This window comes from Lacipirellulaceae bacterium, assembly GCA_040218535.1.
Classification (GTDB): Bacteria; Planctomycetota; Planctomycetia; order Pirellulales; family Lacipirellulaceae; genus Adhaeretor.
The window spans coordinates 807,402-922,744 of sequence record JAVJRG010000012.1; the positions used below are offsets into that span (position 1 = coordinate 807,402).

98 protein-coding genes and 2 pseudogenes (2 of these 100 cut by a window edge) are annotated in these 115,343 nt (G+C 56.2%); 41 read left to right on the forward strand and 59 right to left on the reverse strand.

Annotated features, from left to right (window positions below; translation table 11 throughout):
• From RIB44_17330 to RIB44_17345, 4 genes are all read right to left on the reverse strand, one after another.
• Window positions 1-392, reverse strand: the 5' portion of a protein-coding gene (locus RIB44_17330) for a hypothetical protein (protein ID MEQ8618337.1). 232 nt of this gene lie to the left of the window's left edge; only the first 392 of its 624 coding nucleotides appear in the window; its start codon is at window positions 390-392; its stop codon lies off the left edge, out of view.
• Window positions 393-928: 536 nt separating this feature from the next.
• A complete protein-coding gene (locus RIB44_17335; protein ID MEQ8618338.1) occupies window positions 929-1,717 on the reverse strand; it encodes a hypothetical protein in 789 nt (262 codons plus the stop codon).
• A 249-nt stretch (window positions 1,718-1,966) separates the two neighbouring features.
• Complete coding sequence (locus RIB44_17340; protein MEQ8618339.1) at window positions 1,967-2,644, reverse strand: hypothetical protein; 678 nt, start codon at window positions 2,642-2,644, stop codon at window positions 1,967-1,969.
• 3 nt (window positions 2,645-2,647) lie between these two features.
• Window positions 2,648-3,532: a hypothetical protein gene (locus tag RIB44_17345; protein ID MEQ8618340.1), complete on the reverse strand. Its 885-nt coding sequence runs from the start codon at window positions 3,530-3,532 to the stop codon at window positions 2,648-2,650.
• Window positions 3,533-4,013: 481 nt separating this feature from the next.
• On the opposite strand from RIB44_17345, the gene RIB44_17350 reads away from it, so the two are divergent.
• From RIB44_17350 to RIB44_17360, 3 genes are all read left to right on the forward strand, one after another.
• Complete coding sequence (locus tag RIB44_17350; protein ID MEQ8618341.1) at window positions 4,014-4,232, forward strand: MGMT family protein; 219 nt, start codon at window positions 4,014-4,016, stop codon at window positions 4,230-4,232.
• Between the two features lie 7 nt (window positions 4,233-4,239).
• Entirely contained in the window at window positions 4,240-5,337 is a 1,098-nt protein-coding gene (locus RIB44_17355) for a DUF1080 domain-containing protein (GenBank protein MEQ8618342.1), read from the forward strand.
• A gap of 328 nt (window positions 5,338-5,665) precedes the next feature.
• A complete protein-coding gene (locus RIB44_17360) occupies window positions 5,666-6,754 on the forward strand; it encodes an NF038122 family metalloprotease (GenBank protein ID MEQ8618343.1) in 1,089 nt (362 codons plus the stop codon).
• Window positions 6,755-6,854: 100 nt separating this feature from the next.
• On the opposite strand, the gene RIB44_17365 is transcribed toward RIB44_17360, so the two are convergent.
• Both RIB44_17365 and RIB44_17370 read right to left on the reverse strand, forming a co-directional pair.
• Entirely contained in the window at window positions 6,855-8,312 is a 1,458-nt protein-coding gene (locus RIB44_17365) for a DUF1501 domain-containing protein (GenBank protein ID MEQ8618344.1), read from the reverse strand.
• 193 nt (window positions 8,313-8,505) lie between these two features.
• Entirely contained in the window at window positions 8,506-11,571 is a 3,066-nt protein-coding gene (locus RIB44_17370; protein MEQ8618345.1) for a PSD1 and planctomycete cytochrome C domain-containing protein, read from the reverse strand.
• 476 nt (window positions 11,572-12,047) lie between these two features.
• Between RIB44_17370 and RIB44_17375 the strand changes: the two genes are divergently transcribed.
• From RIB44_17375 to RIB44_17390, 4 genes are all read left to right on the forward strand, one after another.
• Window positions 12,048-13,127: a lactonase family protein gene (locus RIB44_17375; GenBank protein ID MEQ8618346.1), complete on the forward strand. Its 1,080-nt coding sequence runs from the start codon at window positions 12,048-12,050 to the stop codon at window positions 13,125-13,127.
• 63 nt (window positions 13,128-13,190) lie between these two features.
• Window positions 13,191-13,688 carry a hypothetical protein gene (locus RIB44_17380; GenBank protein ID MEQ8618347.1) on the forward strand — a complete coding sequence of 166 codons (498 nt, stop codon included), beginning with the start codon at window positions 13,191-13,193 and terminating at the stop codon, window positions 13,686-13,688.
• 3 nt (window positions 13,689-13,691) lie between these two features.
• Entirely contained in the window at window positions 13,692-14,378 is a 687-nt protein-coding gene (locus RIB44_17385) for a hypothetical protein (protein ID MEQ8618348.1), read from the forward strand.
• 171 nt (window positions 14,379-14,549) lie between these two features.
• On the forward strand, window positions 14,550-14,873 hold the full coding sequence (locus tag RIB44_17390; protein MEQ8618349.1) for a hypothetical protein: 324 nt from the start codon (window positions 14,550-14,552) through the stop codon (window positions 14,871-14,873).
• A 58-nt stretch (window positions 14,874-14,931) separates the two neighbouring features.
• Here the strand turns inward: RIB44_17390 and RIB44_17395 are convergent, their stop codons facing one another.
• The 4 genes and pseudogenes from RIB44_17395 to RIB44_17410 all read right to left on the reverse strand — a co-directional run bounded on the left by RIB44_17395 (window position 14,932) and on the right by RIB44_17410 (window position 17,323).
• Entirely contained in the window at window positions 14,932-15,624 is a 693-nt protein-coding gene (locus RIB44_17395; protein MEQ8618350.1) for a CHRD domain-containing protein, read from the reverse strand.
• Between the two features lie 28 nt (window positions 15,625-15,652).
• Window positions 15,653-16,573: a hypothetical protein gene (locus tag RIB44_17400; GenBank protein MEQ8618351.1), complete on the reverse strand. Its 921-nt coding sequence runs from the start codon at window positions 16,571-16,573 to the stop codon at window positions 15,653-15,655.
• Window positions 16,574-16,591: 18 nt separating this feature from the next.
• Window positions 16,592-17,026 (reverse strand): hypothetical protein, encoded by a 435-nt coding sequence (locus tag RIB44_17405; protein ID MEQ8618352.1) that lies wholly within the window; start codon window positions 17,024-17,026, stop codon window positions 16,592-16,594.
• Window positions 17,012-17,323 (reverse strand): annotated as a pseudogene (locus tag RIB44_17410) (DUF1559 domain-containing protein). Before RIB44_17410 ends, RIB44_17405 begins: the two are co-directional and overlap by 15 nt.
• 300 nt (window positions 17,324-17,623) lie before the next feature.
• On the opposite strand from RIB44_17410, the gene RIB44_17415 reads away from it, so the two are divergent.
• Window positions 17,624-18,691, forward strand: a complete 1,068-nt coding sequence (locus RIB44_17415; GenBank protein MEQ8618353.1) for a superoxide dismutase [Ni] — start codon at window positions 17,624-17,626, stop codon at window positions 18,689-18,691.
• 200 nt (window positions 18,692-18,891) lie between these two features.
• Complete coding sequence (locus RIB44_17420; protein ID MEQ8618354.1) at window positions 18,892-19,698, forward strand: hypothetical protein; 807 nt, start codon at window positions 18,892-18,894, stop codon at window positions 19,696-19,698.
• 5 nt (window positions 19,699-19,703) lie between these two features.
• Here RIB44_17420 and RIB44_17425 read toward each other — a convergent pair whose 3' ends face one another.
• Window positions 19,704-20,606, reverse strand: a complete 903-nt coding sequence (locus RIB44_17425) for a hypothetical protein (protein ID MEQ8618355.1) — start codon at window positions 20,604-20,606, stop codon at window positions 19,704-19,706.
• A gap of 391 nt (window positions 20,607-20,997) precedes the next feature.
• On the opposite strand from RIB44_17425, the gene RIB44_17430 reads away from it, so the two are divergent.
• On the forward strand, window positions 20,998-21,285 hold the full coding sequence (locus tag RIB44_17430) for a hypothetical protein (protein MEQ8618356.1): 288 nt from the start codon (window positions 20,998-21,000) through the stop codon (window positions 21,283-21,285).
• Between the two features lie 63 nt (window positions 21,286-21,348).
• On the opposite strand, the pseudogene ilvC reads toward RIB44_17430, so the two are convergent.
• The 3 genes and pseudogenes from ilvC to RIB44_17445 form a co-directional block, all read right to left on the reverse strand.
• Window positions 21,349-22,371, reverse strand: a pseudogene (ilvC, locus tag RIB44_17435) (ketol-acid reductoisomerase).
• 113 nt (window positions 22,372-22,484) lie between these two features.
• The gene (ilvN, locus tag RIB44_17440; GenBank protein ID MEQ8618357.1) at window positions 22,485-22,988 is read right to left on the reverse strand and encodes an acetolactate synthase small subunit; all 504 of its coding nucleotides are present in this window, start codon (window positions 22,986-22,988) and stop codon (window positions 22,485-22,487) included.
• Window positions 22,989-23,849: 861 nt separating this feature from the next.
• Window positions 23,850-24,107, reverse strand: coding sequence for a hypothetical protein (locus tag RIB44_17445; GenBank protein MEQ8618358.1), 258 nt, complete (start codon window positions 24,105-24,107; stop codon window positions 23,850-23,852).
• A gap of 503 nt (window positions 24,108-24,610) precedes the next feature.
• Here RIB44_17445 and uvrA point away from each other — a divergent pair.
• Entirely contained in the window at window positions 24,611-27,478 is a 2,868-nt protein-coding gene (uvrA, locus tag RIB44_17450; protein MEQ8618359.1) for an excinuclease ABC subunit UvrA, read from the forward strand.
• Window positions 27,479-27,961: 483 nt separating this feature from the next.
• Here the strand turns inward: uvrA and RIB44_17455 are convergent, their stop codons facing one another.
• The 4 genes from RIB44_17455 to RIB44_17470 all read right to left on the reverse strand — a co-directional run bounded on the left by RIB44_17455 (window position 27,962) and on the right by RIB44_17470 (window position 34,266).
• Window positions 27,962-28,744, reverse strand: coding sequence for a hypothetical protein (locus RIB44_17455; protein MEQ8618360.1), 783 nt, complete (start codon window positions 28,742-28,744; stop codon window positions 27,962-27,964).
• A 78-nt stretch (window positions 28,745-28,822) separates the two neighbouring features.
• A complete protein-coding gene (locus tag RIB44_17460; protein MEQ8618361.1) occupies window positions 28,823-30,388 on the reverse strand; it encodes a porin in 1,566 nt (521 codons plus the stop codon).
• 305 nt (window positions 30,389-30,693) lie between these two features.
• A complete protein-coding gene (gene fadA, locus RIB44_17465) occupies window positions 30,694-31,854 on the reverse strand; it encodes an acetyl-CoA C-acyltransferase FadA (protein MEQ8618362.1) in 1,161 nt (386 codons plus the stop codon).
• A gap of 228 nt (window positions 31,855-32,082) precedes the next feature.
• Window positions 32,083-34,266, reverse strand: a complete 2,184-nt coding sequence (locus tag RIB44_17470; protein ID MEQ8618363.1) for a 3-hydroxyacyl-CoA dehydrogenase NAD-binding domain-containing protein — start codon at window positions 34,264-34,266, stop codon at window positions 32,083-32,085.
• 88 nt (window positions 34,267-34,354) lie between these two features.
• Here RIB44_17470 and RIB44_17475 point away from each other — a divergent pair, with 88 nt between their 5' ends.
• Both RIB44_17475 and RIB44_17480 read left to right on the forward strand, forming a co-directional pair.
• Window positions 34,355-34,915, forward strand: coding sequence for a DUF4430 domain-containing protein (locus RIB44_17475; protein ID MEQ8618364.1), 561 nt, complete (start codon window positions 34,355-34,357; stop codon window positions 34,913-34,915).
• Between the two features lie 65 nt (window positions 34,916-34,980).
• Complete coding sequence (locus tag RIB44_17480; protein MEQ8618365.1) at window positions 34,981-35,520, forward strand: DUF6580 family putative transport protein; 540 nt, start codon at window positions 34,981-34,983, stop codon at window positions 35,518-35,520.
• Window positions 35,521-35,645: 125 nt separating this feature from the next.
• On the opposite strand, the gene RIB44_17485 is transcribed toward RIB44_17480, so the two are convergent.
• From RIB44_17485 to RIB44_17530, 10 genes are all read right to left on the reverse strand, one after another.
• Window positions 35,646-37,109, reverse strand: a complete 1,464-nt coding sequence (locus RIB44_17485; protein ID MEQ8618366.1) for a hypothetical protein — start codon at window positions 37,107-37,109, stop codon at window positions 35,646-35,648.
• A gap of 432 nt (window positions 37,110-37,541) precedes the next feature.
• A complete protein-coding gene (locus RIB44_17490) occupies window positions 37,542-40,034 on the reverse strand; it encodes a hypothetical protein (GenBank protein ID MEQ8618367.1) in 2,493 nt (830 codons plus the stop codon).
• 215 nt (window positions 40,035-40,249) lie between these two features.
• Window positions 40,250-41,407 (reverse strand): terpene cyclase/mutase family protein, encoded by a 1,158-nt coding sequence (locus RIB44_17495; GenBank protein MEQ8618368.1) that lies wholly within the window; start codon window positions 41,405-41,407, stop codon window positions 40,250-40,252.
• A 145-nt stretch (window positions 41,408-41,552) separates the two neighbouring features.
• Window positions 41,553-41,840 (reverse strand): co-chaperone GroES, encoded by a 288-nt coding sequence (locus RIB44_17500; GenBank protein ID MEQ8618369.1) that lies wholly within the window; start codon window positions 41,838-41,840, stop codon window positions 41,553-41,555.
• A gap of 100 nt (window positions 41,841-41,940) precedes the next feature.
• The gene (locus RIB44_17505; protein MEQ8618370.1) at window positions 41,941-42,069 is read right to left on the reverse strand and encodes a hypothetical protein; all 129 of its coding nucleotides are present in this window, start codon (window positions 42,067-42,069) and stop codon (window positions 41,941-41,943) included.
• Window positions 42,070-42,085: 16 nt separating this feature from the next.
• Window positions 42,086-42,517 carry a hypothetical protein gene (locus RIB44_17510; protein MEQ8618371.1) on the reverse strand — a complete coding sequence of 144 codons (432 nt, stop codon included), beginning with the start codon at window positions 42,515-42,517 and terminating at the stop codon, window positions 42,086-42,088.
• A gap of 121 nt (window positions 42,518-42,638) precedes the next feature.
• The gene (gene ricT / locus RIB44_17515) at window positions 42,639-43,655 is read right to left on the reverse strand and encodes a regulatory iron-sulfur-containing complex subunit RicT (GenBank protein ID MEQ8618372.1); all 1,017 of its coding nucleotides are present in this window, start codon (window positions 43,653-43,655) and stop codon (window positions 42,639-42,641) included.
• A 131-nt stretch (window positions 43,656-43,786) separates the two neighbouring features.
• Entirely contained in the window at window positions 43,787-46,009 is a 2,223-nt protein-coding gene (locus RIB44_17520) for a penicillin acylase family protein (GenBank protein MEQ8618373.1), read from the reverse strand.
• A 300-nt stretch (window positions 46,010-46,309) separates the two neighbouring features.
• Window positions 46,310-47,308: a YhdH/YhfP family quinone oxidoreductase gene (locus RIB44_17525; GenBank protein MEQ8618374.1), complete on the reverse strand. Its 999-nt coding sequence runs from the start codon at window positions 47,306-47,308 to the stop codon at window positions 46,310-46,312.
• Between the two features lie 45 nt (window positions 47,309-47,353).
• Window positions 47,354-47,728, reverse strand: coding sequence for a 4a-hydroxytetrahydrobiopterin dehydratase (locus RIB44_17530; GenBank protein ID MEQ8618375.1), 375 nt, complete (start codon window positions 47,726-47,728; stop codon window positions 47,354-47,356).
• Between the two features lie 140 nt (window positions 47,729-47,868).
• Here RIB44_17530 and RIB44_17535 point away from each other — a divergent pair, with 140 nt between their 5' ends.
• The gene (locus RIB44_17535) at window positions 47,869-48,084 is read left to right on the forward strand and encodes a SlyX family protein (GenBank protein ID MEQ8618376.1); all 216 of its coding nucleotides are present in this window, start codon (window positions 47,869-47,871) and stop codon (window positions 48,082-48,084) included.
• A gap of 306 nt (window positions 48,085-48,390) precedes the next feature.
• Window positions 48,391-49,059, forward strand: coding sequence for a response regulator transcription factor (locus tag RIB44_17540; protein ID MEQ8618377.1), 669 nt, complete (start codon window positions 48,391-48,393; stop codon window positions 49,057-49,059).
• 40 nt (window positions 49,060-49,099) lie between these two features.
• Here RIB44_17540 and gluQRS read toward each other — a convergent pair whose 3' ends face one another.
• Entirely contained in the window at window positions 49,100-50,038 is a 939-nt protein-coding gene (gluQRS, locus tag RIB44_17545; protein ID MEQ8618378.1) for a tRNA glutamyl-Q(34) synthetase GluQRS, read from the reverse strand.
• 361 nt (window positions 50,039-50,399) lie between these two features.
• Here gluQRS and RIB44_17550 point away from each other — a divergent pair, with 361 nt between their 5' ends.
• The 3 genes from RIB44_17550 to RIB44_17560 all read left to right on the forward strand — a co-directional run bounded on the left by RIB44_17550 (window position 50,400) and on the right by RIB44_17560 (window position 52,735).
• Window positions 50,400-51,254, forward strand: a complete 855-nt coding sequence (locus RIB44_17550) for a PEP-CTERM sorting domain-containing protein (GenBank protein ID MEQ8618379.1) — start codon at window positions 50,400-50,402, stop codon at window positions 51,252-51,254.
• 96 nt (window positions 51,255-51,350) lie between these two features.
• Window positions 51,351-51,947, forward strand: coding sequence for a chemotaxis protein CheB (locus RIB44_17555; protein ID MEQ8618380.1), 597 nt, complete (start codon window positions 51,351-51,353; stop codon window positions 51,945-51,947).
• 113 nt (window positions 51,948-52,060) lie between these two features.
• Entirely contained in the window at window positions 52,061-52,735 is a 675-nt protein-coding gene (locus RIB44_17560) for a protocatechuate 3,4-dioxygenase (GenBank protein MEQ8618381.1), read from the forward strand.
• Window positions 52,736-52,955: 220 nt separating this feature from the next.
• Here RIB44_17560 and RIB44_17565 read toward each other — a convergent pair whose 3' ends face one another.
• The 4 genes from RIB44_17565 to RIB44_17580 form a co-directional block, all read right to left on the reverse strand.
• Window positions 52,956-54,206 (reverse strand): Gfo/Idh/MocA family oxidoreductase, encoded by a 1,251-nt coding sequence (locus RIB44_17565; protein MEQ8618382.1) that lies wholly within the window; start codon window positions 54,204-54,206, stop codon window positions 52,956-52,958.
• A 235-nt stretch (window positions 54,207-54,441) separates the two neighbouring features.
• Window positions 54,442-55,263, reverse strand: coding sequence for an alpha/beta hydrolase (locus tag RIB44_17570; GenBank protein MEQ8618383.1), 822 nt, complete (start codon window positions 55,261-55,263; stop codon window positions 54,442-54,444).
• A gap of 213 nt (window positions 55,264-55,476) precedes the next feature.
• Entirely contained in the window at window positions 55,477-56,190 is a 714-nt protein-coding gene (locus tag RIB44_17575) for an RsmD family RNA methyltransferase (protein MEQ8618384.1), read from the reverse strand.
• Between the two features lie 35 nt (window positions 56,191-56,225).
• Entirely contained in the window at window positions 56,226-57,245 is a 1,020-nt protein-coding gene (locus RIB44_17580) for a DUF1559 domain-containing protein (GenBank protein MEQ8618385.1), read from the reverse strand.
• A gap of 206 nt (window positions 57,246-57,451) precedes the next feature.
• Here RIB44_17580 and RIB44_17585 point away from each other — a divergent pair, with 206 nt between their 5' ends.
• The 6 genes from RIB44_17585 (at window position 57,452) to RIB44_17610 (ending at window position 67,331) form a co-directional block, all read left to right on the forward strand.
• Window positions 57,452-58,744 carry a peptidylprolyl isomerase gene (locus RIB44_17585; GenBank protein ID MEQ8618386.1) on the forward strand — a complete coding sequence of 431 codons (1,293 nt, stop codon included), beginning with the start codon at window positions 57,452-57,454 and terminating at the stop codon, window positions 58,742-58,744.
• 320 nt (window positions 58,745-59,064) lie between these two features.
• On the forward strand, window positions 59,065-60,003 hold the full coding sequence (locus RIB44_17590) for a LysR family transcriptional regulator (protein MEQ8618387.1): 939 nt from the start codon (window positions 59,065-59,067) through the stop codon (window positions 60,001-60,003).
• A gap of 56 nt (window positions 60,004-60,059) precedes the next feature.
• Complete coding sequence (locus RIB44_17595) at window positions 60,060-64,763, forward strand: glutamate synthase-related protein (protein ID MEQ8618388.1); 4,704 nt, start codon at window positions 60,060-60,062, stop codon at window positions 64,761-64,763.
• A gap of 43 nt (window positions 64,764-64,806) precedes the next feature.
• Window positions 64,807-65,193 (forward strand): GxxExxY protein, encoded by a 387-nt coding sequence (locus RIB44_17600; GenBank protein MEQ8618389.1) that lies wholly within the window; start codon window positions 64,807-64,809, stop codon window positions 65,191-65,193.
• 67 nt (window positions 65,194-65,260) lie between these two features.
• Window positions 65,261-66,847 (forward strand): glutamate synthase subunit beta, encoded by a 1,587-nt coding sequence (locus RIB44_17605; protein ID MEQ8618390.1) that lies wholly within the window; start codon window positions 65,261-65,263, stop codon window positions 66,845-66,847.
• Between the two features lie 7 nt (window positions 66,848-66,854).
• A complete protein-coding gene (locus RIB44_17610) occupies window positions 66,855-67,331 on the forward strand; it encodes a GNAT family N-acetyltransferase (protein MEQ8618391.1) in 477 nt (158 codons plus the stop codon).
• Between the two features lie 64 nt (window positions 67,332-67,395).
• Here the strand turns inward: RIB44_17610 and RIB44_17615 are convergent, their stop codons facing one another.
• From RIB44_17615 to RIB44_17650, 8 genes are all read right to left on the reverse strand, one after another.
• Window positions 67,396-69,843 carry a glycoside hydrolase family 95 protein gene (locus RIB44_17615; protein MEQ8618392.1) on the reverse strand — a complete coding sequence of 816 codons (2,448 nt, stop codon included), beginning with the start codon at window positions 69,841-69,843 and terminating at the stop codon, window positions 67,396-67,398.
• 169 nt (window positions 69,844-70,012) lie between these two features.
• Window positions 70,013-71,638 carry a DUF1559 domain-containing protein gene (locus RIB44_17620; GenBank protein ID MEQ8618393.1) on the reverse strand — a complete coding sequence of 542 codons (1,626 nt, stop codon included), beginning with the start codon at window positions 71,636-71,638 and terminating at the stop codon, window positions 70,013-70,015.
• A 139-nt stretch (window positions 71,639-71,777) separates the two neighbouring features.
• Window positions 71,778-73,370 (reverse strand): hypothetical protein, encoded by a 1,593-nt coding sequence (locus tag RIB44_17625; protein MEQ8618394.1) that lies wholly within the window; start codon window positions 73,368-73,370, stop codon window positions 71,778-71,780.
• Complete coding sequence (locus tag RIB44_17630) at window positions 73,367-74,065, reverse strand: hypothetical protein (protein ID MEQ8618395.1); 699 nt, start codon at window positions 74,063-74,065, stop codon at window positions 73,367-73,369. Before RIB44_17630 ends, RIB44_17625 begins: the two co-directional genes overlap by 4 nt.
• A 20-nt stretch (window positions 74,066-74,085) precedes the next feature.
• Window positions 74,086-74,610: a sigma-70 family RNA polymerase sigma factor gene (locus RIB44_17635; protein ID MEQ8618396.1), complete on the reverse strand. Its 525-nt coding sequence runs from the start codon at window positions 74,608-74,610 to the stop codon at window positions 74,086-74,088.
• A gap of 146 nt (window positions 74,611-74,756) precedes the next feature.
• Complete coding sequence (locus RIB44_17640) at window positions 74,757-76,535, reverse strand: ABC-F family ATP-binding cassette domain-containing protein (GenBank protein ID MEQ8618397.1); 1,779 nt, start codon at window positions 76,533-76,535, stop codon at window positions 74,757-74,759.
• An 81-nt stretch (window positions 76,536-76,616) separates the two neighbouring features.
• A complete protein-coding gene (lnt, locus tag RIB44_17645) occupies window positions 76,617-78,395 on the reverse strand; it encodes an apolipoprotein N-acyltransferase (GenBank protein ID MEQ8618398.1) in 1,779 nt (592 codons plus the stop codon).
• 133 nt (window positions 78,396-78,528) lie between these two features.
• Window positions 78,529-79,500 (reverse strand): metallophosphoesterase, encoded by a 972-nt coding sequence (locus RIB44_17650; GenBank protein MEQ8618399.1) that lies wholly within the window; start codon window positions 79,498-79,500, stop codon window positions 78,529-78,531.
• Between the two features lie 143 nt (window positions 79,501-79,643).
• Between RIB44_17650 and RIB44_17655 the strand changes: the two genes are divergently transcribed.
• Window positions 79,644-81,254 (forward strand): hypothetical protein, encoded by a 1,611-nt coding sequence (locus RIB44_17655; GenBank protein MEQ8618400.1) that lies wholly within the window; start codon window positions 79,644-79,646, stop codon window positions 81,252-81,254.
• A 110-nt stretch (window positions 81,255-81,364) separates the two neighbouring features.
• Here RIB44_17655 and RIB44_17660 read toward each other — a convergent pair whose 3' ends face one another.
• Complete coding sequence (locus tag RIB44_17660) at window positions 81,365-81,742, reverse strand: CAP domain-containing protein (protein MEQ8618401.1); 378 nt, start codon at window positions 81,740-81,742, stop codon at window positions 81,365-81,367.
• Between the two features lie 464 nt (window positions 81,743-82,206).
• Here RIB44_17660 and RIB44_17665 point away from each other — a divergent pair, with 464 nt between their 5' ends.
• From RIB44_17665 to RIB44_17680, 4 genes are all read left to right on the forward strand, one after another.
• Window positions 82,207-82,689 carry a hypothetical protein gene (locus RIB44_17665; GenBank protein ID MEQ8618402.1) on the forward strand — a complete coding sequence of 161 codons (483 nt, stop codon included), beginning with the start codon at window positions 82,207-82,209 and terminating at the stop codon, window positions 82,687-82,689.
• 110 nt (window positions 82,690-82,799) lie between these two features.
• Window positions 82,800-83,210: a pilus assembly protein gene (locus tag RIB44_17670; GenBank protein ID MEQ8618403.1), complete on the forward strand. Its 411-nt coding sequence runs from the start codon at window positions 82,800-82,802 to the stop codon at window positions 83,208-83,210.
• A gap of 129 nt (window positions 83,211-83,339) precedes the next feature.
• Entirely contained in the window at window positions 83,340-84,422 is a 1,083-nt protein-coding gene (locus RIB44_17675) for a VWA domain-containing protein (GenBank protein ID MEQ8618404.1), read from the forward strand.
• 173 nt (window positions 84,423-84,595) lie between these two features.
• Window positions 84,596-85,015: a pilus assembly protein gene (locus RIB44_17680; GenBank protein MEQ8618405.1), complete on the forward strand. Its 420-nt coding sequence runs from the start codon at window positions 84,596-84,598 to the stop codon at window positions 85,013-85,015.
• A gap of 84 nt (window positions 85,016-85,099) precedes the next feature.
• Here RIB44_17680 and RIB44_17685 read toward each other — a convergent pair whose 3' ends face one another.
• The 3 genes from RIB44_17685 to RIB44_17695 form a co-directional block, all read right to left on the reverse strand.
• Entirely contained in the window at window positions 85,100-87,295 is a 2,196-nt protein-coding gene (locus tag RIB44_17685) for an aspartyl protease family protein (GenBank protein ID MEQ8618406.1), read from the reverse strand.
• Between the two features lie 403 nt (window positions 87,296-87,698).
• Window positions 87,699-89,015, reverse strand: coding sequence for a UDP-glucose/GDP-mannose dehydrogenase family protein (locus RIB44_17690; GenBank protein ID MEQ8618407.1), 1,317 nt, complete (start codon window positions 89,013-89,015; stop codon window positions 87,699-87,701).
• Window positions 89,016-89,290: 275 nt separating this feature from the next.
• Window positions 89,291-91,285: an ABC transporter ATP-binding protein gene (locus RIB44_17695; protein MEQ8618408.1), complete on the reverse strand. Its 1,995-nt coding sequence runs from the start codon at window positions 91,283-91,285 to the stop codon at window positions 89,291-89,293.
• A 273-nt stretch (window positions 91,286-91,558) separates the two neighbouring features.
• Between RIB44_17695 and RIB44_17700 the strand changes: the two genes are divergently transcribed.
• Window positions 91,559-92,095 carry a hypothetical protein gene (locus tag RIB44_17700; protein ID MEQ8618409.1) on the forward strand — a complete coding sequence of 179 codons (537 nt, stop codon included), beginning with the start codon at window positions 91,559-91,561 and terminating at the stop codon, window positions 92,093-92,095.
• 166 nt (window positions 92,096-92,261) lie between these two features.
• On the opposite strand, the gene RIB44_17705 is transcribed toward RIB44_17700, so the two are convergent.
• The 4 genes from RIB44_17705 to RIB44_17720 all read right to left on the reverse strand — a co-directional run bounded on the left by RIB44_17705 (window position 92,262) and on the right by RIB44_17720 (window position 95,191).
• Window positions 92,262-93,554 (reverse strand): beta-ketoacyl-[acyl-carrier-protein] synthase family protein, encoded by a 1,293-nt coding sequence (locus tag RIB44_17705; GenBank protein ID MEQ8618410.1) that lies wholly within the window; start codon window positions 93,552-93,554, stop codon window positions 92,262-92,264.
• 99 nt (window positions 93,555-93,653) lie between these two features.
• The gene (locus RIB44_17710) at window positions 93,654-94,172 is read right to left on the reverse strand and encodes a 3-hydroxyacyl-ACP dehydratase FabZ family protein (GenBank protein ID MEQ8618411.1); all 519 of its coding nucleotides are present in this window, start codon (window positions 94,170-94,172) and stop codon (window positions 93,654-93,656) included.
• A 3-nt stretch (window positions 94,173-94,175) separates the two neighbouring features.
• Window positions 94,176-94,565, reverse strand: a complete 390-nt coding sequence (locus tag RIB44_17715) for an acyl carrier protein (GenBank protein ID MEQ8618412.1) — start codon at window positions 94,563-94,565, stop codon at window positions 94,176-94,178.
• 125 nt (window positions 94,566-94,690) lie between these two features.
• Window positions 94,691-95,191 carry a 3-hydroxyacyl-ACP dehydratase FabZ family protein gene (locus tag RIB44_17720; protein MEQ8618413.1) on the reverse strand — a complete coding sequence of 167 codons (501 nt, stop codon included), beginning with the start codon at window positions 95,189-95,191 and terminating at the stop codon, window positions 94,691-94,693.
• Between the two features lie 380 nt (window positions 95,192-95,571).
• On the opposite strand from RIB44_17720, the gene RIB44_17725 reads away from it, so the two are divergent.
• A complete protein-coding gene (locus tag RIB44_17725; GenBank protein MEQ8618414.1) occupies window positions 95,572-96,141 on the forward strand; it encodes a hypothetical protein in 570 nt (189 codons plus the stop codon).
• 349 nt (window positions 96,142-96,490) lie between these two features.
• Here the strand turns inward: RIB44_17725 and RIB44_17730 are convergent, their stop codons facing one another.
• The 3 genes from RIB44_17730 to RIB44_17740 form a co-directional block, all read right to left on the reverse strand.
• On the reverse strand, window positions 96,491-98,134 hold the full coding sequence (locus RIB44_17730) for a serine/threonine-protein kinase (protein ID MEQ8618415.1): 1,644 nt from the start codon (window positions 98,132-98,134) through the stop codon (window positions 96,491-96,493).
• A gap of 497 nt (window positions 98,135-98,631) precedes the next feature.
• Window positions 98,632-99,399 carry a hypothetical protein gene (locus RIB44_17735; GenBank protein ID MEQ8618416.1) on the reverse strand — a complete coding sequence of 256 codons (768 nt, stop codon included), beginning with the start codon at window positions 99,397-99,399 and terminating at the stop codon, window positions 98,632-98,634.
• A gap of 76 nt (window positions 99,400-99,475) precedes the next feature.
• On the reverse strand, window positions 99,476-100,372 hold the full coding sequence (locus tag RIB44_17740; GenBank protein ID MEQ8618417.1) for a DNA-formamidopyrimidine glycosylase family protein: 897 nt from the start codon (window positions 100,370-100,372) through the stop codon (window positions 99,476-99,478).
• 75 nt (window positions 100,373-100,447) lie between these two features.
• Between RIB44_17740 and RIB44_17745 the strand changes: the two genes are divergently transcribed.
• A complete protein-coding gene (locus RIB44_17745) occupies window positions 100,448-101,068 on the forward strand; it encodes a hypothetical protein (protein MEQ8618418.1) in 621 nt (206 codons plus the stop codon).
• 331 nt (window positions 101,069-101,399) lie between these two features.
• Here the strand turns inward: RIB44_17745 and RIB44_17750 are convergent, their stop codons facing one another.
• On the reverse strand, window positions 101,400-101,855 hold the full coding sequence (locus RIB44_17750) for a toll/interleukin-1 receptor domain-containing protein (protein ID MEQ8618419.1): 456 nt from the start codon (window positions 101,853-101,855) through the stop codon (window positions 101,400-101,402).
• 891 nt (window positions 101,856-102,746) lie between these two features.
• Here RIB44_17750 and RIB44_17755 point away from each other — a divergent pair.
• The 6 genes from RIB44_17755 to RIB44_17780 all read left to right on the forward strand — a co-directional run bounded on the left by RIB44_17755 (window position 102,747) and on the right by RIB44_17780 (window position 108,548).
• The gene (locus RIB44_17755; GenBank protein ID MEQ8618420.1) at window positions 102,747-104,300 is read left to right on the forward strand and encodes an alpha-L-fucosidase; all 1,554 of its coding nucleotides are present in this window, start codon (window positions 102,747-102,749) and stop codon (window positions 104,298-104,300) included.
• 276 nt (window positions 104,301-104,576) lie between these two features.
• Window positions 104,577-105,626, forward strand: a complete 1,050-nt coding sequence (locus RIB44_17760) for a DUF1559 domain-containing protein (protein MEQ8618421.1) — start codon at window positions 104,577-104,579, stop codon at window positions 105,624-105,626.
• Window positions 105,627-105,743: 117 nt separating this feature from the next.
• Window positions 105,744-106,205: a carboxypeptidase-like regulatory domain-containing protein gene (locus RIB44_17765; protein MEQ8618422.1), complete on the forward strand. Its 462-nt coding sequence runs from the start codon at window positions 105,744-105,746 to the stop codon at window positions 106,203-106,205.
• Between the two features lie 54 nt (window positions 106,206-106,259).
• A complete protein-coding gene (locus RIB44_17770) occupies window positions 106,260-106,766 on the forward strand; it encodes a carboxypeptidase-like regulatory domain-containing protein (GenBank protein ID MEQ8618423.1) in 507 nt (168 codons plus the stop codon).
• A 112-nt stretch (window positions 106,767-106,878) separates the two neighbouring features.
• On the forward strand, window positions 106,879-107,982 hold the full coding sequence (locus RIB44_17775; protein MEQ8618424.1) for a DUF1559 domain-containing protein: 1,104 nt from the start codon (window positions 106,879-106,881) through the stop codon (window positions 107,980-107,982).
• Between the two features lie 95 nt (window positions 107,983-108,077).
• Window positions 108,078-108,548 carry a hypothetical protein gene (locus tag RIB44_17780; GenBank protein ID MEQ8618425.1) on the forward strand — a complete coding sequence of 157 codons (471 nt, stop codon included), beginning with the start codon at window positions 108,078-108,080 and terminating at the stop codon, window positions 108,546-108,548.
• Window positions 108,549-108,634: 86 nt separating this feature from the next.
• Here RIB44_17780 and RIB44_17785 read toward each other — a convergent pair whose 3' ends face one another.
• Window positions 108,635-109,546 carry a DUF4394 domain-containing protein gene (locus tag RIB44_17785; protein ID MEQ8618426.1) on the reverse strand — a complete coding sequence of 304 codons (912 nt, stop codon included), beginning with the start codon at window positions 109,544-109,546 and terminating at the stop codon, window positions 108,635-108,637.
• A 428-nt stretch (window positions 109,547-109,974) separates the two neighbouring features.
• Window positions 109,975-110,571 (reverse strand): DUF1579 domain-containing protein, encoded by a 597-nt coding sequence (locus RIB44_17790; protein MEQ8618427.1) that lies wholly within the window; start codon window positions 110,569-110,571, stop codon window positions 109,975-109,977.
• 109 nt (window positions 110,572-110,680) lie between these two features.
• Between RIB44_17790 and RIB44_17795 the strand changes: the two genes are divergently transcribed.
• Window positions 110,681-111,586, forward strand: a complete 906-nt coding sequence (locus RIB44_17795) for a family 16 glycosylhydrolase (protein ID MEQ8618428.1) — start codon at window positions 110,681-110,683, stop codon at window positions 111,584-111,586.
• Window positions 111,587-111,590: 4 nt separating this feature from the next.
• Here RIB44_17795 and RIB44_17800 read toward each other — a convergent pair whose 3' ends face one another.
• From RIB44_17800 to RIB44_17815, 4 genes are read right to left on the reverse strand one after another with little or no spacing between them, the layout of a single operon-like run.
• Entirely contained in the window at window positions 111,591-112,403 is an 813-nt protein-coding gene (locus tag RIB44_17800) for a hypothetical protein (GenBank protein ID MEQ8618429.1), read from the reverse strand.
• Window positions 112,404-112,422: 19 nt separating this feature from the next.
• Window positions 112,423-112,989 (reverse strand): ABC transporter ATP-binding protein, encoded by a 567-nt coding sequence (locus RIB44_17805; GenBank protein ID MEQ8618430.1) that lies wholly within the window; start codon window positions 112,987-112,989, stop codon window positions 112,423-112,425.
• Window positions 112,990-113,029: 40 nt separating this feature from the next.
• Window positions 113,030-113,719: an ABC transporter permease gene (locus RIB44_17810; GenBank protein MEQ8618431.1), complete on the reverse strand. Its 690-nt coding sequence runs from the start codon at window positions 113,717-113,719 to the stop codon at window positions 113,030-113,032.
• A 3-nt stretch (window positions 113,720-113,722) separates the two neighbouring features.
• Window positions 113,723-114,484 (reverse strand): substrate-binding domain-containing protein, encoded by a 762-nt coding sequence (locus RIB44_17815; GenBank protein ID MEQ8618432.1) that lies wholly within the window; start codon window positions 114,482-114,484, stop codon window positions 113,723-113,725.
• A 266-nt stretch (window positions 114,485-114,750) separates the two neighbouring features.
• On the opposite strand from RIB44_17815, the gene RIB44_17820 reads away from it, so the two are divergent.
• Window positions 114,751-115,014: a MoaD/ThiS family protein gene (locus RIB44_17820; GenBank protein MEQ8618433.1), complete on the forward strand. Its 264-nt coding sequence runs from the start codon at window positions 114,751-114,753 to the stop codon at window positions 115,012-115,014.
• Window positions 115,015-115,018: 4 nt separating this feature from the next.
• Window positions 115,019-115,343 carry the beginning of an aldehyde ferredoxin oxidoreductase family protein gene (locus RIB44_17825; GenBank protein ID MEQ8618434.1) on the forward strand. 1,472 nt of this gene lie beyond the right edge of the window, so the window shows 325 of its 1,797 coding nt (coding positions 1-325); its start codon is at window positions 115,019-115,021; the stop codon falls past the right edge of the window.

Sequence of the window (115,343 nt, forward strand, 5' to 3'; positions counted from 1 at the left end):
TCGACCAGTGCAATTGATCCGCCAGGAACATTGGGACTCACATTGATCGTTACGGTTTGTGCATCACCGGTCTGCCCGAACCAACTGTACTGAATCCGCATCAGCTTTAGTGGCAGATCGTCAATGTAGTTGGGTAACTCGACTTGATAAAAAGGAGCTCCCGTTGGATCTTGTGTGATCGTGGCAGGTAGGGGAAAGAGTGGGAAAGTTGGATTTGCTCCTTCAGAGAACGAATCGAGGTTCGCTTGACCTTGTAAATCGAACTTGGCCAACACGCTGTTTGGGTCACCTCGGAAAGGAGCCGGTTCCAAATCATCACCAGCGGCAAAATCGACGCTGATGAATCCAGCAAGACAGAAAGCAAGCACTGGTAACGCAATCAGTTTTTTCATGAGAATATCCCCAGAAAAGTAAGCAACACACCCTGAAAGCCGGGCGCAAAAGCTTTGCCGTTTCTCTGTCTCAGGTCGCAATGAACTCTCGAATGCAAGGCAGCTTATGGTGCCGATTGCAGCGAATCCAACTGACCGATCAACACGATATCCTAGCAGAGGTGTGCCCTTTTGTGCCAATCGATTCACACTGGGGTGCCCAAACTAATCGGCCCTTCCGCGGAGGGGTAAACTCTCCGTCGTTAACTAATGTAATGGAGGCGGTTCGAGGTTATCCTTGTTGCAAAGTCAAGCTATGCCTTGGCTTCCGGGCGAGTGGCTAAGTTTCGACTGCCTGATGATTTCTCGAAACCGACGATTTCCTTTTTGATTCAGGACGCATTGATTGGTCCGAACTTCTTGCGACCAGTCCCTGAACCGCCAATGGTAGCGATGCTATTGGTTGTAGTCAGCAAACTTGACTCGTAGGATTACCACGAGGCTTCAAACGACCGTGTCGAGCCACTCAAAACAGCTCGTTGACTGAGGGAGTTCGTTCAGCGTTTGTCACGAACTTTCCACACCACTTCAATCATTTCGAAGCCCTGCGGATCGTACACTTTCAGCTCCTCACGATTGCGAGGATACCAGTCATTCGTTCCGAAGTACGCTTCGGTCAGCTCTGCGAAATATTCTTCTTGATTGGTCGCCGCATACGCACGTACTTTTTTCTTAGGGTCAGATCGGTCTGGAACTTTCAAGTAAAGCTTCGCAGCCATGGCGTTTTGGTAGGCGTTCTTCACAGTCGGGTGATCGAGTTTTAAGTGAAGGTTGTGATAGGCGTGGGATAATTCGTGCAAGATGGTCATCGGCCCCCATTCGAAGACGCGATGCTCGTAGAGGACTGCCTTTGGGTTAATCACATGAACTCCCGGAGCCATATGGGGATTCAGCCCGTGGCTTCTGAGCCACTGTTTGCTGCGGTGAAACGGGATCACTCCGTTCTCGCCCTTGCGAAAGGGATACGTCTTCTCGTGACTCACCCAGACCGGCACGGCTTTCAAGAACTTGAGCGGCTTATCAGGAACGACCTTCTCGATGTGTGCAAAGCTCTTTACTAGCTCGGCGTTCAGGTCAACGAGCAGCTTCTCGTCTTTGATCAGCGCCTGCTCAATATAAATCGTCCAGCCACGAACGAGGCTCTTCTGATAGGTCCAGGTCTTCTCACCATCGCGGAAGACCACGTCTTCGCGGACGATCTTTGCTTCCTGCGGGGTAGCAAAACCCTGCCCTGAGCAGAATAGAGATATCATTGCTGTAGGGAGAAACGCAATGAGTTTTTTCATCATTGGTGTCAGATCGTTTTATGTGATCTCTGCTAGTATAGAGTCTTATTCAAGACACGCAGACTACCGTCATAGGCAAAAAATAGCGAAGTTCAATGTAGTTGCTGAACCTCGAGTTGTCACTCTTGCCGGTGAGAAACGAAGCTGTTCTTGCTGATCTCTAACGAGGATGTCTCGACCAACTTGAACTAAGTAGATCTGTCAGACTTCAAAGGCTATTTCGCCCTATTATGTGTCATTGCAAAGAACTCATCCAAACAACACCTTCCACACCAGCTTAGCCACGACAACGTAAGCGTTGCCCCAAGCATCGTCGCGGAAGAATTGCACTTCTAAGCCTCGGCTGCCGATGAACGGTCGCAGCAGCCAAGCGAGTTGGATCGCCACGAACACGTAAACCACGCCCCATGCTAGTAGCATCTGACGATGACGCGGGTTGCGTGCGATGAGGGGACGGTAATGGGAACGGAGTAACGCCTGTCCTGCGAGGCTGGCGATAGCAAACATTAATCCGTTGAACGCGAGTGATTGCGAGTGACTGATTGTTGAAGCGTAACAGAGCAGTGTCAACGGAGCCAGCGAAGCGAGCGTGATTGCCAGTCCGGCTTGGGCAGTGAACAGTGCTCGGACAGCGGCTGCGAAATCATCTCGCAGCCCGAGTAGTGTACAGAGGACAAAGAATGTGGGCAGCGTGATGAGAAACGAACCGGTCAGTAGCAGAGGCGCTTTGATCGCGGAGTAGAGCACTTGTTGCTCCCAGCCTGGCAAGCCCGCCAAACCGCGGAAACTGCCCATTACGCCGCCGTAGAGAAACGCGAATGCGAGGATGCACGCCAGCAAACGGCCAAGAGTACGCGAACCCTGATCCGGCTGGACGGTCCATCGTGCGCGACGAAGCACGTCATCGGCCGTTTGGAAGGCAGGCACGATTTACCCTTCAAAGAGAAGTTGCTTGAGGGCGCCAAAGACCGCGGCAAAAAAGTTTGAATCGCGCTCGCGGAAGAATGTGAAGGGCAAGTCCGGATTTCCCACGAAGGGACGCAGCACCCAACCCATTTGCGCACCAACTAACGAAAACAAGACGATCCAGCAGCGAAAGACGACACGCGTCGAGCTCCCCAGCACTTGACCGCGTGGCATGTCGAGTGCGCTGGGTTCCAAGGTTGGTTTCTCTTTCGCGACATCGGCTTGACGCGTGTCCGACGCAATCTTTTTATCTGAGGTGATTTTCGTTTTGGTGTGAGCGGAATCTGTCGGTAGTCCGCGGTGTTCACTTTTGGTAAGGCGATGCAACGTCTGCAGTAGAAAGAGCATCCCCAGGACACCCGCGACCGTAAACGCCGCGACATTCAGGAGGAGAATGAACGAATAGCTGGTCGTGGTGAGCGAGAAGAAGATAATGATCGCCCCCAACGAAGCCAGCACCGCGATGTTCACGCTCATCGCCGCCACTAGCAGGCGAGTCATCCCCAGCAGCGTTAAACGCGAACCAACTAATGCGTTAAAGACGTAAAGCGAAGGAAGCGTGACCAGCAGAGTGAGCAGGAATAACGCGGGCGTTTTCACCATAGAGGCGAGAATCTGCTTCAACGGTCCGTAGGGATCAACCAGGGTCGGAGCCGTTTCCTTGAGTAGAGAAAACGAACCCATACAAAGCCCGTACAGCATGGCGAGCAGCACGGCAATGATGCTCAGCCCTTTAGCTGAGACATCCAGTTTGTTGTCATCAAGAGCTTCTAGCTGGGTCGCTTCACCGCGCAGCAGTCGATCGAGCTCCGCCAGTCGTTGGCGGAAGAAGGGAGCAAGGCGTTTCATGCCGGAGAGATTTCGCTTCGAGGAGGGAGATGTGAGTGCAATGTTGCCTGTTCTGCTGCCTCATCAACCATACGCATCCCAACTCACGTAGGTTCATGAGCCCTCGAGAGAATTCCCCCGAGCGATTCCACGCCGCTCGGACATTCGCATCCTCGGACAAACGGACGTATACTTGACGAACCAGCGATAGGACGACGCCATTGGATTCTAGAGAGAATTGTCGATGAACTTGTCACCGGAAGCAGAATCGATTCTTGAAGAGGTCCGATGTTTGCGTGAAAGACGCGAGCGAGATCTCCAACGTGATCTGCACATAATCGATGCGGCCTACGACCGTCACATTCGCCGCATCCAGGCAACGGCGGTTTGGAATCGCACGAGTTGCACCTGCTTTTCTAGCAAGCCATTCTGCCTTCGTCGGTTCTGCAATCGCCGGTTGAGATGGGCTCGCCGACGATTTAGTAGCGGCAGATAGATCTTCGTGATCAAGTCAACCGGTAGTCTCCTGCCGAGCCCGCTTCTCAAGACTGAGCATCGGTTGCGCCTGATCGTCGCCAACGAGCGTGCCTTGAATTCGATTGCTCTGGCAATTCCGTGCCCTCGGGTCGTTCGCCTAGACGAGACCCCTTCGGGTTATCGGTGGGGAATCGAACGGAAAGAAGTCTTGTTGCAACGCGAAAGCATAACACGCCAGCGATGAGTCAAGGTTGAATTCAATCACCACGAACTTTCCACACCACTTCAATGATTTCGAAGCCCTGCGGATCGCAAACGATACTGAAGCGTCAGCGAAGGAAACGAGCTACAGCGTTGTCCTTTGCTTACGAGGATTAGGCAGCTCAGGGGCTTTCCCTCAGCCCTGCAAAGCCAGTCAATCAGGTCGAGTTAGTAGGGCATTTACCAGCTCGTTTCTCGATTCCCGCAAAGCGCTTTTCGCGGGAGGTTTCGCAGGCCATAATGGGGTTCCCACCGGGCACCATCCGGGAGAGTATCACATCCAACTCACGACTGAGCGAGTAGCCACGATAATGCATTTCAACAAGAAGACGTCCCCTGTTCGCATCGCCTGTTGGGCCTGTCTTGTAGGCCTCGGTGCCGCCTTGTTGGTAGCAGGCTTTGTCCCCGCTGCTGATGCGAAGCATCACGCTGAGGATTCGCAAGGCAAGACGAAAGCTGCACCTTTGTTCAACGGGAAGAATCTCAAGGGTTGGGTCAAGCGCGGTGGCAAGGCCGTCTATGCTGTCGAGGGTGACACAATCGTCGGCACGTCCGTCGTGAACACGCCAAACACATTTCTCTGCACGGAGAAAGATTACACGGACTTTCTGCTTGAGCTCGACTTCATGGTCGACGACGGCCTGAACTCAGGCATTCAAATTCGCAGCAATGTCTTTGACGAAACCAAGCAAATCGAAATCACCGATCAGGATGGCAGGAAAGTCAAAAAGAAGATCCCTGCCGGTCGCGTGCACGGCTACCAAGTGGAAATCGATACGTCGGAGCGTTCCTGGTCCGCTGGCATCTACGACGAAGCCCGTCGCGGCTGGCTCAACGATCTGGCAGGCGAGGAGAATAAGGCAGCACGCGAAGCGTTCAAGCACAATGAGTGGAACCATTACAAGATCCGCTGCGTAGGCGATTCGATCAAGACCTGGATCAACGGCGTCCCCGCTGCTGATCTGAAAGACGACGTGACCGCCAAGGGCTTCATCGCGCTGCAAGTGCACAACATTCCTAACAAGAAACTCGAAGGGACGAAGGTCCGCTGGAAGAACATCATGCTGACGGACTTGTCAAAGAAGTAGGGCGAAATCGTAGAGGCGGTTTTTACCCAAAATCTCTATGCGTTTCTTGTGATCTGTTTCGGCATTCCGGTCAACAAAAGGCTGGTTTCGCCTACTCCAACCGGCTAGCATGAGGAAGTCTCTTTGGAGCGTCGCTGCTTCTTGGCGTCGCCTGTGATGTTCAAGCCGCGTGGTTTTCTTGCGCCTTGGATCGGTTCGTCATATTCGCTGGAATATCAACTTGGAGGGTCTAATGAAACCAACAACTCGACGAGCGCTTCGACGCGCTAGTCGGTTCAGGAAGTTTGCCACTCGTCTACTTGGCCAGAGCCTCGCGATCATCTCAGTCGTGTGCATTGTTTCCGCTGAAGCTGCACAAGCCGTGGTTTCCGATCCGACACAATCGACTTACTACTCGTGGATGCCAGAGCATGGCTCCAGTGAATTCCGACTGCGGGAGACGGTACCCCATGAGCTCAATGGCTTTGGTATCACCCTGAACGCAGGTGCGGGCCTGCAAGCGAACCCAGCCGCGCTGGCTGCCTTTCAGCGTGCAGTAGATGCTTGGGAGGCGGTGATTGCCGATCCGATCACGATCACGATTGATGCCGATCTGGCATCGCTTCCGGCGGGAGTGCTTGGCCAAGCGAGTTCGGTCACGCTGCAGGCGGGCTACGACCTTATTCGTAACCAAATGGTGCTTGATGCGGCTGATGAAGCGGATGACCTCATCACCGCGTTCCTGCCCACTTCAGCAAACGCCCTGTTCGAACTGCCGTTGGGCTTTGGTCTTTCGGGCGATGTGAGTGCGACGAAGGCGAACCTCAAAGCGCTAGGCTTTGCAGGACTCGATAATGTCTTTGGGGCCACGGATGCGATGATTACCTTTAGCACCAACTTCAATTTCGACTTTGACAATAGCGACGGAGTCGTGGGATTCGATTTCGAAACCGTCGCCGCCCATGAAATCGGCCACGCTCTCGGATTCATCTCAGAGGTCGATCTTGTGGATGCCGCTCTAGATGCCGGAACGACAGTCAGTGATTTGGCCCCTTCGACCGTTGATCTCTTTCGCTTCGATAGCAGCGGTGCCAACGACCCCTCGAATCCGGCGGAGTTCACCACCCTTCCCCGTTCCCTGGTTCCGGGAAGTGACGATTCCTTTGATCAGATCACTAGCCTTTTTGGAGGTGACGCCGAAATCCGCTTGTCGACCGGTCGCACCCAAGGTGATGGCGAACAAGCAAGCCACTTCAAAGACTTCCTCGGTCTCGGGCTGTTCGATCCGACCCTACCCCCAGGAGTCGTCGTGCCGATTGGGCCGAACGATCTTCGCACGCTCGATCTGATCGGTTACGAAATCACGCAAGTTCCCGAGCCGACGACTGCTCTGCTGCTTGCAGTGGGAGTTTGCGGACTTCTAACGAGGCGCATCTGAGATTTGGGGTGGCTGGGGACAGCTTGAGGCTGCCCCCAGTTTCCAAATGACTGGGGGCTCGCGGGGCTCGTCCCCAGCCACCCTGCAATCGAAACAGCTCCTAGGCAAAAAGCTCGTGCACGACGCGGGCGTGCTCGACGCCGGTGAGTTTGAGGTCGAGGCCTTGGAAGCTCTTCGTGAAGCGGTCGTGCTCGATGCCGAAGGTGTGGAGTAGCGTGGCGTGGAAGTCACGGACGGCGACTTCGTTTTCGGCGATGCCGTAGCCGAGTTCGTCGGACTGGCCGTACGCTTGGCCACCCTTGATTCCCGCGCCGGCCATCCACAGGCTGAAGGCGTTGATGTGGTGGTCGCGACCGTTGCCTTGATCCATCGGCGTGCGACCGAACTCCCCGCCCCAGACCACGAGTGTATCGTCGAGCAGCCCACGGTCTTTCAAATCGCGAACCAGGGCAGCACTGGCTTGATCGGTTTGCTTGGCTCGTGCCGGGAGGTCATTGGTGATGTTGCGGTGATGATCCCAGCCGCGATGGTAGAGCTGAACAAAGCGAACGCCGCGTTCGAGCAGTCGACGGGCGAGTAAGCAGTTCGAGGCGAACGAACCATCGCCAGGGTTCTTCACGCCGTACATGTCTCGAACGTGCTGCGGCTCGTCGGACATATCGGTCAGCTCGGGGACGGAGCTTTGCATCTTGAAGGCCATCTCGTACTGCGAGATGCGTGTGGCAATCTCGGGATCGACGCGCTGTTCGTCGAGCATGCCGTTGAGGCGTTGGACCTGTTCAATTAGTTGCCGCTGGGTGGATTGGCAGACGCCCGACGGGTTGCCGATATAGTGGACTGGGCTCCCCTGGCTTTGGAAGGCGATGCCCTGATACTTGCTAGGAAGAAAACCAGCACTCCACTGCCGGGCAGAAATCGGCTGCCCGCCGCCTGAGGTCATCACCACATAGCCGGGAAGGTTCTCCGTTTCAGCACCCAGGCCATAAAGCAACCACGAACCCATGCAAGGGCGGCCCTTAATGATCGAACCCGTGTTCATAAAGGCGTGGGCTGTGTCGTGGTTGATCTGCTCGGTGGTCATCGAGCGGACCACGCAGATGTCGTCGGCGATCTTGCCGATGTTGGGGAACAACTCGGAGATTTCGAGGCCCGACTTGCCCCATTTCTTGTATTTGACGAACGAGCCCAGGGCAATAAGCTTCGCACCTTGCAGTTGGGCAAGCTGCTGACCTTTGGTGAACGATTCGGGGAATGGCTTTCCATTGATCTTGCTAAGTTCGGGCTTCGGGTCGAACGAGTCGATATGCGAAGGCCCGCCCGCCATGCAGAGATGAACCAGTCGCTTAGCCTTGGGAGCGAAATGCGGCATGCCCGGGAGCGATGGCCAAGGGTGCGAAACGCGGACCGGACCGCTAGCGGCGTTGGCCGTTTGGGGGCTTAACCCTTCGCCAAACAGCGAGGCCATCGCCAGACCGCCAATGCCGGCGAAGGAATTCGCGAGGAACGTGCGTCGGGCAATTTGCTGTTGAGCGGCTTCGATTTGGTTGAGATCTAACATCGATACTTTGCTCTTATTGAATGGAACGCGGATGAACGCAGATCGAGCGGATCATCGCGGATGACTTCGTCGCTTTTAATGATTTTAGTTGTCGTGCTTTTGGTTCTTCTCGCAGGTTTCGATCATCGATGATCGCCAATAAAATCAGCGAACATCCGCTCAATCCGCGTTTATCCGCGTCCTAATTCATCACCTAGTATCGCGTGATCACTTCGTGCAGATTCAAAATCGCCCGACAGACTTGCGTCCACGCTGCCTGTTCGGGGGCTGATAGGGTCAGCTCGATTTTCTTATCGCCGACGCTTTCAAGTGCTTTGGCATCTTTGGGGTTTGCTTGATAGTATTCGAGTTGTTCCTCGTAGAACGCTTTCAAGCTTTCGCTTTCCTTTTGCGAAGGGTTGCGACTCAAAGCAGTCAGGAAGGCATGATTCAACGTGGCGTTGAAACTGCTAAGGTCGGGCGTTTCACGAAGGACTCGACTGGCCATCGCCCGTGAGGCTTCAACGAAGGAGGGATCGTTCAGCAGTGTGAGCGCTTGCTGAGGACTATTCGACTGCGTGCGGCCCGCGGTACATTCATCGCGCGAGACGGCATCAAAGTTGGCCAGCATGGGGTGCAAGAACGTCCGTTGCCAGTGCATGTAGACGCCGCGGCGGTACTGCTGGTCTCCTCGATCGGTGTCGTAGCCACGGACAGGGAAGTTCAAGTTGCGATAGTAACCCTTGGGCTGGTAAGGCATGACACTGGGGCCGCCGATTAGGTCGTCTTCCAACAGCCCAGCGATCGATAACGCGTTGTCACGAACGATCTCGGCTGAAAGCCGCCGTGCCGCTTGTTGCGCGAGGAGACGGTTGTACGGATCGACGTCGGCAAGATCGTCGCGGTAAGCCGCCTTTTGGCGGTACGTGCGGCTGGTGACAATTAGTCGCACCAAGTGCTTCACGTCCCATGCTTGGGCTTCGTCCTCAGCATCTACCGGCTTCCCTCCATCACGGAACTCGCTGGCGAGCCAGTCCAACAGAGAGGGGTGGCTGGGCCATTCGCCCTGGTTGCCAAGATCGTCGAGCTTGTTCGACAGCCCCGTGCCGAAGAAGTGCGCCCAGAACCGATTCGCCACATGGCGTGGGGTGATTGGGTTCTCCGGCGAGGTGATCCACTCAGCCAGATCGAGCCGTGTCAGGCGACGTTCGCCAACGTTCTCGGGTTGCGGGAGAAAGTGAGGGACGCCCGGTTCCAGCGCTGGCTGCGACTCGTCCTGCCAGTTGCCACGCGGCAACACGCGACTGACACGATACTTTTCCTTCGGAAGTTGCTGGGCAATTAGCGTGTGAGCATAACCGGCACGACATTCGATGATCTGCTGGCGGTATTCCTTGGCCGTGGCGCTGGCCTGGTCAGGAGGGGTCGTGGCACGGTAGGCGGCTGCTAGGACGACATCGCTGTCAGGGGCCGTGACTAGAGCCTTTCGCAGGCGCTCATTGACGGCTGGCTTGCCGGGAATGGCTTCCGCAAACGGCGTGACCGAGATCCGTACTCGTCCGACATCGGCGCTGGCGATCTTGAGCACGAGTTGCTTCTCGCCGGTGGGCGGCAGCGGTTTGCGCAGATGGTAAATGGCTGTGTGCCGAAGTTGTGCTTCGTTCTTGGGAAGTTGCCAACGCTCAGGCCCGCTCTTCCAAGTTTTCTTCAGATCAATCGTTGGGCTGGAATAACCATTCCTGTAACCGTGCGGTGCGAATCGATCAGGCTGAGCCCAAGCGAACGTGAGTGGCGAAGTCTTCTCGCCTGCTTTCAATTCGGCGGAAAGGCTCAGCCCGAAGCGTCCTTCTTTGCCGCGGCCAACGTAGCCGTTGTGTTTCTCATCGGGTAAGACTTCGACGCGAACGCTACAGATTGGCAGCGGAGAATCGACTTCACAGGTCAGGGTTACGACATCGTCTTTCTGAGGCTTACCTTTCACCAACACCGACCCATCATCGAGCATGGTGGCCTTGGTTTGCTCATTGGCCGTGATCGCTTCAGCGATCCGGACTGGCACGTACCCTTCAGGGTGGCTCGCAACCAATTCCTTTGCTTGGCGAACCCACTGCTGATAATCCTCAGTGACTGCGACTTCCTTCGGTAATTCAGCAGCGATGCTCTGGTCTGCTTTTTCTTGAAGCCACTCAATACGTTCATTGAGCGAGTCACTCTCAAGTCGCAATTCCGGCGGGAATGGATAATCGTTCGAGAAGCCCCGCAGGTCAGGGTTGGGCGTGTATCCGTAGTTGTTGTAGACGCCCCATTGACGCAGATCGTCGAAGAAGGCCCCCAACGCATAAAAATCTTTAGTCGCGAAGGGGTCGAACTTGTGATTGTGGCACTCGCAGCAACCGAGTGTCGAACCGAGGAAGGCCGTGCCTACCATGCGTACCCGATCAGCAGTGTATTTGGCCAAGTACTCCTTCGGCTGCGCGCCACCCTCGCGAGTCATCATGCCAAACCGTACGAGGCCAGTGGCCGCCAGTTGGTCATCAGTGGGGTTCTTGAGCAAGTCGCCGGCGAGTTGCTCACGCGTGAACTGGTCGAAGGGAAGATTCTCATTGAACGCCTTAATGACGTAATCGCGGTAAGGGAAGACGTGCTGGTTTTGGTCACCATGGAATCCTACCGTATCGGCGAAGCGAACGATGTCGAGCCAAGGAGCCGCCATCCGCTCGCCGAAGTGTGGCGAAGCGAGCAATCGCTCCACTTGTTTTTCATAAGCGTCGGGCGAGTTGTCTTTCAAGAAAGTGTCGAGTTCAGCAGGCGTCGGAGGCAAGCCGATGAGGTCGAGGCTGAGCCGACGCAATAGCTCGGCCTTGCTGGCGATCTCAGACGGTTCGATCCCTTCAGCTTCTAAACGCGCGAGAATGAATTGGTCGATCGGATTGGCCGGCAAATCACTGTGCTTGGTGAGTTCGGGTAGCTCAGGGCGCGTCAGGGGCGCGTAGACCCAATGGGTTTCGTACTCTGCGCCCTGCTCAATCCAGCGAGCAAAAAGGGCTTTCTCTCGCGGCGAGAGCTTGTGACGAAACTCGGGAGGAGGCATCTGCATGTCGGGATCGTCATGCATAATCCGTTGGTAGATGGCCGACGCTTCTTTATTGCCCGGCTTGATGGCGGCTAGCTCGTCATCGGAAGGGATTGGTCGATAAGCATGTTCTGCGCTGTCTAAGCGCAGCTCGCTTGGATTGTCTTCTTCGTCCGGGCCGTGACATGCGAAACAGGTGTTCGACATGATGGGCCGTATGTGCGCGTTGAAGGTCACCTTCTCAGGTAAAGTGAACTCAGCAGTGGCGGCAGCCCGCGCAGGAAGTACGCTGCTTGCAAGAAGCAGAATGAAAGGTGTCAGGAAGTAGAATAAGCGACGAAATCTCATAGAGACGATTCGTAGTTGGAGAAGGGTACCAGTAGGGGCACCGTGGGCAGGGAGGGACATCTATTATAACACATGGCCAACGGCTGCCATACTTGCCCGCTAACCGCAAAGTACGTTGGAAAGCCAACGCCCTAGTCAGCATTCGTGCAGTCGGGGAAACTAACAGGCCGCTGCGGTCGATTTTGTAAAAAAACCGATGAAACAAGTCGTCGCTGGACGTTGACATTTGATTTGCATATTCGCCACGTCGCTGCGTACTGTTTGTTGTTACTTATGTCCAACCATTCGACGAAGAGCCTCTTTTGCCAAGAGCCTTCGACTCAAAGGGTCTCCCCATGCCTATCGTCATCTTGCTCATCGGAACCTACGGCACTGGCGATGCCCAGGGAATTTACGTCTGTGAGTTCAACACCGAAACGGGGGAGTTGAGCAAGCCGCAGCAAGCGGCGGTGATACCGACCCCAGGGTTTTTAGCCCTCTCTACCGATGGTCAGTATGTCTACGCGTGTGGACGAGGCGAGGCAGAGACTCCTAAGGCTGCGGGGCGTGTGATTGCCATGCAGTGGGACGACGGGCAGCGGCGTCTCATCCCGCTCAACGAGGACCCAACTCAGGGTAAAGGTCCCAGCCATGTGAGCCTTACTCCCAATGGGCGTCTGTTGATGATCGCCAATTATGGAGGCGGAAGTGTTGAGGCCTACAACGTCGGGGCTGCGGGCACGCTCGGCAAGCGGACGTCGTTCCACCAGCACGATGGCAAAGGCATACACCCCGACCGGCAAGAGGGACCTCATGCCCATTCGATTACCCCTTCGCCCGACGGCAAGTTTGCGTTAGCAGCCGACCTGGGGCTCGACAAGCTTTTCGTCTACGCCGTGAATCAGGCGACCGGCGAACTCACTCCGCACGAGCCGCCGTTTGTTGAAGTAACGCCCGGTTCCGGTCCGCGGCATTTGGCGTGGCATACTTCAGGCAAGTTTTGTTACTTGACGAACGAAATGAGCGCCACCATCACGGCCTTCAACTGGGATGCGAAAGCGGGGCAACTCACCGAGATCGAAACTGTCTCTTCGATGCCCCCGGGTTACGAGGGGCATAAGCAATCGGCGGAGATTCGCGTCCACCTCAGCGGCAAGTTTCTGTATGCCTCGAATCGCGGGCATGATTCGCTCGCCGTTTTTGCAATCGATGAAGCCTCAGGCAAGATCGACCAAATCGAGGTCGTCTCTTGCGGAGTCGAGTGGCCGAGAAACTTTGAGATTGATCCGACGGGCAAATTTCTCTTGGTTGGAGGGAAGAACTCCGACGACATCGCCGTTCACCAGATCGATCAAACGACTGGCAAGTTATCGCTCACTAAGCACAGCGCAGAAGTTCCAGCACCAGTGTGTTTGCGATTCATGTCGCAAGAATAGCCGGCGGCCACTCTTAGCAACCAACATTTGCCTTGATTCGATCCACCGCGTCATAATGGCAGTATGCAAAAGAAACATGCGGACGGTTGGTGGTTCTGGCTGTTGGCTGCCGCACTCAGTCTGGGCACTCTGGCCTATGGTGTCGGCAAGCCGCTCGTGTGCTATTTCTACGGTAAGGAAACTACCGCTACCATCACGCAGTACGCGCCCCGTCAAAACGACGAGGGACATCGCATTCACGATCATCAATTCTCCTACGATGGTCACACCGCCGTCAAAAGATTTTCAAAGGAGCATCCGATAGGCCATCAGCGGCAAATGCTTTACCTAGAAGATCACCCTACTTGGGTTGTGTCTGGCAGCAAGCAAGATCACCCTTTGGATATCGTCGACGCGAACACCAACGATGTCGGCTTGGCGGTGATTACCGTTGTTGCGATACTAAGCACGGTCGCTGCTTTTGCTACCTGCCGTGCGAAGTGGCAATGGAAACGCGCCCGCAAGCAACAGGCGATCGACGAGGCGTTCTTCTCTCCGCAGACTCAGGAAAATAACACTTAAGTTATGTCTCGCGACACCCAACAAATAGCTCGTCTCATTCAAGAATTGTTGAGACTCACAAAGGGGCGTGTCGGCACTCGTTGGCTGGTGTTGTTGGGTGTGCTTCTTGTCGGCTACCTTGTCGCAGCGCCCGCGCTGAACCAGCGATTCGGTTGGAACCTGCCCGTCGCAACAGCCGAGCAAGAAGACGCAACGCCGAAAGTCGAAAGTCGCGAGAAACCAGCCGGTGGCAAGCAGAGTTCCACTAGCGGCGAGAAGAAGAGCTCGATCCCGAGCAGAGAGCTGCAACGCATCGAGGCAATTGTTGCGGGACGAAGCACGGAGATCTACACTTCTCCCGCCGGTTTGCGCTACACACGCAGTCGAGCGGATGGGCATCGAATCCGGCATGTCATGCTTCATGCTCATAACGAACCGGACCGACCAGGACCACACGGCGTTTTTGACGCGAACGAACCGGCTGAGGTGCTCGCGCTGATCGACGAAGCCTACCGCATGGCTTTACGCGGAGAGAACACCAAGGAGTCGAAAGAGGACAACGGAATCAAGTACGAAGTCAACATGGGTCGTCGCATCGGCTACGTCGGCGGGCAAAAAGGTGCCCGCAGTCGCCCAAAGAATCCGCCGGCGCGTCGCATCCGTCTGATCGTGAATGAAGACCGAATCATCACGGCCTTTCCCATCAAGTAGCTCGCAAGATTTGGCCACGGATGACACAGATTGATAAACAGATTGTCGATTGGGCACTTTTCATGCTGTGCAATTAAAGCGACGGCCAGGAGTGGCCATCCTACAGCCTATCCGTATTATCCGTGCAATCCGTGGCCCTACTTCAAGCCTCGATCTTCAAGGACAGTTGCCATGGCCCAAATGTTTTACGTCGGAACGTGTCGCATCTGTGAGCAAGGCACGCTGGGTCTGCGCACCTGTGGCCAATGTGAAGCGATTGCTATCGTGTGTGACGAGTGCGACGTCGCGTGGGATTCGCCCGACTTTACTGAGAAGCCAACCGTCGCTAATGAAACCACCCTGCCCTGTCCGACCTGTGGCGAATCACTCTACGGCGGCGCTTCGCATTGGTCGACGAAGCCGGAAATCGACCGCCGCGCATGGCTGCAAACGGCGATCGAATCGGGACGTCTTCATTTGGCAAGTGGCGAAGCACGTGAACCAGAAGTGAATTGAGTGACAACACAACACTTCTAGCCGGCGAGCTACGCCTCGCCAGGCTTCTGGCATGCCCTTACTTTCTGCGTTTGGTACCAATCCAACCAATCGCCAAAAGCCCGAGCACAACAGCGTTCGGCTCAGGCACCGCCGTCAGAAAGCCACCAATGGTGATCCCACCAGGCAGCACGCCAGGGGCGCTGTTGCTGGTGTGGATCATCAGGTAATAGTTGCCTGCTTTCAGTCGATCAATCACGTCGGGGGCTGAGACAGCAAACGTGTCGCCGAGTGACATCATGGGGTTGGACACGGCGTCGGAATCTTCCCACAGGCCGCTGAGAGTTCCTGCAACGGGGTCGGTCACTAGGTCATCATCGTCGTCACCATCGCGGGGAACGCCGAAAATGTTCAGAACGTGCTGAGTGCCGCCTGTGTTGACGTCGACCTTCGAGCCACCATTAGCGGCGATGTTGTCGGTGATATCGTGGACGTGAATCGCCGTGACGTTATCGTCGAGGCTGGATGATTGGAAGCCGTCTAGATCTAAACCTTCGAGCTGAATCGAGTAGCTGACGGTTGGTTCGCCCATGCCTCCCGTTGCCGGTTCGGAAAGCACAAACGTGGCAGAAGCGGTGGCTGGGAATGCGGGGGCGGAGACTCCTCCAAGCCGAACCGTCGTGAAGTCAAGCTCTGCCGTGAAAGTGGTGACGGTTTGTGCTGAAGCGGCTGAGGTCAGCAAAAGAACGGATAGGACTAAAAGGTAACGCATCTTGAAAACCCTCTCTGAGAAATAATCGTTAATTAAAAATGGTGCGAGAACGACGCCAAGTCATTAGCGTGCTCGCGAGAAATAAAAAGCAACTAAGAGCTGCTGGCTCAGGGACCGCGACCAAAGAAACAGGTGGTGCGGTCACCGTGCCAAACTGTTGTTGCCATGTTAAAAGGTCGGAACCATCGACCCAGTCGTCATCGTTTCCATCGGCAGGCTCGATAGGACCCGTTTGGCCGAAACCGTTCTGCCAAAGGGTTAAGTCGCTGCCATCGACCTCGAAATCGTTGTTGAAGTCAGCAATCCCCAGCCCAATCAGTTCAGCCCGCAACTCCCCGATAGCAGCCAGTCGCTGGGCTAACGTCCAGGTTCCACTGGGATCGTAAACTAGCGGAAAGAGGAACGTGTCAGAACGCTCGAGTCCACTACCGTGCAGTCTTAGTGGAACGCCATAGATCCCGGGTGCTGACCCAGATGCCAGCTCAAAGAACCCATCCGCGTGCCACTGCGGCGCTCCCGTGTAGGTCCCCCAGACCATCCCAACCTTTCTTGCAGAGGTCTGGTTGATCGCGTAGTCCGTCACGGGGCTACTCACCGGGTTACCAAGGCTATCGAACGCTGGATTCTCGAAGGTTAGTTCAGCGGTCGTTGTGGTTGGGCCGGTTCCATTCCAATAGAGCAAAGGTCCGACGGCTTCCAATTCGAAGGTCGTTCCCGTGCTGACGCCATTGACCGGAAACGTGACCCCAAATCCTGGAGAGTCCGTGAAGATCAAAGTCGCAAAGTTGTCGAGCAATGCAAAGTTGTTATTCACTTGCGGAAGCAACTGCTGCGTCACGGGATCGACGCGAATGTCGATCGGTGTTTCGTGTGCGAAACAACTCGCCGAACGAGCAGCAACCATGATCAACAATGTCGCTACGAAATATCTTCGTTGATCCCTACTCATCTGTGATTCCTCCTCTCTTTAGAAAGACTCACCCTGGCCTGGTGCAGCAAAGTTGAAGCCCGTTTCTGCCCAGTTACGGACGGTGGCTTCAGGGATCGCCTTCACGTGGCCGTCGACATACAGGTAGTTAGCAATATCACCGGCATGACGGTCGGGTTGGATCTCGGCAATCATACGAGGCCAAGTTCGGCCTCTCTCGACGTTGCGTGGACTGAACCACACGCTGCCGGGATGGGCGTGATCCAGGAGTTCCAGCGCTGCGTTGCTCACCACTTCGGTCTTGCGATAATCCGAACCCTCGAAAGCAAGAATGGTCTGCGAAGTCGCCTTCAACTGGTCGATGCGTTCCACCGAATCGGGTCCTGGCAATGCCAAGTACTCGCTCATCAAATAGCTGGTACTTCGATGCTTCAGCCAGACCTCACGGTGAGGATCGTCTGGACAGACGCGCATCCGATCCACGTTTTCTAAGTAAGGACTGGTGGAATAGACCCAGGACTGGGTTTCCCCTTCGTGCGAAGTTCGCGGGAAGCGCCCATTATGTGAGTCGATATACATCATCATCGCCAAGCCAAGTTGATGCAGGTTGTTCGCACATTGCGCACGCCGAGCGCTCGCTCGTGCCGCCTGCACCGCAGGCAACAGCAAGCCGATCAGCACGCCAATAATGGCGATGACCACCAACAACTCGACGAGCGTGAACCCCCGCGAACCCGAAGGTCGCAGGGTCCGAACTCGTTCGATTTGCATTCTTACTCCAAGGAGAGCAACAAGATTGCAGAGATCGAAGCCACAGACGCCATCGCGCAAAGCTTGCGCAACGGAGCTAGGACTTCATGCCAGAGAAAATACCGCGACTAGCAGCCCCGCGGTGGCGGCGTAGGTGGAGCAAAAGAAGGAGAACACACCGCTTGCGGCTTAGCCGTCACAACCGCTTCCACATTCCTTTCAAAAGAAACGAGCACCAAAGGCGGTGGCGGCGCGAGCGTAATCGACTGTGAAGCGAACGAAATCCCTTGGCATTGGAGTGCCTTCAGCACGACAACGCGTTTGTCATTTTTCTTCGGCGTCGGCGACTTCGCAACACGCTTCGGTGAGCAGCAGCTCGCTTGTTTTGAACAGCAACTGCGAGAGGTCGAGCAGCACGCTGGCCGTGGCGTCTCTTTGACGGCCGCCAAGACAAAAGCCGGTGGCGTCACACCTTCGCGACGCGCCCACGCGAGCCGTTCACTCAGCGAATGGCAGCAGCAATTGCTCCAGCAATGCTGCGCTGATTTGCACCCGCAAGGACAGTTCTCACAAGGAAACCGCTCCCCCGCCACTTGTGGCTTAGCCGTCTCCCCCGTCGGCAACGGCACCCCCAGCGCTACGGTGGCGAACCAGCCGATCAGCAGAAGACAAAAAAGTCGCCGTAGCATGTGTGGAGATGGGAGTGGGGAGTTCAGGCGAGGTGACTTGGGCAAAGTCAAACAGTCATCCTATTCCAACTGGCCACTTACGCAAGCAGCGGGGATCGATTTTGGCAGTTTGACCTTGCTAACGAGGGGTGCTACGTTGAATCGCCATGAGGCTGCCGCCAGCCGAGACACAAGCTCCCCGCTCGACCAAGGAGAAACCACGATGAAAACCAAACTCACGAGAACTTTGCTAGCCGCAGGCATGATTGCCGTCACAGCCGCCCCGCTCGCCTACGTTTACGCCCACTGCGAAGTCCCCTGCGGCGTCTACGACGACGATCGCCGCTTCACGGACATGCGCGAGGACCAGACCACGATCGCCAAGTGCATTGCGAATATTGGTGAGTTAGCAGGCACGCACGATGCCAACGGCCACAATCAACTCGCGCGTTGGGTAGCGACCAAAGAAGATCACGCAACGCGGACACAACACACGATCGCCCAGTACTTTATGACCCAACGAATCAAAGCGGACGATCCGAAGTACGTCGACAAGCTCACCAAGGCCCACGCCGTGATGGTAGCAGCCATGAAGTGCAAGCAAGCTGCTGACCCCGCTACGGCTGAGGCTCTTAGCAAAGCGATCAATGCATTTGAAGTCGCCTACCACGGCCACTCACATGCCGATGGCCATGGCCACGACGATCACGGAGATCACTAGTTTCAGCCCTTAGCTGCTAGCAGGTTTGATCTGTCATTTAGCCGCGGTGCTTGCACCGCGGTTTTTTCATACGCATTTCCGGCAGTCGAACCTTTCATCTCAACCCCTCGTACAAGAGGTCGTAAAACAAATCGGTTCGCTACCGCAAGGCGAACATTGTCGCACGGCTACCAACAGGACCGCGGTAAGCTTGTGCCTCGATGAAAACGTCGCTCGCGATGCCCGCTGTCACAATTCCAGGTCGCCTTCGACCCTTGGTTCTGGCCTGTGTCCTCTTCGTTCCTGTTTCTGCGATCGCCGGCCCGCCACGTCTGGAATTCGATTTCGGTCGTGCAGTTGCCTGCCAGGTCTTGCCGACAGATCTTGAATCCGAAGACTTCGCTGAAGAGAAGCTGATCCAATTCTCGCTCCCCATCTCCGTGCAGCTTCTGTCAGGTGATATTGCTCAGGCAGAAGCGATTCGCATCGAACTGACCGATCATGATAAGCGCATGCTGGTCCACGATTTTGCGCCACAGACACGGCTAGAAAGCCAGCACACCGAGGCAATCTTGCGGACCGAATCGACAGAGGATAGCCATTCCTTGAGCGCCACTTTGGGTGGTGAGGCACCGGTCCCTGTGGGAGACTTGGTCGCTCACGTGACGCCTTCAGTGAGTGGTGCCCTTGGAAAACGCGACGCGGTCACGCAGACCGAGCGGCTTTTACCACCGAAGCAGGTGGTGGTCGCTAGCGGGACGAAGCACAACCGGCACGGAGTGTTCTTTCAGCTTCGCCCCACTCCGCAAACGACACTCGAAGGCCAGCATGAGGTGACGGTCACCCTGCGTGTCTCCAAGCGATGGCGAGGGGACACACTTCGTGTCGAGCTATCGGCTCAAGGAAACGAAAAGTTTCTGTGGATGGAGCGCGAGACGACTTTCGCGAAAAAAACGGCTGATATCGCGCTCTACCTCACGGGCGATCGTGAAGCGCGCCTGGCGGCTGAACAGTTTCTGAGGCAGTAGCTCTTCTAGCGCCGACGTCGAAAACCCTGAGCAAGCCCCACGGCCCAACATGCCAGTAGGGCAGAGCTTGGTGAGGGTACTGTTGCCACCTCTGGTGCAGGCTCGGGGCTGAATTGTTGCTGCCAAAGCAAGTAGTCGGAGCCATCAATTGCGAAGTTAGCGTTGAAGTCGCCATTGGCCGCGATCGAAAAACCAATTCCGCCAAAAGTGTCTTCCCAAAGATCGAGATCTTCACCATCGACGAAGGAGTCCCCGCTCGTATCAGCGGCGACACTGACCGCGAGACTTCCTCCCACGGAGCCCGAGGAGCTGCCCAAGGCAAAGGTCTCGCTGGAGGTCGTAGCACTCAGGGCGTAACTGCCTTGTGCGAGGAAGAACGAGCGATACTGTTCGTCACCCGTTGAAGATCCGAACAGCACGACCGGAGAGTTTGGGAATTGAGTATTGATAAGCTGCAAGGATGCTTCCCCACCATCCGATTGACTGACCGTTGCAATCATCGTGACGCGGTGTGCTGTGTCGGTTTCGAAAAGCTGCTCGAACGAGGCGGACGAGGAGACACGAGGCTCATTCGGGGGGTCGCTCTGCCCGTTGGTGCTCGAAGTGGAAGTGGCTGAGAACTCGAAGAGTGCTCCGTTGCCACCCGAATTACTTAGCGTTGGAATCACGCTAGAGGCTGCCCGGTCGATAACGCCTCCGCCGAAGGCTTGCAAACTGAGGTCGTTGCCGCTGAGGTCGCTGACCAGTTCGTTTTGGCTGTCGCCTGGAACCGATGCTGCGATTTCGCCGTTAATGCTTGAGAAGCTGACCCCCGCTTGAGTATCGGAGGAAACGATCGCGAAAAGGGTTACAGAAAATGTTACGAAAAGCTGCCGTTGCAGGTTGCTGAGAAGCCCGTCTTGTTGCATGAGTCATCCGCCGTGTCAGGGAAGTTGAAGCAAACTGATGATACGTAGCTCCTTCCTGCTGTCTCGCCTCATCCCTGGGCGCGTTCCGTATTGTAGCTAGTTGCTCTACGGCACGCCACAATCTTGACCCTCTTAGGTTTGTGCGATCACCACGCAGCGATCTTAATCGAGACAAGCGTCATCGAAATGTAGGCGCATTCTCTGCGGCTGTCATTGGTCGCCATTGCCGAGAGCTTGGCCTAAGTTGTTGTGGCTTAGTCGTTTAAGAGGATCGGCTAGAACGGTACTGAAGGTGTGGCGCAATCATTGCCTCTGAGTGATCGGAACAAGATAAGACCTGCAAGGATGGCGGACCCACAGAGAATCGGCACAGAGAAACAGAGTTACTCCTATGTTAATCCCCATCGCAGCCGCCAGCGGCGGCATCATCGGCTGGCTTGTCGGCCTGGTTTGGCTCGGCAACCGCGGCAAGTCGAGCAGTGTCGCCGTCGGCGTTTTTGGAGCCTTGCTGGGGCTAGTGACGCAACTTTGGCTGCGTGGTACCACGCTCAGCGGGAGCACTCTCATTAGTAACCTGCCAGCAGCAATCGTCGGAGCCACCTTGCTCTTGGTGCTGTGGACGATCGCTCAACGGCTGTTTTTGGCTAAGCCGCAAGCGGTACGTGAGAGTGAATCCTAACGATGTGTTCCCTTTCCTGCTTGCGGGAGAGGGCTAGCATGAGGGCGCGAATATCAGTCGCCCTCAGTCGACTTCCTTCTCGTCGATCCACGACATCATCTTGCGGAGCTCTTTGCCCACTTTTTCGACGCCGTGCTGGCGTTCCAAGCGTCGGCGAGCCTTGAATCCGGGAGCCCCCGCCTTGTTCTCCAGAATCCAGTTCCGAGCGAAGGTGCCGTCTTGGATTTCTTTCAGCACCTTCTTCATTTCCGCCTTCGTCTCGTCGGTGACGATTCGCGGGCCCGTTGAGTAGTCGCCGTACTCGGCGGTGTTGCTCACGCTGTAACGCATGTAGCTCAGGCCGCCTTGGTAGAAGAGGTCAACGATCAGCTTCAGTTCGTGCATGCACTCGAAGTAAGCCATCTCAGGCTGGTAGCCCGCTTCGACAAGTGTCTCGAAACCGGCCTTCACGAGCTCAGCGGCTCCGCCACAAAGGACGGCCTGCTCGCCGAACAAGTCGGTCTCGGTCTCTTCAGCAAACGTAGTCTGAATAATGCCGGCACGCCCTCCACCGACGCCTGAGGCGTAGGCCAAACCGATGGCTTTGGTCTCCGGGCTGTGATCTTCTTCCAGGGCAATCAAGCAAGGAACACCACCACCGGCGACGAATTCACTACGGACCAAGTGGCCGGGGCCTTTGGGAGCGACCAGCAGCAACTCGACGCCCTCGGGCGGCTCGACCTGGCCGAAATGCACGTTAAAACCGTGCGAACACATCAGGATGTTGCCTGGAGAGAGGTTGTCGCGAATCTCGTTTCGGTACACATCCGCCTGCACTTCGTCTGGCAGCAGGATGTTGACGACGTCACCCTTTTTGGTCGCCTCGGCGGCACTCATCGGCTCGAAGCCGTGGCTGACGGCCAAGTCGTAATTCGGCCCGCCAGGACGCTGGCCAACGATCACGTTGACGCCACTCTCACGCAAGTTCTGCGAGTGGGCGTGGCCCTGTGAGCCGTAGCCGATAATGGCCACGGTCTTGCCCTCAAGGGCCTTCATGTCAGCGTCTTTGTCATAGTAAACCGTAGCGGCCATCGGTGAGTTTCCTTGAGTGAGGTTTCTGTGTTATCTGTAGGCCGGAGTGAGCGACAGCGAACTCCGGCGTCTTGTTGTATTTGGTATCGCATGCCGGAGTTCGCTAAAGCTCACTCCAGCCTACTTGGCTATTCCTGAGCTTCGCCGTTGTGACGATTCACACCTCGCACCATTGCGATGCGTCCCGTGCGGGCAAGCTCGGTGATGCCGAAGGGTCGCATGAGGTCGATGAACGCCTCGATCTTCTTCTCAGGACCGGAGATTTCCACGACGACATTCTCGGGCCCGACGTCGACGACTTTGCCGCGGAAGATCGAGCACAGCTCGTGAATCTCCGCCCGCTGCGCGTCCTTCGCCGCCACCTTGATGAGCATGAGATCGCGCTCGACATAGTCCTGGGCGCTGATGTCGTCGACCTTCACAACAGTGACGATCTTCTCCAGTTGCTTCCGCACCTGATCCAGCACGCTATCGTCCCCCCGGACCACAAAGGTCATGCGGGAGAGACTTTTGTCCTCGGTCTCACCGACCGCCAAAGAATCGAGGTTGTACCCGCGCGAGGCGAGCATGCCCGAAACGTGCGAAAGCACACCCGGGACGTTTTGGACGAGGGCAGAGATAACGTGTCGCATGGTGGGGTGGACCTCAGGGGAGGCCGTCAGGTTCGCCAGTCGTAAGGACCGGATAGGGCGGAAAAACCGAACCTTAGATGATAACTAGCAGGGATTGGGGCGACAACCGGCGGGAAAAGCCCTAAGCGTCAGCGCCGGGATCTCCCGGCTCTAACGCAGAGGGCTTTACTGGGAAAGTTGCAAGTGAGTAGCTATGATGCCCATGGAGTCTCAACGCCATGAAATACGCCGTCATCGTCGAAAAGGGTGAATCGAGCTGGGGAGCCGATTTCCCCGAACTACTCGGTTGCGTCGCCGCCGCGGACTCGCGCGCGAGAAAGTGCTTGAACTGATCCGCGAGGCGGTTGAGTTTCACTCGAAGGGCTCAAGGAGAATGGCTAGGACGTTCCTGAGCCGCATTCGTTTAGTGAATTGGTTGAGGTTGGGGCTGCGTAGGACAGTAGCTGAATCAGTTCGGAGATCAAACCTCGAACTTTTCTAGTTTAGGCCGATCACATGGCGAGCAGTTGGAAAGGTTATCGATCAATCACCGTTAACGATCTTCGTTTTCGCTGGCTTTGTGGATTCCATTATCCTGCGGAGATGGGCTCCGTCGGGTTTGCGAAAAATGGTGCTAATTGGCCTCCAGACACACTCTTGGTTCGTTTGGAATCATCGCCGCACAAAACTTTGACTGTCTGCTGGAAAGCTTGTAGGGGACCATTTGTCACGCCAAGTCTTGTTCGCAAACTAATAGAAAAAGCAATCGCGAAAAAGTGGCCCAGTGAGTTATCGGAACTGTGTCTTGACGGCGAGGCTGAAGGAATAAGTCACAGATGCTAGCGGGTAGCCGCGATAGTCGACCGCACAAGCCGTAGCACCCTAAGCCACAATCGCTTCCCGCAACATCTCGACCTTGGCAACCGCAAACCCTGCTCGCTCCACGTCCCCAACGGCTGAAGCAATGGCAGCGTGCATCGAATCGCCGCCTCGCTCGAACAGCAGTTCCATGCCTTCATCGTGCCCGCGTATTGAGGCGTCAGCGCAACCCGCTTCGCCCAACGCGTCGGTGGCGTCCAGGATTTCTTCGTGGGTCATCGGAGGCGAAGTCACGATGACGCTGAATCGAAAATCGCTCATGGGTTGGTTCTCCAAATAACGCTTCAGTTTAGCTCCGAAGGAGCGACGCTACGATAGCCCGGGGTGTAGCAACGGTGAGCGACAGCGAACCTTGCGGAACCCCGGGTTAGGATTCCATTGTACGAGCGACCGAGCGAAAAGCGTTGCGCGCGTGACAAGCATTGTTGAGGTCGCAAAGAGCCGGGACTGTACGTGCCCAGTTTCGGCCTCGGGTCGTTGCTAGCGGTTGGCGACCGACTTGCTCGGCCGATATTGTAGGTTGCCCTCTGACCCAGGGCTGCGACCACACTCGCTGTCGCTCGCGATGGTCTTGCCCCTGGGCTAGTATAGTGGCGCCCCTTCGGGGCTGACGTGTGCTTGCCCGAAGCCCTGGCACCGCGCGAGGCGTAGCTCGCGGGCTAGCTTGGCGATCTCTTCTCCTCCGCAGCCCATTTCCCTTCCGCCCTCTCCCATGCTAGGCTGAACTGTTTGCCCAATCCCCAAAGTTGCTCGTCTAGCACTTTATGTCCGCGATTGCCCTCCCAAAGCAGCAAGAACCCTCGGCCCCTGCGCCCTCTGCCGGGGACATCCGCATCCGCGGAGCGCGGACGCACAATCTTAAGAACATCGATCTCAACATCCCGCAGCGGAAGCTGGTCGTCATCACCGGACTGAGCGGTTCGGGCAAAAGTTCGCTCGCCTTCGATACCCTGCTGGCCGAGGGGCAACGGCAGTACATTGAGTCGCTGTCCGTCTACGCGCGGCAGTTCTTCAACCAGATGCAGCGGCCCGATGTCGATGTGATCGAGGGGCTGCAGCCGACGATTGCCATTGACCAGCACGCCGGGAGCGCCAACCCGCGGAGTACGGTGGCGACCGTGACGGAGATCTATGATTTCTTGCGCGTGCTGATGGCCCGCACGGCGGATGTTGCTTGCCCGGAATGTGGCCTGCCGATTTCTCAGCAGTCAGCGGGCGAGATCCAGGAAGCGATCGAGGCCCTGCCGCTCGACACGAAGGTGATGATCCTCGCCCCGATGGTGCGGGGGCGAAAAGGGAAGCATGCCGACGTGATGGAGCGTATCCGCAAGGAAGGCTTCGTGCGGGTGCGGATTGATGGAGTGACTTACGAGGTCGAGGACGCGCCCGAGCTGACGGCCCAAAAGCCGCACGATATTGAGGCGGTCGTGGATCGGGTGATCGTGCGCGAGGGACTGGAGAATCGCCTCGCCGAATCGGTCCGCCTCGCACTGAAGCACGGCGAGGGCGCGTTACGGATCACCTACCTCACGCCGCTGGACAAGGTGCAGGCAAATGGCTCTAGCACTAAAGAAGTCACCGCGGAAAACGGCTGGCGGGAGCGCGTGTACAGCACGCAGTACGCTTGCCCCGACTGCAAGTTGAGCCTCGCCGAAGTCGAGCCCCGTACGTTTAGCTTCAACAGCCCCTACGGTGCCTGCGAGGAGTGCGAGGGGCTCGCCGCACGGGAAGCGTTTGACCCTGAGTTGGTGATTCCAGACCTAAGTCTTTCACTGGCCGACGGGGCGATTGCTCCCTGGCACGGCTCGACGGCTGCAGCACGGAAGAAGCAGGCAAAGCTGCTCGGACCGCTGCTCAATAAGCACAAGGTGCTGCAAGACACGCCGCTAGAAAAATGGTCCGCCAAGGCACGCGAACAACTACTACATGGCGACAACGGCAAGTTTGTGGGTTTGCTGAAACACCTCGAAATGGACTACGCCGCGGCGAAGCGGGAGAGCGTTCGAGAGAAGCTCGCCGAGTTCCGCGGCGTCACACCCTGCCCTGCTTGCGAAGGTTCTCGTCTGCAGCCCGAAGCGCGTTCTTGCCGGCTGGGCGGCCTAGCGATTCACGAAATCGTCCGAATGACCGTCGAGCAGGCACTCGCGTATTTCGAGTCCCTGCAGTTTCCGCCAACGCAGCAGCCAATCGGCGAGCCGTTGGTCACAGAGATCGTCAAGCGACTCACGTTTCTGCTCAAGGTGGGCGTCGACTATCTCACGCTCGATCGCCCCGCGGATACGCTCAGCGGTGGCGAACGGCAGCGGGTTCGTTTGGCCACAGGGATTGGCTCGGGACTGGTTGGCGTGCTCTATGTCTTGGACGAACCGTCCATCGGCTTGCATCCCCGAGACAACGCACGGCTGATCGAAGCGTTGCGCGAACTGCAACAGCAAGGCAACACCGTGCTGGTGGTCGAGCACGACGAAGAACTGATGCGGGCCGCCGATTGGCTGATCGACATTGGCCCAGGGGCGGGCACGCAAGGCGGCACGATCGTCGCGGAAGGAACCCCCGAGGAGGTTGCCTCCAACGAAAGTTCGATCACGGGTGGCTATCTCTCGCAGAGGTTGCGGATCGAGCCGCCTGCCAAACGGCGCAAAGCAGTAAAGTCGCGGACCGTACATCTGGAAGGGGCCTCGCTTAACAATTTGCAGAACGTCAAGTTCGACATGCCCTTGGGGCTCTTGCATTGTGTGACCGGCGTGAGCGGTTCAGGGAAAAGCTCGCTGGTAATCGACACCGTCGCAAAGGCACTTGCTAACAAGCTCAACGGCGCGAGCCAACGGCCAGGGCCCTACAAGAAACTTCAAGGCGTGAGCAAACTCACGCGGCTGATCCATGTCGACCAGTCGCCGATCGGTCGCACGCCACGCAGCAACCCGGCCACGTTCACAGGCATTTTCGACGAGATCCGTCGCATTTTTGCCGGGACGAAACACTCGAAGCAACTCGGCTACAAACTGGGGCGGTTCAGCTTCAACACGAAGGGTGGGCGTTGCGAGCATTGCCAAGGACAAGGCGTCGAACGTGTCGAGATGCGTTTCTTGCCCGACTTGTTCGTGACCTGTCCCGTCTGCTACGGCAAACAGTTCAACCGGCAAACCCTAGCGGTCCGCTATCGTGAGAAATCAATCGCCGACGTCCTGGCGATGAGCATCGAGGAAGCGGTTGGTTTTTTCGAGAACCACGAGGCCGTCCACAAGATGCTCACCAGCTTGGTTGACGTAGGCCTCGGCTATTTGACGCTCGGTCAGCGAAGTACAACCCTCTCAGGCGGCGAGGCCCAACGGATCAAATTGGCCGCGGAGCTGGGGCGGCCCTCCAATGGCCACACGCTCTACATTCTCGACGAGCCGACCACCGGCCTGCACGCGGCAGACATTGATCGCTTGCTCAAAGTCCTGCACGGCTTAGTCGATCTTGGCCACACGGTGCTGGTGATCGAACACCACACCGACGTTATCCGCAACGCCGACTGGGTGACCGACCTTGGTCCCGAAGGGGGCGCCGAGGGAGGTCGGATTCTTGCAGCCGGGACGCCCGAAGATATTGCGGAGTGCGAGGAGAGCTTCACCGGGCAGTGGTTATAGCGTGAACCGCGTGAAAATTCTCCGCAGGAATTTCCCCGAAGGGGATACGCAACATAGCCCAGGGTTGGTCAACAGCGAGCCTAAGCGAGCTTTTGGCCTACCCTGGGTAATAGAGTCGATAGAATTCATCGACCGAGCGGAAATGCGTGTGTACCGAATACTCATGATCGAGGTCGAAAATCCTTAAGGTCGACCTCGGCCTATTACGACCTCGTTCTACCGCCGTCGGTATTCTATCCGATTTGTTCGGTCGTTCTGTTGGTGGTTACATGGACCCAGGGTAGGCCCACACTCGCTGTCGCTCGCGATGGGCCAACCCTGGGCTACGATGCGTAACGCCTTCGGCGTATCTTGATGGACTCAGCGTATTCTAAACGACGCTCGTTCTATCTCGTCACGAACTTGAAATGTGAAAAGCCTCACGCGTTAAGTAACGCGCGAGGCTTGGGTTCTACTCGTATTGATTTTCACGTTGTTTCACCGTTACCGGTGAAACCACTTACTGAACTTCGCCACCGCGCTCTCTTTCTTGGGTGTGGCTTTCTTTGGAGCTTGCTCAGTTTCCTCAGTCACAGTCTCTTCCGCTGAGGCAGTCACGACATCGGCGGCTTTGGCCGTTGCCGCACAACAACCCCCTTCACAGCAAGCATCGTCGCAACCACAGGCGGGTTCTTCACAGCATCCATCACAGCAACCGCTGGCACAGCCGCAGCCCGAGCCTTTACCGCAGCACCCGCAGCAGCCCTTCTTGACGGCTTTCCATTTGGTAACGCACTCTTCGCACTTGTACTTTTCTTTTTCAAGCACGTTGATGCAGCGGACCTTGCCGCATTTCAGACCGAACAGACTGAAGCCCGACGAGCACCCACAGGAGCTGCAGCCATCACACCCGCCGCCACAGCACGTGTCCCCGCAACAAGTATCACAGTCCGCATCGCAGCAGCCCTCATCACAGCACTTTTTGCCACACTTATCCTTACGGCACTCCCAAGGCCAGCGCCACGGTGGCACACAAACAGGCTCCGCACAGACGTTGTAGCAGTGCTTCTCGACCTCTTCTTTCTTGGTTTCGCTTTCGCACTTGTAGCAGTCAGGATCGCAAACGCAGGTGGCTCGCTTACCAACTTTGGCTTTCGCTTTGCAGCATTCGCAGGGATCAACGCAGCACGGTTCTTCACACCCACAACTGCTTTCGCCCGCTTGGGCCGGCAAGTTCGTTGCGAAGAGCAACGTCGCTACCAACAGGGCCAGGGATATCTCTTGCATGGGAATCGTCCTCCAAGGAACGGTTAGGTTATGTGTTTAGCCGCGACGCTCGCGTCGCGCTGTGGTTGGGCACGTTGGTTAAAAGTCCACCATGAAACGCGCCCCTAGGATCGAGTAAGCTCCAGGCACGCCGAAACCGGCCTCGGCGGTGTCTTCGATCTCACCGTAGATGGCATTGAACTGCATGCGAGCATAGGGGCTCCAGTACCAGTTCAGCCCCAGCGTGTGGCTGTTGCCGATACCGCCGTTGATATCTTGGTCGTTGAAGTTGGCGTAGCTGTAGCGGTAAGCCAGTTGCCACGCGCCCCAGCCACCACGGACACCGTCGCAGCAGGTATCAACGAGGAAGAAGTTCTCAAACGGCTTGATCCGCCCGAGAGTACCGCTCTTGCGTTCCCAAGGCATGTGTTCGCCAGTCAGGAAGTAGGCGATGTAGACGTAACCGCCATGCAAGAAAACTTCGCTCGCCTCGCGGCGTTGGAGCCAGAGGTTTTGGTACTCGCCGACAATCTGCACGGGACCGAAGTTCCAGACGTTTTCCGCACCGACCAACTGATAGTCGTCCGCACCGTCGATGCGCCCCGTGTTCAACCAACGGTTGGTCGAGCGAGCTTCAGGACGATGCCGGAAACGGGCTTCATTGTCAGCACGTCCATCAATGCCGCTGCCATCGGGGTTGGCGAAGGTGCTGCTCACCGCCCAGTGACCGTAGCCACGTCCGCCGGAGGATTCGTCGTACCACCAGGTGTTCGCCAAACGCCCAGCGAACTCCATCTGCCAGTGATCGCTGACGTAGTTGCCTTCGTCCTGAATCAGGCGTTGGTTGAACACACCGTAGCGCCAGTTCCAGGCTTGGTCGTCGGAGAGGCCGTACGATTGCAGACCCCAGCGACGTGCATCTTGGTTGAAACTTTCGATCACGAAAGGACGTTCCAAGAACACGTTGTAACGGCTACTGTTGAGGTGATCCAAACCGTAAGGACGCTTTTGGTTACCCAGTAGCACGGTGTGGAACACCGGCAAGTCATTCCAGCCGAGGTAAGCATCGCGGAATTCGCTGTCGTTACCGCCGGCGAATTCCATTTCGATTTTGTATTCCATGTTGGCGGCAAGCTTGCCCTTCACGCCAAAACGCATCCGGCGGAAGCCAACGCGGTCTTGCGGCGTGACGTTGGGGTCGCCACTCTCAAGAATATTCACGCCTAGCGAGTCACCCGGGAAGCTCCACATATCGGCGTGGATACGACCGTTCACCTTCATCGTGGCATCGCCATGACCGCTGAAGGCAGTGACCTTCATCTTCTTCTTGAGGTCGTTGTAGTTGTCCGAAAGTTTGCTGTAGTCTTCCTCAAGATCGCCGTAGTTCTCTTCGAGCTTTTCAAGGCGTTTAATGACATCTGATTTTTCATCCTCTTCGTCGCCTTCATCCTCGTCGGCGTCTGCCTCAGCGAGGTAATAGTTGTAATGAGCTGCCTGGGCGACCACAGGGTCTGCCGTTGCCGTGTCGATTGGTGGCAACGGCTCCGCGGCCGAGAGAAACCCAACGATCAGCAATTGGCTTAACATTGCCAAGCTGACCAGCACAATCAGTCGTCGGCGTTGCCACCACAGACTTGCTTGCGTGCATCTTTCAGAAGTACTCATCAGAAGTGTTGCTCCATCCTTGGAGAAGTAAAAACCATCGCAGTCGCCCCCTTCGGGCCACTCCGCCTTGTCGCGTCGCCTCGATCTTACAACCTGGTTCTGGTTATGAGGCTCTTGGCGATTGTGTGCCGTGCGCGGATCGTGCGCTCTGCAAGCACCGCACCGGCTATGCAGATAGTTTCGGCAGGCCGGATATGTAGAAAATGTTAAGAATGACGCCTGTGCGGCCAGTGCGAGCAGCTAGCACTAGGTGCGACCGCGATAATCGGCAAGGTTTATCGGCGGCTCGGCATTTGAGACCCGAGCTACACCCGCTCAACCACGGTCGCAATCCCTTGCCCAATGCCGATGCACATGGTCGCCAAGCCAAACTGAGCATCGCTGCGGGCGAGCATCGCATGGACAAGCGTCGTGGCAATCCGCGCCCCGCTGGCACCAAGCGGGTGACCGATCGCGAGTGAGCCACCGCGGACGTTGAGCTTCGCCTGATCAATGTCGAGCATCTGCACGCAGGCTAGAGTCTGGGCGGCGAAAGCTTCGTTCAGTTCGATCAGGTCGATGTCAGCGAGCGAGAGGCCGGCGCGCTTGAGTGCCTTTTGCGTCGCGGGGACGGGGCCCGTGCCCATCACCGCGGGGTCGACACCGGCTACCGCGGTTGCGCGGATTCTCGCGATGGGGTTTAGGCCGAGTTCTTTCGCTCGCTCTTCGCTCATCACCAGCATCGCGGCGGCACCGTCGTTTAGGGGTGAACTATTTCCTGCGGTGACCGTACCGATGCCGGGCATAAAAGCTGGCTTTAGCGCAGCGAGTTGCTCCAGATTCGTATCGGGGCGAATGCACTGGTCGGTCTTCACTTCAACGCGCTCGCCCGCTTCGTTGCGACCCCAGACGGGGATGATCTCCGCATCGAACTCACCCGCTTCGGTCGCTGCCGCGGCCTTTTGATGGCTGGCCAGCGCGAATTCGTCTTGAGCCTCTCGGGTGATTCCCTGCGACTGGGCGAGGAACTCGGCCGTGTAACCCATGTGTAGCGCGCCCTTGCTGGTGGCGTGGAACAGCTTGGGGTTAAAGTCGACTCCGTGGTCCATCGGCAGATGGTGCATGTGTTCTAAGCCGCCAACGATCTGCACGTCTTCGCCACCCGCGGCAATGGAGTGCGCTGCCTGATTAAGTGCCTGCAAGCTGCTACCGCACAGACGATTGACGGTCGCCCCAGCAACGCTGGAAGGCAAGCCGGCCACCAGTGAAACAATCCGCCCGACGTTGAAGCCTTGCTCTTTGGTCTGCTGCGTGTTGCCGAGGACCACGTCTTCAATCATCGCAGGGTCGATCCCGGTGCGCTCGATTAGCGCACGTACGACGGCAGCGGCCAGATCGTCGGAGCGGACGTCGCGAAACGCGCCGCGTTCGGGATGGGCACGGCCAATAGCGGTTCGACAGCAATCAACAATGACAGCGGTTTTCATAGATCATTCACTTCTAGGATTGGAAACCACAATGGTTTGAACCACGGAGCGGTATTTACTTGAATTGGGGAGAACACGGAGGAAGAAAACAAATCGAATGTAATCGTTGCGATCTAAGGCTAAAAAACACTCACTAATTCCTCCTCTTTGCTTATGTGAAGCATCACTCACTGTGCATAGAGAAGCCGTCTCAGCGATTCTCTCCGTGTCCTCCGTGCCCTCTGTGGTTCAAAAAAAAATGGGATAGAACCTTCCATCCTCTGCTGCGGATTGCAGCAGGGCGGTTGGCTCGTATCTTTTGCCTAGTGACTTGTAGGGTTCAAGCTGTTCGAGAATCCTCGCCGGGCCGACTTGGTCTGCCCAGAACAAGAGACCTCCTTTGAACGGCGGGAAGCCGATGCCGAAGATCAACGCGAGGTCGACATCCTGAACGCTGTTGGCCACGCCGTCTTCGAGGACACGTGTCGCTTCAAGCAGCATCGGTAGCATCAAACGCTCCGTTAGTTCCTTGGAGCTAAAGTCTTTTGATTCTTTTACATGCTTGGCAATGATTCCCTCGGCCGTCTCGCTGGGCGTCTTCTTCCCTTTTTTGGCAGGTGGGTAATCGAAGAAGCCTTGGCCGTTTTTCTTTCCTTTGCGGTCTGACTCGACCATCGCTGGCAGAATTGACGAGGGCTCGACGCGGTCTGGGAATGCCGCGTGCATCACGCCGCCGGCGTGAATGGCTACGTCGAGGCCCACGGTGTCGTACAGTTCAATGGGACCCATGGGCATTCCAAACGCTTTGGCAGCACGATCGACCGCTTTGATCGAGGCACCTTCTTCAAGCAGCAGCAGCGCCTCGTTCATGTAAGGCAGTAGCACGCGGTTCACGAGGAAGCCGGGGCCATCGTTCACCACAACGGGCGACTTGCCGAGACGTTTCGCATAGGCGACGGCAGTGGCGATGGTTTGGTCGGTGGTTTTTTCTCCGCGGATTACTTCAACCAGCGGCATACGTCGCACAGGGTTGAAGAAATGGAGACCGCAGAACTGGCCGGGGTGCTTAAGCACCCCGGCCAAAGTGGTCACGGGGATCGTCGACGTGTTCGTGCAGAGGATCGCTTTTTCGCCCAAGTGCGGTTCGAGCCGTTTGTAGAGCTCGTGCTTCGCCTCTTTGTTTTCATAAATCGCTTCGATCACGATGTCTGCAGCGGCGATCTCCTCATCTTGTAGCGTACCGTTGATCAGCGGCGTGAATTCGAGAGCTTTCGTGACATCGGGGCCTTTTGTTTTTTTGTTGAAGCTCACTTCGGTGAGCACGCCTTTCACGCCGCGCCCGACAGCTTCGGCAGAAACGTCGCCCAGAGCCGTGGGGATACCGCGTTTGACATTCGCCGTAGCAATGCCTTGCCCCATGATGCCGGCGCCCACGACTGCGGCGGTACTGATCTCCTGAGGTTCAGCATCACTACCCGTCTGCTTCTTGTTCGCGTCCCGCAGGAAGAAAACATTCAGCAGCGCGCGATTCACCGGCGATCCGAAGACCTGTGTGAATCCTTCGGCCTCCATTTGGCACGCAGCCTCAACATCAACGCCTGCCGCTCCGAGCATGACTTCCAGCGCCGCCAAGGGTGCCGGGTAATGCCCTTTGGTTTGTTGCTGGATGTAGGCACTGGCCGTAGCACCGAGGAAGCCAAGTTCCGTCTCGCTTAGGCCTCCATTACGACCTTCTCCGTCTTGGGCAGCAATTGGAGCTGCCCAGCAGTCGCGATCCTTGAGGTAGTCTTTGGCCTTCGCTTCATAATGAACCATGCGGAGCGCTGCATCGAGCAACTGATCGCTCGCGGAAACAACATCTTGAGCCAAACCCATCGCGTGGGCAGCCTCAGCGCCGATTCCCTCACCGCTGGTCACCAGTTCTAAGGCGTTGGCTAGGCCGACAATCCTGGGTGTGCGGGCAGTCCCGCCCCAGCCTGGGAAGAGGCCCAGCTTGACCTCGGGGAAGGCGTAGTTGGTCTTCTCATTGTCAACGAGGATTCGTCGGTCACACCATATGGCCAGTTCGGCCCCGCCACCGAAGCAGACACCGTCGATGGCGGCGACTGTCACAAACGGAACTTTCGAGAGACGCCCAAACAACTCTTGCCCGCGACGAGCAACCTTGGCGACTTCTTCCGCGGGAAGATCAATATCTGCGACGAACTCTTTTAGGTCGGCTCCGGCAATGAAATTGCCTGGCTTGGTGGAGCGAATAATGAGGCCAACGATGTTCTCGTTCGCTTCCAGTCCGTTGAGATGATTCTCAAAATCGTTCAGCACGCTCTGCGAGAGGACGTTGGCGCCCTTGTTGGGGTCGTTGATCGTCAGAATGGCGATCTCGCCTGCTTCATCTTGAACAGCTTCGAGAGATAATATCGAGTTCTCGGACATCGCGACTCTTTTTCTTGTAGATGAGTAAGCACTGCGGCTGAGAATGTTTACTAGCTCTTAGAGATTCGCATTTGCTACACTGCATTCTATGTCAGAGAGAGAAAACAGCCCACCCGAACCTCATGCTGCCGCCTCGGAAATCGATAGTCCCGACGATCACGGACTCATCGGCAAGAACGATGGCCCTTGGTGGATGTATCCGCTGGTGCTTGTGGGCGCACTTGCGATCGTCGGCTTATTGGCCGAACGAGCCAATCGTCCCCCGATGCCCGAAGGAACAAGTCTTGCCGAATGGACACCTCTGGAACCTGCCGATAACAAGCCTGTCGCGGAGACGGTCAAGCTGACAATCGACTTTGGTAATGGTGCCACACGCTCATTCGAGAAGCTTCCCTGGAACGAGGGAATGACCGTCGCTGACCTAATGCAAGCCGCCAAAGAGTTTCGCCCGGGGATTCGTTATGAGGCCAAAGGGGAAGGAAAGACCGCCTTTCTTGATTCGCTCGAAGGAGTCGCCGGTGGTGGCGTTAACGAGCGGAACTGGCTATACCGCGTGAATGGGGAGCATGCGAAAAAGAGCTACGGCGTTTTCGAGCTTCAGCCAGGAGATGAGGTGCTCTGGATTTACGAGCGGGGGGAAGGCGAGTAGAATTGGCCGCTTGCGTCTTACGCCGCTAACGGTTGCTACTCACCCCTAGCCCCCTATTCCCTCATATGAACCGCGACACACTCCGAGATCTGATTGTCTTCACACTGCTGCTCACGATTGGCGTCGTTGGCCGTTGGGCCCAGCCTGCTTGGAATTTCACGCCGTTGGCAGCTGTCGCGATGATGGGAGGGTATTACTTCCGGTCCCTGTTGCCGGCCCTGCTGTTGCCGCTTGGAGTGCTTGCCGTGAGCGACCTCACGTTGCTGGCCCACAATAGCTTGGCGGTGCAGTTATCGGTTTACTTGGCTGTCTGTGTACCTTGGATGTTCGGACGGTCACTGCGGAACAAAGAGAACTATCGAACTCTCTTCGCACTGGGTGGTGGAGTCGCCTCCTCATTGGCCTTCTTCGTTGTTACGAATTTGGCAGTGTGGGCAGCTCATAATTACTATCCGCACACCTGGGCCGGATTGGTCGAATGCTACGTCGCCGCTGTGCCGTTCTTCCGCACGATGCTTGCCGGGGACATTTTCTATGTCAGCATTTTGTTTGGCGGACTAAGCTTGGCCGAGCAGCTCTCAGCACGGAGAGTCGAGGCAAAGTAACACCACGCTCCGTGTGGTCGATCTCTCGAACAGCTTTTCATTGCGAGGGAGTCCGCCAGCGCTCGAATGAAGCAGCTAACGTATCCCGGCTGAGGGTCTCTCCACGCGGAGCGTGGAGTTACGATTCATCCTGCGGCTTCAACCGGTTCATCCTCAGCGGCTGGTTCCTCGAAGGCGTCTGCTGCGGCCGGCTTTTCTGCAGCTGCGTCGCCGGGCTGCATCGCAGCTGCTAGTCTCGTGATTTCGTCGGAGAGGGAAATCACGCTTGTGGCAATGTTCACAATGCTGGCGTCTTTATCCACGGCGTTATCCGAGAGCGTGTTAAGTGGGTCGACCAGTGGTTGAAGCTGCTGACTTGCTTCGGGCGAAGCTTTGGCGACTTGCTCCATGCCGTCAATGAGCCCGTTGATGCGATCAACCAAACGGCGCAGTTCGTAAGTGTTTTCCTTTTTTCGGCTGGTACCGCCGAAACCGCCACCGTAGCCACCACCGAATTCACCACCCCCATAGCCCCCCCCATACTCGCCACCACCATATCCGCCCCTGCCGCCACCAAAACCACCAGCGCGACGATCATCAAGGCCCAGTTCCTTCTTGCGGAATTTCTTGGCGAGTTTGGCTTCGCTCTCCATGACACGCTTGGCCAAATTGACCAGGGCAATGGTGGTGGGTTGAACTTCGAGGTTGGCGACGCCCTCAAGCTTCAAGTCGCCCAAGAGTGAAGCCGCGTAGCAGCGATCGTTGAGTTGCATCTCTGGATCGGCAACGAGCGAAGTGACCGCATCCAGAACGGTTTGATTGGCCGACTTCTCAAACTGGGTGACCAACACATGAGCTGCGAGGCAGCGGATCCAAGCGTGGACATCTTTCTTGACGCCTTCGGCTGGCTCCTTTTGGTCGATGATTTTCATCGCGGCTAGCGTGACACGATCGTTGAGGGCCTCTTCGATCCCAAAGCGTGCATGTCGCTGCAAGCCAACCAAGGCCCCTACCTTCGCCGAGGCAGGGATCATGACGGCCTTGTCCCCTTTGCCGAGTGAATCCTTCTCAAGAAGAATCAACAGAACGTTGGTCCCCTTCTTCCAAGGCACCGGCGGTTTTCCGCCGCGTCCGGCTGTGCCAGCAACTTCGTCAAGCATACCAATCAACAGAACGGCGTTGTAGCGGACTGCCGGATGGTAGTTCCCAAGGGCGATACTTCCCATCTCACGGCCTGTCAGCTCGATCAAATAATCTCGCGTGACCTTCGCTTTGGCTTGGTTGATGTAGAGCTTGAACAAGTCTTCACGAAACTCAGAAAGCTCGCCAAGCGACTTGGGATCTTGCTCGGTCATCGTAGGAAAGTAGTAGCCCTTGAAATACTTGCTGAGCATCTCTTTGTCAGCATTCGTCAGGCTATTGCCGCGCATGATCGTCGTGAGATTGCGCGTCAGCGCTTTGGCCTCTTTCTCGGTGAGGCTGGCTCGCTTCTGTTGATACCGTTGGGCCAAAGCATCCGCCGAAAAACCAACGCACAACCCGAAGGTAGCAAGGAAAATCCCGAAGCACTTCAGCGCGCTTGGAGAGACTGCTGTTTGAGGAGATCGCATCGTGATGAGCCTTCTTCTAAGTGTTCCGGAGGGCAGTGCGCGATCCTTTTCACAGACGCGAAGGTGGCCACAGAAACGGCCCGCACTGATTCAATTCCCCACCTTCACAGTACTCAGTGGGGCTCTCAGATGTCAAGCAGCGGCATGCACAGCTGCGAGCCGGGACTAACAAAAACTGCCTGAACTCCAATTCCAGGGACACGATCCGTGAGAGTCGCGAAAGTCAGTTTGGGCCACGGATTGCACGGATGAGACGGATTGTGAGGCTTGGCAGAAAATTCATAAGATGAGATCGAATTCAGACTCCATGCTTGCCGCACGGCCTGACACCTGGACCGAAACCATCAAGAATAAATCCGTGTCATCCGTGCAATCCGTGGCAAGAAACCACGGCCACGACTAGAACAGACATTGCCCCGTGACGCGCCTGCATCACTGGTCCGCATAGACGCGGGTGCTCTCTTCTTTGGTGATCGGCTGCTGGATCTCATCCGTGGTGATTTGCACCTTCACGCGTTGGTCGCCTGGGCGGACACCTTGGACTTGGATGCGATAGACGCTCTCCGCTTTGGGGGTGAGCTGCGCGAGCGGCGTAAAGACGACGCGGTTGCCTTGAATCGCATGGCGGGTTTCGCCGCGGGCGTCGATCGCTCGCATTCCTTCTGGAAGCGTCGCCACGATTTGCACGTTGGCGGCTGCTTTGCTGCCCTGGTTCATCACGCGGATTTCGTAGGTCGTCTCGCTGCCGATTTCGACCGGATCGACCGAATCGACCACCTCAAACTTCAAGGCAGCCAAGCCTTCGACCTGAAGCTGACGCTCGGCACGATCTTCCAAGCCTTGCTGCGAACGCGTCGCGGCTTTAACCGTGTGGGCACCTGCTTCGACAGGAAGTGCCGTCAACTCAACGCTTCCGCGTTCGTTGGCGGGAAGCTCAGCAAGGCTCCAGTAGACACTGTGGGTGGCTGAATCGTACTCTCCCATGTTGTTTGCACTCACAAACTGTAAGCCTTTGGGGAGTTGTGTGACCAGCTCGACATCCTTGGCTGACGCCGTTCCCGGGTTGTCAACGATGACGGTGAACGTTGCCGGACGTTCCAGATACTTACGCTTCGGCCCATCGACGCTCAGTTTGAGATCGGGGGCGATAATTTCGAACTCGCAACTCGAAGTCACTTCGAGATTCGCATCGGCACGGGCGGTCATCACGTTTTCGATAATGCCCGCTTGCTCGGCATTGAGGACAAGGTCGAGCTTTCTCGACTCACCAGCACGGAGGGTGCCGACCTCGAATTCAAGAGCGGTCCCCGCTTCGTGAGAAACGCCCTGCGGCAAAGTTTCAAACAGCATGACGCCCGTCGCGTCGCCGGTACCAGGGTTGCTGACTTCGATTTGCACGAGATGTCTGTTGCCCGCCATGACGCGTGGCTTTGTGTTCATGCGGAGGGCTAGCTCTGGACGCGTCGAACGCGCTTTCGCAGAGGCTTGCGCCGCGAAGGTCACCGTCGCGACGCTTCCGAGCTCGCCTTCGTCAGTAGGCATGAGTTCCATCTCAACGATGCGTTCTTCGCCAACCGAGAGTGTGCCCAGGTCCCACTTCACTTGCGAGGCAGAGACGTTCGCCCGTGGTGAGGTGCCAACGAGCTTGGTTCCCAGCGGAACTTCATCGTTGATCACGACGCTTTGAGCAGCCCGTTGGCCGATGTTCTTGATGCGAATGGCAAACGTGCACTTCTTGCCAACTTGAATCTCTTCCGGCGCGAGCTTTTGAATGGCAATCGAAGGACTTTGGGCACCTTCGAGACCACCTTCGCCCGGGCGACCTGTGCCGGGAGTGTTGTTAATGCCAGGCGTTGGCGTCACCGCACGAGAATCCGCGGTGCGACGCGAAGCAAAGGCCGTGTCGAGTGGTTGTGATGGAGTTGGTCTCTGAGGCGCGTCGGTTTGTCGGTTCTGGTACGAATCATTCCCGTAGGAATAAGTCGAGGCATCCAGCGATTGGGTTTCGCGTAGTGGAGCCTCTCGCAAGTCATTCGTCGGCGCTTGCGACTGAACTGCTTGTGCTGCGTTACCTTGGGCTGGGTTTCTTAAGTAGGCCGGTTGCTCGGCGGGCATAGCAGGCATGGCAGGAGCGGTTTCTGCTCTCGGCGTCGCACTCGCCGAACGAAAATCAGGCACGCTCGGCTCAGCAACCGTGGGAGACGCCCCCACAGGAATCGGCGCGGCTTGCCCGCCACCATACCGCGAGCCACCTAGTGGTTTTGCAGCTGGCAGAGCACTCTCGACGTTGGTTTCTCGCGGGCGTGCAGCAACCTTCAAAGGCTGAGCGGGAGCTTGCTCAACGTAGTCATCACGAAACGCAGCACGCGACTCTTCGGCTGCTGCGAGATCTACCTGCTGAGCAGCACGCAACGGGTTACCAGCATCAGGATTCTGGCCACGCGTGATCTCTTCGTCGGAAGCATCCTCGTAGGAGGCAGTTTCAACGGAATGCGAAGCATAGCGATCGTTTTCCATCGCCGCTTGCGGCTTAGCCGTAGGCGCACTCTCAAAGGGATTCACCGGCTCTGCGTCGTCGGAATTATCAGCCAACTCAGGGGCTTCAACTCGCGGGGGTAAAGCCGGCGCCGCATAGCGATCGCTGCCGTAGCGCGTTGCCGGAGCTGCGACTTCGGTGCCTACTTCGTTTTGTTTGTCACCACCAAACAACTGCTCAAGCTGAGCACTGCGAAGCTCAGAGGACTCATCACTCACAGCCGCCTGGTCACCAGAATCAACGGGTGTTGCCACTTTGTAGACGCTCCAGCCACCGGCTGCGAACAGCCCTAGGGACAAAGCCCAAGGCGCGAGCCGTTTCGCCAATCGGCGTTGGTTGCCAAGGGTCAGGGTATCCAGCGTGTGGCTTCCTAGCGTTTTTTCGTCCATCGAAACCGTTCCTTGGCGTCTCTGGGTCTATTGATCGGTGTACAGAATCTGTTCCTAAGCCACGATCCTTCGCGGCAATCGGACGTTTGGTACTAAATGCGATGGGCTGGGTGAAGAGCAATCGCGCGGGGGTGCTAGCAGTGCACCCTTGATAAAAAGCTGAATAGCCCGCGAGGCGTAGCTCGCGGGCTAGTAGAATCAGCGAAGCGACAGAGCTACTTCTTGCAATAACTCAACGCCATCAGCGCATACCCCGTCGAGAGATTCGCATCCGCTTCCAGCCAGCGCTGGTTGTCGTTGGCCCAACTGCCGTCGGGGCGTTGGCGGTTGATGAGGGTTGTCGCCAGTTCCTCGCGCCAGTTGTGCTTCGTGCCATCGGCGTCGGTGAGGGTCTCTTCGCCGATGGCGTCGAGCGCCTTGGCGAAGGTGTGGAAGTAGTAGTAGAGGCCCGAAGTCCCGAGGCCAGGGTTCTCTTGGAGCGAGTAGTACTTGCTGATCCACTCGAAGGCTGCTTTCACGCGGGGATCGTTCCGATCAACGCCTGCGTAGATCATGCTCTTGAGGCCGGCGTAGGTCATCGAGCCGTAGCTGCGGAGCCCGCCGTTTTCCGTTTCGCCCGCTTGGCTTGAGCCGCCGGCGATGGGCGTGTAATAGAAACCACCGTCAGGGTTTTTCTTGGGGGCTTCCGCCTGATTGTGTTCGCTGGGGAGGTTTTGCGTTCGCGAGACGAAGGCTAGCGCACGGTACATCGCCGGATCGTTCGCGTCGGTGCCGAGTTCCTTGAGGGTTTCCATCAGGAACGCTGTGTTCGACAGATCGGGCCGATTGTGCTTACCGTAGCCCGCCCCACCGTAGCCGACATGGGTTCGGTCGTAACCTTCCTCTTCGTCCCACTGAATGCCTTTGACGAACTTCTCAGCCTTCGCAATGGCGGCGTCGTACTTGCCGCCCTCCTTACCGTCGTTAGCACGTAGCAGAGCCATGATCGCAAGGCAGGTTTCGTAGTTGCGGTAGCGAGAACCGTCGGAGTAGATACCGCCGTCGTCGCGGATGTTTGCTTCTAAGTGTTTGAGCGCTTTGGCGATCACCGGCTCATCAACTTTCACTCCCTGCGACAGAAGTGCTGCCGTGTTGAGTGCGGTGATGCCGATGCCGGTCTTGCTGCTCCACGAACCGTCTTCGGCCTGGGTCTTGGTGAGGTAAGCAATGCCCCGCTGCACCGACTTCTCAAGAGCCTGCTTCGAATCCTTTGCCGCGGCAGGCCGCGGAGCATCGATAACGACTTCGGCGACGACTTCAGCTTGGGCCGGTTTGACGAGAACGGTTGCCAGAGCGATCAGGGTAAGGCGAAGGAAGCTTTTGCTACGGATCATGGCAGTTTCCTTGGGAGGGGGCTGAGGTGGGCAGTCATGCATTATTGCACTAGGCAATATCGCACTGGGTATTATCGCATTGGCAGCAGAAAACATGCATTGAATTGTCACGCGAGCTTGGCTGCTCAACGCGGTCTCGCAGCTTCTACCGCAAGATCGCCAGCACTTCGTCCGCACGCAGAATCAGAAGTTCCTCGTCATCGATGGACACTTCCGTGCCGCCATAGCTGCCGAAGATCACGCGATCGCCTTCCTGAACTTCATGAGCCGCGCGGGTGCCATCTGGTAGCAACGTGCCATCGCCGACGGCGAGGACACGTCCCTGTTGGGGAGTCTCCTTCGCACTGTCGGGCAACACGATTCCTCCGGCAGTAGTTTCCTCAGCGGATTCGCGGCGGATGACCAACTTGTCCCCTAAAGGCACAACTTTCATAGCAAGGCTGACTCTGGATTTGGAAAGAACTGAATTAGTCGATTATTGGAATTGACGAGTCGTGGGAAGTCAACCTTGTGGTACGGCTGACGCACGCTGCCTAGGCGTAAGCGACCCAGGCGAGAAACACTAGCCAAGCCATCACTAGGCAGGCCGAGAGGACAAGTTGTAAGAGTGAGCGAGACGGCTTATCGCGATCCTTGTCATCTTGAGTCTTCGGCTCAGCCATCACCACCGGTTTCCCATCAAGATCGCGGCTTCTCGATGGCGTCGGCAGGAGAGAATTGGAAGCTGCGACTAAAGGCTTCATCGAAATCGTACACATCGTCGAAGTCTTCACGCCGATCATCAGGCGTTTTGCGCATTTCCTTGATCTCGATCAAGTTGAAAACGATCTCGCCAAAGTCACCGGTCGTAGTGACGCCCCAGTGCCGGAGCACTTCTTGGGCAAGGTAGCCGAACTCCTGATGGGCGAACTCACGAATGGCTTCGCAAAGCTGCTGGCCAGTAAGATGACGATTGGCGTCGTCTTCCTCATCCTCGTGATCCATTGTGCCGCCCATGCCAAGTTCTTCATGGGCGAACTTGAGGGCTTCGAAGACGAACAGATAGGCTTCGAATTTATACCGCCGGTCTTTGGCGAGCAGCTCGGCAAGAGGATGATCGGGGTTGACCATGGGAGTTCTCAAACAATGAAAGCAAGCAGCTTAACTGGCAATGCGAATCAAAAGGAATAAGCTTTCAGACGCTGCCGTATTTTCGCTGCTTGGATGATAACCTAAGAAAATCACAAAGTATTTAACTCGACTCTGTCTTCTCGTCAGTATCTGGTTTGCTGCCAGTCGTTTCGTTATCCGTCGCTTCCTTGTCCGACGTCTGCTTAGATTCTATCTCGGAATCACGAGCTTCGGTACGCTTTTCGACGGGTTTTTCTTTCGACTTTTTCGATCCGGTGCCGCGTTTTACGATCGTGAGAACCTCAGAGGCGTCAATCGTTATACGCCGCATATCCTCACACTGCACCAATATTTGTCCGCTCAGGATTTCCTGCGCTAGCACTTTGGCTTTTCCATTATTCGTAATAATCTCCGATCCCGTAGGCGGCAAGTCTTTTTGCAACTCTTGGTACGTGTCGTACTCATACCTCAGGCAGCACTTGAGGCGACCGCAACGGCCGGAAATCTTGCTGGGGTCTAGAGTTGCCTTCTGAAGCTTGGCCATCCGCATCGAGACGGGCGGCATCTCAGAAAGATGGTTATTACAGCAGACAGGCTTGCCGCAATCGCCGTAATCGGCCAGTAGCTTTGCCTCGTCCCGCACGCCAATTTGCCGCATTTCGATCCGTGTCTGGAATTCTTTGGCGAGCGTTTTCACAAGCTGGCGAAAATCGACACGATTTTCGGACAGGTAGTAAACCACAACCCGTTCGCCGCCATACAGATGCTCGACATCGATAAGCTGCATTTCCAAGCCCAGCTCCTCGATATGTTTGCGGCACACCTCATGCTCGCTCTGCTCCTGCTCATGCAGGCGTCGAATCTCGCCAAGATCTTCGTCGGACTGTAAATGAAGAATCTGCCCGTGCTTGGGTTCTTTCATCTGCGAAACAACATGGTCGCTCGCTTCGCAGAGCACCTCGCCCACCTCCAAGCCACGGTGCGTACGGGCAATCACTTGAGCACCACGACTGTAAGAATCGCTCCCCCGCACGCCAAACACGCCAAGCTGACGCATCACTCCATGGCGGACGACGTACTTAGGCATGATCGTAAGGGGCGGGTCAGAGGAGGTTTGTTGGAGCGGCGATTCGCTCATTGTCGCCTATTTTCTGGAACGACGACAACCGCTATTCTTTGTGCCAGGTGGCTGGGGCTTCCAGCCCCAGTATCGCCACTTGCATAGAACTCAACTCTGATTGATCTGGGGCAGGATGCCCCAGTCACGGTTCACTCCCCCGGGTGATAACTCCGCACGGCATACTTCTTCACCTCTGCTGGCGTGAACCGTTCTGGCTTCATGCGTTGCTCTGCCAGCAGTTTCGCTTGGTCAAAAAAGTGCTGTGAACTTGCTTTTCCGCTTGTTCCGAATGGGACAACGCTCGCACCACGAACGGGTTCTTGGGAAAAATCATAAGCCGCCAAGTAAGAACTGCCGACAAGCGAGTAGCGACGCTGCTGGGAGATGACCAGCGGGATTTCAACGCTCGGCGTAAAATACTGCGTCAGCGCAACGCCCATCGGTCCATGACCACCGAGGCATGGTAGGCTCGGTGCTTTGTCGTCGAACCGCGCATCGACGAGGTCTGCCACGTGGGATTCTCGTTGTGAGCGATACAGCTCGCCGTAAGGAATCTGCCAGGTGCCATGCATCGCTTGTAGGCGATCCGCTGCACGAACAAGCGCTAGCAGTTGAGCTTCAGGGTCGTCCTGATACTTCTCCCGCAAGGCTTCCCCCGGATAGCCACGCCCATAGAGCTCTTCGTACCAGTGATGGCATAGCGTGGCGGCAGTCGAATCGTGTGTGATCCGTGCGTCCCATGCCAACAGGTGCAACAAGTAAGGTTGCACTTTAAGGGCCGATTCGGCATCTGTTTGTTGAAGTTCTTCGAGCTGTTCCGCGTATTTGGGCAGCTCGTGTTTTGCCCAGTGGACCTCGGTGTCGAAGGCCGCATTTTGCCACTGGCTAAAAGTAGCTCCCCGCATGCCGCGAAGGATTTCACGCGAACGCAGCGCCCGACGGTTCTCAATCTTCGCGTCGCGAATCATATACGACGGAAAGTCTTCGAGCGTCGGGTTTTCTCCGTCGGTCGTGATCAAGGGAGACGAGTTGCAGTTCTGCACAAAGCCTGCTTTGGGATTGAGAACCGTGGGCAGCTCTTCCAAGGTGTGAACTCCCAGCCACTCTTGCGCCGGGTCGGAACCATCAACGGGGGCGGACCAATCGAACTCCGGATTTCGCCGTGGCACTCGCCCGTTGTACAACGCCATGATGTTGCCATCACAATCCGCGTAGATGACGTTCATGTAGAGAATCTGCATCGGCGAGAGCGCCGTCCGAAACTCCGCCAAGTTTTCGGCGCGCATCATCTGCAGGCTTTGCCGCATGGGGATCGTTTCATACAGTCCTGAGATCTGTGCTGCGAGATAATCATTTCCGTCTTGTTCGACGATCGGCCCGTGATGCGTCTTACGAAAGGTGAACTGGCGATCTTCCCAACCCCGCGATTTTCTAACGCGCACGTTGTCCGTCCACTCGGTGGCGGTCCGTGGTTTTCCGTTATAGAGATATTCAAGCGGTTTCTCTTCGTTGCTGAACTCGACGCGCCAGACATCGGCGATGTCGGGCTGGTTGCTCACGAGCGTCCAGCCAAGGCGACGGTTATGCCCTAGGGCGAGTACAGGGCTCCCGTAGAAGTGAGCGCCGATAAAATTCCAGGCTTGTCCTGCGGTGCCTCCTTTGCTGTACAGGTGAGATTCAGCCAATTGCGCAAAGCCGTGCCAGGGCATGTGTGGTGCTGCGAGCAGCATGGGCTTGCCTGTGGCGGTGCGTTCACCGTTGATCGCCCAGCCGTTGCTCCCAGTAGCGGTCCAAATGTGAGGGTTCCGGCGTGGCAGGTATTCGTCACTTAGCCCAGTGAACCTGAAGCACAGCTCAAGCGCCATGTGCCGGTGATGTGCCAGGACATGCCAAGGTTCGAACCGCTTGAGGAGGCGAGGTTGCACCTCAGGATGTTTTGCCAAGTAGTGATTGATTCCCCCGACGAAGGCGGTAAGCAGCCGCTTGGTTTGTCCGTCGAGCGCCGCAAAGTCGCGCTCGCTTCGAGCGGCGATCTCAAAGGCATGATTTAACAGGTCCGAGTTAAGTCCACGCGGTCCATGAGCTTCGCTGTAGCGACCGCAACCGAGTAGGTAGGAGTCTTCAACCTGCCAGAAGAAGTCTTCCGCTTGAGCGTATCCGAAACCAAAAATGGTGCTTTCATTATCCTCGCCGAAAACATGCGGGACACCATACTCATCGCGATGGATTGTGACACGCGGCACGAGTCGGTCTGCAAGGGCCAGCGTTTTCGTATCGACCGATCGGTCCTGTGCGAAGAGCTGTCCGCTCAGAAGAAGCGAGCACGCGCTAAGGGTGAAGAGAACCACGACGACACGACGATCACAACGCATGCTTTTCGGTTCTCTGGCAGAGCATCGGGTACTGTCCGCCGTACTGAGTCGCGCAAATTTTTCTGGCATTTTATGAGTTTCGATAAAACCCTCCCTCTGGGAGGGTCGGCTCCAATAAGCAAAATAAATACAGGCCGGGGAGGGTAGAAGTTGAGCAAGGATGGCTTCATTGAGGAGGTTGAATGTGCTCTGATCGATGCGTTCCCCTCCCCGACGCTGAGACGTCGACCCTCCCAGAGGGAGGGTTTTTTGAGCGAAACTAATCGCCACGTTCGTCGTGGTTACAAAAGTTGAGTGGCTTTATTGTAAATTCACCACAACGCGTCCGCGAGCATTCCCTGCGAGCATTTCCTCGATCTCAGCAGGCAATTCTGACAATGGCACGGCCCGCGCGAGCTCCTCAAGCGAATCGAGCTTCCACTCGTTAGAAAGCTTCTTCCAGATATTCAGCCGCGAATCACGCGGACACTTGGCGGAATCAATTCCCGCGAGCGTCACCCCACGTAGGATAAAGGGATAGACGGTCAGCGGCAGTTGGTCGCCCGCCACTAATCCGCAAGCGGCAACGCAACCGCGATGCTGGGTGCTGCGGAGAATCGTCGTGAGGGGATCGCCGCCAACGGTGTCGATCGCTCCCGCCCATTGAGCACTAAGCAGCGGCCCCTTTGAATCGTCTTGGACGGCTTCGCGTCCTAGGACACATCGAGCTCCCAGTTTCAGCAGATCGTCATGGAGCTCCGGCTTGCCTGAGATTGCCGTGACTTCGTAGCCGAGCTTTGCCAACAGCCCGATCGATAGCGAACCAACGCCCCCGCTCGCTCCCGTGACAACGATCTCACCATCCGAAGGTTTCACTCCATGCAAGACCAACGCGGAAACTGCCTGGGCGGCAGTGAAACCGGCGGTGCCGTAGATCATCGCTTCGCGCGTGCTCAGCGTGGGTGGCAAGGGGACGACCCACTCGCTGGGTACTTTCACGTATTCGCTGAAGCCCCCCCAGTGCGACCCGCCAAGTCCGTAGCCGGTGACCAGCACACGGTCGCCTTCGGAATAATCGGGCTGGTCGTTCGCGACGACAACGCCGGCACAGTCGATGCCGGGAACATGCGGCAACTGTTTGACAATACCTTTCGAGGCCCGCGAAGCAAGTGCGTCTTTGTAATTGAGCGACGAATACTCAACCCGAATCAGCACGTCACCTGGTGGCAGCTCGTCTGCGGAAATCGTTTCTAACTCGCAGCGCACCTCCCCCTCAACGCTTCGTACCATCAGGCAAGAAAAGGGCTCGGTGGGGTGCATATCTTCCGATCGCGGCTTAGCCAACAAAGTATTTACTGAATGTCCTTACTGAACTTCAATCGGCAACTGATCAATCTTGGCAGCGAGAATAAAATCATTCTCGCTGAGTCCACCGATCGCGTGGGTCCATAATTCGACCGATGCGTTGCGATATCCCTCAATGTGAAGATCCGGGTGATGTGCGTCCGCTTCAGCGACCTCGGCACACTTGTTGAAGAAGTCCATTCCGGCCATGAAGTTCTTGACCGTCCATTTCTTGCGAATTCGCTGGCCCTCGTGTGTGAGCTCCCATCCGGGCAGGCTTTCGAGCTGGGCTTGCGACTCTTCAAGGGTGTAGGGCCGTACGCCTCCTTCACAAGGAAGACATTTCTTCTGGGTCAATTCTTCTGGCGTTTGGGTTTCTGGAGTTTGGGGGGCCATGATGACTCCTTGTTTAATTTCTCGGCAAAACTTCGCTTCGCGCGATCACAGATTTTTCCTTAGGAAGCTGTTATTATCAGGCTTTCGCGTCCACAGTCCAGTTAAATCCACCGTCTAGCAATATCAGTAGCGAATTCGACATGTCAGAAAACGACGCACAAGCCCGCCTGACGAAGCTCGAAGAACGTTTGGCCTTCCTTGAGCAGAATTACGAGCAACTGAACTCAGTGGTGCTCGAACAACAAACCGAGCTTGAGAAGTTGCGAAGAGAGCTAACCGCTAGCCGCGAGCAGGTGCAACGGCTTAGCGATTCGCTGGGCGAGGACCTCCCCCACGAACGCCCGCCGCACTATTGATGTTCGGCTGATTAGTTAAGCAATCACTTGGCGCTTTTCTACTGACAAGAGTCTGGCACTGCTCGAATGAGCGATTTCGTAGAACCTGCGTTCTCTCGTAGGGGATTTACCCAGATTTGAGCGGTCTTCTTACCTCGTTCCATCCCCAGCGATGCAGTCTGGCGTCTCTCAAGACGATATTGCAGTTGCTCGATTTCAAGCACTAGAACGACTCTCAGCGTATCAGCCGGAACGTCTTCGCTTTTGGTTTCCTGCACCGCATTGGCTGAGCATGCGCGGCACAAGTTGAAAAAGATCCCTGCGCCGATGAGCAACACGGAAAGCCAGCAACGACTCGTCATGCTTCTAGCCAACGGCATCGATTGCGCAGCCTTGCAGGGTTGGCTCACCGAGCAAGCGGTCGGCTACGAAATCGAGGCAACAACCGATGCCGATTTCGCCCTCGCCCGTTGTCAGCGATTGCGCCCTCGTGTTGTGTTGATCGACCCCAAGGTCGGAAGCGAAACTTACGAGAAGTTTACGAGTCTCGCCGCGACCAACCATTTTGATCACGTGCTGCTACTGGATGATCGTCTTCACATCGGTCTCGTCGCGAAAATCCTAAGCGTTTCACATGTCAGCTATCTGACGCGCACCTCTGGCCCTCAAGTTTTAATAGCAGCGTTGAAGCAGATGCAACACAATCGGCAACGCGTCTTCGACCCTGAGCTTGAGTCCCAACTTTGGCAAACCCCCCAAGGCTATGCGTTTCGCGACGGACCCCATTGCCCTGCCGCCGGGATGCTGTCGGCCCGCGAACTGCAGATCGCGGAGTTCCTTGCCCAGGGATTCACCGTGCGTCAATGCGCCGAGCGGCTAGGTATCTCAGCGAGTACTGTGGACAACCATAAAACGCGTTTGATGCGAAAGGTGCAGGTGAGCAAAGGGCCGCAGCTAACACGTTGGGCGATCCGCGAAGGGGTGATCACGGCCTGAAACCTTGAAGCTGAGGCGACGCAACGCTGGGTGCGCCTGCCTATCCCACCAGCCATTGATCATCTTCGCTGGTGAACACAGCTGGCTCACTGGGCAGGTTTTCGAGTCGGAAGTCCTCAGCGAACTCGGTTGCCGTCATCTCGCTTCGCTCGGCCAAGCCGCACCACTCGCCGAGCAAGCCAACAACCCGTTCCGGCCGTACACCGGCTTGCCGATAGTGATCGATGCGGGTGTCGCCATGTCGCTTTGCCAACCGGCGACCATCCTCACCAATCACCAACGGCAAGTGGGTGTACGTTGGCGAAGGGGTGATCCCCAGGAACTTTTGCACGAGCAACTGACGATGCGTCGAGCGGAGCAAATCATCCCCGCGAACGATCTGGTCGATGCCTTGCCGCGCATCGTCAACGACCACGGCGAGCTGATAAGCGGGTAGCCCTAGTTTCGTGGCTACCAAAAAATCGCCAACGCTCTGTTCAACACTAGCCACTTGCTCGCCTGCGAAGACGTCCTCAAATCGCGTCTCACCAGGTTCTACTCTCAGTCGCCACGCGGTTCCCTCCTCGCGGTTCTTCAACCAACTCGCCGCTCGTGGCTTACCCAACCGGCAAGTGCCAGGATAGCGCAGCTCATGTTCGTCGCCATGCGGTGCCGAGAGCGCAGCCGCTTCGATTTGCTTGCGCGTGCAACGACACGGATAAATCACCCCTTGCTGAGCCAATTGTTCGAGGGCCGTTTCATAGGGCGACTGATCGACCAACTGGTACAGCGGCCCTTCGTCCCAGTCGATTCCCAACCACCGCAGATCGTCGATCGCTTGCTGGGCCGCGCCCTCCTTCACGCGGGGGCCATCGAGGTCCTCAATCCGCAGCACGATCTCCCAGCCTTGCTGCCGCGCTAAGGCCCAATTGACGAGAAAGGTCCGTGCGTTCCCTAAGTGCAAAGCACCAGTCGGCGAGGGAGCGAGGCGGGTACGCATAGAACAAGGAGAATTTGCGATGTGAAAAGGAAGAAGTAGGGAAAACCGCGGCTCGCCGCTTAGCCGTTAACTTCGAAATAGCCAAGATATCCTGTCGATCCCGACAATCCGATTATCCGGTCCCCCAGCCGTCGCAAAAGATTTGGAATCATTACCGAAGTCGTTTACAATATAGCTTCAACAGTTGTTTTTATAAGTTCGATCTCCCGAGTCGCTCGTGCCCTTGTTCTAGGACGGTCTCTTCACCTCCACGGCATGAGTCTCAATGCGCATTCACTGGCACTCGTCAGTAGCACGCTGCAACCAATAGAAGTTCGCCCTCGATCAAGGTACCACTCGCGACGCATCTTCGAGTTATTCGATGCGTTTCATTGCCCCAATTGCTTTGTTGTTCACCGCTTTGTTCGTTCACGGCCCAAGCCAAGCCCGCGCGGACTGGGACCTCAACATCGTCATCACGAATCGTTCATCGTTTAGCAGCAGCCAAATCGCCATCCTAGACCAGGCGATCATCGATGCGGAGCATCTTTGGGAAAGCCAGATCACCGGAACGCATGGCGGTGCGGTCGATACGTTTACCGTGCAACTCACCGGGGCAAATCTTGGAGGTTCGCTGGGCAATGCGAATAGCACGGGAAACACCACGAGCGGTCCCTTCACGTTGAGTACCGGCGGCTCGATGCGCATCGATTTCAATGGCATCGACCAGTTTTCCAACTTCATGGGCGTCAACGTGATCGACGAACTGCTCGCCCATGAGATCGGCCACGCGATGGGCATCGGCACCCTCTGGATCGCCAACGGCGTGTATGTGAACAACAGCGGGCAGTACACGGGCGAGCATGGGCTCAGGGCTTACAGAAGGGACTTTGATTCCAGTGCTACCTTTATCCCCGTGGAACTTAACGGCGGGGCGGGCACACGGAACGCTCACTGGGACCAACTGATGCGTAGTGCTGGCGAAGCGGGTACGTTCGACCCCAACAATCCTTTCAATCTGGATCCTCGCATTGGCATTACCGACAATTTAGGCCGTGACCTGAGTCTCGAGCTCATGACCGGAGCGCTCGATCCCGACTATGGCGAACCATTCTTGGCACCCTTCACGGTGCAGTCGCTACGCGACATTGGATTCCTCGTCGTGCCGGAGCCGACTTCGTTGGCGTGCTTATTGATTTCCGTCGCTCTGTGTGCCTCTCGTCGACGACGGATTTGAGCTTCGCGAGTGTGTCGTGTTCGCTATTCTTCGTGCAATCCACTACAATGAAGCAGGCAGACGTTGTTCAGCCACTTTTTGTAGAATGCGAACGCGATGGATTCTTCACAACCGCAGTACCCGAACCTTCTCATCGTGATCGGTGCCTCTGCGGGCGGGTTGCAGCAGATCGTCAAGATTATCAGGGAACTGCCAGACTATTTTCAGGCAACCGTCTTGTTTGCCTGTCACCGCGATCCGAAGAGCCCGAACGTGCTGCATGAGATTCTTGCCAAGAATACCGATCTGAAGGTGAAGCAGCCCATCGCAGGTGAAAAGCTTGTCTGCACGACGATCTACGTCGGCAAACCCGAAGAGTCGGTTGAGGTCGAGGGGCGACATCTTCGTACAGAAATCGACATCTCGGATCTGGCTCGGATGGAGCGTATCGACGATCTTTTCAAGTCAGCCGCTCAGAGTGCCGGCGAGAATGCCGTCGGCGTGATTCTGACCGGGATGCTTAGCGATGGGGTCGAGGGCCTGAAAGCCATCAATGAAGCGGGCGGTTACTGCATGGTTCAAGACCCCGATGACGCAGAGTTCGAAAGCATGCCCGTCAGTGCGTTGAAAGAAGTCGATGCGGACTTCGTAGGGACCACCGATGCAATCACCCAGAAGTTGATCAGCTTGGCTGAAGGCAGAGTTTGCAAATAGTGGCGAGATATGCCTCTGTAGCGTTACAAGATCGTTACAAAAGCCGCGTCACTTTCTTGGCTCTCCGGTGTAGAATATCTTAATTGATGAAGTTTTCAGCAGGAGCACGTTCGATGCACGAATTCATTAGTGGAAGCAGGACAGCTCTAGGTCGTCGTCAGTTTCTCAGTCTCTCGGCTGCCAGTCTTGCGACACTGCCGGCTGGCGCTTTCGCCGAACTTCTGACCGAAACCCCTCGTTCCACCGAGGGTCCGTTCTATCCCGATCACCTGCCGCTGGATACGGACAACGACCTTTTAATCGTCAACGAGAAGCTCACCCCCGCCGTGGGCGAAGTTACCCATCTCGGCGGGCGCGTCTTAGACATCACGGGTGAGCCGATGCGCAACGTCGTTGTCGAAATCTGGCAAGTCGACGGCAAGGGAGTCTATCTCCACACCGGCAGTAGCGGCCGAGCTGAGCGCGACAAAAACTTCCAGGGCTTTGGTCGCTTCCTTACGAACCAAAAGGGCGAGTACTACTTCCGCACGGTGAAGCCGGTTTCTTATCCGGGCCGAACACCGCACATTCATTTCGCAATCAATCGTGGCGACCGTCGTTTGCTCACTACGCAGATGTACGTGAAGGGTCACGAGCAGAACAAGCGAGACGGCTTGTTCAATCGGATTCGAAACGAAAAACAACGCGATTCCGTGCTCGTCGATTTCAAGCCGCTGAAAGACTCAAAAGTTGGCGAGCTGGTGGCAAATTTTGACATCGTGTTGGGTCGCACGCCTGCGGACAGTTAGGTTTTTGGACACTGATTTCACGGATGGCACGGATTGTGTGTAGGGCAGCCACTCTTGGTCGTCACAAGATATCTCGCTATTTAAGTCGACCAAGATATCAGTAAGTAGCGCCCAATCTACGCTATCCGTTTCCTCTTGTTCCAAAAATCCGTGTCATCCGTGCAATCCGTGGCCAAATAGATTTGCGGTTCGAAGATGTCGACAGAGATGGACCCACTCTTCAACTGCCGAAGTTGAAACCCTCTCTTCGGTTTGGCTGTATGAGAGCATTCGCCGCATCGTTCCCAACGATCGTTTCCCGCTCGCGATCAATCTCAAGCAACTGATTCCCCACGCGGTAGCTGATGTTTGCCAAGTGGCAGAGCGTCGCGGAGCGATGGGCGGATTCGAGATCGCCGTTGGGGGTTCGACGCGTGCGGACTGCGTCGAGAAAATCTTCTTTGTGCGCGTCGTCGGGAAAACGGCCATGCTGCTCGGCGGTGACGACTGGTTTACGGCTCTTTGTGCGCTGGAAAACCTGCCAGCCCCCGCCGTGCCGTCCGACAACCATGAGTCCCGCTTCGCCGAAGATCTCGATCCGCGTCCCATTCTGCGGCCAATAGGGAAACAGATCGCCGTTGCGTACGCCTTGGTCGCTTTTGACCATGTAGGGCGTGTTTTGGGTTTGGTTGTAGAGCAATACGAGATCTTCAAACTCGAACTGTGTCGCGAGCGTGCCTGCCATTTTCTCGTCGTTTCCCGGATGAGCGATTCCCACCGAGCGCACCGTCTTGGGTAACTGGCGGATTTCCAATAGTTGGCAAGCCAAGTCGAGTTGATGGACCGTGTCGTCGGTTACGTCGCCGCCCGCATAGTCCCAATACCAACGCCACCCGTAGTGCCGCCCCGGGTTGTAGGGTCGCTCGGGTGCCGGGCCAAGCCATTGGTTCCAGTCCAATCCGGCAGGCTTGGGAGCGTCTGGCTTGTTGACGATCGAGGTATCGACGGCCTGGTTGTAAACGCGGACCAATTCAATCGGGCCGAGTTTTCCCGAGGCGAGGTATTCTCTCGCGCTGGCGTTGCTCTCGCCGCTTCGATTCTGCGCACCGACCTGGACAACACGATTGTGTTCTACGGCTACGGCAATCAGTTGTCGCCCCTCCGCCACGCTGTGACTGACAGGCTTCTCGACGTAAACATCCTTGCCGGCTTGGCAGGCGAGCATCGCCGCGGGGCAGTGCCAGTGATCGGGCGTGGCGATCACGACCGCATCAACTTGCGCACTCTCGATTACCCTCCGCAGGTTACTAAAGATTGAAGGTCGCTTACCGCTGAGTTCCTGAACCTTCTTAGCAGCTTTCTCTCGTCGTGATTCAGCCACATCGCAAACGGCAGTAATCTCACAATCTTTCCGTTTAGCAAATCCAGGAACGTGGCTGCCCATCATCCGCCCACCGCAGCCGATGAGCCCTAAACGAATCCGATCGTTCACGAGTGATGCTTGAGCATAGCTAGATGAGTGTGCAAAAAACCCTAGAGCCGTGGCACCGGTAACTCGACAAAAGCCTCGCCGTGATAGAACTGACATCGTAAAGCCTGCAAGAATTGTGGCCTGAAGTTATTTACCACAGAGGGCACGGAGTACACGGAGGATCGCTGGACAACTTATCTCCTCCGTGTTCTCCGTGCCCTCTGTGGTTCAATTAAAAACGAGAGCAGATGGCTTTCTATTTGGGCTCGTTGAGTAACGCCCGTTCTTTCAACCAGCGTTCCATCAGTTCGGGCCACTTGCGGAAACTCCGCTCGCCTGGCATTAGGCCATAGCCATGCCCGCCGCGGGCGAAGATGTGCAGTTCCGCGGGGACTTTATGCTTGATGAGCTGCTGGTAGTACAGAATCGGGTGTTCGGTCGTTACCGCTTTGTCGTCGCTGGAGTGAATCAACAACGTAGGAGGCGTCGTCTCGTTGACGTGCTTCCATGTGGTGTAGCGCTGAACGAGCTCGTCGCTCGGTTCTTTGCCAAGGAGGTTCTTTCGCGAACCGGCGTGGGCTGTTTGGAACTCCATCGAAATCACTGGGTAAACGAGTACCGCAAAGGCCGCTTTGGGATCGTCGTCGCCAGCCATGGTTGAGACGCAAGACGCCAAGTGCCCTCCTGCGGAGAAGCCAATCACACCGATGCGGTCGGCCCGATAGCCGTGCTCCTGGGCACACTCGGCGATAAGCTGCATGGCACGCTGGGCGTCTTCCAGCGGAGCCGGCTGCTGGTTCTGCCCTCCACCACATCGATACTTCAAGATAAACGCCGCAACGCCTCGCTCCTGAAACCACTCAGCCACTGGGTAGCCTTCATTCTTGAGTGAAACCCCTCCGTAACCGCCCCCGGGCAGTATTAACACCGCAGTGCCATTGGCCTTCTCCTCCTCCGGCAAGTAAGTGCGCATCGCCGGTGCGTTCTGCACGCGCGTCATCCACTCGGGCGTTTCTTTATGTTCGATCTCCTCCTGATGATTCGCCGGATGATCAGCAGGCCAAATCGGGTTAAACATCGAAGTCTCCTCGGCACAGACCAACTTGGCACAGGATAGAACAAGGCCAACGAAAGCGAATGTTAGGACACGGATCGCACGGATTTCACGGATGACCATAGGACACATTACCTGATATTCGCGAACAAGATGAGTTAGTGAAGATTGTCGAAGCAAAGTACTTTCGGAAAACTAATCCGTGATATCCGTGGCCAAAAAATTTAGTAACTATTCTCAAGCGGTCTTTTCCCACACTCCCACCACTGCCGGCGGATAGGTCCGCACGTCCCAGCCCTCGTCTTTGCGATTCTCTTTGACGCCACCGGGAAGCAAGCCGAAGTCGAATCGCTCGTCCGCTTCCACGAGAAAGATACTTTCAGGTGGTGCCGTTTCGACCAGCGAATTGATCAACGCGAGCATGTCCTCTTGGCGATCCACAAAGAACGCATAAGGCGGACTGCAAAAAACTAGCCAAGGAACACTCTTGGGCGGGAGCGGGAAAGAGGAAGATGGAAGCTCCTCGGTCAACTTTCCGATCATCGGCAAGTCTCGCTGCCCCCAGAGGAAGGCGCTCGTGACGCAAAGGTTTGCGAGCTCTTCAACTTCCAGCGACGCAATGTTCTCTTCGACGACACGTGCCGAGGGGATATGCTTCTCGATAAAGGTCGCGCCGACGCACCCGCGACCAAGGGCCTCCAGCCCGAGCGCACCTGTCCCCGCGAAAAGATCGATCGCATAGCGTCCTTCGCAACCGACGCTCACGAGATTAAAAAGCGCTTCACGGACCCGGTGCTTCATAGGCCGCGTAACCGGATCGCCGTGGTACTTCAGCTTCCGCCCACGGAAACTCCCGCCGATGATCCGCAGCTCGGCCGGCTCGTTCTCTGAGCGAACACTTTTGTCGGGTCGCTCTTTGCCAGATCGTTTTGAGGGACGGGAGCGAGCCATGACGGGCCTAGCGTGCTAAGGACTGGACCGCTCCATTACAGCGGCAATTCCACCACTTCGCTACCCGCCCGGGTTGAGAAGGCTCGCCAAACCTCGATAGCAATATCATCGCTAACGTATTGAACCGAGCCATCCAGCCGCGACACATTCACTCCGCTAGGATGGTAGCTACGTGAGGTGATCGCCGCGTAAGTGGCGTCGGTGGCGTTATCCCCTTCCTTGCGGGAGTTCACGTCGATGTCGTAAACGAGGCCGTCCTTTTCGAAGCGAACGAACGTATTTGGTGTGAACACGGTCGTGAATCCGCTGTGATGGACGCGTCCGTCGGGCCATTCGGTATGGCCAGTGTTGTTGTTCACCTCGGGTCCCAGCTTCTCTTGCCCCGACATGGGCAGTTGATTGGGTTCGTCGGGGATGGCTGGCCCTGGATCAGGCGTGTTTCTGATGTACGGTGTGAACGCCTTCACCTCGGCAAAAGCGAGCGTGTTGCTCAGCCCGTCGGTCACTTGCGCGGCACGGACCTCGGCGTTCACGTAGAAGATGCCGTCCCCTTCACGTGAGGAATCCTGTGGGTCGAACACAAACCAACGACCGAAGTTGCCTCCGTACGTGTGTGGGTAAACGAACTCTTCCCCGTTCTTGATGCGGACCTGGTCGTTCGCCTCGCTCGGACAAATGTAGGTTGGCACGCGAAGCGTCGGCACCCCGCTGGCGCGATTTTCAGGATCGTCCCAGGGGAGATCGAAGTTGATCGTCGCAAAGGCTGAGCCCTGTTCGAGAAACGGCAGCAAACGTGCTTGAATCGACCAAGAGCCATTATTTGTGACCAATGCCGTCCCTGGGTCGAGCTTGTAGCTTGCTGGGTAGTGCCCCGCGATTGATTCGTGATTGGTTAAGGCGAGGGTGATTTGCTTGAGGTTGTTCGTGCAGGAATTCCGCCGAGCGGCTTCTCGGGCGGCTTGCACTGCTGGTAGCAACAGCCCCACCAGGACACCGATAATTGCGATCACAACCAAGAGTTCAACCAAAGTGAATCCACGCTTTCTCGTCGACATACCTCTTTCCTTCCCAATCCGATTGCGAAACTGTGCCGTCAGAGGCGATCTCCAAGTGGGCCAGTGACGTAATGATTGTTGCTTTGCTATGCTATAAACTAAGCGACTTAAAGCAGTATTCCAGCCATGAATCGCAAAAGCTAGTCGGCAACTGCTCAATCGTTTGGCTTTCAACAAACACGCAACGTTTTGGGAAACCTAGAACTATGTCTATGTCACGGATGTTATCCGCCTTGCTGCTATTGCTATCTGTACCTCTGTTCTCCGCGAATCGAGTCCTAGCTCAAAAAGCGGCAGAGCAGGCTTCTACTGCCGAGGAGCCCGCGGCAGAAGCTACTGCAGAAGCGACCGCTGCCGAGTCTTCTGAAAAGGGGCCCGAGCCATCCCCAGAAGCGAAGGCCGCGAAAGAGGCTTTCGATGCTCAGCATAAGAAGTGGGAAGCCAAGATCGGCGAAATCCAGGCGGTTCAAGAGAAGCGTCAGTCTGCTCGTGGTGCTGAGCGTGACCAGTTGGACAAAGATCTGACCAAGCTCCGCAATGAAGCCGCGGGGCTGATTGACGACATCGTCGACGCGGGCGTTGCCGTCTACGCCGCCGACTCGGCTGCTTACCCGCGGGTGAATAGCACGATCCTCGCGATCGCCCAGTTCTATCTGCTTGGCGACGCCAACGGCGACGGCGGCGATCAGTACGAACGCGCTTACAGCCTGATCCAGAAGATGCTCGAAGCCGGCGCTGCGAAGGATTGGCCCTATCTTGATATATGGGGCGGAGTCGCGGCGTTTCACATCAACGAATTCGCTGCCGCCGAGGAGCTCTTCGGCAAAGCACGCGACGCGGATGTCCTTGGCCCCACGCCGCCTAACCGTAATTCTCGTGACCCGAATACGCGACTCTGGCAAATGGCCCAGGATGTTGAGGGACGCATGCCCGCTTTGAAAAGTGCCTGGGATAAAGAACAAGAGATTCGCAAAAAAGAAGCGGAAGCCGATGACCTGCCACGAATCAAGTTCACGACCAATCGAGGCGAAGTCGTCATCGAGCTTTTCGAGAATGAGGCTCCCCAAGCCGTGGCCAATATCATTACGCTCGTGAAGAAAGGCTACTACGACGGAGTCACTTTCCATCGGGTCCTGCCAGGCTTCATGGCGCAAGGTGGTGATCCCGACGGCACAGGAACCGGCGGGCCGGGCTACAACATTCGCAGCGAGTACAACAAACCGGGTGCCCGTAAGCACTTCCGCGGCAGCCTCAGCATGGCCAACACAGGACGGCCCAACACGGGGGGCTCGCAATTCTTCCTTACGTTCGTGCCGACGTCGTTCCTTGATGGACGGCATACGGTTTTTGGCCGTGTCATGGAGGGCATGGAAGTCGCCGCCAGTCTCAAACGCCGCGACCCCCAGGAACGCCAACCTCCCAAGCCCGACCGCATCATTAAGGCAGAAGTCCTACGGGACCGAGGGCACGAGTATGAGTTCGAAAAGTTGCCCGAGTAGCTGATTTTGGCTGCATTACAGTGCAAATTGGCAGCTTTGCGTCTTATTGGTGCCGAATAACAGGTCTGAGTCGCCCGCTTGACTCTCAAAGAGCCTACGCCTATCCTATTATTTCGATTTTCGATGCTGGCGGCCTCTTCTATTTAGAATGCTAATCTGAGCAGGGATTGCTCGAATCCGACGTCTCAGGACCGTTTGCCAAGCTCATAAGTGGCAAACGTATGTCGATTAGCGATTGGTTGAGAGACTCCGAGTAGAGATTCCGCGCATACCGTCCGTAGCGGTGGAACGCTGCAACGACACCCTTTGAGATGACAGCCGTGCAAATCAAGAACATGAAAGTCTTCTGTGATGTGGTCGAGCGTCGCAGCTTTTCGCAAGCTGCCGATGACAACGACATTTCGCAATCGACCGCCAGCAATATGGTCTTGCAGCTTGAAGAACGTTTGGGAGTTGCCCTGCTCGATCGCTCAACGCGACCGTTTGAGCTGACTCCCGAGGGTGAGTGTTATTACCAAGGATGCGAACAGATCGTGAAACATTACGAGGACCTCGAAGAGGAGGTTCGCACATTAAGTGATGCAAAGGCACGCAGCTTGGTGGTTGCTTCGATTTACTCTGCAGGCTTACATCACTTAAACGAACTGTGGCCACAGTTCCGAGAAGCCAACCCCCGCGCCTCGCTGAAGCTAAAGACGCTGAATCCCCAAGAAGTCTACGAGTGCGTCGAGTCCGGCAAGAGCGAACTTGGCTTGATGAGCTTCCCGAAAGCTACCGACAGTTTGGATATCGAGATTTGGTACGAAGAACCGATGGTGGCCGTCGTGCCGCCGAGTTCACCATTGTCCGAGAAGGAAGAGATCCATTTGAGCGAACTCGCTGGTGAACCGTTTATCGCCTTTGACACGAAGCTCGCCCTGCGAAGGGCCGTGGATCGACGCCTTCGCGAAGAGGGCGTGAAAGTCGAGATCGCGCACGAGTTTGACAATATCGAGAATGTGAAAAAGGACATTGAGCACGGCGCCGGCGTGAGCCTGCTCCCCGAACTGACGGTTCGCGAAGAGATTGCCCTTGGCACCCTCGCTATGGCTCGAATCGCTGGTGAGCCACTGACGCGCCCCTTGGGTTTCGTCTTCCGCCGCGATCGTCCGCGGAGCGAACTGGCCCAGCAGTTTGTCGCCTTGCTCAATAAAAACATCGAGCAACTCAATCAACCTGCCGAGCAATTGCAGAAGAAGGCATTGGCAGAGCCCGCATAGCAACTACAAAACAAAGAAATCGGCAAGAAAGCCACATAACACACGAGACTCAAGTCATGAAGAATTCCTACCCCTCGCAACGACGCCAACTTACTTCTCTGCCCGAGAAGCACGGCCTCTATGACCCTGCCAATGAGCATGATGCCTGTGGCGTCGGTTTTATCGCGCACATCAAGGGCGAGCGCAGCCATCAGATCGTGGTCGACTCGGAGGACCTCCTCCGTCGGATGGATCACCGTGGAGCCTGCGGTTGCGAAGCAAACACGGGCGACGGTGCGGGCATCATGACCGCCCTGCCCCACGAGTTCCTGCAAAAGGTCGTCAAAGCCGATCTAGGCGTCGAACTCCCCGAGCCGGGCAAGTTTGCCGTGGGAAATGTCTTCCTACCGCAGATCGACGCGGAACGTGAAAAGTGCAAAGCGGCAGTCGAGCTGATCGTTAAGGAAGAAGGCCAGCAATTCATCGGTTGGCGCATAGTTCCTACCGAAGTGGAAAAAGCCGACATCGGTCCCACAGCCAAAGCGGCTGAGCCGGTCGTCGAGCAACTGGTGATTGCCGCAGGTGATGGCTTGGAGGGCGAAGCCTTCGAACGTCAGGTTTACATGATTCGCAAACGGGCGAGCAACCAGCTTCGCGCCGACGAGTCGATGGAGCAGTCGAAGATGTTCTACATCTGCTCGCTCTCGACCAAGGTGATCATCTACAAGGGGATGCTCACCACGGATCAGCTCTACCTCTACTATCCCGACCTGAAAGACCCAGACTACAAGAGCCATCTGGCGATGGTCCACTCGCGGTTCGCTACGAATACGTTCCCCTCTTGGGACCGCGCACAGCCGCTGCGTTTCATGAGCCACAACGGCGAGATCAACACGCTCCGCGGCAACAGCAACTGGATGAAAGCTCGTCAGGGCGTGGTCGAGAGCGACCTTTTCAAGAAAGAGCTCTCCAAGCTCTTCCCAGTTGTTGAGCCAGACTGCAGCGACTCAGGCACGTTCGATAATGTCCTTGAATTCTTGCTGATGACCGGTCGCACGCTGCAAGAGTCCGTCATGATGATGGTCCCCGAGGCGTGGCAGAATCACGCCACGATGAGCGAGCAGAAGCGAGCCTTTTACGAGTACAATTCCGCGCTAATGGAACCGTGGGACGGCCCCGCTTCGATCGTATTCACCGATGGTCACTACATCGGCGCGACACTCGACCGCAATGGCCTTCGTCCTTCGCGTTACTACATTACTCACGACGACCGCGTCATCATGGCCAGCGAAGTCGGTGTCGTCGACGTCGAGCCGGACAACGTGAAAGCCAAGGGCCGCCTGCAGCCCGGCAAAATGTTCTTGGTCGACTTCGAGCAAGGTCGCCTCATCCCCGATGAGGAACTCAAAAGCACGATCGCCAGCGAACGGCCCTACGGCGATTGGCTCAAAAAGCAGCGGATCGACCTCAACACGCTCCGCCCCGATGAGGAGCCGCATGGCTACACCAGCAAGACGCTGCTCGAACGGATGCAGGCCTTTGGTTACACCATCGAAACGATGACCTTCATGCTGCTGCCGATGATCAAGGTCCTCAAAGACCCAATCGGCTCGATGGGCAACGATAGCTGCTTGGCGGTCCTCTCCGACAAGCCACGGATGCTGTATGACTACTTCAAGCAGCTCTTCGCTCAAGTGACCAACCCGGCGATCGATTCGATTCGCGAAGAGGTGATCATGTCGCTGGAGTGCTTCATCGGCCCCGAGCAAAACCTGCTGGAAACCACGGAAAAGCACGCCCGTCGACTCCGCCTGCCGCACCCGATTCTCTCCAACGAACAACTGGCCGCGCTCAAGCATATTCAATCCAACTCAGAAACCGGCCGCGGCTGGCGTACCCAGACCATCGACATCACTTGGCCGCGGATTGAGGGCAAGCTCGGCATGCAGAAGGCACTCGATCGCATCTGCGCCGAAGCGGAAAAGGCCGTTGATGAGGGCTTCTCGTTGATCGTCCTCTCCGACCGCGAGACGAAGCACAACCGCGTGCCGCTCAGTTCGCTGTTGGCCACGGGAGCCGTGCATCATCACCTAGTCAAGCAAGCCAAGCGGACACGCATCGGTATCCTGGTCGAAAGTGGCGAAGCCCGCGAGGTGCATCACCATTGTTTGCTGATCGGGTACGGTGCAGACGCGATCAATCCTTACCTCGCCTTTGAAGCCCTCTGGTACGCCCGACGCGAAGGGCTACTCGACGTGGGCGAAGAGAACATCCCTGACGAAGAGGACGGTGAGGGAGAAGAGCACCCCACGCTTGATGCCTCCTCCGAGGGCGAGACGATCGATCCCGTCACCGAGGAAGATCACGAGCTCGTCGCCAAGTATCGCAAAGCCGTTGCCAAGGGGATGCTCAAGGTGATGGCCAAGATCGGCATCAGCACGCTACAGAGCTACAAGGGCGCACAGATCTTCGAGGCTCTCGGCCTCAAGGACGAAATTATCGACCGCTGCTTCACGGGTACCGCTAGCCGCGTGCAGGGCGTCAGCTTCGAGGCCCTCGCTGAGGAAGCGATGCGCCGTCACGCCCTCGGCTATCCCGAGAAGCAAGCAAGCAAGCTAACGGTTCTACCCAACCCGGGTGAGTTCCACTGGCGAGCCAACGGCGAACGCCATATGTGGGACCCGCAAGCGATCGCCGACATCCAAGTCGCCGCCCGCGCTGGCAGCAAGGATGCTTACGCTCGGTTCGCCAAACACATCAACGCCGATTCACGCACTCGTTGCCAACTCCGCGGTTTGCTCACGTTCAAAGAGAAAGCGAACGGCGGACCGATTGATATTTCCGAAGTGCAACCCGCTTCGGAAATCGTCAAGCGTTTTTGCACCGGAGCGATGTCCTTCGGTTCGATCAGTGCCGAATCGCACGAGACTCTCGCCATCGCGATGAACCGTCTCGGCGGGAAGAGCAACACGGGCGAAGGAGGCGAAGACCCCAAGCGATGGACGCCCGACGAGAACGGCGACTCGCGACGCTCCGCGATCAAACAGGTCGCTTCGGGCCGTTTCGGGGTTACGATCAACTACCTGACCAACGCCGACGAGCTGCAAATAAAAATCAGCCAAGGTGCCAAGCCCGGCGAAGGGGGCGAGCTGCCAGGTCGCAAAGTCGACGAGAACATCGCCCGCATCCGCTACAGCACGCCCGGCGTCGGATTGATCAGCCCGCCACCGCATCACGATATTTATTCAATCGAGGATCTCAAGCAACTGATTCACGACTTGAAGAATGCCAACCGTGCTTCGCGAATCAGCGTGAAACTCGTCTCCGAAGTCGGCGTCGGCACGATTGCTTCCGGTGTGGCCAAGGGCTACGCGGATCACATCCTCATCTCCGGCGACGGGGGTGGCACGGGCGCGTCACCGTTGACCAGCATTAAGCACGCGGGCCTGCCGTGGGAGCTGGGCATCGCCGAGACGCACCAAACCCTCGTGATGAACGACCTCCGCAGTCGCGTTGTGCTGCAAACCGATGGTGGTTTGAAAACAGGCCGCGACGTGGTGATTGCCGCGATGCTAGGGGCCGAAGAGTTTGGCTTCTCAACCGCCCCGCTGATCACGATGGGCTGCATCATGATGCGGAAGTGTCATCTGAACACTTGCCCGGTCGGCATCGCCACGCAAGACCCGGAACTGCGCAAGAAGTTCTCCGGCAAGCCCGAACATGTTGTGAACTACCTGTTCATGGTCGCCGAAGAAGCTCGCACGCTGATGGCAGAACTGGGCTTCCGCACGATTGATGAAATGGTCGGCCGCGTCGATTGCCTGAACACTGACGAAGCGATCGAGCACTGGAAGGCCGACGGGCTAGACCTCACTGGTTTGCTCACTCCTGCGAAAAAGCCTTACCCAGAAGCAGGTACCTACTGCACGCAGGGGCAAGATCATGGTCTAGACAAGTCGCTGGACATCACCAAGCTACTCGATTTGGCCAAGCCGGCCCTCGAACGGGGCGAGAAAGTTCGCGAAGAAGTCGAAATCGTTAACACCAACCGGACCGTGGGCACAATCCTCAGCAACGAGATCGCCAAGAAGTACGGTCACGACTTGTTGCCGGACGACACGATCCATTTCAAGATCAACGGCCCCGCAGGGCAGAGTTTTGGCGCGTTCCTCGCCAAGGGCGTAACCCTCGAACTCGAAGGGGATGCCAACGACTATGTAGGCAAGGGTCTTTCCGGCGGACGGATTGTCATCTATCCGCCAAAGAACTCATCCTTCACCGCTGAGGAGCAGATCCTGGTCGGCAACGTCTGCCTCTACGGGGCGACCAGCGGCGAGGCGTTCTTCCGCGGCCGCGCGGCTGAGCGTTTCTGCGTGCGAAACTCCGGTGCCCGTACCGTGATCGAAGGCGTGGGCGACCACGGCTGCGAATACATGACCGGCGGTCGCGTGGTGATCCTCGGCCCCACAGGCCGCAACTTCGCTGCGGGCATGAGCGGCGGCGTCGCCTATGTCCATGCCCCTGATCGCGACGCGTTTCGCATCAACTGCAATCTGGGACTTGTAGAACTCGAAGACGTTATCGACGAAGAGGACATCGCCGAACTACGCGGCCTCATCGAACAACACCACGACGAAACCGAGAGCCCCGTCGCAGGCGATCTTCTAAGCCGATGGGACGAAGCACTCAGCGAATTCGTCAAAGTAATGCCGACCGATTACAAACGCGTTTTGCAAGAACGCAAAGCGGCAGAACAAAAAGTGCCGGAAGCGGTTGTTTAGTCTCTCGCAAAGGCGCTAAGGCGCGAAGATCGGGGGTCAAGCAATGCATGAGAATCCATTGTCAAAGGAGATTGTTGATTCAGCCTACAAGATTCATACGACATTGGGTCCTGGCTTGTTGGAATCCGTCTACGAGGTCGTACTCGCACACGAACTAAGAGAGCGCGGGCTAGAAGTTATTCGACAGAAACCGGTACCTATCGAATACGAAGGTTTGAAATTTGAAGAAGGCTATCGTCTCGATCTGTTGGTTGAAAACAAAGTCATTGTAGAAGTGAAATCTGTCGAAACGATTTTCCCTGTCCACAAGAAACAACTACTAACCTATCTCCGTTTACTCGATAAACGTTTGGGCATCCTCATCAACTTTAACGAAGAACTAATCAAAGACGGAATCAAGAGAGTCGCCAACGGACTCACCGAAGAATAACCAGAAACCATACCACACGAACTTTGCGCCTTAGCGCCTTCGCGAGAGACAATAAGAAAGTAAACCAATGGGTAAACCAACCGGATTCAAAGAGTTCCAACGAGAAGTCGTCCCCTACCGCGATCCGATGGAACGCGCCAACGACTTCCTCGAAATCTTCACCAATGCCCCTGTCGAGCATCTGACGACTCAGGGTGCGCGTTGCATGGATTGCGGTGTGCCGTTCTGTCAGTCGAACTCCGGCTGCCCGATCGACAACCTCATTCCTGAGTGGAACGATCTAGTCTATCGCGGACGATGGCGCGACGCGCTCAATCGTTTGCATAAGACCAACAACTTCCCCGAGTTCACCGGCCGCACTTGCCCAGCTCCCTGCGAAGGGGCCTGCGTTCTGGGCATCACCAACCCACCGGTGACGATCAAAAACATCGAGAACGCCATCATCGACCGCGGTTGGGAAGAAGGCTGGATCGAGCCGCAACCGCCGCAAGAGAAAACCGGCAAGACGGTCGCCATCGTCGGCAGTGGCCCGTCAGGACTCGCCGCCGCCCAGCAGTTGTGTCGTGCAGGGCACGCAGTCACGGTTTACGAACGGGCCGACCGCATTGGTGGCCTGCTGATGTACGGCATCCCCAACATGAAGCTCGACAAGTACGTCGTTGAACGTCGCGTTCAGCAGATGCGCGACGAGGGCGTCACGTTTGTCACCAACACGCACATCGGCAAGCAGGAGGATTTTGAGCCCGGACAAATGACGCAGATCATGCAGGAACGCGGCATCGGCGTGAAGTTTGTTGATCCCCAGCACCTAGTCGATGAGTTCGATGCCGTGCTGCTTTGTACCGGAGCGACCAAGCCGTTCGACCCGACGGGTCGGGCGCCAGGGCGTGATCTGGCGGGAATCCATTTCGCGATGGATTTCCTCACCCGCAACACGAAGAGCCTCATGGATGGCGATCTGCACGCTGCCAAGCACGTTGACGACAAGTTCCTCTCTGCTAGCGGCAAGAACGTCATTGTCATCGGCGGTGGCGACACGGGCGCGGACTGCATCGGCACGTCATTGCGTCACGGAGCAACGAGCATCGTCAACTTCGAACTCCTCGACCGTCCGCCCGCGGAGCGCACCGACGGCAACCCCTGGCCCGAATGGCCGCGCATCTACCGCGTCGACTACTCGCACGCAGAAGTTGAAGCTCGCACCGGCGACGACCCGCGGAACTATAACTTACTCACCAAAGAATTCGTCGGCGAAAACGGCCAAGTCACCGGCGTCCGGACCGTGCAAGTCGACTGGTCGAAGCCGCAGGGCCAAGCCCCCTTCACAGAAATCGACGACAGCGAAAAAGTCTGGCCCGCGGAACTCGTGCTGCTCGCCACCGGCTTCGTTGGCCCCGAACTGACCGTCGGCGAGATGCTCGGCCTGGAAACCCAAAACCCGCGCGGCAACTGGCAAACCTTCAAGGCGGAGCATGGCGAGTTCACCACCAACCTCGAAGGCGTATTCGCCGCAGGCGACTGCCGCCGCGGCCAAAGCCTCGTCGTCTGGGCCATCAACGAAGGCCGCGGCGCCGCGCGTGCCGTGGATGAATACCTGATGGGCTTCGCGAGCTTGCCCGCACCTGGGTTGAATTTGCCGCAGCAGGTAGTTTGATCGGTCCGTGAGCGATCCGATACTAAGACCACCCGCGACAGCAGCAGAGCTAACCGCCTACTACGACCTTCGCTGGCGGTTTCTCCGACAACCGTGGGATCAACCGCGTGGCTCCGAGCGGGACGAACTGGATGATGATTCCAGACAAACGTTCGTCGCACATCTAGCCGCTTGGCATGACGACGGGCGGATTCTCGGCGTCGGGCGTTTGCATTTCAACTCTGATACCGAAGCCCAGATTCGCTACATGGCTGTCGAAGAAGATGCCCGCGGCCGAGGCATCGGTCGCGCGCTCGTTGAAAGACTTGAAGAACTGGCCGTGGAGCAAGGGGCAGAGAGGGTCATGCTCAACGCTCGTAGCGAAGCTATTGGTTTCTACGAGCGGCTCGGCTACAAAGTGGTCGCCAAAGGCGTCGCGATGTTCGAGGACTCCCCCACGGGGCCCGTGGAGCATGCTCGAATGGAAAAACCGCTCAGTAGCTAATTCTGTCAACGAATTGCACGAATCACACGAAATTCTGTGGAGCAATTTTTCAAGATCATTCGTGCTATTCGTCAGATTCGTGGTTCAAAAATGGAACTACCTCAAGGGAACCATTCGTCGGCAAGTCCATCTCTTTCACGAACTCACCATAGCGAACTCGCACCGTTTGAGCTTGCTCGCTATTCAGCTTCGCGCTGGTCAGCTTTCCATCCTTCCAAGCAAGATCGACACCAATATTCCCTCTCGCTCGTAGGCCCGTGACGCTTCCCGTCGGCCAAGCGTCGGGAAGCGCTGGCAGCAGATGCAGCTCTGGCATGTCGACGGTGCCCATGTGCGACTGGAGGAGCATCTCCGCGATGCCGGCGGTCGCTCCGAAATTGCCATCGATTTGGAACGGCGGGTGTGCGTCGAGCAGATTGTCGTACGTGTTCCCGGCCAGCGCTTCGCGGAGCATCTTATGGGCATGGTTGCCATCGTGCAGGCGAGCCCAGAAGTTGATCTTCCAGGCCTTACTCCAGCCGGTACCTCCGTCGCCGCGAATTCCCAAGCTTCGCTGCGCGGCCTTGGCGAATTCCGGTGTCGTCAGCGGCGAAAGCTGGCGGCCTGGATGTAAACCGTAGAGGTGCGAAACGTGGCGGTGATGCGGATCGCCGTCGACGAAGTCTTCGCTCCATTCTTGTAAGCGACCTCCCCGTCCGATGAGCAAAGGATGCAGTCGGTCGCGCAAGGCGAGCACTTTCTCGATGAACTCTGCATCGTACGGCGCGTCCTTGGTTCCCAAGACTTGGGCTGCTTCGGCTAAGTTGGTGAACAGGTCCCAGGCGATCATCAAATCCATCGTGCAGCCAGCGGACACAGCCGCCTCGTCTTTGCCGAGCTTGAAGACACTCTCCGGAGAAGTCGAGGGAATGGAAACGTACCGCCCTTGCCCGTCCAGCACGAACGTATCGAGCAAAAACTCCGCTGCCCCGCGCATCAGCGGATAGGCCTTCTCGCGCAGGAACTGTTCGTCGCGCGTGAATCGAAAATGCTCATACAGGTGCTGACAAAGCCAGGCCCCGCCGAATTGCCAGTTCGCCCACCGTGGGTCCCCTTCGCCATAATCACCCACCGGCGTCGAGTGCCGCCAGAGATCGACATTGTGCCCGGCCGTCCAGCCGCGCATGCCGTAGGTGGTCTTGGCGGTTGCCGCACCGGTGACTGAAAGCTCTTCGATCAGCTTGAGCAGCGGGCGGTGGCACTCACTGAGGTTGGTCACTTCCGCGGGCCAGTAGTTCATTTCCGCGTTGATGTTGGTCGTGTAGTTGCTACTCCACGCGGGGCGTTGCTTTTGGCTCCAAATGCCCTGTAAATTGGCGGCTTGCGTGCCTTCGCGCGAGGAACTGATGAGCAGGTACCGACCATAGTTGAAAAACAATTCCTCAAGGCCCCCATCCAGGGTATCAGCGGCTTCAGCAGTCCGGAGCGCCGCTAATCGTTCCGGCACCGTCGCATCACTTGCTTCACTTGAATCAAGATCAAGTCGCACGCGATCGAAAAGTTGCCGATAGTCCTCGATATGTTGCGTGAGCAGGTCGGGAACAATCCGCACCGCCGCCGCCTTGAGTCGATGATCGACTTCTGTTTGCGGATCGATTCCCTCGACATCAGGACGTTTGTCGAAGCCGTTGAAGCTGGTGTCAGCAGCCAGTATGAGAACCACCCGCTTGGCCCCGACCACTCTGCGACCTTTTTCCTCGACGATCAGCTTTCCGCCCTCCTGCTGCACATGGAGTCGAGCGGCGAACGTCATCCCCGCGCCGCGCTCGGGCAGTGTTTCGACGATGGCCGGTTGCGTGGGCCGATAGTTGGGCTCGACGTGCACGGGGGCACGCCCGGTCATCCGTAATGTCTGATCGTCCAGCGTTTCGACTTCGTGAGTAAGCAGACTGTCGAGTCCGATGGTCATTGTTATTCCATCGGGGTGCTCGCTGGTGATTTCCATGACGAACAACTGCGCCGGGTGGCTGACAAACATTCGGCGACGGTGCCAGTGGCCATCCTCCTTGTAATGGACCTCTGCCACGGCATTGGCGATGTCGAGCGTGCGCTCGTACTCCGTCACCTTGCCCCGCTTCTCGAACTCCAAGCGAAGATTGCCCAGCGGTTGGTAAGACTGGCAGAAAGCGCCCTGCAGCTTCTTGCAAAGCTCGCCCGCTTCTCTGTACTTCCGTGCAAAAACGAGCTTGCGAATTTCGGGCAGCAGTTCGCGGCCAGCGCTGGAGTTCCAATCGTAGGGCGTCCCTGACCACAGCGTGTCTTCATTCAGAGCGATCCGTTCTTTCTCGATTCCCCCGAAAACCATCGCCCCCAGACGACCATTGCCCAGCGGGAGCGCTTCCTTTTCCCAGTCCGTCGCGGGCTTGTCGTAGCGGAGGACCGTGCTCGAATCCCCGCCGCTCGCGGCGAAACCGCAAGCGAGGGTGCAGATGTGAGCGGTGAAAAGTACCAGGAAGAAACGGATCGTAAGCATGGCGGGTGATGGTGTCCAAAGTCGTAGCAAGTGTGTACCACGATTGAACACGAAACCTAGCCCTATTGCCAGAGCCACCGCTTCCCCAAGCGATGTTAGCCGCCTTCCTTGGAAGGCGCGGGGATGGAGTTCCAACCGTAAGTCGAGCAAGCTCGGCGGCTAACGGAGGCTACCACTCAATGATCTCACCGCCAGCGATGGTGAGCTGCTTGGACCAGTTCTTCTTAACGCGGGGATCATCGAGCATGATATATCGAACGCTTGCATCACAGAATCCGGTTACGAAGCCATCTCGATCTTTCCTCTGAACCCCCTTGAAAGGATTCTCGAAGTCAACTTCCCAATCCGCGGGCTTCGTCCATGGCACGGCTCGGTCCGGCGTGACTTCGACGATTGCCACAGTGGCTGCCGTCCCATCGGTGATTTGCTTGTAGCTAACGCCATCCTTACTTCCGAATGCAGTTCCCGGACCAGTGACGGCCAAGTAAGTCGTATAGGATGGGCTCTTCGTTCTTCGGCGGACAGCAGGGTCTGGATCACTGAAAATCGGGACAACCGTTTTCGAAAGTTTGAGGTTATGTTCGCTATCCCAGGGCTCGTCCAAATGGAACTGGTTGTAGAGTGCCTGTTGATCAATATATGGCAGAACGGCAACTCTCCAACTCAACAGAGGTTTGCCATCCTCGCTGTAAATGGCTGGTGGTTGAAAGCCCTTCAGTCTCTTAGCAGAAGTATAGTTTTGCAGGGCTAATCCGACTTGCTTGAAGTTATTCATCCGCTGCGTACGATATGCCGCCTTCCTCGCCGCTTTCACCGGCTGAGCAATCAGTTCCACGAGCGACGCAAACTCCTCGGGACTTTCGCCAAGTGAAAACACGACGCGATTCTCAACGACACGAGGGCGTAGTTTACCAAGAGCCTCGGCGACTTCCTCAAAACCTTGATTAGGTCGCTCTTTTGCTCCCCGAGCAATCAGCATCTGCCCCATGCCAATCGCTTTGGTCAAATGGTCTTGCACAAGTTCCGCGGATTTCTTGCTGTTGGTTTGAATCTGTAGCCCAGCGTTCAACTTCGGGGGCAAACTGGCGGAGATGCCGCCCCAGGCGAGTTCATCGGCAACAAACTTGCCGTCAATCACCTGAAACGGTGGCGGCAGCGCGGGCATCATTTCGTGCACAACGCGACGGCTGTCACCGTCGCCGACGATCATGAGCCCTGCATCGCCGTTGCCCAACTCTTGCAGCGCAGCTTGCAGTTCTCGCTTTGCACTACCTTGCTTCGCAGAGAGCGATACCCCTGCAAGCTGTTCGTCGCTGTTAGCCCCTTGCGATGTGTATTCGCTTAAGGCTCCAAGCAAGATGAATTCACGCTCGGTACGTTCCCACGCAAAGGGCATGCCCGGCAGGTCGCGGAGGGCTTTGCGAAGTTTCTCAGGATTTCCATCTTCGGCAACCGGGATCACGCACACGGGGGCCGTGTATTGCACATCGCTCATGCGGAGCGTTGCATAAATGCGACGAAGTCCCAAACCGGCGAGTTCATCGAGGACAGTTTGTATCTGCGTCGCCTGCTGGCGCAATCCCTGGACATCTTCGGGATAAAGCCAACCCGACTTCTCAGCCAGAGCGAGCGACGCCTCAAGGTCCACGGCACTCACATCAACAAACGCGAGCGCCACTACATCATCGGTCAAATAGGGATGGATCGCTGCATGAGTATCAACTGGCTCGGCTGCTTGAGCAGCCGTGCGAATAAACGTAAGCAAGCAAACGTAGAGTGCGAAACGAGAGTTCATAAGGTTATCCTGAAAGGCATGGAGTGTTGTTCAATAAGGGGAAATGTTTTGGCTAGTCTCCGGCGAGCTGTTAGCTCGCGGCTGCTCTCAACGAAAGGCAGCCGCGACCTAACAGGTCGCCGGTGATTGCGTGAAAAGTTTACTCCTCCAGCGTCACTTCAAACCGATAAGCAACCCCAGGAAAATCATCCTCGAAGGGAAGCTTCACGATGGCCGTCTCACCCTCGAGTTCATACTCGTACGGTTTGTCGGTTCTTGGATTCCGCGGTAGCGGCACGATTGTGATCTCGTCGAGTGAGTTCGGCAGCTTGCCAGTCTCGGCAGCATGCATACGAATCGCCTCGACGGTTTGAATGCCGTGCGTCTGCCAGATGAGTCGTTGCTCCGCGCTGCGCGCGGCTTGCATGGCGGGGAGGAGCAAGCTGGCAAGGGTGTGACCAAAGCCGCGGCTGAGACCTTCTGCCGAGTTGACGTTCAACTCTTTATTGATTTCGAAATTATGGTTGCGCAATACCCGAGCGGGCACATAGCTCCACTTCTCGATCGAGTCGGCAATCCGACGGTACTCACGCAAGGCATCAATTGAAACCACCTTGCCGACTGGCATGGCTTCGACTTGGGCTTTCGTCATACCGCTTTCGATCAGCCGCTGCTTCGCCGCTGGGTAGGCGACGGTGCTCATGGCTGTCACAGCGAAACGTGCTGTCATACTGCTTGGCACAACATTCTGCCCTACCCCCGAGGAGACGAGTTGTTGCGACTCGACAAGCGCCTTGGCCATCAGTCGTGCCCACTCTTCAGGAGAGTGTTCGGCGGTTTCCGCATCGAGTATGAAAGGAAAGATACGCAAGCCGTTGGACATTTCCGCGCGCATCGAGTCTTGAATACTCACCATCGGATCAGGCAACTCGGCAATCGCCCAGTAGAGATTGGGGGAGTCCTTCTGCGCGATCAACTCGATCAGCTGATTGTTCCCCATCCCACAGATGGCGATTCCGACAAGATCGCTCACCAAGAACGGAGCCTTCCCCACGTCGTGCCCTAGGCGGTAATTCATCCGCAAGGTATCGAGAACCTTTTCGTAATCGCCGTTGGCCAGATCGACCCTTGCCACCAGCATTAGTCCACGACAAAGCTCGCGACTGACTTGGATTTCTTCCAGAAGGAACGCGACGATCTCCGGTCCGCGGATTTCCTCGACATTCCACTGCCAATTGCAATGGCGGCGTCGTGTCGCTTCGCGAAGGTTTTCCATGGCAGAACCCCGCCATGAGTCACTGGCCGCCTGGGCTTTCTCGAAAGGAAGTTCTTCCAAGGCCACGTCGTTCTGTCGATACCACTCATCATAGGCATCGCCGTACTTCTTCCGCAGCTTTTGGGAAAAGTTTTGGATGTTGAGCAGTGAACGATAATAGTACGGTGCCGCATTGCCCTGCTTCAGTTCGATTTCGCGAAGCATCAGCCGATGCTTCAACGCCGGGACCGGCTCTGCCGCGGGAGTAACGGTCATTTTGAACGTCGTGAGCAGCCCCTCGCCGGGGACGTCTTGCTCAACGACAACAAGCTCCGCACGTGTTGGCGTGGCGAGAATCGCAATCACTAAACCGCAAGCTAGTCGCAGAACAGCTTTAGCCCGCGAGCTACGTCTCGCGCGGTGAATTTTCTCTGCTAGTTCCGCGCGAGACGTAGCTCGCGGGCTAGATAGGCTAGGAACACGTAACTGAGATCTCATATCGCTTCTCCCTGTGTGCGGAAGTTCTCCAGCCATTGCCAGCCATTGAAACTCGTGGGGACTTCGCGACGCGGCAACAGTTCCGCACGAAGTTGACGGGCCGATTTTGGGGGGTCGAATTCGGTCGAGACGAGCGAAGTTGCTCGCGTCGAGGGAATCTCTTCACCGCTCAGAATCGCGTTGCGCATCGCCAGCATCGAGGTCTGTTGCGTAAAGTGCTTCCAAGGGAATTCCCTGGGTGAAGCCTCGTAGCCTTCAGCGCGAGCTGCGTGCTGTTCTTTCTCGACAACCCGTACTTCTTCTAGGTCGCTCGCTTCGCCGGTATCACTTGCAACTTGCGAGTTCGACTCGGGAAGTTGCGCTGGCGCGAGTATAGCACGCGTTACGAAAACCGCGAGGCAAGCAGCAGTCGCAGCGCTGGCGAGTGATGCAAAGATAACTCGCGATGCGAACCCCTGGCTTGCGCCAGGGGCTAGGGACCCTGCGTGAGGCTCGCCAGCTGAATCCCGTCTAGCCCCCAGCGCAAGCTGGGGTTTCGTAGCCTCAGCGTGAGTTGCACTTGCAAGCAGCCCTGCCTGAAAACCCGCTTCATAAAACAAGGTATCGCGATCGAGTTTCGCTTCCGAAGGTCTTAACTCTGCGAGCCGAGCTTCCAGGGCTATCAGATCCGTCGGTAGTTTGTCGTGTTCGGACATGGCTAAACTTTCACACGGGCCTACCACGCGGAGCGTGGTGTTACACTTCTCACTTCAAAAAAATTTTGCAGGGTTGATAAGGCTTCTGCGTAACGGCGTTGCACGGTGCTCGCCGGTGTTTCCGTCAAATCCGCAATCTCTCGCCAGGAGAGACCGCTCCACAGGCGAAGCGTGACGATCTCTCGCGGCAAGTCTTCAAGTTGCGTGACCGCTTGAGCGACGTCCAACTTGTCTAAATGGTTTGCAGATTGGTCATCCGCACGTAGCCGCCCGGCAACCTCCTCGTGACTCGTCCGACGACGTTTGGCACGTGCCGCGTTGAGTGCTTTATTTCTGACAACTCGATAGAGCCAAGCCGTGGGGTTTTCGGGGCGTTGTTTTTGTCGAATCAACTCGACGAACGCTTCCTGCACGCAATCCTCAGGCGCAGTCGTCCACTGCGTCGCGTACAACTCTAGCGCCGCCCCGTGGGCGTCTATCAGTTGAGCCAACTCAGGCGGTGATGGCGTCGCTGGGTCCAAAACAAAGGGGCTCTTGAGTGCCAAATCGAGCGGTTTATAGAGAAGACACCGCCCAGGGGCTAGTTTACCCAGAAAAACTGGAAATGACGAAATCCGAATGACGAATGCCGAAAAGCAGCGCGACAGCGATCTTTCATTCGACATTCGTCATTCGGAATTCGACATTCCCTTCACCCCTCCAGCGCGTTATACGTCTCCAACCAGTCCTCTTCGAGTTGCTCGACGTCACTGGAGAGGGTCGCCAGATCGGCCCTGACACGTTCGGCCTCCTCGGTGGAAGTGACCGTCAGCAGTTCCGCTTCTAGCTCTTTCTTCGTCTCATCGTTCTTGGCGATTCTCCGTTCGATGCTCTTGAGCTTCTTCTGCAGGTCACGCTCTTCACGGCCCGAGAGTTTCGTGGCCGGCGAGCTGCCTTCGGGAGCCGGCGCTCCGCCGTAGGTGGCATGTTCAGCCCGCAACCCTGCTTCGAGTTCCTTCCGCACACGATAAACATAATCGTCGTAGCTTGCTGGGTAGTTGACGACGCGGGCGTCACGCACTTCAACAACGGCGGTGGCGACGCGCCTCATGAAGTGCCGATCGTGGCTCGTAAAGATCACCGTCCCTAGATACCGCTCAAGTGCATCGGCCAGCGCTTCAACCGTTTCTACATCAAGATGATTACCCGGTTCGTCGAGGATCAGCACGTTGTGCTGCTCGAGCAGCAAGCCGGCCAAGACAAGCCGTGCTCGTTCGCCACCACTGAGCACGCGGATGGGCTTCTCGACCGTATCGCCACTGAACAGAAAACTGCCCGCCACGCTGCTGATCTGTTGCCGCGTTGTGCCGGGGGCGGCTTGGTATTCGAGATACTCTTGCACCGTGTCGTTCTCGCGGAGCGTTGTATAGACGTGCTGGGCGTAAACGCCGATCTGGCAGCCGTAGCCCCACTTCAAGCTGCCTTCTTTCGGATCGAGCGAACCACAAACCGTCCGCAGAAACGTGGTCTTGCCCTGACCGTTGTCGCCGACGATGCCGATCCGTTCGCCGTGTTCCAGTTCCAGTTGAATGTCCTCAGCCACCGTGTGATCCGGGTACCCGATCGCTAACTCGTTCGTCCGCAGCGCGACGCCCTGGCGGGGTTCAATCGCCGGGAAGCTGAAGTTAACGGTCGCCTCTTGGCCGGCGACATCCAGCAGCTTGAGTTTCTCCAACTGCTTCGCCTTGCTACGGGCCTGGCTGGCAGTGTTGGCGTTGGCGCGGTTTTTGTTGATGAAGGTTTCTAGTTGCTTGCGTTTGGTGAGCGTTGCAGCGTTCCTCCGTTCGTCGTGTTCGCGGCGTTCGTCGAGGTTTTCCAGGTAGGCGTCGACATCGCCTGGGAACATCGTCAGCTCACCACGCGAAAGTTCCAGTGTGTGATCGCAGGTGCGCTTGAGGAACGACCGATCGTGCGAAACCACGAGCAGGCCGCCCTTGAAGTCGTTGAGAAACTCCTCCAGCAGCATCTGCGTCCGCAGATCAAGAAAGTTTGTCGGCTCGTCGAGAATTAATAGGTTCGGATCATGCAGCAGAAGCGCCGCCAACTTCACCCGGGTCTGCCAACCGCCTGAGAGCGAACGGACTTCCTGGTGCAACATCGCGTCGGGAAGTTGGAACTGCCAGGCCACTTCGCCACACCGCCAGTCCGGCTGGCCGCTATCGCGCATGAGAAACTCGACGACCGTTTCTCCGTCATGAAACGGATCGTGTTGCCGCAGGTAGCCCAGCCGCAGTTTTTTGCTTTTCACGACTTCGCCTGCGTCGAGTTCCTCGTCTTCAAGCAGCACCCGGCAGAGCGTACTCTTGCCAGCCCCATTGCGGCCAATCAGCCCGACCTTCTGATCGTCCGTCAGCGCGCACGAAGCCCCATCGAGCAGTTCTTGCTCGCCATAGCGTTTGTGGGCATCGAGTAATTGGAGAACGACAGGCACGTGGACGTGATGTGCTGGAGTGATGGAATGTTGGAGTGCTGAAGAAAGGCAATTTCAAGCTAGCCCGCGAGCACGGCGACGCTAGGCTGGCTCGCGTGGAGAAGTGCCTTTTCTCTCTGCCCAACCGACCGTGGCAAAAACCACACAGCATACCAAACAGGCCGTCGGGAGCCAGTCTCCCCAGCGGGAATAGACGGTTTGGTAGCTCCCGTTCTCAGGATTTCGTGGCTTTACTTGAGCGAGAAGGAAAGTCGACTGGTTCCTCTCGGTCACCGCGATCACGTTCCCGGCAGCGTCGATATGGGCTGAAAGACCACGGTTGCCAGCGATCAGCATCGGCGTGCGCAATTCCACCGCCCGTAGGATGCCACAGGCCAAGTGCATGTCCAACTCCGCGGAGCCCCAGTACCAGGCGTCGTTGGTCACGTTGACCAAGATGTCAGGGGCTTTGCCCTGCTCAGCCAATTCTGAGAATTGCCAACGCATCAAATGCGGAACTGCTTTTTCATAGCAAACCGTCGGTGAGTAGCGAACGCTCTCGAACTCAAACGACTGCGGACCTTCGCCCGCCGTTACGCCGCCAGTGAGCGGCGTGAATCCATCCGGGTAAGGGAACCAACTTGAAAACGGTGTGTACTCCCCGTAGGGAACCAAGTGCATCTTGTCGTAAGTCCCCTGCACTTCGCCAGCGCGGTCAACAAAGACCACGGAGTTCCAAGACTCCACCTCGAAGGGATCAATTTCAGAAGACACAGTCTCATCACTTGCGTCTTCGCCGCGTGTCGTTTCAGCACTTGGCGAAACATGCCGTCGATCAATTCCAAACAGCAAGCCAGCTTCCCAAGCCGTCGCGAGCCCTTTTAGATCATTGCGTGTGAGGGAAACAAACTTCTCGACGGGCATCGCAAGGAAATCATCCGGAGGGTCAAAACCCTCTTCGAAGCTGAACAGTGATTCGCGATAAGCAGTCTCCGGCCAGATCACGAGGTCAACACTGCGACCTTCTTTTTCCGCTCTGGACTTTGCTTCCCAGCTAAGGTTGAGCAACTCCTGCATGATCCGCTGCTTGCGATCAGGGTCGAACTTCCAAGTCGCTTGGGCGTCGCCTTGGATGAGCGCGACGGTTTGGGGTTCTCCGTTTTCGGAATCAACTGGAATCGACAATAGGTCGTAGATTGCGACCAAGACCATCACGAGCGCGATCGGTTGCAGAGCTTTCCACCGAACGCCAACCGCTTGCGGCTCAGCCGCGTGAGAACTGTTGACGGCTAAGCCGCGAGCGGGAAGCGCATCCGCTATCGCTCCCCCTACAAGCACAATCAGAAACGTCACCCCATACTCGCCCGCCAAATCAGCAATCTGCAAGACTACTGGAAACTTGACCTGTGTGTGCGCGAGCGACCCCATCATGAACCCAGTCGCCAAGTGTGCACGAATAAGTTCCAACCCGGTCCAAACAATGGGAGCCGCCCGCCAGAGTGGCATCCCCAGTCGATCGTGCGCTACCCGCGTGAGCCCGACGAAAACGGGCAGGTAGGTGCCCAGATAAGTAGCCAGCAGCAGCAGGGCCAAATGGTTCGAAGGGTGCGCAAGTCGCAACCACTGCACGGTCACCAACCACATGAGAAAGCCGCAGAACCAGAGCCCACGATAGGGCCGTTTGCCTGGCAGCTTCTCTCGTTTCACCAAGAGCAACCAGGGTACCGGCGAGATCCAGGCGAGTAACCCCCAAGCGACGGGCGGCTGTGCCAAGTAGAACAACATCCCGCCGATCAGTCCAAGTGGTAGTACACTGCGTTGCCAGAGAGGCTTTGCGTCCGTGGTTTCGGGATTATTCGAGTTGTGGGCTTTCTTTCCCATGCCGCCAAACTAGAGCGTGGCGAGTCTTTTTGCCAGGGCAAGTTGATGAACCGTAGAAGTCACGGTAACACAATGACCAACGTCCAAGTCCAAATGACCAAAGTACGTTTGAAAACCGCTTGCTATTGGTCATTTAGACTTGGGCATTGGTCATTGCATCGTCCGCTTCCAACGTAAACACCGTAATCTCAGGCCGGCAATTGAAACGCACGCGGTGCGTGTAACCCAGGCCGCGATTGATATAGAGGCGGCGGTGCTCGTCGACCACGATCTCGCCAGACGTGTAACGCTTGTTCCGCACCGGCAACACCGGCGGGCTGGTGAAGGGTGGCTTGCACTGGCCGCCGTGGGTATGGCCGGCAAGGATCCATCCGCGGTAATCTTTCATCACAGATATGTCGACACCGTCAGGGTTGTGGCACAGGGCGACGTGTGCCCGCTGCATGTCCAGCTCATCGAGTGCTCGCTGAGGTGCGAAGCGACGGGCCCAAAGATCGTCGATGCCAGCAATCTGCAGCCCACCTGTTTCTAATGTTTGGTTACGGAGCACTTCAATATCAATGCGATTGAGTTCGTCCTTTAACCGTGCCGTGCTGAAATGCTGATTCCAGTTCGTACCGTAGTCGTGATTACCGAAGATTGCGAATCGCCCCAGTTTCGCTTTCGGGAGCGAACCCAAGACGTCAACCACTTGAGGAATCTGCTCGGCAACTTCACAAGTCATCAAGTCGCCGGTGATCACGATGAGATCAGGATCGAGCTTCGCCGTGTTGGCGATGGCCGAAGTGATGTAGTCGTGATCAACCAAATTGCCGATATGCAAATCGCTCAGATGCACGAGCCGTTTCCCGACGAGCGATTCTGGGAGATTCTCGATCGGCAGTTTCCGCCCGATCACCTCCACCCAATGCGGCTCAAACCGCCAAGTGTAGAGCAGCGTCCCCACGCCAGCAGCCAGCACACTTCCCGCAGCACGCTTGAGAAACTTCCGACGCGAAGGCTTGGCCGCGACCGATTCAGCGGTCCGGTCCACGCCGGCTTGCTTTGCGCCAGACTTCGCGGCAGAGTCTTCCAAACTGGTAGAACTGGAAAGCGGGTCAGCCATTGTCGGTGGGAAGCTAAGCGTGCGAACAGCTTTGCTAGACGCGAGTCGTGGATTGTCGGCTATAATTCGGAGGGAAGGCGCTATCGTGCAGCAGAACTCTTCCAGCGCTCTTTACAAGATACCTCAGGATTGTGCCCAAAAGTATGAAGGATTCCCCGCAAATCTCGACGCGATGGAGGGTATTCCTCGCGTTTTCCTGGCTTTTTCTGGTTACGCTGCCCGGCTGCTGGCAAGAAATCAAGTACGAGCCAAGCCCAAGAAAAGTTCAGACACAGGTCGTCGCGAAGGCCGAGGATGAACCTCGCCCTGAGCCGTCAGGCGTCAGCCGTCCGGTCGCCCCGCCCGAGCAGTCGACCACGCTCCCGCCCGAGTCGCCACCAGAGCGAGCCCCAGTTGAATCTCAGCCGATTGAGCAGCCGCGTGTTCAACCACAGCCAGTAGAAGCCGAGCCAATTGAATTGGAAGCTACCGAACCGGAAGTTGCTGAGCCAGAAACCCCCGAGCCGGAAGCCGAAGATCGCGAGACGGTTGAGCCAGAACCGACGAAGCCAGAACCTATCGAGCCTGCTCCTGAGACTTCGTTCGAACCTCTGGAGGAACTTGAGCGAGAGGACAACCCGACTGCTGACGCCGGTCGGCTCGGGGCGGACGTGATCGATGCAGAATCTTCAGCTGCAGAAGAGCCCTCCAAAGAAGAGCCAAAGGAACTTGTTGAGGAGCCTTCCCCAGCGGTCGAAACTTCCGCAGAGGAAGAGATGCAAAGTGGTGAATCGGGTGTCAGTGAGATCGCCGATACTGAAACCAACGGTGAGGAAAGCGCCGACGAAGACGACCCATTCGCATTCTTCGAAGCGGAAGAATCAGAAGCCGAGGAGGTGACCGTTGAAGAGCAGGCTCCACCGATGGAAAACCCGTCCGAGGAAATTGCGGAACCATCGCCACCGAAAGTCAAAACTGAAATTGACGTGAAAGAGGAAATCGATCTCCTCTTCGGCGAGAAGCCAGCACCAGTCGAACCAACGAAAACGAAGCCCGCCCCCCCATTGCCTGTTTCGCCGCCCGAAGAAACTAAGCCGGTAGAAACGATCAAGAACGACGAAACTGAAAAGCAGGAGACGTCCACAGATGAAGCGACCCCGCCTGAGGTGGCAACGTCGCCGACCGAGAGTGCCACCCCAGAGGAGCTGAGCGAGTTACCTGAAGTACAGCCGGAAGAGAAGAAAGACGTTTCGATTCTGGTTGAGCCCAAGGTGCCCGTTGATCAGGCCGAGGTTTGGCGGGCGGCGAGCCGTTGGAGCCTCGCATTAGCCTTGCGAGCGAAAGGGGTTCCCCAGAAGTCTTACGGACCTGCTTGGAAGTCGGCCCAAGGAGCTTCGAAAAAGCTGTCCGTGGAACTTCCCGCGATGCCAGAGGTGGAGGAAGAACAGGATACCGTCTCGACCATCCAATCCTCAATGATCGAGTCCACGGGCCCTGATCTTTGGCAAGCCATCGAAACGAAGCACGGCATTCCCGCGGGTGATCTGGCCGAACTGGCCGTTCGTACACATCGGATGTTGCTGACCTATTCACCAACGAAGCCGCACTTCGCCAACGAAGCTGCCGAGCTCACGCGATTGGCCGAGTCGGCTGAGTTGTCAAAAGACCTTTGGCAGCCGCTGATCGAGCTGATGGAGGAGCAAGGCTCGTACAACGAGGTGAAGCGAGCGATCTTCACGCTGCATAAGCAAGTCGCGAAGCACTACAAGAACTAAACATTGGTTCGCTAAAAAAGCCCCGAGCCGTCAGGCGTAAGCCGTCGGGTCGCACTCTCATATGCGTCACCACCCGACGACGAACGTCTGACGGCTCGGGGCGTGATCAATTACCTCACCAACAACACGTGGTGGTATCCATTGGGGCCGCGGACGGTTGCCGCACCGGCAGCGCGGAACCCTCCTGAGTACAGGAAGCAAGTTCGAAATTGGTTATTGCTTGACCAACCAACGCCTTCGGCGCGGGCAGTGCCGAGTGATCCCCCCGGGTGCCCTGTGATTCCGCGACTTGCCATCGCGTGTGCTTTCTGTTGGGCGAGCGCCATCAGTTGGGGATCAGCCGCTAACTGAGGCAATCCGCTGCGAGCGCGAATCTGGTTCACGCGGCAGACTTCGCAAGCGTCTGCGCTGCTCCCGGCCACGGCGAGAGCGAAACCAAAGATTGCAACTCCAAGTACTCCGTACCTTCTCGAACTTCGAAAGTTCATAACATCCCTTCGTTTGTATCTGCCCCGGACAGTCGGCAGCCGCACCGTTGCGTGCCACCTCTTCTTCTCAAGTCCCATCTCAATGTCGAGAGCCGAGTCGATGAATCCCCCAAAAGGACTAGATTCGGGTGACCGCGTGTGTGCTAGCAGTGAAGGCTTCGGACCTCAGACTTCTGGCTTCAGGGCTCGTTGATTACCCACAAGCGGTCTGACGCCTGATGCCCGAAGCTTGAGGGCCTCTCCCAACTCGCTATGTGTTTTCTAACGATTGCACGGATTGCGAGCACGGCTTGATCCTGTGAAGTGCTGTTGCTGTGGCAAGTCGCTAGCACGTACCTCACCGTGACCTAATCTTCGGAAGAAGCTGCAACATATGACATGCGGCAACAGTGAGCTAAAACAGCGCTGTTTTTTGGATTCGCTACTCGCCATTTTGCGATGCATGGGACTGAAAGGTAATTACGATGGCTCATCCCGAACGTAAGAAAACATTTGTCGATCCCCAGGTTCAAGGCGCATTGGCTCGTCGTTTGTGCATGCACTGGGTTGCCTTCATTGCGGTGGCGGCAGCCGTTGCTTTTTGCTTGCAAGTGCTAAGCAACCCGTTTCGCCCCATTAGCGAGCACTTCCAGCAACTTTGGTGGACGCAAGGTCCCTTCATCATGGTGATGGTATTCATGATGCCGGTCTTCGTGGTTGACACGATTAAGATCAGTCATCGTTTTGCAGGTCCCATCTATCGCTTGCGTCAAACGATCAAGGAAATAGCAGAAACCGGTGAAGTGAAGGTTCTGAAATTTCGCGATTTCGATTTCTGGCAAGGCTTGGCAGATGACTTCAACAAGATGACGTCGAAGCTGACCGGAATGAACTACGACCCGAACCTCGCTGCCGAAGACAGCCAGGAAGCAGCTCAACCAGAAGAAGGTGAGTTGGTCGAAGCGTAAGGTTCTCTTGCCTAGCCCGCGAGCTACGTCTCGCGCGGTAGTGGCGTTTTCTCTTTCGCCCCGCGCGAGACGTAGCTCGCGGGCTAGTGCCAATGCCCCCTGATTTTTCCATGCGAAATCGAAACCAAAAACGACCTGAACAACGTCACGGCGTTGCCGCCTCTGAGCTGGCCGTTTGCCTGCCCGTGATCGTCTTGCTCGTGCTGGCGATGATCGAAAGCTGCACGATGATCTTCCTCAAGCAGTCGCTGACCGTGGCTGCTTACGAAGGTGCTCGCACGGCACTTATCGATGGTTCAGATCCCTCGGCGGTTCAGACGACTTGCAATGGCGTCCTCGCAGACCGTCGTGTCCAAGGGGGCCGTGTGACGATTAACCCTCCCAACTTCGATCGACTCGCTCCTGGCCAGTTCATCGAAGTCACGGTCACAGCTCCCGCGTCAGCAAACTCCGTCATCCCAGGCAGCTTCTTCACCGGCCGCACACTCGAAGGTAGAGCGGAGTTTATGAAGGAGTTTTGAAGATGAAGCTGTCAGCATTCAGTCGTCAGCCATCAGTTCTGAATAAGTTCAACAATTCGAGACAGTCCAGACATACTTGAGATGCTTTACTCCAATCGAAACGCATGCAAACCTAACCGTCGCGGAGCCATGCTGGTTCTTGTGGCCGTTTGCTTGCCGCTGTTCTTGATCATGGCAGCCTTCGCTGTCGATGTGGCGTGGATGCAGTTGGTGCGGGCGGAGCTACGCACGGCGACCGACTCCGCCTCGCGTGCTGGGGCGAAAACGCTGAGCCTTCGCCAGAACGAAATCGACGCTCGGGCGGCTGCTAAGGATGCCGCTTTGCGAAACACCGTGGCTGGTCAGCCACTGATCGTTGACGACTCACAGATTGAAGTTGGCAGCGGCACGCAAGCCACGCGGAACTCACGCTTTGTCTTCAGACCCGGAGGGACCCAACTCAATTCGATGCGGGTAACGGGCCAGAGAACGGCAAGTTCGTCAGCAGGCCCGGTGGCTTTGTTTCTTGGTCGTGTTATGGGCGTGACTCAGTTTCAGCCAGAGCACATTGCCACCTCGACGCAACTCGACCGCGACATTTGTCTCGTCGTTGACCGTTCAGGCTCAATGATGCGAGAGGTTGATAGCCGCAACGTACCAGGTAGCAACTGCGGTCCCCCTCACTCTACGCTTAGTCGTTGGAGTGCTCTTGATCGGGCGGTACGCGGCTTTCTTGACGAGCTTGATCGAACTGCTCAAACCGAACAGTGCGGACTCGTCAGCTACTCCGATGCCGGTCGCCACTGTGGGTTCAACTACACGACCTCAGATATCAACGCACCCCTCGACTTTGATTATCGACCCATTCGCAACGAGATGACGCGGCTCAGCAGCCGCGCTGTCCGTGGCACGACAAACATCCACGCCGGGATCCAGAATGGCCGCATCGTGTTGACTTCGCCGGCCCAGCGACCCTTTGCCTTGCGAACCATGGTGGTCATGACCGACGGCCGCCACAATCGCGGACCGGAGCCGGTGATTGCTGCCCGACAAGCCGCGAGAGAAAAAATCACGATTCACACGGTCACGTTTAGCGATGAGGCTGACTTCAGGCGGATGCGCGATGTCGCCAACGCTGGCGGCGGCACCCACTTCCACGCCCCCGACGCAGCGGCCCTGGAACGCATCTTCCGCGAAATCGCTTCCACATTGCCCGTGATGCTGACCGAATAACTCTAACCACAGAGAGCACGGAGAACACGGAGAAAACTTGACGGGATTTACAGGATCGACAGGATGCTGAAAGCACTGCCAACCTTTTTTGTGTGCAAATCCCATCAATAAAACACTCCGTGACCTCCGTGTTCTCCGTGGTTCAAAAATGAATTGCTGTGGAACGATCCATTATGATTCGACATCGCCCTAGAAAACATCGAAGCGTCTGTCGTCGCGGTGCGGCTGCCGTGGAGTTCGCCGTTGTTGCGCCGATCTTCTTTGTATTGGTGATCGCTGCGTTTGAATTCGGACGAATGAACGTCATCCGCCACACGGCCGACAATGCGGCTTACGAAGCAGCTCGGCATGCGATGGTCCCGGGGGCGACCGCTACCGAAGCCGTCGCGAAGGCGAATAGCATCTTGAACATTGTGGGCACACGTGGAGCGAGCGTTTCGATCAACCCGGCAGTGATCGACGAAACCGTTGATGAAATCACCGTGACGATCGACGTCCCCATGAACCAAAACGGCTGGATCACGCCGAGGTTCAGTTCCGCAAGCAACATTCGCGCGTCGAGCAGGCTCAGGACCGAACGCGCCAGAGATTAGCGTTCACCAGCCAGCCGCAGGCTAACAGCCTGCCGGGAATTCTCTTCTAGTGTCAAGGCTGCCGAGAAGTTCTCCGGCGAACTGTTAGTTCGCGGCTGCTCGCCTTCTTCGCGTAACCGTCAAACTGCCAGCGAACAACAGTAAGGCAGTACTTGTCGGCTCTGGCACGAACCGCACGGCGATTCCCCCGCTGCCAAAGTTGCGTTGCCAGGTGAGGAAGTTGTCGCCGTCAAAGAAGTTGGCTTGCTGGGCGTAGCCCGCGTTCCAGGCAGCGACATCCTGCTCGTTCACTCCACCGTCGTTGTTGTAGTCGCCGGGCAAGATGACGATCAACGTGACGTCGTTCGTGCCGTACTCAAGAAGCCACTCGTAGTCTTCGCTCTCGGTGAGATGAAGTTCCTCGAAGAATCCTCCGATTCCCTCTGTCGTGCTAATGATCGTGAATTCGTCACCGATGTCTGGTGTGTAGTCGCTGATGATGTCGCCGACGACATTCACTTCGAGCGTACCACCAAGCTTCGCTTGGCCATCTACGAAAAGCTCGTCGAATTCTGTACCAGGGAGCGAGCCGCCGATTTCAAAGATCATACGACCCTCGCTACCATTGCCGTATCGTCCTTCGATCGTCAGAGAGCCAAACCCTTCACCTGGAGAAACGATACCATTGCGATTTTCGACTTGTCCTGGGATTGGGCCGCTTCCGGTGCTAATCGTCCCTGAGCCTTCGATTTTGCCCCCGAGGACTTCAACAAATTGCGTATCGAGCGTCCCTCCGTTGAGGCTCAGAATCCCGCCGGCTTCGATATTCGTTCCGCCGAAAGTGGTCAACGTGACCTCTGAGTCAATGTGAACGGTCATGGTCTTCGTGTTGGCATTTGGGTTCTCCGCCGAGATGTTCAATTCCCAAGCTTCCGCGTCGGCGGTGACTGACACACTCCGATTCCCAAAGAGATTATTCCGAACATTGGCAACGCCCAAGATGTCGGGCACTCCCGCCGCATCCCATTTACCAGGGTCGTTCCAAGAACCTCCGAACCCGTTGACTACAAATTCATGTTGCGTGGTCACCGGGTCGCTAATGTACAGGCTCGGGCTCGCTCCAGCGCCACCTAATGCTGGGTTGGGATCGATCACGAGATTCCGCCCGACAAGCAGGTTGGTTCCAATGATTCCATCGACGATGTTTCCCGGATCGCCAGGATTAGTGATGTCGAAAATGATAACCGGAACATTGTTCGCTGTGACGTTGCCGCCGATGGCTTGGATCGTTAGCGAGTCGAGAAAGTATCCAGGCAAGTCGAGCGTCAGCCCCCCGGAACCAATGATATCGATCGAGAAATCAGGTGTATCAAGTTGTACGTCGATGCCCAGTTGCAGCGCCTTTTGTTCCGAGAGCACACTGACACTTGCCCCCGAATCGAAGAACAAGTCTGAGTTATTCAACTGGACCCCATCATTCTCCAAGTTAGCCGTCAAGAACAAGGCTCCCGGTAACAAGGTTGGAAACATTGGGTTCTCATGGGGATTATCCAGGAAGTCAGGGTTGTTGAAATCGAAAACCCATGACGGGGGTTGTTGAAACGCTGCCCCAGGGTTGAGCGTCAACGGTGCCCGGCGTGTGATGCTTCCGCCGCCGCTTCCCAGCGGTTGGAAGTCGATCGCCGGCGTGCGTACCGTACGACCATTAAGCTCGAACACTTGTGGCTGGTCGGCATTGATATGCGTCGCGAACTGGCTTGCGAACGTAAGCCCAACGACATTGGGAAGGTCCGACGTCGCCGGCACGGTGATCAACGAAACGTTTGTTTGCCCTTCGAGCCCTGCGTGATCAATCACGAGCGGCCCGGTGCCAGTTCTGCTTTGTAGGCCGCCAGCATACAAGCCGACCGGATCATTCACATCAGCGAGAATCGTTCCCGTTGCACCACCGACGGGGACCGTAAACGTTCCGCGAAAGCCATCCGACTCACCGGGGTACGGACCGTCGATGTTGAAATTCGTGTCCGCCTCAGCGGTCAGCAAAGAAAGTCCCGCACCCGTGTCGAGGAGGGCAATGTCATAGAAGGCGGTGTCGTTCGCGCCAAGCAAGATTCCTCCTGGCGAGTCGCTGTAGTCCGCCGAAGTGATCAAGTCATCACGAAACTCGTTAGTTAGCGCGAAGCCGACTTGGGGTAAGAAACCTTCAATCGGTACGCCGGTGGCCAGCGATGTTTCGCAAGGCAACGCGCAACAGACGGTGAGCAGTGCGAGAAAACTTGCGCGGCAGCGAGTAAAAAACATGGGAGCGAAACCCTCGTGTCAGCGCAGGCAAACCACGCATCTGATCCGTTGCTCGCAACCTTGCGGCAAGAGAGAAGTAATCAATCGAACTGTCGGCCTCAGTACGCTTTGGCCTAACAGAAGATCAGTGTCGCCAGCCGGAATGACGAAGAAGGCCTCTTCTCGCAAGGCTCCGCTGGCTCAAAAAGGGAACCGTGCGCACGTATTCCCTACGTCCTAGGGTAAGCCAGCCGGTCGTTCGAGTCAAGAAATGACTATGAAACAAGGGTTTCATATACACCATTCGAGCCCAATAGCCGCGGCTCAACGAGCCGCCGGAAAGGCAGTTTTGTGGCTAACCACTGAGCAGATTCCCGGCGGCTCGTAGAGCCGCGGCTGGGGGTTCTGCCAGTTCGTCTAGCACTCACGCTGGCGAGACCGAAGGACGACCGATGCTGTGGTAGGTGTAACCACGGCGCTTCATGCGTTCCGGCTCGTATAGATTTCGTCCGTCGAAGATCACCGGCGAGGCCATTAGCTGGTACATCTCGGCGAAGTCGGGCGAGTGGTAGTCCTTCCACTCGGTCATGATCACCAGGGCGTCAGTCCCTTCGACTGAGCCCATGCGGCGGTCGCAATAGGTGAGCTTGTCGCCGTAATCGGCTTTCACGTTCTCGACTGCTTCAGGATCGTGGACGCGGATCTTTGCACCTTGTTCCAGGAGCCAGTCGATCAGCACCAATGCCGGTGCTTCGCGAATGTCATCGGTGCGGGGTTTGAAAGCAAGCCCCCAAACGGTGACTGTCTTGCCATTGAGGTCGCCGTCGAAGTGTTCTTTGATCTTTTCAATCATCACCGTCTTTTGACGCTCGTTCACTTCATCAACGCTGCGGAGCATCTGCGGCACGACGCCATGCTGCTCGGCCATTGCGGAAAGCGCCCGAACGTCTTTCGGGAAGCAGCTCCCGCCGTAGCCAACGCCAGGGAACAAGAAGGCAAAACCAATGCGGCTGTCATGACCGATGCCGCGACGCACGTCGTTAATGTCGCCACCCATCTTCTCGCACAGATTGGCCATCTCGTTGATGAAGCTAATCTTTGTGGAAAGCAATGCGTTTGCCACGTATTTGGTCATTTCCGCGCTTTGCGGCGACATCGAAAGAAACGGTTTCTCAGTGCGCAAGAACGGCTTGTAGAGTTGATGGAGCAGATCACTATCTTCCTCGTCACGGACACCGACGACCACGCGATCAGGCTTCATGAAGTCGTCGATCGCAGCCCCTTCTTTCAGGAACTCCGGGTTACTCGCAACGCGACAGTTGCGACCTGTGAATTCTTTGAGCATCGAGTAGATGCGCTCGTTGGTTCCCACTGGTACCGTGCTCTTGGTGACAACCAATGCGTCTTCACGCATATGCGGTGCGATTGCTTCAACCACCGCCCACATGGCCGAAAGGTTGGCCGCTCCGTCATCGCCCTGGGGCGTTCCGACTGCCAAATAGATAACGTCCGCTGGCTTAACTGCGGCAGGAAGATCGGTCGTGAAGTGCAACCGTTTGGCTTCGTAATTATGCTGCACCATCTCGGTGAGCCCAGGCTCGTAGATGGGGATGATACCCTTGTTCAGGTTATCGATCTTCTTTTGATCAATATCGATGCACGTCACATCGTTGCCCGTATCGGCAAAACAAGTTCCGGTCACAAGGCCCACATAGCCGGTGCCGACGACAGCAATCTTCATCGCAGGTAGTCCTGAGTTCTAAGAAATAAATCAGATAGGGGTCAGAGAGGTGGGAGCCTAGGCGGTTGCCAGGCTGTACTTCACGGGGAGTCGTTCGCCCTCTAGCCAAGATTGGCCATCGGTTAAACTTACCAGCATAATTGCCTTGGGCAGGTAAGCAAAGCATCTGGACGAGAAAAGTGGAGGGACCGCCATGGGTGACGCTCAATTACCCTGGGCCATGCTGCCAAGAAACGGCGGAACGCCACAGAAGGCGCTCCCTGCAGGGGTAGGGATTATGCCGCCTCGCGGTGATCAAGATGAGCCAGACGCCTGAATAGCTCACAGCGTTCTGCTAGCTCTTCGAATTTGCCGACATCCGCAATACGGCCCTGTTCCATCACGACAATCCGATCCGCCAGCGCAAGTGTGCTAGGCCGATGCGTGATCATAAAGGCGGTGCGGCCTTGGACGAACTCTTCGAGCACTTCATGGATGAGCCGTTCGCTCTCAACATCAATCTGGCTGGTGGCCTCGTCGAGGATCAAGATTTCCGGGTCACGGAGGATTGCCCGCGCGAGGGCGATACGCTGACGCTGTCCGCCGGAGAGCCGCCCTCCCCTGGTGCCGACGACGGTCTCATAGCCGTCGCTCAATTTACTGGTGATAAACTTGTGAGCGTGAGCACGCTTAGAGGCAGCAATGACATCTTCATCGGATGCGCCAGGAGTGCCGTATCGAATGTTCTCGGCCAAGGTATCGTCGAACAACAGCGTCTCTTGAGTCACCACTCCAATGCGACCGCGGAGATCGCGAATACGCACGCTTCTCAAGTCCACACCGTCAATCGCCACGGCACCTTGCTTTGGATCGTAGAACCGCGGCAGTAGGTTCATCAGTGTACTCTTGCCGCAACCATTGGGTCCGACCAACGCGATTGTCTCGCCCGGTTGGATCGTCAGGTCGATGTTCTTGAGAACAGGCTCTTCTTCCTTGTAGGAGAATGAAACGTCGCGGAACTGAATCCGCCCCAACTTCCTTGGAAGCACTACGGGGACGGAAGGATCAGCAACTTCAGTTTCACGGTCGAACAATTCAAACAAGTGATCCGACGCGGCGAACGATTGTTGCAAACCGTTGAAGATGCCCGACAGACGACGAATCGGGTCGCTCGCCCCAGCGAGAAAACCGTAGAACAGTGTCAGCCACCCGTGGGTCAATGGCTCGTCACTAATTCGAATTCCTAGGAGGTGCGTCTGCTGATTCAGTACGAGATAGCCACCAGCCACCACTGCCGCGACGATCATGCCGATGCCCATCATTTCGGTCAGCGGGCTAACGAGCGAATCGTAGAAGGCGATCCGCATTGATTTTCGGTAATACTGCTTCGATTGCTGGTGAAAACGGCTCCGCTCACGGGATTCACTTGTGAAGGCTTTGACGACTTTCAAGCCGCTAAAAGTCTCTTCGAGGCGATCGTAAACCAATGACAGCTCTTCCAATGCCTTGCGGTTCGCCCGCTTCAGCGCCTTGGCCAGCCAGTGAATTGCATAGCCGCTCAGCGGTGCAGAGATCATCGTCAACAACAACAACTGCCAGCTAATCCAAGCCGCTCCTGCGAGGCAGACAACAATCATCAACGGCGCACGCAGTGCCGTACCGAACACTTGATTCGTACCGTAGGCGGCCAGGTTGACGTCGCCCGTGAAGCGATTCATCAAATCGCCGGGAGAGGTTTGTCCGAACGTGCTTAAGTCGAGCCTGAGAGTGCGACGGTAAAACTGTTTACGGAGCTCGAAGGCCGTGAGATGACGCAATCGTGCGGTGCAGAAGGCCCCCATGATGCGGAACAGACTCTTGATGACCGTCCCCAGAAACAATCCCGCGCAGACCAGGGCTAACGTCGTAAAAGCGGTCGTGGGTAGATACTCGTGCGCGAGCGGTGCCCAACGTTGGAGCTGAGCAAGCTTCGTTTCCTTCCTGCTAATTTCGCTATTCAAGTAGCCGAGTTCTTGCCGCGCCTGCTTCTCGTCTTCATTCTTGGCATCTAATGTGTCACGGATTTCGGCCGCAGACTGGTTAAGATCTGCCAGTTCGCTTTGTGTCGCGACGATGTTCTCGTCGACGTACTGCGGAATCGACTTCCCCGCCATCACGATGTCGACGATCGGATAGATGGCCGTGATGTTCCCGCCCCAGAGCAGTGCAATCGAGAGCGAACAGCAGACCGAGGCGATCACCGTGATACGGTGTCGCAATGCAATTCGAAGGACGCGAAGAAAGTTGTTCATCGAAGTATCAGGGCGGTCAGGCGACCGAAAAATGCTAGCAGTGGTGTCGACGTCCTAGAGACGCGTCGCGGTTTGTAGCAAACGATTCCACTGCAAGCGAGACGAAAAACGCCTTTTGTTGGATTCTGACGATTTTGCCGCCGATACCTATTTTGCGAGCTATTCCGCTGCACCCGTGATGCGGTAGCTCCGGGCGTTTCGCCTGACCATCGGAAGATAACTTGAAACAACGCCACCCGTGTGGCCGCGAAAGTATCCTGGGGGGGATCAACGATGAAGAACTTGTCTCTATTGGTAGCCGTCTGCTGCCTGCTAGCAACCGGCTGTGCCTCGTCGGGACTCTTGGGTGGAGGATGCGGCGACTGCTGCGAGCCCTGCCACGTTTCGCGTTCGAACAGCGCTCCACGACCACAAATTTGCCGCGATGCTTGCCTGCCTTGCAACGGAGGACTGGGACTGTTCAATCGCGACAAAGGTTGCGAAGTCGCCTGTGGTTGCGAAATGGATTGCTGCGAAGATGGCTGCTGCGACAGCGGTTGTTGCGGTGACTGCTGCGACTGCGATATCTGCCAGCAAGGGTTGCTCGGCAAGAATCGTAGTTGCCGCGATTGTATGAACCGTTGTGATGATCGGTGTCGCCAGGGAATCGGTCGCATTGCTTCAGGCTTCTGCCCTAACAGTGCAGGCTATCCCGCGTCTTATAACTACAATCCTGGTCCACAAACCGGCCAAGTTGCTTATCCCTACTACACCGTCCGGGGGCCACGCGACTTCTTGCAAGCCAATCCGACCCGTATCGGGCCTAACTGACCAAACCATTTTGGGCTAAGCCACAAGTGGTAATCAGCGTGCAAGGAAGCACGGACACGCCAACCGCCTTACGCATGCACGGAAGCATGTCCGGCGGTTGGCTTTTTGTTCTTGAGTCGATGCCATTCGACTCAGAAGGAGAGCTTCTCGAATGAAGACTTCTACGCTAGACCTCGCTCACAACGAGCGTGATATTCTGCCCGCCGAAGCCGAAGCTGTTGGTTGCAACCGTCTTGCACTGATGGTCGCGGGCTGCGTTGGGGACGTAGTCGAGATCGCAATTCGGGTCGGGCGTTTCGTAGTTAATCGTGGGCGGAACGACATTCTCGGCTAGCGTCTTCAAACAAATAATGAGCTCAGTGGCACCCGCGGCGGCAATCAAGTGCCCGGTCATGCTCTTGGTACTGCTGACCGGAACTTTGTAGGCATAGTCGCCCATCGACTGCTTAATGGCGAGCGTCTCGACTTTGTCGTTCACTGCGGTGCTGGTGCCGTGTGCGTTGACGTAGTCGATTGTCTCAGGATTGATCCCGGCGTCTTCCATCGCCATCTTCATGCAAGCCGTGCCGCCACGGCCCTCGGGATGCGTGTCGGTAATGCGGAACGCATCGGCCGTCGTGCCGTAGCCGGTGATTTCCCCATAGATGTGCGCTCCACGAGCTTTGGCATGTTCGTACTCTTCAAGCACGACAATCGAAGAGCCTTCGCCCAGCACGAACCCGTCGCGGTTCAAATCAAAGGGCCGGCTTGCTTTTTCAGGCTCGTCGTTGCTTTCGCTCAATGCGGTCAGCAGGTTGAACCCGGTAACGCCGAACGGATGGATCATGCTATGCGCGCCGCCGGAGATCATCGCATCCGCTTCGCCGCGGCGAATGATTTCCGTCGCTTCACCGACAGCCTGAACGCTAGCGGCACAGGCCGTCAGGCAATTCACATTAGGGCCTTGGGCGTCGAACATGCTGGCCAAGTAAGCTGAAGGCATATTGGGTTCTTGCTCAAGCTCTGCCACAGGGTCGAGAATATCTAACCCCGCCTCGACGAACTTCTTGAGGGAGAACTCGCCAGCCTCAGCTCCATCACCACCGGCTGTGGCAGTAACGACCATTTGGGCGAAGCGATGAAAATCTTGCTGGCCTTCACCCGCGCCTAGGTAAACTCCCAGTCGTTCGGGTGCTACCGTGCCGACAATCCCTGAGCCTTCAACTGCCTGCTTTGCAGCCCCGGCAGCAAAGGTGGTGTGATTACTTCGCGACTTCCAAACCTCAGGGTCTTCGCCCACCGAAGCGATCGACCAATTGCGAACTTCGGCTGCAATCGTCGTCGGGAAGTTTGCCTCGGCAAGCCTCTCTGAGCGTGCAACGCCCGACTTGCCGTCGAGTAAATTCCGCCAAAGCTCAACAGGCGTGGTGCCCAGCGGTGTGACACAACCGATACCAGTAACGACAACGCGACGACGCATGGGGGGAAACTCCCTGAAAGAAGTTAGCCGCCGAGCTTGCTCGGCGCTCGGATTGTTCTTGCAGCCACGCGTCGACCAAGGTCGGCGGCTAACACTCGGTTAACTCAGCGGATAATCTTCCTGCTTCAGCCGATTACCATCCTTATCGACTCCCACTTCAAACACGCGCACTAGGTTCAGCCAGTGCCGCAGGTCGGTCGGCTTGAATAACGCGGCTCCGATCTTTTCTTCGATCTCTTCACCCAAACGCGCGTACATCAGTTGTACTTCGGCATGTAGTCGTTCGCCAACATGTGCTGTTGCCGTCACCTGAGCGCTGTCGGCGCGTATCCAATCCGCGTTGACGCGGTAGGTCAATGTCTCGCCGGGTCGCACGCGGCTATGGAACTTCGCCTTCGCAAGCTTCGCCAACACCACCAACTCGCCGAACTTGTAGTGCTCGCTGACCAGCAACCCGCCTGCCTGCGCAATGCCCTCGGTGACTAGCGAATTGGGCATGATCGGATAGCCGACGAAATGATCATGCAGGTGATCTTCCGCCAGCGAAACACCCTTCACCGCCACAGCATGCGAGCTGCTGACAAACTCCGTGAATCGGTCAATCCAAAACCAACGCATGGGCTAAGCGGCCTTTAGTTTATGCTCAACGAAGTTGCACATATCTTGCACGGTGAGTTGTTCAGCCAAATTCTGCACGGCAGGGTTGGCTTCAAACTTGCTCAGATCAGCGAACGGCATTCGTTCTTTCAGGGCGGCGATTCCCGCTTCGTTCATCTTGCCATCCTCAACGTATTGGGCATCGTTGAAGAGGTCTTCGGGAAAGAGTTCGCCCCGTTCGATCTTGATGTCGAACGACTTTTCCAGACGAAAGACAATATCGAGAAAGTCGATCGACTCCGCGTCGAGATCGCCACGTAGCGTGGCAGTCGGTGTCACTTCATCATCATCCACGCCGAGCGCATCGACGAGAGCTTCCTGGACTTTTTCAAAAACTTCTTCTTGAGACGGCATCGTACTGATTAACCTCCAGCGGTGTCTGAGCAAGCTGCCGGTACACTTACGCGGCACGCGTCGCTCGTTAGTTTCGATTTGAGTTCTATAAGTGATTTGTAATGATTCGCTAACGCGCGAAATCCTTAGGCGGTGGCGGCTTCGACCTCGGCGTTCATTCGCCGGGTGAGGATTTCACATTGAGCACGTTGTAGCTCGATCATGCCTCGATCTAATTCTTCGTGTCGGGGCTCGTCGTCAGTGAGGTTCGCGCACTCAACGGAAAGTCGCCCACTGACGCACAGTCGATCGTCAACGGTGCCGCGGAATTTCATCCCAACGATGTTGCCCTCACGCTTGCTCTGTTGCACGGTAATCGTCAGCGTCTTGCCCGGCGTGACAAAATCAACGAAACGAAGTGACTTTGCTTCGTGCAAAGTAATGATGCTGTGCTGAAAATCTTCGCTCAATCGAACCAGCCAAGCCGCCGCCTGAGTTGCCGCTTCTAACATGAACACGCCCGGCAGCACGGGGAACTCCGGGAAGTGATCCGCCAGGTATTCCTCACTCAGCGAAACATTCTTCACCGCCGTCAATTCGGCATCCGGCTCGTATGAGCTAATCCGATCAAGCAGTGAAAACTTCATGACAACGGGTCCTTGAGCCGCAATCTACGTGTGCGACAAGCAATCGTCGGTTGGCGGTTTAGGCGATCTTCGCAAGCCAGCGAAGGTCGAAAATTTAGCCTTGTAATATAGCCTGAGGGCCAATCTGGGACAACGGGGACTGCTGAGGGGTTGTTGCCGTGTTATTCTGCACGATATGAACGAAACCGGTCATCAATCTGATTCCCGCTCGCCGACCTTGCGAACTGTACGTATCGAGAATAACACTCCTGTAGAGCGATTGGCGACGGCACACGGCATGTGGACCTATGCTCGCGACCTAATCCGTCGAGTCCTTCGCAGGGAGCACCCGGATTGGGAGCAAGAGCAAATCGATCAAGAGGTTGCGCGGAGGCTCTCTGGTGGATCAAGCTAGCCTTCTGCACTTCCTTTGCACGCAATTGAATCGACTCAACATCGGCTATTTCATTACCGGCTCTCATGCAACCATCGTCTACGGTGATGTTCGTTTTACCAATGACATCGATGTGGTGATTGATGTTAGTCCGGCAGACTTGGAGGCCTTTTGCACTGCGTTTCCAGAAGAGGATTTCTACTTGAGCCTACCAGCAGCACGACAAGCATTGGCGGATCGCGGAATGTTCAACATCATTCATCCTTCAAGCGGTTTGAAAATCGATGTCATCATTGCCAAAGATACCCTATTCAACCGCTCAAGAATGAATCGTAGCGTAAGATTTTCGATTGCCGATGACTGCGAGGCGAGATTCTCCTCACCAGAAGACATCATCGTGCAAAAGCTTCAGTGGCATCAAATGGGCGGGGGCGAGCGTCACTTAGAAGACATTCGAGGTGTTCTCAAGCGGCAAGAAGAGAAACTTGATCGACAATACATCGCCGAACAAGCAGATTCTCAAAACGTCCTAGATCTTTGGGTCGCGATTCTTAAAGAAGTTAAAGACGACGGCTAGCCAGCGGAATCAAGAGCAAAGACTAGGTGTTCTAAAACCCTCGTAACGTGTCCTTGTATTTGCCGCATTTGCAATTGCATCTCCAAGCTGAGTCACTCAGGGCTTCTAATTGAATAATGCCGTTGCAATCGTCGCATTCCAAACAACACTCCCCAGTTTGCTCGAAGATGCGAAAAGCTTCGACGAGAACCTCTAGTTTGTCAGAGGGCCGACTTCCCTCAGTCTTGCCAGGCGTTTCCATACTGAATTCCCTCGAAGGCATGCGACTCAGGGCCTTTCTTATTCTATTCGTAAGATTCATGCAATTCGTGGACAATACAGACCTGAGAGAGCGGCCTCGTATACACACTCAATTCCCTGCGTCCAACGCTCGTAGCTGCTCCATAGCCTGCTCGACCAGCGGCGTCAGTTCCTGATTGTCGCCATACAGCGCTTCGATCCCGCTCAGTAGCCGCCGGGCGGCCAGTTTGTTGCCCTCTTCGGCTAGCTCCGCGGCTTCGGCAAGTTTCTCCTCAATGAATGCGGCGAGGTCGTTCTGCCCTTCGCGATCACTGGCAATGCGCTCCGACGCTTGTTCAGCGAGTTTTGCAAAGGCTCGATCCTCCAATTCCTCACTTTCGCTGAACAGCTTGGTCACCGCCTCGTACTTCTTCCAGGCGGTTAGCCGGTCGCCGAAATCTTCGTAGCGCATGGCCTCAGAGTAGCGACGTTCAGCTTCGGACCGTTTCGACGCTTTCCTTAGGGCCGGATTCTCAGCTTTGCGCTGAGCACGGTACATGGCGTACCGAAGATCAAACTCTGAGATCGGCTCCGCGTATTGCGAGTTCGGAAAACGTTCTCGCAGTTCTTTCAAATACTGAGACTCCGCCTGCCGCCAGTCGTCGGGGTCGTCAGAAGCCATCAATGGTTCTGCCTTGGCGAACAGGGCCTCTTCACTTTCGGGAAGCATCGTCCAGACACCAATGCCAATCAGTGCCGCTAAAGACAAAGCCAGGAACCAAGCTTGTTCGTAAAACGGCGAGTCGTCCTTCTTGCGAGTTTTCCGCCGGGCGATTTTCTTCAACTCGCTACGGTCTTTGTCCATCGACAGCGCACCTTGCTGGCCCGACATGCCGTGTGCTGCCGCACCAACTCCCGCGGCAACTTTCCGACGCGCGTTCACAATAGCACGGTGTGCCTCTTCAGCCGTTGCGAAGCGATCCGCACGCTTCACTTCCAGCAGCTTCGCTACCAACGCATCAAGCCACACTGGTGCATTGAGCACCGTCGCCGAGACGCGCGGCGCGGGTGCGGCTCGGCGAGCTTCGATCAACTCCGCGGGCGAATTGGCAGGCCAAGGATACTCGCCCGTCAGCGACCGATAGAGAATCACCCCGAGGGAAAACAAATCGCACGCCGGCAGATCCTTCGAGCTTCGCCCGCGGAACTGCTCGGGGGAGAGGTAGTGAGCCTTGTCCATCGGCGAACGCAGCCCCAGCACTTCATCCCGATCCGCCCACGTCGCGTCGAGCCCTGTCAGCTTGAGGCCGACTTCGCCTTCCTCGGTTAGCTGATCCGTAAGCAGCACGTGCGCGGGAGTCAACCGCCGATGGACCACCTCTTTGCTGTGCAAGTACACGAGCGCCTTGCCGAGGGCTTCGGCGATTTCGACCGCCCCTTCCCAAGCGAGTTTCCCACGCCGCTGAAGTTGCGCGGCCAGGGACTCGCCTTCGACCAACTCAAGGGCTAAGTAAGGCTGCCCGCCATCAATGGCCCCGCCATACAGCCGGGCCACATTTGGGTGCTCAAGCTTTTGCAGCCGACGCACGTCCTCCATAAAGTTGTTCCCGCCGAGCGCATCCTGCACGACGCTGGGGTCGACGAGCTTAATCGCCATCGAACGCTTGAGTTCAAGATGCACCCCGCGCAGGACATTACTGTCCGCCCCGTTTTGATTGTCAACGGGTCCCAACGGCGATTCCAGCGCAAAAGGACCAATGCGAGAGCGTTGCATGAGAAGTGTTTCGTGTTGGTGTGGCCCCTCAGTTTTCCATTTTAGTTGGAGATTCAGAAACGACAAACCTTAGAGACGAGAGGCCAGAGGCGAGGGACGAGCATATTTCTTCAAGACTTACTCGCCCTTCGCCTCTCACCCCTATCCCCTCAAAAAAAGATGGACGTCCACCATTCGACCAGTCGCGCGCCGTCCTTGGCTTCGCCCCGTTCGTCGCTTCTCCACAAGCCGCGTTTCGCGAATAGCTACTGAGGGATCCAGCCCACACCCCCGGGCAGCGCGGCTGCCGATCCCGCTAAAGATCGGTGCGTGCTGTTTTTAAGCGTGTGCCATCACCCGCTGGCCGTCCGCCGCTGACGCTTGCGAGAAGTCGCCGTCGAACGAGGGTCTATTTTAAGGATTTGGTGTGCGGATGCAGCAACGATTTTTGGCCGGGTGGGTTTGCTCACTCGAAGTCCCTATGGTCAATCGTATCTGATGGATTAACTAGGCTGGTGCTACTCTATCTCCACCCCACCCAGCACCGTATCCAAATGCGACGTGATCGCCGCCGCCCAGCGGATGTAGCCGTTGCGGTTGAGGTGGAGCTTGTCGCCTAAAAACAGCTCCGCCCGTGCGTGGCCTTCAGCGTTGAGGTAAATGCTTTCGGTGCCGATGAAGTGTGTGTTCTTCTGTTGCTGGCAGAACTTGCGCACCAGGAAGTTCCCTTCGCGGATCTTGGACCATGCTTTCTGTCGTGATTCGGTCGGCGTCACGGCGACATAGAAAATCGCCGCTTCGGGTTGATGCTTTCGCGCGATCGCGTGGACACCGGCGAACAACTGCACGACTTCCTCCGGCGTGCGGTCGTCAGCGCGACCGACAATGTCGTTCCCAACAAAGAACACCACCGCGCGAAACTTGTGCGGCGTGATCAGTCGCTCAGCAAACACCGCAACGTCAGTCCAACGAGCTCCACCGTAGCCGCGTTGGATCGGGTGATAGGGCGACATATCCGCAGCGATGTCTTTCCACAGCCGAATGCTGGAACTTCCGATGAACAGAATCGCATCGTCAGGATGCTTCTCGACTTTGTCTTTCGCTTCGAGAGCGGCGATGGCCTCCGACCACTTTTCGAGTGCCGGCTTGCGAAACGGTTCGAGATCGAACGGCCTAACGGCAGTTGCTGATTCTTTGGCGACGAGGACGGTCGACGACGTCGCCAATACACAGAGTAGTAAGCTGGCTGAGAGGGTTGATCGCAGTTGCTTGAAATTTTCGAACATCGAAGGATTCTCCGGCGACTCGTAGAGTCGCGGCTGGTTGACATTACGAAATGAAAAGGCGGACTCTTCCTGACCACTAAGTCTGACACTTCGTACAAAAATAAATCTTTCGCGAACCGACCATCGCTGTGTCGATCATCGTATCACATTTGCCGCACCAGTCATGCTTGTAGACGAGTAATCGCTCTTCGCGATTCATTTTGCTGGGCGTCTTACCGATGTCTTTGGGGTCGGCGATGATGATCTTGTTGTACTTCACGCCGGTCTTGAGCAAGTCGACTAACAGTTTCCACATCTGGTCGAACTCGTCACGCGAAACTTCTTTGCCGGGACGTTCTGGGTGAATGCCAAGCAAGTGGAGAACTTCAGCACGGTAAACGTTCCCCACGCCAGCGATCACCGCTTGGTCGAGGATCAGTGCGCCGATCGCTTTGCGACTCTTCGTGATCTTTTCCCACGCAGCTTCCGGTTCCGCATCTTTGCGCAAAGGGTCGGGGCCAAGGCGGGCGAGGATGGCATCGACGGCTTCCGGCTCCAGCAACTCGCAGCGTGTGGGGCCGCGGAGGTCGAACATCTTCTTCTCGCCGATCATCCGCACCCGCACAGCACCCACGGGCTCGGGGGCGGGTAACTTATGCGTACGGAACTTCCCGTACAGACCCAAATGAATATGCAGCGTCGCCGCGGGCTTTTTGCCTGACTTCTTCCAACGATAGAACAAGTGCTTGCCGTAGGCTTCGATTGAGTCGAGCTTGCGACCGCTCAGTTCTTTCGCACCGTCAGCGAATCGCCCCTGCGGCGAACTGACTTTGAGTTTCTGCCCCACATAATCACGGGTATGATCACGTGCGAGCCGGTGGATGGTGTGGCCTTCAGGCATGGAAAGACTTTCTGCAAGCTGGTTGTGGATGATCACGTTACCGCAGAAGCCATCGGTTACCAACCGTTCGGCTATAGCTGTTTTCGGAACCACGAATCGAACGAATCACACGAATATGAGAAAGCAGCTAAACTAAAGCCTTAGCAGTCGAAACACTATTCATCATTCGTGAAGATTCGTGTCATTCGTGGTTCCGAAATGACCTACACCTTCCGCCCCAATCTGTTCGTCAAGCAACGCACCGTGCGGCTCACGGATCGCGGGATCGAGCAGCTTGCCCCTGACGGTTCCGTCAAGCGGACGATCCCCTACCGCGAAGTCCAATCGATCAGCGAAGTGATCGGCGGGCTGGGACACGATCCCCAGAGCGGTGCCTTCGTGCAGCAGTACGTCACGATTAAAGGTTGCGGCTCATTGACCATCAAAGGCTTTAGCTACCTCGGGGCACATAGCAAAACGAGCATCAAGGCAACCAACAACGCCGACGAGTACGAGCCGCTCGTCAGGCGGCTAAAGGAGCGTCTCGTCGCCAACAACCCCAACGTGCAACTGATCGAAGGGCATCTGTTTGCCAGTCTCATGGCCTGGTTCGTCTTTCTACTCTGCTTGGTCGGCCTGCCGTTGCTTGCCATCTCCGGATTGTTCTACGGAAAAGGAACCTTCTGGGAACGAGCCGGCGTCGCGCTGATCGTTCTCGTGATGGCCGGACTCTTAGGCCTGCCTTGTCGAAGCCTCGCGACGCACTACTGGCCGAAGAAGCGACGGTTGGCGGAGACATTGGAGGGGTGAGTGATTAGGGTGAGAACTTTCAATCTTGCGCGAACCCAGAAATCCCATTTCTGATCGAAGTGTTTACGCCGAAGGCGTTAAATAACATAGCCTAGGGTTAGCCGACAGCGAGCCCCAGCGAGCAGGCGGCTTACCCTAGGTTTGGAGTTTGTCTATAGAGTCGACCGAGCAAAGAGCGCTGCCTTTGCGAAAACTGAGGTCGAGGTCGAAAGAGGAACGGTATCCTCAGTAGAGAATCGATAGGTTGCTATGATTCTTATTGTGTAGTGTAAAAAAGATTCGATATGCGATGAATTTTTGAAATTGAAATGTGACGTTCAGTTATGGAGTGTCATGTCGCGAGAACATCTGCAATTTGAGAAGCGATCTCATCCAGCGTCGATATGGCAGTATTCAGCGCGAGCTTGTCGGCTAGCGAAGGGCTATATCCGATGACCTCTGCCTTAGTGACTTTGTGCCAAACCGGAAGGATGACTTTACTGCCTCCCATTTCCTTTTGAACTAATCCATCAAGCTCGTACTGCGGCCAGTTTTTTGCGAAGAATGCAGGAGACAAAACAACTATTCCGAAACGAGACTTTGAGAGGCCCTGGTCAATTGATCTACGGAGGCTATCGCCAATACGTAATTGGAATTCGTCATACCATACGTCAAACTCCTTCTCGCGTAAAAGTTTTGCGAGAGGACGTACGATTACATCCTTGTCTTCACTGGCGTGCGAGATGAATACATCATGATCAGCTTGCGAATTGACGGTCGCGGTTTGATCAGACTTACCTAGTTGCAAGGCCGCCAAGTTTTCAAGCTGACGACGTTGTGCAGCAGCGAAAGCATCTTGAGCCCGCCGTATCTTCTTGAGCGAAGACTCCTGCTCTCGTTGCTGTTCCTTGAATAGATCTTGCTGTAAAGAGTGCAGTCGTTGAGTCTTATCAGCGATTCTTTTCGTTGCATCGGCTTTGGCACTTTGAATGCGTACAATATCATCTTGAAGGCGCTCGATCTCTCGAGACTTTGATTGTAAGCTCGAAGCACTCGTGTTCTTTGTGATGCTTCACTGGACGCTAGCGATGCGCGAAGTTTTTGCTGCTTCTTCTTTTGTTTTGTCGGTAAGTTTGCGTTGTGCGGATTGAATATCTCGCTGAACGCTGGTGATCGAAGACTGGATAGAGCTAATTGACATTGGAAGGATATTCACGAACCGAAAACAATGCCGCGATGTTATCAATGATGTGGAAATCGCGTATTCGCATAAGCTAATGGGCAAGGTGATGAGTCGAGTATAGCAAAGTCACGGTTTGTTGAATGTTTAGTTTGTCATCGTTCTTAATCGCATCTAGCAGTCCCTGGCCAAACTCCACTCCAGCACCTCACGCTCGCGTCTGGTAAAATACGTTCACAACGCCCTCCGAACAATCCCGACGAGCGTCGCATCCTCGTCGCGAAGTTTTGCCATACCCTTCAACTTCTGCTAAGCAGAAGTGTGCTTCGCAAGGCTTTGTAGAATCGCTTTAAGCCCTTGCTAGGATTGTGTTTGCTGGTGGCCCTGGCCCCTCGGGCGAGCCGACTTTTGCTCGAAAAAAGTGATTTAGCAAAAGTGCAAAACTCCCAGGCGGTGACGTTTCTAGGGTGTTCACCCAGGTCGATTTTTCACAATCACAAACTCACATCACAGGTTTTTATGTCCGTACATCGCACATGGATTTCGTTGTCATTACTATTGTCCTTCGCGGTTCCCGGATCGTTCGCACAAGAGGCCGTGGTTGCTTCAGCACCCCGGAGTGACGCTTACGAGGCCAGCTTTGAGTCGCTCGCTAAGCACAAGGCGGCGCCCGAGTGGTTTCGGGATGCGAAGCTGGGGATCTATTTTCACTGGGGCGTGTACTCCGTCCCCGCGCATCAGAATGAGTGGTACCCGCGGTGGATGCACTTTCCGGGGCATCACGTTCAGAAATATCATCTGAAAACCTATGGGCCGCCAAATGAATTCGGTTATCACGACTTCGTGCCGCAGTTCAAGGCGGAGAATTTTGACGCGACGGAGTGGGCTGAGCTGTTCCAGCAGGCGGGGGCGAAGTTTGCTGGGCCGGTGGCTGAGCATCACGATGGCTTTGCGATGTGGGATAGCGACGCCACCATCTGGAACGCCGCCGACATGGGACCCAAGCGAGACATCACCGGCGAGTTGGAAAAGGAAATCCGCGCACGTGGGATGAAATTCATCGCCACGTTTCACCACTCGCGGAACTTGCAGCGGTACGCCGACAATCCCGGCGAGAAGGATCGCAAGGACATCGAGGCGAGACAACGCTGGTTCGACAGTCACTTTCCAAACATCCCGGACACGCCGCCGACTTCCGAAGACCCACGGCTACGACAACTCTACGGCAACATGCCTGAGGACGTTTGGCTGGAAATGATGTGGCTGGCGAAGCTCAAGGAGGTGATCGACCAATACGAGCCCGACATGATCTGGTTCGACGCGTGGCTCCGGGCGATTCCGCAGGAGTACCAGGAGAAATTTGCGGCATACTATCTCAACCGTGCGAAGGAGCAAGGCCGCGATGTGATGATCGTCCGTAAGAACGACGACTTGCCTCTGGAGTACTCGGTCAACGATTTCGAAAAAGGCCGCATGGCGACCCTCGCGAAAGACCCTTGGCTGACGGACGACACGATCAGCAAAGGAAGCTGGTGCTACACGAAGGGCCTCGCCATCAAGAGCCTGCCCGACGTGCTGCACGTGTTCATCGACATCGTCAGTAAGAATGGTTGCCTGCTGCTGAACATTTCACCCAAGGCGGACGGAACCATTCCGGAGAACCAGCGCGAGGTATTACTCGGTTTAGGAAAGTGGCTCGACCAAAACGGCGAAGCGATTTACGGCACGCGTCCATTCGTAACGTTTGGCGAAGGCCCAACGCGGATTGAAAAGGGAGGCCACTTCCTCAAGCAAACCAAGTACACGCCGCAAGACATTCGTTACACGCTAAATGGAAAGGGCACGGGCACGTTCTATGCGATCCAACTCGGCCTGCCGAAGCCGGGTGAAGAGGTACTGCTGCGAAAAGTACCGCAGTACATCGTGCCAATGGATTATCAGGTAAAGAAGGTGACACTCCTGGGCAGCGATGCGGAGGTGCCATGGGAAAGTGGAAACGAGGGATTGTCGATCACGGTGCCGGAGAAACTGCCGAACGAGGTCGCACTCGTCTGGCGGATCGGGGTCGAGTGAAGAGAGTTTCGACCTAGAGAAGCAGGAGAAAACAGCACCTGGGTGACATTTTTTAGGCATCCCATAGCCGGGGAGCCGCGTAATCGAAGCTGGGGCGCGGAGTCACTCGGAGATTCTTGGCATTCTTGTAAGTTAATCGTTCAGACCGATTGACAGTTAGTATACAATATGCAAAAATGCCTGTATCGGAACAAGGTATGCGCGTTTCTTGCGCTGCCTAAAGGTCGAGATAACTTTTCCAGAATCTATTCCTCCCAATTTCAGGTGGACAATTCCATGCTTATGAGAAGAAGCGTCAGTCGTGTTGAATCGCATCGCGTACGTGAGGGTTTTACTCTCGTTGAACTGCTCGTCGTGATCGCCATCATCGGCGTGCTCGTTGGGCTGCTCTTACCAGCGGTACAGGCAGCACGTGAGGCGGCGAGGCGGAACCAATGTCTCAACAATATGAAGCAGATCGGGCTGGCAACGATCAATTACGAAAACTCCAATGAAGAACTACCAGCCGGAGCTATCTTCTACACTCCACGGGAAGATCCAGAATTCAAATGTACGGCAGGGCTATTAGCTAAGATCTTGCCCTATGCAGAAAGCAACGCACTGCACGATTTGATCGACTTTGATAATTTTCAAGATGGAGTCAGTGGATGTGGAGGCACGCATGGAACTGGTAATCTCCAGCTTCCCGACGGTACTTATCTAGCGAGTTTCGAGGTGCCGATGTACAGCTGCCCTAGTGATACTTCCGAAAGACTTTACACCGGCGGTGATGGAATTCCGCGTGCGAAAACCAGCTATGTCGGTTCTGTTGGTTCTGTGCAGTATAACGCAAATGGCGGAGCCTCATGCCCTGAGGTAAACGGCTTTAATGAGTTTTCCCGCCCCTTTGGCGATCCCTCTGGAGCTTTCAAGCAATCGTACAGCTACACGGACCCAACAGTTTATCCTGGAGCCTTTACACGTCATGGTGTGGCCACAAGGTTGGTGGAAGTCACTGATGGTCTTTCGAACACTATTTTCTTCGGCGAAGTACGTCGAGACTGCTCTACCCACGTAAGAAGTGGATGGTTACATCCGAATAACGGTAGCGGACTTTGCGGAACTTCGATTCCATTGAACTACGATAGTTGTCAGCCGGAGTCGACTAATGGCTGCCAACAGCCAAAGAACTGGAATACCTCATTCGGATTCAAGTCGAATCACCCGGGTGGTGTTGTTTGCGGATTTGGTGACGGCAGTATTCACTTTGTCAGCGAGAACATCGACCACTGGACTCTCCAATTCCTTGGAGACAAAGCAGACGGCCAGGTTGTTGGTACTTTCTAAACCGACAATCTTCGGGATTGCAGGTTGAATTATTCTTTGGTTGAACCGCGGTGCATTAGCCAAGATGCCCCGCGGTTTCATTCAATTGGAAATAGAAATACTGAAGGGAAATAGGGCATGCGACGCCATCGGTTATCACTGATTGTTTGCTTAGGATGCGCATTGATCGGAGGGTGTGGCGACGGCAAAGACCTTGCCCCTGTAAAGGGCACAGTGACCTTTGAGGGCAAGCCAGTCGCGAATGCAACTGTTACGTTTTCTCCTGCTGAAGAAGGTCCACTGAGCATTGGTACGACCACCGCTGATGGTACCTACGAGCTTACCCAAACAGGACCCGAACGTCTTCCAGGCGCACAAGTAGGACAGCATAAGATTAGCATTTCAGCCATCGAGCAACAGATAAGCGGAGAAGCCGATGTGCCAGAAGGAGACAGCTTTGGCTCACTAGGTCTATCCGCCCAGAAAACCAAAACGCGTTACCTAATACCGCCAAAGTACAGCAGCAACAGAACTTCCGGCCTCACTTTCGAGGTGAAAGCCGGCGAAGATAACGTTGCCGATTTCAAGCTTGAAAAATGAATGCCCTAAGGGGTGTTTATTCGAGCGACCAAACTCTTATTGTCACGAATCCAGATGAAGCAATTTCCCGATTGCTGTAGATGCTCCTTTCGACCTTTCTATGCGTCCAGCGTGCTGTTTGCCGTCATGTTTTCGGTCGGCTGCGGAGAACCTTCGCCGTTTTCCGAAGTCACAGGCACGGTGACGCTCGATGGTCAGCCGGTTTCCGATGCGACCGTTGCCTTTCGACCCTCGGGAGGAGGTCGTAGTGCTTACGGCGTTACCAAAGCGGATGGGACCTACGAGCTCTCGACGCTAAAGCCTGGTGACGGGGCTCTGCCTGGGACTCACAAAGTTACCATCCGAGCCGTCGATATCGAGAAGGATGCAGAGGCGGAAGCCCTAGCCCGGGAGCACGGATCGCTCTCAGACATGATGCCTACGGGCAAGAAGAAAAAGAAACCCAAGGAGGTCTGGCGGGTACCGAAGGTTTACTCTCAGCTCGACAGCTCAGGCCTTGAATTCACCGTCGAAGAAGGCGGCGGCAATCAGGCGGATTTCCCACTGAAGTCGGATTCCTGAGAGAGTCGCCCTTAAGTCGTCATCCAGGTTTTGCCTGTGTTGCGATATCGCGAATAATATAGTCAAGACGCTTATCCGATACCTTCTACTCAATATGTCAGAGGTAGATACCATGATTTCCATTAAGCACAAAAGAAACCGAAGCACTCAGGGTGCCAACCGAGGTTTTACCCTCGTCGAACTTCTGGTCGTGATTGCGATCATCGGCGTGCTTGTCGGCTTGCTGCTTCCAGCAGTGCAAGCCGCCCGTGAAGCGGCACGGCGGGGGCAGTGTCAGAACAACTTGAAACAGCTCGGTCTGGCGGCCATGAATTTCGAGTCCACCAACGAACATTTTCCCACCAGCGGTGCCCGGACGAGCGATGTTTGGTGGACCAACGACGTTTCGACTGGTACCTATGGTGGCGGTTCCAAATGGCCGCGTGAGACCGCTGGCTGGTGCTATCAGATCTTGTCGTATATGGAACTCGGATCCATCGCAGATCAAAGGACTGCGACCCGTCCGCTGCACACCGGCGTCGCTCCACTAAGCGAAGTGCCGCTACCAATGATGACCTGCCCAACGCGTGGTGTGCGTATCTGGACGGAGAGCACTGGTTTGGTGAGTTGGTTCTGTGGTGACTACGCGAACTTCGAAGGTCGAGTTCGAGAGGTCGAGCCAGGTGACCCCAATAATCTGGAGCCACCACTGGTGCTTGATCCCTTTGACTACGAGCAATCGATGATGACCATGGAGTGGTATTCAGGGCTGATCGGTCGTGCGGGGTGGATTCAAAGTTGGAGGCAGAGCTCGAGTACGGGCAATCCACTGACTGCAGGACCGAAGATCGGTATCAAGAATTGCGAAGATGGTACCTCGAACACAATGATGTTTGCGGAATCATCACAGTGGGTTGATGCCTATCGCGGCATCAATCCCACCCATTGGCGGATGGTTGGCAACGTGGGCGGTGTGTTTGCTCCAGGCATCTGGACGAACGGTCGGGTGAACTTGCCGGGCGGATGGGATAGCTCGATTAAGGGCGATGGAGAACCTAGAGATCTAGGACCTTGGGGGACGTTTGAGCAAGGTTTCGGTTCCGCTCATCCGGGCATCATTAATTCGGTCTTCGGCGACGGCTCAGTTCGCACAATCAGCGACAGTATCGATGATCACACTTTCCGCAACCTTTGCGAGCGTTCGGACGGTCTTGTTGTCGATGCCGATTCGCTATGATCTCTACAGCGTGATGCCCGCAGCGTTACTGTCATGTTGCCTTTTCATGAAGGGATTTTGCTTTGTTTCCCAGTGATAAACGAATACTAGTTCGCTTGTTAAGCTTTGCCTTCGTAGTCATCGTTGCCGTGGGTTGCGGCGATAGCGTGCCGACGCTTGCTGATGTGAACAATACGAACATCAAGAAACTTCGTGGTGCCTACGGTCTTTACTTAGTGAACCACGGCATGAAGGGACCGGAAAACGAGGAGGAGTTCAAGCAGTACCTCAAGACTGATGAGGGTGCCAAGGTCAAGATGGGCCGCATGGGCGTCACGCCTGAAATGGTCGACAGTATTTTTATCTCTGACAGAGATGGGAAGCCCTTCAAGATCCGCTATGGCCTGAAAGGCTTAGGCGATCATGCCATCATATTTGAAGAGGTTGGCGTTGAAGGCAAGCGACAGATTTCCTTCATTGAACCTAGGGAAGTGGGAGCAGAAGAGTACGAGCAGCTCTGGAACGGTGCTCGCCCGAAGAACACTGTCGATGGCAATGCAGAAATGACGAAGGCGTTCGATGGTTGAATAGCCATATCAAAAAAACATCCCACGCAGCCTTGCGGCCACGCGGGATGGAGTTGGGGTTCGTTTAGTTCGTAGCGTTTCAGCTACTAGGCCTTGCGGCGGCGGAGACCTAAGCCGCAGGCGGCCAGGGCGAACATCGTCAGGCTGGCCGGTTCGGGGATGAACTCGTCGGGAACAAACTGACGGGGGATGACCGTGAGATCACGAATCAGGTCGCCCGAGATGAAGGTTCCGAGCGAAGAAGCAGCACCCGTACCAAGGTTGACGGTGTAAAGCATACTGTTTGGGCCAGATTGCAGGTTGGCGTAAGCAATGCCGGTGTCGCCACTAATGTCGAGGCCAAGCTCGTTGGTCAACGGGCTCACACCAAGGCTACCTACGGTGACCAAAGTACCAGCATTGTTGGCGACCGTGACGAGCACGCCCAGATCGCTGTCGATGCCGTACTGTTGAGTCGAGGTCGCACCGGGGAGACTATTTGTGTAGCCGATGCCTGCGATGTTCGGGTCTTCGCCCTCATTGGGATCGCCCACGGCGTAGAAGACATCCGTCTTCTCGACAGGTAGAAGATACTGGCCTGTGTCGCCGCTAATGACGCGGTTGTCGTTGGCGTCGGTAATGATGCGAGCGAACTGGCCGCTCATGAAGGCAGGATTGAAGTCGAAAGCAAAGCTGACACCAGGGACGCGTGGATCGTAGGTGCCAACCAAGGTGGCGTCGAACGTCGTCGGGTTCAGCGTGAAGACATTTTCCCGATCGTCAAGCAGGTAGATATCGCCGGTAGCGGGGCGGAAGTCGATCGCTTCGAGATTCGAGCCGGCGGGTAAGCCGCGAATGGCTCCTCCATCAAGCAGGATGGAAGGGTCTGAACTGTTGACGATGGCGATGTCGTTTTGCGTCGTTAGTGCATAGATAAGTTCAGCCGAAGCACTACGCAAGTGTGCGAGGCTGATCGCTGCGAAGAGCGCAGCGAAAAGAGCGAGTTTGTGTAATCTCATTAGGACTACCCCTCTCAAACGATGTGAAAACTAGTGATGTAAACTCAAACAGGGTGGCCCAAGACCCCGAGTTTAGTGACTCATGGAAGACGCACAAGTGTTTAATGCAAGTGGAAGCCCGATCGTTGGGTCACTTCCACAGTCACTTGCGGCCTTCAATAAGACTTACGGGCTGCGGGCAGCGCTGGATTTGAAAAACCTACAAATGCTTTTCAGGAGCGAATAGAACTCAGAGTGAAGTGCCAAACGGGGACTGTCCACACCTTTCGATTGACTTGTTTCACAAGTGATACTGAGAAGAATGCACTAATCGACCACACTTTGAAGACGAAAAATGTAACGCATTTACATGGCCTGACTGTTTCGCGTGGGATAATCTCTCGCTGACTTTTGATGAAATGAGAACTTGGACCCGATGGACACAGGGGTCACTTCTTTTCCTTGGCCATCAGCGATGAATGGGGTTCGACTCGTCGCATTTCACCAGTCATGAAGGCCTGCCATTTGCCGTCTGGGCCCATGATTTCGGAGGTGGCCAGGATCAAGTCTGCGGATTTGAATTCGTAGCTATCGCGGTACTTAGTGAGCTTGTTTTGGTCCATCATATCTGGACCCTCGGCGACCAGCGTGAGCTTCTTTCCGGTCTCGTCGACCGTTCCCTCATAGTGCCAGAGTTGACCCATCATCGAGTCGATCCAGATGCCGACATACTTCTTCTTCTTTGCGTCGTAACCAACGGTTTGCAGGGCTTTAAAGTCGCCGTTGCCAAGTCCTTCCCCCCGCACTTCGTTGACAACCCAGAACTTACCGAGCATGCGTGACTTCATCGAGCCTTTGAACTGGACGGCAGGCTGTTCGGGCGTGGCGACGGTTTTGGAGAGGGATTCCCAATGGCCAGTGAATTGCTCGAGCCAGTGGTGCTGCTTTGCGGGGGTGGGGAATTGAGGCGGCTGGGCCTTCGCGCTTGACAGAAATGAGGGGCAAAACACGAGACAGGTTGCCAAAAAGTAAAGTCGCGATTTCATGATTACGAGCCTTTGCGGAACAAGGGTAAATTGTAGACAATATGGATCAAGAGCTGATTTCAAGGCTTTCCGCCTGCAGCCTTAATTTACCAACTTGAAGGTCATCGCGATGCTAAGTGTTCGATTCTCTGTTGCTTTTCGTGTTTGTTGCCCTGCCCTGTTTCTGCTTATCGCTTCGATGGGAACAGCTGGGCAGGCGGCGGAAAGTCTCTCCAAGGGGCCGTTTTTCCTAGAAGGCCAAGATCCAAAGCCAGCCAGACAGAATTGGGTACGCGTCGAAGAGCTTTCCGACGAGTTCGAGGGAAACCAGCTCGACGACATTAAGTGGAGCAACAGCAAGCAAGAGAACGGCTTTGGCTGGCTGGGGCGACCGCCCGGACTTTTTCGCGCGGAAAATGTCGTCGTCGCGAATGGCATGATGAACGTGACCGTCGGAGTGCTTCCTGAGCCGCGAACGATCGGCAGGCAACAATTCTTGTACCAGGGAGCGATTGTCCGTTCGAAACAGCCCTGCATACCGGGGATGTATCTTGAAACCAGAATGAAGGCGAACGCTACGGAGATGTCCTCAACATTCTGGCTGATCAGCAATCAACGGCGCAAGCAACGACAGGAGCTGGATATCCAAGAGTGCGTCGGTCGGACGAGCACATTGACGAAAGAGTGGGCACGAGGTTGGGATCAAATCTTTCACTCGAACTTAATCCGAACCGAGCGCGGCAAGGACAAAGTGCAAATCCAAGACAGTATCAAGCCGCCGACAAAGAACCATGAACGCTTCTATGTTTACGCTGCCTGGTGGAAGTCGCCCGAGGAGGTCTTGTTCTTTCTCGACGGTAAGTATGCTTACACCCTCAAGCCAGAGACGGCTTGGGACTTTCCGGCTCATATACACATGGCGATCGAAACTTACGACTGGAACCCCGTGCCCGTGGATGGCGGACTTATTGCAAAGGGCACGAAAGAGGAGAGAACGACGCAGTACGATTGGGTGAGAGTCTGGCGACTTGAATGAGTGGCTAATTGTCAACGGAAGATCCGTCGGATGAACTAGCTTTCGAGTTCTCTTCCAGCCAATCGACCCCAGCGCGAATATTCCCGAACGCATCGCCGTGCCAGCCGTGGCCACCCTTGTAAGGAACGAGCGTCACCTCGGCCTCAGCGCGGCTGAGCACCTTGGCGGCTTGCTCTGCCATGCGGTAAGGGCAAACACGGTCCTCGCGTGAGTGGAGCAAATAGTAAGCATGTCCTTTTGCTTTTTTCATGGGCGGCAACTGCCGCGGCTTGAAGACGCTCATTGCGATGAAAGAGCCCTTCACACTCTTGCTGCTTAACGAAATCGCATAGGCGGCGGGACCACTCGAGGACCAGCTTAGCGTGAAGATTCTGTCCGGGTTGAGCTTTCCCTCTCGCTCTTCAACGCGTGCTGACACATCATCAATGACCGCCTCGACAAACTGTTCCGTGGAGAACTTCTGCCCCTTCACTTTGTTCTTGGCGGTCGGCCAAACGATCCTTTGCTCGGGTGTCCATTTCACGGCAACCGGTTGAGCAACGAGGTAGCCCTCCGGTAAGGCGAGCTGCTGAATGCGTTTGACGAACGGATGAAAGTCCGCACTGCCGTCACCGCCGGGCATGACGAGCATCAAGCTGTAGCCTTCTTCAGGAATTTCTTGTTTGCCGAGTCCAATCAGGAAGTAGCGATTGTTCTCGTCGTCACCGATTCGAAGATCAACTGAGGGAGGTCCCGCGTTCTTGTCTTCTTGCGCATGAACGGCGTAGGAGAAGAAAAGGCACAAAATGAAACTGCTGATCGGAATAGAACTCTTCACTTGAATGGTCCTGTGGAGGCTATGCGGTCTCTAGAGTGAACTCGCGTGTAATCGCTAAATCACTCGGCAGTTTACTGGGGCTCGCGATTAGTAGCGTCGTCTTTTTGAGTTCATTGAGCGTCTGAATCACGAGCTCGGCCGCGTGCTCATCAAGGTCTGCTAGTGGCTCGTCCAAGAGCAACAGCTTGGGATCAGTTGCTAGTGCCCGTGCTAAGGCTACTCGCCGGCGTTCGCCACCTGAGAGAGTTCGTGCATCACGCTCCGTGAATTTGCCGAGGCCGAGTTTGTCCAACCAATCTGTAATCGGGGTGCTCTCAGGACTGCCGTAAACGATGTTTGTTTTGACAGTCCCACGAAAGAGATAGGGTTGCTGATGAACATAGGTTCGTTCTGAGGGGGAGAACTTGTTAATCAATGTTCCCGTGAAGTCGTTGTCGATGGCGGCGATTGCACGCAGCAGGGTTGTCTTGCCACTGCCGTTGGCTCCAACGATTGCAATTCGCTCGCCCGCTGCGATGGCGAGTTGCTCGACTTTGCAGATCGGCTTGGCGTTGCGGGTTACTTGGAAGTTTTGAAGGTGGATCATGGAATGTTTCTTAGCGTCCTTCGCAACTTTGCGTTTAAATTTAGCCTTCCTTAGAGAGTCGCGTCGTCACGAAAAAGGCGATCAGCGCCACGAGCAACAACAGCGAGCTCATCGCAAGCCCGCGTTCGAATTCACCACGTCCTGTTTCGAGTGCGGTGGCTGTAGCTAGCGTTCGCGTGCGGTCTTTCAGGTTACCGCCGACAATCATGGCGATGCCGAGCTCCGTCACGCAACGGGCAAAAGCGGTGAGCACAGCAAGCAGGACGCCGGTGCGAGCTTCGGAAAGATACGTTAGTCCGCGCTTCAGCGGCGAAGCACCGAGTGTGAATGCCGTTTCGCCAACACGCGGGTCGAGTGAACGAACCGCGCCGTGGGTGAGTCCGACGATAATCGGAAACGCCAAGAGTAGTTCCCCCGCAACGATTCCCCACGGCGAGTAGAGTAGTTCCAAGGGTCCAAGCGGACCGCGGCGTGAGAACAATGCGTAGCAAACCATGCCTACGAAGACGGTCGGCAGTGCCATCATGACGCGAGCCAGTAGCACAGCCAGCCCGCGCCCTGGAAACTGCTTTCGTGCGAGCAGGATTCCCAGCGGTATCCCGAAGAGCGCTGCCAAGCCGACGGCCGTTGTCGAAATCCAGACACTCCGCCATGCAGCTTGCAGCACCAGCGGATCGCCCGAGAGGACGAGCGAGAAGGCTTCGCGAAGGCTGTTCCAGAGGAGAGACATTGGCTATCGGCTATCGGCTGTTGGCTGTCGGACAGGGCTGAATAGTGCTTCGCCCTCAACTTGGAACTTGGCGATCTTTTGCTGAGCAGTGTCGGAGATCAAGTAATCGATGAAAGCGTTGGCTAGCTTGGCGTTGATGGCGTCGCTCTTTCTAGGATTAACCACTATGACACCGTAAGGGTTGGCCATCTCGGGGATCTCTTCAGGCGAGCCACTAATCAGTGGGACGAGGTCGACCTTTGACTTGAATCGCAAGTAAGTTCCACGGTCGGTGAGTGCGTAGCCTTGCATTTCGTCGGCGATGGTCAATGTCGCGCCCATGCCCTGCCCGGTTTCAATGTACTCGCTCCAAGGCGTTAGCCCGCCGGCGTTTTTCCAAAGTTGCAATTCACGCTTGTGCGTGCCACTGTCGTCGCCGCGGGAGAGGAATTTTGTCTTCGTCGCGGCGATCTTGCGAAGCGCTTCGCTTGGACGGCTGCCTTTGACGTCGGCAGGGTCGTCCGTTGGGCCGACGATTTCGAACGTATTGGCCATCACGTCCTCGCGCCGAATGCCGTGCCCTGTTTCCATGAAAGCCTCCTCGGCTGCCCGGGCGTGCACGAGCACGACGTCGACATCGCCGGCCTCGCCCAATTTGAGCGCCTTGCCCGTACCGGTAGCGATCACGTCAACTCTCACGTTGTGTTGCTTCTCGAAGGCAGGAAGGAGCTCGTCGAGCAAGCCAGAGTCGCGCGTGCTGGTGGTTGTCGCGAGGCGTAAGCTCACGGGTGATGTGGAACCCGAACAGCCGAGTGTCAATACGATGGCGACACCGAGTAGTCCCACGCAGAGACGCAGAGATCGCAGAGAGTTTAGCCAAGGAGTCATTCGTAAATGAAGTATTTAAACAGGAATAAGTTGGAGTGTGGATCAGGCCGCCGCTGCTCCCTCCGCGTTCTCTGCGCCTTCGCGTGGGACTTCAGCATGATTTACTGAAGGGGCTTCGGCAAGTGAGCGTTGTGATCGCCGCCGGAGCGACTTATGATCGAAGGATGAAGCGAACGGTTGAGTTTTTTGGGATTCCGCGGGCTCGCGCCGGGATTGCGCGGACCGATGCCGTCGGTGAGACGCTAGGCGAGGTGCTACAGGACTTGTCTCAGCGTTTTCCCGGACTCAGCGAAACCTGCATTGAAGGGAGTCGGCTGCGTGACGGATTCACAGTGAACATAGGTGGCGAAAGATTCACGCGAGATTCTGCGACGGTGCTTGAGCAGAATCAGACTTTGTTGCTGATGTCGCTCGACGCGGGCGGATGAAATGATGAATTCTCCACCGGGCTATCACGGCAAGTATCTTCGGATCGACCTTACCACGGGCCATTCCCAAAGCATGCCGATTGCTGCTTCGCTGTTTCGCGAATACCTCGGCGGCAGTGGCTTGGGGACGGCTCTGCTGTTGGAAGCTGGAGCGGCCGAAGCCGAGCCGCTATCTAAGGAGGCGACGCTCGCCTTTGTCTTTAGCCCCTTGGTCGGTAGTCCCCTGACCACCAGCGCGAAGTTTGCCGTCGTCGGGAAAAGCCCACTGACCGGTCGGATTAACGATTCGCTGGCCAGCAGTGGGTTTGCGATTGCCGGGAAGAAGACCG

Excerpts from the sequence above, each read along its gene's own strand:
- RIB44_17335 (MEQ8618338.1), bottom strand. The coding sequence starts at position 1,717 with ATGAAAAAACTCATTGCGTTTCTCCCTACAGCAATGATATCTCTATTC.
- RIB44_17345 (MEQ8618340.1), bottom strand. The coding sequence starts at position 3,532 with ATGAAACGCCTTGCTCCCTTCTTCCGCCAACGACTGGCGGAGCTCGAT.
- RIB44_17365 (MEQ8618344.1), bottom strand. The coding sequence starts at position 8,312 with ATGTTAGATCTCAACCAAATCGAAGCCGCTCAACAGCAAATTGCCCGA.
- RIB44_17370 (MEQ8618345.1), bottom strand. The coding sequence starts at position 11,571 with ATGTCGAACACCTGTTTCGCATGTCACGGCCCGGACGAAGAAGACAAT.
- RIB44_17375 (MEQ8618346.1), top strand. The coding sequence starts at position 12,048 with ATGCCTATCGTCATCTTGCTCATCGGAACCTACGGCACTGGCGATGCC.
- RIB44_17380 (MEQ8618347.1), top strand. The coding sequence starts at position 13,191 with ATGCAAAAGAAACATGCGGACGGTTGGTGGTTCTGGCTGTTGGCTGCC.
- RIB44_17385 (MEQ8618348.1), top strand. The coding sequence starts at position 13,692 with ATGTCTCGCGACACCCAACAAATAGCTCGTCTCATTCAAGAATTGTTG.
- RIB44_17390 (MEQ8618349.1), top strand. The coding sequence starts at position 14,550 with ATGGCCCAAATGTTTTACGTCGGAACGTGTCGCATCTGTGAGCAAGGC.
- RIB44_17395 (MEQ8618350.1), bottom strand. The coding sequence starts at position 15,624 with ATGCGTTACCTTTTAGTCCTATCCGTTCTTTTGCTGACCTCAGCCGCT.
- RIB44_17400 (MEQ8618351.1), bottom strand. The coding sequence starts at position 16,573 with ATGAGTAGGGATCAACGAAGATATTTCGTAGCGACATTGTTGATCATG.
- RIB44_17405 (MEQ8618352.1), bottom strand. The coding sequence starts at position 17,026 with ATGCGCGTCTGTCCAGACGATCCTCACCGTGAGGTCTGGCTGAAGCAT.
- RIB44_17420 (MEQ8618354.1), top strand. The coding sequence starts at position 18,892 with ATGAAAACGTCGCTCGCGATGCCCGCTGTCACAATTCCAGGTCGCCTT.
- RIB44_17425 (MEQ8618355.1), bottom strand. The coding sequence starts at position 20,606 with ATGCAACAAGACGGGCTTCTCAGCAACCTGCAACGGCAGCTTTTCGTA.
- RIB44_17430 (MEQ8618356.1), top strand. The coding sequence starts at position 20,998 with ATGTTAATCCCCATCGCAGCCGCCAGCGGCGGCATCATCGGCTGGCTT.
- ilvN (MEQ8618357.1), bottom strand. The coding sequence starts at position 22,988 with ATGCGACACGTTATCTCTGCCCTCGTCCAAAACGTCCCGGGTGTGCTT.
- RIB44_17445 (MEQ8618358.1), bottom strand. The coding sequence starts at position 24,107 with ATGAGCGATTTTCGATTCAGCGTCATCGTGACTTCGCCTCCGATGACC.
- uvrA (MEQ8618359.1), top strand. The coding sequence starts at position 24,611 with ATGTCCGCGATTGCCCTCCCAAAGCAGCAAGAACCCTCGGCCCCTGCG.
- RIB44_17455 (MEQ8618360.1), bottom strand. The coding sequence starts at position 28,744 with ATGCAAGAGATATCCCTGGCCCTGTTGGTAGCGACGTTGCTCTTCGCA.
- RIB44_17460 (MEQ8618361.1), bottom strand. The coding sequence starts at position 30,388 with ATGAGTACTTCTGAAAGATGCACGCAAGCAAGTCTGTGGTGGCAACGC.
- fadA (MEQ8618362.1), bottom strand. The coding sequence starts at position 31,854 with ATGAAAACCGCTGTCATTGTTGATTGCTGTCGAACCGCTATTGGCCGT.
- RIB44_17470 (MEQ8618363.1), bottom strand. The coding sequence starts at position 34,266 with ATGTCCGAGAACTCGATATTATCTCTCGAAGCTGTTCAAGATGAAGCA.
- RIB44_17475 (MEQ8618364.1), top strand. The coding sequence starts at position 34,355 with ATGTCAGAGAGAGAAAACAGCCCACCCGAACCTCATGCTGCCGCCTCG.
- RIB44_17480 (MEQ8618365.1), top strand. The coding sequence starts at position 34,981 with ATGAACCGCGACACACTCCGAGATCTGATTGTCTTCACACTGCTGCTC.
- RIB44_17485 (MEQ8618366.1), bottom strand. The coding sequence starts at position 37,109 with ATGCGATCTCCTCAAACAGCAGTCTCTCCAAGCGCGCTGAAGTGCTTC.
- RIB44_17490 (MEQ8618367.1), bottom strand. The coding sequence starts at position 40,034 with ATGGACGAAAAAACGCTAGGAAGCCACACGCTGGATACCCTGACCCTT.
- RIB44_17495 (MEQ8618368.1), bottom strand. The coding sequence starts at position 41,407 with ATGATCCGTAGCAAAAGCTTCCTTCGCCTTACCCTGATCGCTCTGGCA.
- RIB44_17500 (MEQ8618369.1), bottom strand. The coding sequence starts at position 41,840 with ATGAAAGTTGTGCCTTTAGGGGACAAGTTGGTCATCCGCCGCGAATCC.
- RIB44_17505 (MEQ8618370.1), bottom strand. The coding sequence starts at position 42,069 with ATGGCTGAGCCGAAGACTCAAGATGACAAGGATCGCGATAAGCCGTCT.
- RIB44_17510 (MEQ8618371.1), bottom strand. The coding sequence starts at position 42,517 with ATGGTCAACCCCGATCATCCTCTTGCCGAGCTGCTCGCCAAAGACCGG.
- ricT (MEQ8618372.1), bottom strand. The coding sequence starts at position 43,655 with ATGAGCGAATCGCCGCTCCAACAAACCTCCTCTGACCCGCCCCTTACG.
- RIB44_17520 (MEQ8618373.1), bottom strand. The coding sequence starts at position 46,009 with ATGCGTTGTGATCGTCGTGTCGTCGTGGTTCTCTTCACCCTTAGCGCG.
- RIB44_17525 (MEQ8618374.1), bottom strand. The coding sequence starts at position 47,308 with ATGCACCCCACCGAGCCCTTTTCTTGCCTGATGGTACGAAGCGTTGAG.
- RIB44_17530 (MEQ8618375.1), bottom strand. The coding sequence starts at position 47,728 with ATGGCCCCCCAAACTCCAGAAACCCAAACGCCAGAAGAATTGACCCAG.
- RIB44_17535 (MEQ8618376.1), top strand. The coding sequence starts at position 47,869 with ATGTCAGAAAACGACGCACAAGCCCGCCTGACGAAGCTCGAAGAACGT.
- RIB44_17540 (MEQ8618377.1), top strand. The coding sequence starts at position 48,391 with ATGAGCAACACGGAAAGCCAGCAACGACTCGTCATGCTTCTAGCCAAC.
- gluQRS (MEQ8618378.1), bottom strand. The coding sequence starts at position 50,038 with ATGCGTACCCGCCTCGCTCCCTCGCCGACTGGTGCTTTGCACTTAGGG.
- RIB44_17550 (MEQ8618379.1), top strand. The coding sequence starts at position 50,400 with ATGCGTTTCATTGCCCCAATTGCTTTGTTGTTCACCGCTTTGTTCGTT.
- RIB44_17555 (MEQ8618380.1), top strand. The coding sequence starts at position 51,351 with ATGGATTCTTCACAACCGCAGTACCCGAACCTTCTCATCGTGATCGGT.
- RIB44_17560 (MEQ8618381.1), top strand. The coding sequence starts at position 52,061 with ATGCACGAATTCATTAGTGGAAGCAGGACAGCTCTAGGTCGTCGTCAG.
- RIB44_17570 (MEQ8618383.1), bottom strand. The coding sequence starts at position 55,263 with ATGTTTAACCCGATTTGGCCTGCTGATCATCCGGCGAATCATCAGGAG.
- RIB44_17575 (MEQ8618384.1), bottom strand. The coding sequence starts at position 56,190 with ATGGCTCGCTCCCGTCCCTCAAAACGATCTGGCAAAGAGCGACCCGAC.
- RIB44_17580 (MEQ8618385.1), bottom strand. The coding sequence starts at position 57,245 with ATGTCGACGAGAAAGCGTGGATTCACTTTGGTTGAACTCTTGGTTGTG.
- RIB44_17585 (MEQ8618386.1), top strand. The coding sequence starts at position 57,452 with ATGTCTATGTCACGGATGTTATCCGCCTTGCTGCTATTGCTATCTGTA.
- RIB44_17595 (MEQ8618388.1), top strand. The coding sequence starts at position 60,060 with ATGAAGAATTCCTACCCCTCGCAACGACGCCAACTTACTTCTCTGCCC.
- RIB44_17600 (MEQ8618389.1), top strand. The coding sequence starts at position 64,807 with ATGCATGAGAATCCATTGTCAAAGGAGATTGTTGATTCAGCCTACAAG.
- RIB44_17605 (MEQ8618390.1), top strand. The coding sequence starts at position 65,261 with ATGGGTAAACCAACCGGATTCAAAGAGTTCCAACGAGAAGTCGTCCCC.
- RIB44_17615 (MEQ8618392.1), bottom strand. The coding sequence starts at position 69,843 with ATGCTTACGATCCGTTTCTTCCTGGTACTTTTCACCGCTCACATCTGC.
- RIB44_17620 (MEQ8618393.1), bottom strand. The coding sequence starts at position 71,638 with ATGAACTCTCGTTTCGCACTCTACGTTTGCTTGCTTACGTTTATTCGC.
- RIB44_17625 (MEQ8618394.1), bottom strand. The coding sequence starts at position 73,370 with ATGAGATCTCAGTTACGTGTTCCTAGCCTATCTAGCCCGCGAGCTACG.
- RIB44_17630 (MEQ8618395.1), bottom strand. The coding sequence starts at position 74,065 with ATGTCCGAACACGACAAACTACCGACGGATCTGATAGCCCTGGAAGCT.
- lnt (MEQ8618398.1), bottom strand. The coding sequence starts at position 78,395 with ATGGGAAAGAAAGCCCACAACTCGAATAATCCCGAAACCACGGACGCA.
- RIB44_17650 (MEQ8618399.1), bottom strand. The coding sequence starts at position 79,500 with ATGGCTGACCCGCTTTCCAGTTCTACCAGTTTGGAAGACTCTGCCGCG.
- RIB44_17655 (MEQ8618400.1), top strand. The coding sequence starts at position 79,644 with ATGAAGGATTCCCCGCAAATCTCGACGCGATGGAGGGTATTCCTCGCG.
- RIB44_17660 (MEQ8618401.1), bottom strand. The coding sequence starts at position 81,742 with ATGAACTTTCGAAGTTCGAGAAGGTACGGAGTACTTGGAGTTGCAATC.
- RIB44_17665 (MEQ8618402.1), top strand. The coding sequence starts at position 82,207 with ATGGCTCATCCCGAACGTAAGAAAACATTTGTCGATCCCCAGGTTCAA.
- RIB44_17670 (MEQ8618403.1), top strand. The coding sequence starts at position 82,800 with ATGCGAAATCGAAACCAAAAACGACCTGAACAACGTCACGGCGTTGCC.
- RIB44_17675 (MEQ8618404.1), top strand. The coding sequence starts at position 83,340 with ATGCTGGTTCTTGTGGCCGTTTGCTTGCCGCTGTTCTTGATCATGGCA.
- RIB44_17680 (MEQ8618405.1), top strand. The coding sequence starts at position 84,596 with ATGATTCGACATCGCCCTAGAAAACATCGAAGCGTCTGTCGTCGCGGT.
- RIB44_17685 (MEQ8618406.1), bottom strand. The coding sequence starts at position 87,295 with ATGTTTTTTACTCGCTGCCGCGCAAGTTTTCTCGCACTGCTCACCGTC.
- RIB44_17690 (MEQ8618407.1), bottom strand. The coding sequence starts at position 89,015 with ATGAAGATTGCTGTCGTCGGCACCGGCTATGTGGGCCTTGTGACCGGA.
- RIB44_17695 (MEQ8618408.1), bottom strand. The coding sequence starts at position 91,285 with ATGAACAACTTTCTTCGCGTCCTTCGAATTGCATTGCGACACCGTATC.
- RIB44_17700 (MEQ8618409.1), top strand. The coding sequence starts at position 91,559 with ATGAAGAACTTGTCTCTATTGGTAGCCGTCTGCTGCCTGCTAGCAACC.
- RIB44_17705 (MEQ8618410.1), bottom strand. The coding sequence starts at position 93,554 with ATGCGTCGTCGCGTTGTCGTTACTGGTATCGGTTGTGTCACACCGCTG.
- RIB44_17710 (MEQ8618411.1), bottom strand. The coding sequence starts at position 94,172 with ATGCGTTGGTTTTGGATTGACCGATTCACGGAGTTTGTCAGCAGCTCG.
- RIB44_17715 (MEQ8618412.1), bottom strand. The coding sequence starts at position 94,565 with ATGCCGTCTCAAGAAGAAGTTTTTGAAAAAGTCCAGGAAGCTCTCGTC.
- RIB44_17720 (MEQ8618413.1), bottom strand. The coding sequence starts at position 95,191 with ATGAAGTTTTCACTGCTTGATCGGATTAGCTCATACGAGCCGGATGCC.
- RIB44_17730 (MEQ8618415.1), bottom strand. The coding sequence starts at position 98,134 with ATGCAACGCTCTCGCATTGGTCCTTTTGCGCTGGAATCGCCGTTGGGA.
- RIB44_17735 (MEQ8618416.1), bottom strand. The coding sequence starts at position 99,399 with ATGTTCGAAAATTTCAAGCAACTGCGATCAACCCTCTCAGCCAGCTTA.
- RIB44_17755 (MEQ8618420.1), top strand. The coding sequence starts at position 102,747 with ATGTCCGTACATCGCACATGGATTTCGTTGTCATTACTATTGTCCTTC.
- RIB44_17760 (MEQ8618421.1), top strand. The coding sequence starts at position 104,577 with ATGCTTATGAGAAGAAGCGTCAGTCGTGTTGAATCGCATCGCGTACGT.
- RIB44_17765 (MEQ8618422.1), top strand. The coding sequence starts at position 105,744 with ATGCGACGCCATCGGTTATCACTGATTGTTTGCTTAGGATGCGCATTG.
- RIB44_17770 (MEQ8618423.1), top strand. The coding sequence starts at position 106,260 with ATGAAGCAATTTCCCGATTGCTGTAGATGCTCCTTTCGACCTTTCTAT.
- RIB44_17775 (MEQ8618424.1), top strand. The coding sequence starts at position 106,879 with ATGATTTCCATTAAGCACAAAAGAAACCGAAGCACTCAGGGTGCCAAC.
- RIB44_17785 (MEQ8618426.1), bottom strand. The coding sequence starts at position 109,546 with ATGAGATTACACAAACTCGCTCTTTTCGCTGCGCTCTTCGCAGCGATC.
- RIB44_17790 (MEQ8618427.1), bottom strand. The coding sequence starts at position 110,571 with ATGAAATCGCGACTTTACTTTTTGGCAACCTGTCTCGTGTTTTGCCCC.
- RIB44_17795 (MEQ8618428.1), top strand. The coding sequence starts at position 110,681 with ATGCTAAGTGTTCGATTCTCTGTTGCTTTTCGTGTTTGTTGCCCTGCC.
- RIB44_17805 (MEQ8618430.1), bottom strand. The coding sequence starts at position 112,989 with ATGATCCACCTTCAAAACTTCCAAGTAACCCGCAACGCCAAGCCGATC.
- RIB44_17810 (MEQ8618431.1), bottom strand. The coding sequence starts at position 113,719 with ATGTCTCTCCTCTGGAACAGCCTTCGCGAAGCCTTCTCGCTCGTCCTC.
- RIB44_17820 (MEQ8618433.1), top strand. The coding sequence starts at position 114,751 with ATGAAGCGAACGGTTGAGTTTTTTGGGATTCCGCGGGCTCGCGCCGGG.